Raw genomic sequence first — 115,343 nt, 5'->3', positions numbered from 1 at the left:
GCCACGCCTGTATTATTCATAACAGCGCTGAACGCTAGTGCATTACGATACAACTCATCTGCAATCATAGATGTACCGCCAGAAGCAATTGCTTTGTAAATAAAATAGTCAGGCTCAAAGTCAGTTTTCTTAAAGTGCACAACTGCACCATTAGATAATTGCCAACTAACGAAACCTAATTCTTCGTTTTCCGTTTCACTCACAATGTAACCAGCTTTAGGCTGTTTAATCATTAAGTCATTTTTAGTTAATGTCCCCCGATAAGGGGCTGTCGATAACTCTTTTGTCTGCCTTCTAATCTCTTTTAACTTCTGAGCTGTTGGCAACGCGCTTTTCAGTGCTTCAGGGGCTAGCACAAATTCAAAGCCACGCTGTATAGATATCAGCGCAGACGCAAATGTATTTAGCTCTTCTAACGTGATTGCTTGCACTGTACGTTTTTGTTCATTTACTTGTTGCTCGGGTGATAAAGCAAGCTTGTTAAATAGAAAGTGATTAGTTAGTTGTTCTGCAAACTTCCCCGAATAAAAGCCTTTACTATTAAGTAAGTATGCGTCAAGCCTAGCAACAATAGCTTGCTTATAATGAGCCAACTCAGTTGCAGTAAAGCCATGTTGCTTAACACGTTGTAACTCTTTTAACAGCGCCCAATAGCCACCTTCTATTTCGTTATGTTTCGCTTTGACTGTAAAGCCATGAACTTGTGTCTTATCTGCTAATAGATCACTATAGCTTCTTGCTTCAAAAAAAGGAGCTGAATCTGATAAAGACAGCTTCTTAAGTCGCTCATTCAAAAGATAATTGAACAATGCTTTCATTCTTAACGGTTTAATGTGCTTTATATTTGAATACTCGCGCTTTTCGGCCAACAACATGAGTCGCACAACCGATGAGGTTTGCTGCTTATCTGAATAAATCACACTGTGTATCTTATCTCTTGCAGGAATATTGTAGCTTTTTTGCTTAGCGTTACTTTTATTAGCTATCGCACCAAACTTTGTTGTAATTAAAGCTTCAACGTCTTTAATAGTCACGTCACCAACCACAATGAGCGCCATATTGCTTGGCGTGTACCACTTATGATAAAACTGCTTAAGCATATTTGACGTAATATGGCTTATGCCAGCTGGATTACCCACAGCTAAATGGTCTAGATATCTTGAGTTATTCCACAAAGCCTCTCTTTGAACTTTATTAATTCCCTTAGTAGCATGCTCATTTTGATTACGCCACTCTTCTAATATGATCCCCCGTTCTTTTTCAACTTCTAAATTGTCAAATGAAATACTTTCTGCCCAATCTTTCATTATTGTTAGGCTAGTATGGATATTGTCGGGGTTATCAGTGGGAACAGTTAGTCTATATACAGTTTTGTTGAAGTTAGTGACAGCGTTGGAGTGGCTACCAAAGCTCATCCCCATCTTTTCCATCGCTGTAATCACCTGATTTTTTGGAAAATGCTTTGTTCCATTAAACGCCATGTGCTCTACAAAATGTGCTACGCCATTTTGATTATCAAGATCTTGTAACGAACCAACTTTTACTGCCAAACGTAACTCTATTCTATTGGCTGGAACATTGTGTTTATGAATATAATAGGTAAAGCCATTACTTAATTGCCCATGCACTACATCCTGACGAAGGTTACTCGGGTGCTCAGGCTTTACTAAATCAGTATTGTTAATATCGCTATGCTTTGGATGTAAAGTAGGAGAAGAGAAACATGCCGACAGTGTAAAACTTAATAACAAGAGAAGTAAACGTAACATCATAAGATCCTTTATATACGAAAATACACTGAGTGTTATAGTCAAACATACTGAAAAAGAAGCCAAATAATACCAAACAAGCTTCTCTTTTACATACCACCCATTACGACATTGCTACCTTAAACAATTAAAAAACGTTTTATTTACGTTAAATACATATATTCTAGTCATATTAAACACTTAGCCAGTTGCACAATAATGACTCCGAATTACGACGACTTAACGTACTTTTTAGAAGTAGTAAGCACCAAGAATTTGTCACGCGCTGCTGAACGGCTTGGCATCACTCAGCCTAGTATCAGTGCAGCAATGAAACGACTGGAAATCAGCTTAGACACGGATATTTTATTGCGCACCCGAACAGGTGTGCAATTGACAAAAGCAGGTGAGGAGCTTCTATTATACAGCCAAAAGTTTCTTGCCGACTGGGATCATATTAAGCAACGCGTTAAGCGTACTGAGGCAACATTGGCGGGTGACTTTTCTTTTGGCTGTCACCCCTCTGTTGCGCTTTATGCACTCCCCTTGCTTTTGTCGCATCTTGAGAACACTCTGCCATTACTGCATTTTCATTTTACGCACGATCTTTCGAGAAAAATCACTGAAAGGATCATTAGCTACGACATTGATTTCGGATTAATTATTAACCCAATTCAGCATCCTGATTTGGTCATTCAGTCAATACTCTTTGATGAAGTGTGTCTGTGGACCCGTAAAAATCCAAGCTTAAAACAACAAGTGCACTCTCCTGAGTGTACGCTCATTTTTGATCCGCATTTAAAACAAAGCCAAACCGTGTATAAACAACTATCGTCATATCGCTTTAATGAAATACATACCAATAATTTAGAAGTAATTAGTGCCTTAATTGAGTCTGGGCAGGGGATTGGTATTTTACCTACTCGAGTAGCTCACAATGATGCAAGATCGCTAATGAAAGAACAGGCACTACCTTATGACAGTGTGAGAGATGAGTTATGCTTTGTGTACAGAGGCGATAAGCAAAGTCGGCATATTAGTCGTGCCCTAGGCCAAGAAATACAACATGCGTTAAAACCCTAAAGCTTGCGCAGTAAGCAGCTGTGGCAACAACATGAACAACCTATCAAGCAGTTATGACCACAGAGTTTTATCCGTACTAATCCATTTCGACTTAAGACGCGGTATTAAGTACCTCACAACTTACCGCTGTAGTCAGTGCATGTACCCCACTATAGCTTGAGAATGGCGTTAATATATCACCAAATGTTTGACCGTATTTAGCTTCAATGGTCACAAACGTACCATAGTATTGCGTGTCATAATCAAAACGGTATAACGCGCCTTGATTCGTGATTGCGCTTAACACCATTTCATCTGATGCAGCACCCGAGCGATAACTACTAGAGATGGCTAACTGACTAGTTAAAGTTTCATAGTTGTGAATGCGGCTACTGCCAAAGTTAAGGGCGATACCAATACCGCAGTTTTTGTCATGTAATTGCGGATAGGGCACATAAAGCTCAACGCTGGTCGCGTTGTGATTAAAAGTCACAAAGTTATTATCGTGTTTAAACCAAGTATCAAGTCCAGCCATAGCCGACATGGATACTGTACTTGCGGCTACCAATGCCGTTGCTGTTAGGTATTTATTGATTAAGTTAACAGTCATATTCGTCCTCCTATTAAACTGCCAACCTATCCTATCGATATGTATTTCATAGATAAAATTGTTAATGACTCTTATTGTCATAGGCAAGAACTATGGCATTAAAAACCGAACTGAATGACAATCGTATTGACGGTGAGGGGTGTTGCGTTAATAGTGAAGAAAGCGACGAATAATCGACGGCAGAGGCGCAATACAACGTAAAAAGCAAACTCAACTATGCTGCTTACTCATCAGTGTTGCGCTGAAAAACACCGTTCGTGCTGCAAATATTGGATGCACTATTAATAGGATGAACCGAGCATAGAATGTACCGAGTATTGAATGTACTGAGAATTAAATGTACTGCGCGGTTGTTTCTTCGCGCTTAGCGCGATTCATCATATTGCCTGCCGTTAAGCATGGTCAAAACGCTCAAGCAGCAAGGTAAGTACACGCCCTAATTCATTAATAAATAATGTATCCATGCCCGGATAAAAATGATCATGATCAATACTACCAAAAGCAACTAAGCCCGTTGTCATGTCATCACCTAAAGTGAGCACAGCAACAGAATTAACTTCTTTATCATTAAAAAATAAAGTGGCTTCTTCTTTGCTCAGTCGGCCAAAATAGGTACTGCTATGCGATAATCGTTTTGCAATAAAATTAGTTAGCTTTTTATTTTCTAAATCCGGCAAACTGGCATTTTGCTCATTTAACTTAATCAGCTGCACGGCATTTAGGTTTAACTTTTCACTGATTAATAATTCGATAGATTGGAGTAATTCGGCTTGGTCAGACGCATCAAAAACACGAATAAAAATCTCACTAAATACTAAAAACACATGCTCATTTTGTCGCGCAATCGACATTAAATGCGTGATTTCTTCTTCAAGATATTGGCTTTTTTCACGTAGTACTTCTAGCTGACGCTCAACCAACGAAATAGTGCCTTTTTGTTGATGAGGTAAGCGTAATTGAGCTAACAAGTCTGGATTTTGTACAAAAAAATCAGGATGCTGCAATAGATACTCTTTAACTAAGCTTGCATCTAAACTTAACTCATCCTGCATTACAGGCTCGATAGGAGGCGTTATTTCGCTCATAAAATTATTTGTCCATCATATACATGTTCTGCTGGGCCGGTCATTTTTACTGGCTGTCCTGGACCATTCCAACGCACCGTAAGGGTGCCACCGGGCAACGCTACTTTTACCGTTGAAGCCAGTTTATTTTGCATCTTGCCAATTACTGCAGCTGCGCACGCGCCGGTACCACACGCCAAGGTTTCACCTGCACCGCGCTCCCATACCCGTAATTTGATGTAGTTATCTGACACAATTTCCATAAAGCCAATGTTGGCTTTTTCTGGAAAGCGCTCGTGCTTTTCAAAAATGGGCCCAAGCACATCAACTTCAGCGCGTTCAATATCTTCTACCGTGATAACGCAATGTGGGTTACCCATCGACACCGCGCCGCATAACACCGTGTGCTCTTCAGCACGCAGTATGTACGTCATCTCTTGCTTTTGCGCTTTAAACGGTACTTGCTTAGGTTCAAATTTAGGATGCCCCATATTCACGGTTACATTACCGTCTTTTTCATTAAACAGTGTAATATTTCCGTTCTTGGTACTAACTTGAATACGATGCTTGTTCGTTAACCCTTTCATTCGCACGAAACGCGCAAAACAGCGTGCACCATTACCGCACTGCTCTACCTCATTACCATCAGCATTAAAAATACGATAATGAAAATCTAAATCGGGATCGTAGGGAGGTTCAACAATTAACAGCTGGTCGAAACCAATGCCAAAATGACGGTCAGCTAATTTGCGGATTTGTTCTTTAGACAAGAATACATTTTGGGTGACGTTATCAATCACCATAAAATCATTTCCGAGTCCGTGCATTTTTGAAAAGTAAACTAACATAACTGCTTTATTATTATCTTGATTTGGTTATCTTAACGCATTTTCTTATATTAATCGCTGTGAACTTGTTTCAAGTAAAGCGCATTTGTTTTAGCAAAGATTCTGGTACTTATTCAATCAGTATAGACTCGCCGCGCCACAAGTCTTGCAACGTTTCTCGTGCCCGAACTAAGTGCATATTCGTGTTATCAACCATGACCTCAGCGGCGCGCGTGCGACTGTTGTAATTACTGCTCATCGTAAAACCATACGCCCCCGCAGAACGTACCGCCAGTAAGTCACCTTCTTGAATATTCAAATAGCGATCTTTACCTAAAAAGTCCCCTGTTTCACACACCGGCCCCACAATATCGTAAAGTTGTGTGGCTTGCGACTCTTCATTTGCTTCGTCGCGATCATTCACAGGAATAATGTTTTGCCACGCGCTGTATAGCGCAGGTCGCAGTAAATCATTCATGGCTGCATCCACAATAGCAAAGTCTTTATTTTCACCTTTTTTAATAAACTCAACTTGAGTTAATAAAATGCCCGCATTAGCCATAATTGCCCGTCCGGGTTCAAAAATAAGGGTTAAGTCTTTACGATGTTGTAGCTTGTCTACGATGGCTGCGGCATATCCAATCGGATGAGGCGGCGCTTCTTGGGCATAAGTAACTCCTAACCCTCCGCCTACATCTAAATGCGAAATATGAATGTCTTGCGCCTGTAACGTATCAATTAACGTAAGCACTTTATCTAATGCCGCTAAAAAAGGCTCTACTTCTGTTAACTGAGAGCCAATATGAAAATCAACCCCTTGCACATTCAACCACACGGACTCATGCGCATATTGGTACAACGGCATAACCTGAGTAATATCGATACCAAACTTGTTTTCTTTTAAGCCCGTAGAAATATACGGATGCGTATTTGCATCAATGTCTGGATTAACACGAATAGAAATAGGGGCCGACTGTTGACGTTGTTGCGCTACTTTTTCAATACGCTGAAGTTCAGATTCAGACTCAACATTAAAACATTTAATACCAACCTCAAGGGCATAGGCGATTTCTTGCTCTGTTTTGCCCACTCCAGAAAAAACGACTTTCTCAGGCTGACCACCTGCTACTATTACACGAGCGAGTTCGCCACCTGATACAATATCAAAACCCGACCCTAACTTAGCTAATACATTTAATACTGCTAAATTTGAATTCGCTTTAACTGCGTAACATATTACATGCGGATGCTGGGCAGCAGCTTGGTCAAACGCATGCCAGTGCCGTTCTATCGTTGCACGCGAATACACATAGGTTGGTGTACCGTATTCTGCAGCAATTGCATTTACGTTTACATGTTCAGCATGTAACGTATTATTGTGATAGTTAAAGTAGTCCAAGATGCGTCCTTATACACAGCTAATTGCTGAATCTATTCCTCGGTATTAGTGGTACCTTTGTTTACGCTATTTTGCACGTCTTGCGCTGGCGCATGTTCAGGTGTGTCTTCTGGCAATGTTAACGGGCCTTTTTGGCCACAGCCTTGCACTAACATTAACTGACAAAACAATAACGCACCGAGTGCATTACGACCATTTTTTTTCGTTAACTTGGTAAATATGTTATTCATAGAGTTATTTAGCGGTTTTTTTGACACGCAGAAGCCAATATAATGATGTTTTATTTAATATGGGAAATGTATCAATGAACGAACAGGAATACCACCAACTTGCTGACGAAATGCTGTTGGCCGTTGAAGAATCCATTGATGAGATAGATTTTGATCTAGATTACGAAGCCGCAGGTGGCATCTTAACCATTATTTTTCCCAACCAGTCCAAAATAATTATTAATAAACAAGCGCCATTGTTGCAGCTATGGGTTGCCACAAAATTCAATGGCCATCATTTTGAGCTCATCGACGACCAGTGGATTGATAACCGCACTGGTGCTGAATTTTGGCAACTGATTTCAGATGCCGCCACTAAGCAAGCTAATACCCCTATTCAATTTAAACCAGTGAACTAATTTATGACCGACTTATTATCAGCTGTTGAAGTTAATCCCGATGACGCCTCACAAGGGGTAAAGTCTGTTGTTATTTGGTTACATGGTCTTGGCGACTCAGGGTATGGTTTTGCCCCCATTGTGCCTGAGTTAGCGTTAGCCGATGAGCTAGCAACTCGATTTATTTTTCCACACGCGCCTGAACGTGCTGTTACCATCAATAATGGTTATCGCATGCGTGCATGGTACGACATTAAATCGATGGATTTAGACAAGCGCGCTGATGAAGCAGGAGTATTAGAGTCTGTTGAACAAGTTGAAGCGTTAATTGAGCAACAGATTGCACAAGGCATTCCTGCCAGCAAAATAGTCATTGCAGGTTTTAGCCAAGGCGGTGTAGTTGCAATGCACTTAGCCACTCGCAGCAAACATAAATTTGCAGGTATCATGGCAATGTCGACTTACATGTGCCAGCCGCAAAAATTAGCTGAGGAGCACAGCAAGGTAAATTTACACACGCCATTTATGATGATGCATGGCCGACAGGATGATGTTGTGCCGATGGCAATTGGCGTTCAAGCAAAAGACACACTGGAACAATGCGGTTACACCATTCGCTGGCATGAATTTAATATGCAGCACAATGTTTGCGCGGAACAAGTGCAAATCATTGCGCAGTGGCTAACCGATAACTTAGCTGAGTCAGTGGCTTAAGCAATAAATATAATAACTCATTTACTTGTGGTGATATGGCAGACAATCAACTAAAAATTACAGTCGCGCTCAAGTCAGCTGACTTAACAGCAAATACATTGGCCGAACAGCCCGACTTTGTTTCGCCAAAACCACCGTTTAGTAAAGTTAAAGTGATTAGCGCGGTAGTATGTTGTTTGTTACTCGCTGCGGCTGCGCTGTATTTTTTACCCTTTGCAACGCCGCTGGATGCTAAAACCAATACCGTTGATGTAAGCGCGCACGAACAAACTGCAACGGCAATAGCCACAGTAAAAGATCAGAGCGCTGTCGAGCCGGCCGCAAGCCAGCCAATCAGCCAACCTAACGACAGTAGCGGTGAGACTGAGACTGAGACTGATAGTGTAATTGAAAAAGCGGCGCTGATCCCCGCAACACTAAGGGTTACTCCTAAACATCCGGCCACAAAAGAGATTGAACCTGACCAAACAGCCACAGCAACTGATGAAGCGATAACACTGACTCATCCAGCCGAATTAGTAAACCCAGATACCGCGATTGAGAAAAAGCAAACAGTGTTATCAAATACACAATCAACGCATGTAGCGCGTGCCGTGCTAACCAATAAGATTGTAAATAGAGAGCCACAAGAGCAGCTCAATCATCACATCACCAGTAACAATGCCCAGCGCAGTAAATTATTTTTCTTTACTGAGCTGCATAATTTAGCGGGTCACACCGTACGTCATCGTTGGATATACAAAGGCAATATTGTTGCTGACGTGCCACTGACGATAAAGTCGAACCGATGGCGAACCTACTCTAGTAAAAGCGTTAATCAGTCTCAACCCGAACAGTGGTTAGGCCAATGGGCCGTTCAGGTTGTTGATGAAGATAACCATATTCTGATCAGTAAAGATTTTATTTATAAAAAATAACTAACGTTGAAGCACCTTACAGTTTGTATTACCGCTTCTTTGGAAATGTAAAAAATGACAACAAATACTGTACGTATCGCAACTCGTAAAAGCGCCCTTGCCCTTTGGCAAGCCGAATTTGTAAAAGCCGAGCTTGAAAAACACCACCCAGACCTCAGCGTAGAGCTAGTGCCAATGTCGACTCAGGGCGATAAAATTCTTGATACACCGCTTGCTAAAATTGGTGGTAAAGGCTTGTTTGTTAAAGAGTTAGAGCAAGCCATGCTAGATGGCCGTGCTGATATTGCAGTACATTCAATGAAAGATGTGCCTGTCGACTTTCCGGAAGGACTACACTTGCATACCATTTGCGAACGTGAAGATCCTCGCGATGCATTCGTTTCAAATAAATATGCAACCCTTGCTGATGTACCAAAAGGTTCAGTCATTGGCACGTCTAGTTTGCGCCGCCAATGCCAACTTAAAGCGCATCGTCCAGATCTCATTATTAAAGACCTACGAGGCAACGTAAACACACGCTTAGCAAAACTAGATAACAACGAATACGACGCCATTATATTAGCCGCAGCGGGATTAATTCGTTTAAAAATGGAAAGTCGTATTGCAGATTATTTAGCCCCTGAATTTAGCTTGCCGGCTAATGGGCAAGGCGCAGTCGGTATTGAGTGTCGTAGTGACGACACCCGTATTCAGTTACTGCTATCACCGTTAGAGCATCACCTCACGCGTATACGAGTAATGGCAGAACGAGCAATGAATCGCCGTTTACAAGGAGGCTGCCAAGTACCCATTGGTGCTTATGCCGAGATCCATGATCAACAGCTACACTTACGGGGTTTAGTTGGCAGTTTAGACGGTAAAGAAATACTCACCGCAGCCTTAAATGAAGATATCACCTTGTCAGCCGAAAATAAGCAAAACCAATTACAAGCTGAAGCGCTTGGTACAAAGCTGGCAGAACAGCTATTATCACAGGGTGCCGACCGAATTTTAGCCGCTGTCTATAAACAGGATGAATGATTATTTGTGAATAACGCACAGGATGACACTAACAACGATGAAACAGTGACGCTTTCTGATCTGCATTGTTTAATTACTCGGCCTGAAGCACAAGGCGCAAGCTTGATAAGAGCATTGCGCCCATACACCACTTCCATCAGCCATATACCACTTATTCGCATCCAGCCCGCGGTATTAGGTCACTATGACTCTGAAGCACATTTATCCACCACTAAACTTATTTATACCAGCCCAAATGCCGTGCAGCATTGTCCTACTGAATACTTTCGCAGTCATGCCAATGCGAGCTTTTTTGCCGTAGGAAAAAAGACCGCAGACTCACTTCATCATAAGCTATCAGGCTTAAGTATTCCCGCAGCCGTTGAAGTACCGCTTAATGAATCTAGTGAAGGGTTATTACAATTACCTGCGCTAAGCCAAGTTGCTCAAGACACCATCACCATCGTGCGTGGTGTGGGCGGACGAGAATTATTGGCGACTCAACTACGTGAACGGGGCGCAAAAATTAACTACCTTGAAGTGTATCAACGCGAAATCATACATAATGACCCGCAAATGTGGTACGACCAGTGGAAAAAAATACAAATAAATTGTATTGTTGTGACTAGTTTAGAAATATTAGAACAAATATTTTCGCAAGCACCTCAAGAGATTATACTAAATTTACAACAATGTACTTGGTTAGTTGCCAGCGAACGTATTGCACAAAGCGCAGAGCAATATGACGTTCCTTATTCGCAAATTAATATTTGTGGCGGGGCGAGCGATCAACACATTGTAGCAACCATACAACAGCTAACTGGAAGATAAAATGTCAGACAACGATAAAAAAGCAGATAACACATCTTCACCTAATGACACCAATGATAAAGAGAAAAAAGACGCACTCGCAAAATTAGCTGCTGAATTACAACAAGAGGAAACATCCTCTAACAGTGCCCCTAATAAGCCGTCAGCTAGTGCTACTGCTTACCCGCCAGCATCATCGGCCAACAAGCAACAACCTGCTAAATCAGGCCGTGGGGTTGCATGGTTCGCATTATTTGTTGCCCTTATTAGCGTAGCTGGTGCCGCAGGTATTGCGTGGTACGGCTATCAACAACTGCAAATAGATCAACAGCAACGTGCATCACATAGCGAATTGCAAAAAACCTTACAAAACCAACTGAATAATTTACGAGATAGCCAAAAAGCGCAACTCGCCGAACAACAGCGACTTGCCCAACAAACCCAAGCGGCTTTACAACAAAATATGCAATCAATGAAGGCATCGATTACCGACGATGTCAGCGAACAACTTAAGCAACTTGAAGGGCGTAGACCAAATGACTGGTTAATTGCAGAAGCACACTACTTAGTGCAGTTAGCTTCTAGAAAGCTATATCTTGAACATGACTATGCCACCACCTTTACATTATTAACCGACGCCCAAGCACGATTAACTGAACTTGCTGATCCTAGTGTAATTTCAATTAAACAGGCTATCGCTAAAGATATTAACCAACTACAAGCCATCAATGAGGTTGATACAGATCAGCTTTATTTGAAATTAGATGCATGGTCACAACGAGTTACGCAACTGCCATTTGCTACACATAAAAGCATTAAGGAAAAAGCGAAACAAGTAAAAGAGACTGAAGTAGCCGAACAAACCTTTATGCAGAATTTACAACAAGCGTGGCGTGAAATTGCCGACATCTTTTATATTCGTACAACCCAACACAGAGGCGAAGTTAAACTTGCCCTTTCTGAACAACAAGTATGGTTACTACAACAAAAAATGGGGCTGAGCTTTCAACAAGCGCAACTGGCTTTATTACAGCAAAACCAACTAGTGTTTGAATCGGCCATTCGCTCACTCATTACCACCACTAATCAAGCATTAGCACCCAACGACAAATTAACTCAAACGCTACTCAGTGATCTTAACAGTCTGCTAGGACAAGATATTCAAGCCAGCTTACCGATTCAACTTGAAAGCTTATCAGCGCTGGCAGCACTCGTTAACCAAAGAGTTATCGGCAAAACACGTAACTTACAAAGTTCACCGTTATCACCCACTGATCGCCCATCAACAAACAATGAGGACGCATTATGATACGCTTACTCATTATTCTCGTTTTAGTATTCGGCACTGCAGTCTTAGCACCTCGATTTATTAGTGAAACGGATTTTGTACAATTTGTTGTAGGAAATCATACTGTCGAGCTAAGTATCATTAGCTTTATCAGCCTATCTATTATCTTAATATTCGCGTTTTTCGCTTTAGAATGGCTAATTCGTAAACTATATCGCATTTTTACTGGCACTAGCTCTTGGTTTGGTGGCCGTGCGAGTAAAAAAGCAGAGCAAGCCTTAGAACAAGGATTAATCGCCTATTTATTACAAGACTGGAAGCAGGCTAATAATGCATTCAATAAAACGGAAGCGCTTACGCACAGCCAGTTAGTTAGAAATTTATATGCCGCTAATGTTGCGCTAAAACTTGGCGAGCTAGCACAAGCACAAGATTACTTGGCGACATCTGAAGAACAAACTAATCACAGTAAACAGTCAGATCCGGTAAAGCTATATCAAGCACAAATGCAATTTGAGTTACATCAGTATCAACGGGCATTAGACACTATTACTGATTATTTAGAAAAAAATAAAAAAGACCCTGCGGCATTACGACTAAAACTTCATTGTTTAATGGCACTTAAAGAGTATGCATCTATTCAGCCTGCGCTGAAAAAAGCAGAAAAATATAACGCCTTTACCAGTGAAGAGCTAATAAACTTTAAGCAACAATATTACTTAGCCATGTTTAGCAAAAGTGCTAATGAACAAGGTTTAGCAGCTGCCAAACAACAATGGCAAGATATACCAAAAGCTGACAAAAAAGAAACCGCTTTGCTTGGTGCATGGCTTATGGTGCTCGCAAAACAGCACGAAGATCAAGAAGTCGAAGCCTTGATGCTAGAACAGCTAAAACACAATAACATTGAAGGATTAATTCAAATCGCGACAGACTTACCAAAAGTCTCAACACCAACTTTGTGTAAAGAGCTACAAAAGCGTTTGCAAAAATCGCCTGACAACCGTCACTTAATGATCCTGCTCGGTTTAGTCGCATGCTTAAATGAAGATTTTGAATTAGCACGTAAGGCACTTCAACCACACCAAGCGCAACTATCGCTTGCTGCACAACATCGCTTAGCTGAAGCGTTAGCACAAACCAATGACTTAAATGGCGCAGTTGCTATTTATCAGCAAACTCAGGCTGTCAAATCATTGCCAAGCCAAGTACCCGCTAACTAATCACTGACTTTTATATTGGGCACTCTGTATACCTAACCGAGTGCCTGCTTAACTTGTTCAGTAACATGCTCTCTTCTCGCTCCTTTATCTAGGCCGGGTTGCATAAAATACCTGCGTACTTATGCCAACATTTGCTCGACCTTTGAACGGATAAATCTGCTAACACTTTTTTGCATGTGATCGGACTTTACCTGTACCCGCTTTATCTGTAATCTTGCCTGCCTATTTTTAAATTTTAATCCCAAACTGGAGAGAAAAAGCTAGCCATGAATGTACTTGCGATTGATTTTGGTTCTAGTTATTCAACTTGTTGCGCTGTAGTAAATGGTAAAACCATTTCAATTAATGTTGATCCTCATTCTAAGTCACCCGAACGGTTACGCTCTTCAGTCTTTTTTCATTTTCGTGATCGCGAATTACCCTTACCTGCCGCTGAATTAGTGAATGCCAAAATTTCAGAAATGAAAACAGAAATTGGTACGCGCCTCGATACCGCTAAGGAAGAGTATTTCGCCACCAATAAACCCGACGAACAGCAGCGTATTGAACGTCGAATTAACCAGCTGCGTGGCGAGTTTCATGACAATGTAACCCTGCAACGCAAAGCCATCGCAATATTAATGCGCGACAAAACCATCGATAAGCTGACGCTAGATGAATTAGTCGAGCATGGCGACGCTATTCTAGGTGAGCTCGGCTTTAGTGACTATCTCAAACAGCCAGATAAAGGCCGTCTTATCTATAGTCCTAAAAACTTCTTAGCTGCTGATATTAGCGGTCATGAAGATGCATTTGCGACGTTAGTAGCTAAAACATTAAGCCATATTAAGCACGCCGCCGAACAGCAAACAGGCGAAACCTTTACTCATGCCATCTTAGGTCGTCCGGTGCAATATCACAGCACCCGTGGTGAGTCAGGCAACCAACAAGCCATCACGATTATGGCGCAAGCTGCACAACAAGCAGGCTTTAGTGGTACGGTTAAATTTTTAGAAGAACCTATCGCAGCTGCGTATGCTGTAGAACAATCACTAGTAGAGCCTAAAGATGTGTTGGTTGTCGATTTAGGGGGCGGTACCAGCGACTTCTGTATTATTCGTTTAGTGCCTAATCGTGGAAATGACCGACTAACCGTGTTCAGTGTTAATGGCATTCGCTTAGGTGGGTTAGAAGCTGATAAAGCCTTAATTATGCATCAAATTGCACCACAACTGGGGCTAAATACTCGCACTAAACAAGGCTCAGTGATCCCAAAAGCCTATTTTTATGATGCTATCGCGGTTGACTCAATCCCCACTATTACCAGTTTTTTCAGCGACAAATACGGCGGCGAAATAGCGCGTACCCTATCAGTTGCTGAAGAACCGGAAAAACTGGAGCGCTTGCTTACTATCCAAGAAGAGCGTTTAAGTGAACGGTTGATCAACTCTGCTCGATTAGCAAAAGAAATGTTGTCGAACCAAGATGAAGGTATCACCCTGCCACTAAAATATATTGAAGACGACTTCACCGTGCCAATGACCCAACAGGACTTGGACAAAGCAATGCAAGGCTGGCTACACAAAATGTTATTGCAGATTAAAACGTGCTTAAGTCAGTCATCTGTAACACCAACTCACATCATGCTAACGGGCGGTATGTCACTCAGCCCAGTGGTGCGAAAAGCAATAAAGGAAAACTATCCGCAGTTTGAGTTGATTGAGAACCAAGCGTTTACCAGTGTAGTAAATGGATTAGCGAATAGTGTGTTGGAAAGCTAATAGGCAGTCTTTTTATACTCATATGAGGAACAGCGCATGGGACTCCACTTGTGCTTTCTCAACTACTCCTCATGTTTAACTGAATAGGTGGTAGCGAAAAGCGCTACCACTCATAATACATTAAAGCTTTTCAGAGGATAGCTCAGATAAAGCGATTAAAATCTGTTCAATGTGAAAGTAAATATATTTAATCGCTATTATCAGGCATATAAAGATAACCACAGAAAATGGTGACTTAGATAGTAAGGTTTGGTGCCCGAATATATAATTTGAAACGACTAAGTCAACTCCCAGCACTAAACAGAAGAAAACCATCAACACAACGACTAGTCTTCTCATCTTCTGTTTTACAAGTTTAGTTATATTTTGATATTTCATAATATCTCCCTAGTGCCCTATCCAGCACAGTTAGATTGTAGTTGTACCAATTAATGAACACCAGTTTGTGCTAAAACTAACACTTTGCTCAGTGTGAAATTAAGCTTATGAAGTATCTAATCAAAAGAACTGAAAAAGGCTTAAGATGAACCTGTCGGGTGGCGCTTCGCTTAACCGACTTACGGGTTTGGTAACATGGCGACTAGAGGGAGGCTCTATAACGATAGCGATAGGCGCTATACATTACGCCAGAGTTCTTATGTTTTTGAGTATGCAGTGAGGTCTGCCCAATGATGAAAATACTTTGCTTTATTATTGTTGCATTTGCTTCATTCGGAGTGCGAAGTGTTGAGGTTATCAATAGTCCTGTTGATATACGATTGTTTTCTTTTTGTACAATTAAAAAAGAGTGCAGAATTTCGATATCTCTTACCAACGTAACTCCGTACGATGTGAGGCTGAGCTCATATTACATTAGTCGTGATAACATTTTACGTTCAAGTATCTTAGCTTTCGAGGCTGAAAAATATCACTCACTTGAGGCTAGCGGGAAAGACGTATATAAATCTTTAGTTGCTGTGAAAGCGAAGGTGAGTAAGAGCTTAAACTCTATCATCCTTAAACCCCAACAAACTAAATATTACGATTTAGTTGATATTGAAAATTACTTTAACTTTAACGTTGGTACAAACTATTTAGTTAAGCTTTACATCCCACACATGAGTATTTATGTAGACAAAAAATTTGTTGGTACAACTAGCGTGAAATCTAATACTGGAGAAATAATTTTCCCAGCTTCAGAGGCTGAGTTAAGGTGACTTACCTTGGTGATCAAGCACCTTCTTTACCCATCATCACGGTTTCAGTATTACCAAGGCCGTATGTCGGGTTAACCTGTCGGGTGGCGCTTCGCTTAACCGACTTACGGGTTAAACAGGGGGGCTTCTCAAGTCATACGGCGAATTGAAATGAAACACAAAATAAAAAGTATCATAATATTTCTAGGACTTACTATGGGTATCGCTAGCGCTTTCGCTTCTGAATTAAGCTTCTTAGCCCAAATGAAAGACGGAAACATGAATTTTACTATTTTAAACAACAGTTTGAATATTATCTCTTTGAATAAAAGAATGTCCCTAGGACGACTAGGTGAGTTAGAGTTAGTATTTAAGGATAGTGATGGAAAGGTATTTAGAAACCAATGCAAGATAAACTCTAACCTACCAACTAGCGTTGATTTTATTGAGTTACACCCAAATCAAATTACTGGCTATACAATTCCGTTACAAAGGTTAAAAAGATGCTTTAATTTAACGTCTGATATGTACGTGATGACGGCTAGTTACAAAGGGTTCAAAGGAGAGGAGGCTGAACTGAATGATTTATTATCAAGCTTTTCTGCTTCTGATATAGTATTTACAGATGAGCTTAAGACAACTGTCAACATTAAAGTTCAGTAATTAGAACCTTTGCATGTTAACTCTCATCATGTGCTAACATGCAGCTATCATCACTAGCAACCCTCATATCAGTAACTCCGTCCTTATAATTGCCCTTGCCGATAACGGCCGTGCGTCGAGTTAACCTATCGGGTGGCGCTACGCTTAACCGACTTACGGGTTAGGTAATCTGCGTTTACGAACTGACAATATCAATGAATTCATGGGTACAACAGAAAAACAAACCGAAGTGTTTAGTTATGACAGCTTAAACCGATTAAGCTCTGCTAGTTTAAATAATTATGAGACATTGAGTATTAATTATGACGCAGCTGGCAATATAAGCAGCAAATCAGACGTGCTTTCAGGGGCATTATATACTTATCAAACCAAGGCAAGTAAATGTGATGCTATAAGTAGCGCCGTAATACCTGGACCACATGCTGTAAGCGCAATTGATAGCCGCCAATATTGTTATGATGCTAGAGGCAACCAAACACATCAATATGACAATGGTCGACTAACTCGCAATGTAATCTATAGCCATTTTGATAAACCACTTTTAATAAAGTCTCAGCATGGTCGAACATCATTCAGCTATGACTTTAATCGAAGCCGCTACAAGCGTGTTGATGAAATTAAAAATGAGTCAGGTATAAGCGAAAAAACAACGACCTATTATATCGGTAATATTGAAGCCGTTACAAAACCAAGCGGTGTATTAGAATACAAACGCTATATAGGCGACAGCGCACTTGAAATTATACGTAGTAACAATACTAGTGAATTAACCTATTTATTTACTGATCACTTAGGATCTACAGATGTGATCACTGATAATAAAGGGCAAGTTAAAGAACGTTTAAGCTTTGATGCCTTTGGTAATAGACGCAATGTACAAGCATGGAAACCGTTTGATAATTTGTTTAAAGAATTAACTTTAACCAACATTCTAAGCTACACTACGCGGGGATTTACTGGTCATGAGCAGGTCGATCATGCCAATATAATTCACATGAATGGACGCATCTATGATCCAGAGCTAGGACGTTTTATGCAACCCGATCCCATTATTCAAGAAGTGGATAATAGCCAAAACTTTAATCGCTATAGTTATGTATTAAATAATCCGCTTAGCTATACTGATCCTACTGGATATATGTTTGAGAGCTTCTTCTATCAAGATGATATGCTTGACAGGATGAACAGCTTTACCCAGCGGGTTAATAATAGTGACGACGGAAAAAGTGAATCTAAGTTTAATGGTAAAGAGTCAAATGAAAAAATACTGCCGGGTAGTACTGGAGACAGTGCGACTGCTAAGGGTGACAAGGATGGTAAGGATGACAAGGATGGTAAGGATGATGCCAGTGGAGATACGCAGGCGTTAGATAATACATCTACCGACGGTCGCTCTGTCGGTGACTTCGGTTACTTTGATGATAGAGGGCAAGAATTACTCGAACATTGGTTAAATGGATCCGGCGAGTCAATTGTGGCTGATGGTGGTGAGTGGGGAGTCTACATGAGAGCCAACCCCAAACTAAGAAAGCAGATACAAACAGAGCTTATGCGTGATGCAGTCACTAGGCGTGAATCTGGCGATATTTTCATACAATTTCATGGTGAGATTGATAATGGTTATAAAACTGGTTATCAAATGCTGCACGGGACACATAAAGCTCTAGGGGATGCATTCCTTGTCGGTAAGGCAATAAAAAATAATAATGGTAGTATTTCTTATGATTTCCGTGCCAGTTGGAATGACAGGATAGACCCTAATCCCAAGTACAGATATGATCGATTGTCTTCTTCTATGTTGAATACACTGTATTCCCCCAAGGATTATAATGTGCACCTGTTTTGGCGAGATACATTGACTGTATATCCAAGGAAATAATTATGAATTTAATTAAAGTAGCTTTATTTGTCTTAATGATGATTTTTTTTGTTTCCTGCAAAAAAGATTATTCAGTAGATATTGAGATAACAGATTTTGGGGTTTATGAACTCGAAAGTGGTTTAATTTTACGTGTAATAGATGATGATGGAATTGTCGTTTATCACCTGCTAAACAAAGACAAGCAATATCTAATAATGGAGAACTCCAAAGCGAGTAAATTTCAAAATTGGGCGATTGTCTACGGAGCAGGAAAACTCTGGTTTGCAAGCGGGGATATAGGTAGCGTTGTATGGACTAAGGGTTCTGGCGGTGTATTTGAAAAAAAAGAGGTTCATAAACTTGCTCCTGATGAACAGGATATTCCACCCTTGATAGCTGAATTCATATTTTAAATAGTTCAAGAATAAAGCCGTATGTCGGTAGGGTCGCACGTCGGGTTTAACCTGTCGGGTGGCGCTTCACTTAACCGACTTACACAATTAGCTATATGCGTAAGTTGGAAAAGCCTAAGGCGCCTTCCAACACTCTTCTTCTCTACACATTAAACTCATCTATACTATCATCTACGCTATGATTTCGATTTCCACAGATTTCAATGTCTACACCTCACTTTAACTTAATATAACCAATTGAAAATAAAGGATGATATATGCAAGTGCTTGGTATTCGTTTTTGTGCTGTTACTGATGAAGCACAAGACTTAGCTCATTTTTTAAATGGACTTGGCTTAACTGAAAGAAAAATGGGTGACTGCGATGACAATCAGAGTGATAGCCACGCTTTTTCTGGTGCTATCTTCCCAGCAGGAGAACATAGTTGGGTTGAAGTCTGGCAAAGTAGCAGTCAAATGCCCGCTGGTATTATGCTACAAATTATTGTTGATGATGCTGAAGCATTTGCTGCACATGCCAAACAGAATAAAATTGAAGTACAAGGGCCAATGAAAAACTACGGTGAAACCATATATTTTGCAGAAGGCCCGTCTGGCTTGAAGTTGTCTTTTCAATCAAAAGACAATGATTAAAGCTTGGACTGAGTTAGTCAATCAAATGCTCTTCAAATCGTGCTTTTAAGTCGCCTTCAATCACTATTGGCTTGCCTGTTTTACGGTCAAGGCATACAAAAGTAATGTCGGCGTCGGCAATTAATTTGTCGGTGCCTTTAATATAAACCTCTTGGTGGATAACCGAGCTTTTACTGCCTATTTTGCTAAAACGCGTTTTGATGTCTAGCGTTTGTCCCATCATTGCAGGTAAACGGTAATTAATATTGATGTTAACTAGCACCCATGCGAGTCCCTTTGCTTCGAAGAACTCTATATCACCACTGTCTTCTAAGTAAGCCCAGCGTGCTTCTTCTAAAAACTCTAGGTAGCGGGCATTATTAACATGTTGATAAATATCTAAATGATAACCACGTACTTTGATTAGCGTTGAATGAGTCATAAGCTGTTGTACTTCCTACTGCGTGAAATTATATAAAGGCAAATGCATCTGCATGCATATTTTCTAGTAACGCGCCGTGATGTAAAAAGTCGTCACGGACAATACCTACCATTTTAAACGGTCCGGCAATATAAATGTCGTAAGGCTCTAAGCTAACAATATCTTCCATCACAGCTTGATGCACATAACCCGTTTTCCCCTGCCATGTTTCATCAGCCTCTTCAATAACTGGAATAAATTGATAGCCAGTATGGTGAGTTTGCCACTGCTTCATTTCTTCCATGGCGTAAAGGGCTTCTTCATTTTTAGCGCCCCAGTAGAAGAAAACAGGTCGTTTTTCATTTTGTTCTGCTAAAAAGTCAGCGATTGATTTCACATAAGAAAACCCCGTGCCACCCGCTAATAAAATAATCGGGTTCGGACTTTTTACGTTAAGCTGAGAGTGCCCCAGCCCCACTTCCACTTGCACGGTATCTTGCTGTTTTAGGCGCTCTACTACCTGCATGGCGTAACTGTCGCTTTCTGTTGCGCCAATGTGTAACTCTAAATACGGCTTGGAAGGTGAAGACGCAATTGAAAATGGGCGTTTATCATTCTCGCCCATCACAACTTGCAGATATTGGCCTGCGTCGAACTGCACCGGTGTTGATGGGGTTAATCGAAATAAATAAATCTGTTCAGTCAGCTTATCACGATGTGTGATCTGACAGTCAACGAGTTGCATGAAAACTACCTTATTTTATAAAAGGATGTGAAATGGTCACATCACCTTGTGGTTCAGCTAGACAACAATAAACGTACTCTGAGTGTTCGCTTTGATCAGAGTGACTCGAAATATCTGGCGCATATATTACCTGACCCTTCACTAATTTACACACGCAAGCTGCACATACGCCTTCCTGACAACGATGAGGAAAATCAATATGTTGACGAATTGCAGCGTCTAAAATGGTTTCATTTGGCTTTACCTTAAACGATATGTTTGCAGGTAAAACAACTATGGTCTTCAACATAAATTGTCTGACAACAGCCTAAAGTGCAGATTAGTCAATATAGTATAAGCCATAAATGCCCTTTATAATTTGATCCCTAACGAGTCCCATATTTCATCAACCCGTGCTTTTACGCTTTCATCCATCACAATAGGTTGCCCCCACTCTCGGTCTGTTTCGCCCGGCCATTTATTGGTTGCGTCCATGCCCATTTTTGAACCTAATCCAGATACTGGCGATGCAAAGTCTAAATAATCAATTGGGGTATTTTCTACTAGCGTTATATCACGAGCGGGATCCATACGGGTGGTGATTGCCCAAATAACGTCATTCCAATCACGTGCGTTTACATCATCATCGCATACAATAACAAACTTGGTGTACATGAACTGCCGTAAAAATGACCACACGCCCATCATTACTCGCTTGGCGTGTCCGGCATATTGCTTTTTCATGGTCACAACCGCCATTCGATACGAGCAGCCTTCAGGTGGTAAATAAAAATCCACAATTTCAGGGAATTGCTTTTGTAAGATTGGTACAAATACCTCGTTCAACGCAACGCCTAAAATAGCTGGCTCATCGGGTGGCCTACCCGTATAAGTACTGTGATAGATTGGCTTGTTGCGCTGCGTAATGTGGGTAACGGTAAACACTGGGAAGCTATCTACTTCATTGTAATAACCTGTATGGTCGCCATACGGTCCTTCATCAGCCATTTCATCAGGCTCAATATAGCCTTCTAACACAATTTCAGCGCTGGCAGGTACTTCAAGGTCGTTACTCACACATTTTACAACTTCGGTTTTATCACCACGTAATAAACCGGCAAATGCATACTCTGACATGCTATCAGGCACCGGCGTCACGGCGCCTAAAATAGTAGCGGGATCAGCACCTAATGCCACGGAAACAGGAAAACGCTCATTAGGGTGCGCTTGTTGCCACTCTTGAAAATCCAGCGCGCCGCCACGATGCGATAACCAGCGCATAATCACTTTATTTTTGCTCAGTAATTGCTGGCGATAAATACCCAGATTCTGACGTTCTTTATGAGGGCCTTTAGTCACCGTTAAACCCCATGTAATTAATGGTGCGGCGTCATCAGGCCAACAACGCATAATGGGTAGCTTTGTAAGATCAACCTCTTCACCGCTAAACACTTCAGCTTGGCAGGGTGCTTTCTTTAAACGTTTAACAGGCATATTAAGTACTTGCTTAAACGCGGGTAGTTTATTCCAAGCGTCTTTAAATCCTTTAGGCGGTTCTGGTTCTTTTAAAAAAGCCAATAACTTGCCGACTTCACGGAGCTCAGCAACATTCTCTTGTCCCATCGCAAACGCAACGCGCTCAGGCGTACCAAATAAATTGGCTAAGACTGGCGTAGAATAGCCTTTCGGGTTTTCAAACAATAACGCAGGACCTTTTGCTCTGAGTGTGCGGTCTGCAATTTCGGTCATCTCTAAATCTGGATCGACCTCTGCTGTGATTCGAACTAATTGACCTTGCTTTTCCAAAAGGTGTATAAATTCGCGTAAATCTTTATATTTCATTACAAACACTTAGAATTTTTTTATAATTATAACGTGATTGATGTTAGTTTGGATATTAATAAAAAGCCTAACAATCTGTAAAAAAACGTAGAATAAAAATTGTGCAGATAGAATTTTATGGCTTATAATTTGTGAACCTTGCAGCAAAAAGTGGTTGTTGTTAACTGCGCAGAAGGGTGGTATATAAAATGGAAAAAAATGTCATGGATAATCATAATACAGTCACTGCGGACTATTCGATTACGCAGAAAATAGCGAAACTAATTCAAGGTAATAGCGCCAAAAGTTCAAAGCTTGTTGTAGAAAATAGCTTTCCAGAACAACACTGGCCAATTTGCAATGTTTCAGAAAAGCAAAATGAATCAAAAACTTAGTTAAAACAAAGCAAAATGGCTTACTAGCGCGTAGTGGTGCCATAAGAGTTGTATTTAGTTAAGTATTGATGTGGCAGTAGGCATTAATCAGAAGGTGGTTTGTGTCTGATGTTGTAGCAGTATCTGTTCTTATTGGCAGAGTATTGTTAGTAACCTGAGCTTGTTAACTTAAGTTGTGTGTTGCTGTAATTTAGCTGAGTAGTGTGAGTAAGTCTGAATCTAAGTACTGGTGGTATTTGATCGAGGTGCAGCGAAGTGCTGCTGCTGAGTGGTAATTAGATGATGTAGAGTTTAGATGATGTAATGCTTAAGTAATAGCGCTTAGATAATAGAGTGCAGTAGGTTAAAAACGTTTTAGTCTCGTGTTACTACAATAGAATTTTGAATGTGCTAAGAACAACACCAAATATTAAATAAAAACACCTGCGAATGCAGGTGTTTTTTTATGTCATTTTAATACGACCGTTTGTACTTTATTTCGCGCTTTTTTGACGGCGCATCGCATCAAAAAATTCGTCGTTCGTTTTCGTCATTGATAGTTTATCAATTAAGAATTCCATCGCATCTATTTCCGTCATGTCATGTACAATCTTACGTAAGATCCACATTTTCTGTAGCTCTTCTTTTGATGTTAACAACTCTTCACGGCGCGTGCCTGAACGATTAAAGTCGATAGCAGGGAAAACACGCTTTTCAGCAATTTTACGATTAAGGTGCAACTCTAAGTTACCTGTACCTTTAAATTCTTCGTAAATAACTTCGTCCATTTTAGAGCCAGTATCAATTAACGCCGTTGCGATAATTGTTAAGCTTCCGCCTTCTTCAACATTACGCGCTGCACCAAAGAAACGCTTAGGCTTATGTAGTGCATTAGCATCAACACCACCAGTAAGTACTTTACCTGAAGAAGGAATAACCGTGTTGTATGCACGTGCTAAGCGTGTGATTGAGTCAAGTAGAATAACCACATCTTTTTTATGCTCAACTAAACGTTTTGCTTTCTCAATCACCATTTCAGCCACTTGTACGTGGCGACTTGCAGGCTCATCAAAGGTTGATGCAACCACTTCACCGCTGACTAAGCGCTTCATTTCTGTTACTTCTTCAGGGCGTTCGTCAATCAGTAATACCATTAACTGGCATTCAGGGTGATTAGCCGAAATTGACTGAGCAATATTCTGCATTAACATGGTTTTACCGGCTTTCGGTGGTGCCACTAATAACGCACGTTGACCTTTACCAATTGGCGATGCTAAATCTAGTACACGCGCAGTAATATCTTCAGTACTGCCGTTTCCACGCTCCATCGTCATACGCTCATTGGCGTGTAATGGTGTAAGGTTTTCGAAAAGGATTTTATTGCGTGAATTTTCAGGACGGTCGAAGTTAACTTCTGAAATTTTCAGTAATGCAAAATAGCGTTCGCCATCTTTTGGTGGACGAATAATACCAGAGATTGAATCACCCGTTCGCAAATTAAAGCGACGAATTTGACTTGGTGACACGTAAATATCATCAGGCCCAGCTAGGTATGATGAGTCTGAAGAACGTAAAAAACCGAAACCATCTTGTAAGATCTCTAATACGCCATCACCAAAAATGTCTTCCCCCCCTTTGGAGTGGGCTTTTAAGATAGCAAAGATAATATCTTGCTTACGTAAACGGGCGACATTTTCTAAGCCCATGGTTTCAGCTAGTTTTACAAGTTCACTAATAGGTTTGTTTTTTAATTCTCTAAGACGCATAACGGTGGGTTCTTAAATATTTACTTAATTAAAGGGGTTAAATTATTGCTTATTTGAATTGGAATAATAGGTATTCGACAAGCTATTTAGATTGGTTGCTGGCTAATAAGTTAGCAGTATTTTTTTTGGACGTCTAGTCACAGACAAAAAAAAAGGCACCTAAGGTGCCATTTTTTAGATATTTTCGTCTAAAAACTCTTTCAGCTGTGTTTTAGACAGTGCGCCAACCTTAGTTGCTGCTACATTACCTTCTTTAAAAAGTAATAATGTAGGGATGCCTCTAATACCAAATTTTGGTGGCGTACCTGGATTCTGATCGATGTTCAATTTAGCTACTTTCACTTTGCCATCATATTCTGTGGCTACTTCATCAAGAATAGGAGCAATCATTTTACAAGGGCCACACCATTCAGCCCAAAAATCAACTAATACAGGGGTAGATGCACTTAATACATCAGCATCAAAACTATCATCACTTAACTGAACAATCTTATCGCTCATTTTTTTCTCCGGTTATGGTCGGGATACTTCGCACTGTTATTTGCAGTGAGTATAAATAAAGGTTATCTACAATAATAGCGATAAAAACGACTATTTTTGCACAAACCACTAAATTAATTCTCTAATTATTGGGTTATTGTTTCTTATTTCAAGCTTAAGCGTTATGCTTTACGGTTATGAATAAGACCCATTTAACAGATAAAAAATTTTCAGACTTCGATCTGGATCCTCGTGTATGTGATGGTTTAGCAAAAAAAGGCTATGACCACTGTACTCCTATTCAAGCGCTTAGCCTTCCTGTCGCCTTATCCGGTAAAGATATTGCAGGCCAAGCTCAAACGGGAACGGGTAAAACCCTTGCGTTTTTAACCGCTACTTTTCACCGTTTGCTCGCCAATAATAACAACGCAGACAATCAACCTAGAGCGATTATACTAGCGCCAACGCGTGAGTTAGTGGTACAAATTCACAACGATGCGGTGGAGCTTGCTAAAGCAACTGGCTTACGTATAGGCGTCGTATACGGTGGTGAAGGATATGAAAGTCAGCGCCAAAAGCTCGAAGGCGGCATTGATATTCTAGTTGGCACCACTGGCCGTATTATTGATTACTTCAAGCAAGGTATTTTTAATTTAAATCACATTGAAGTGGTGGTGCTGGATGAAGCCGATCGTATGTTCGATTTAGGTTTCATTAAAGATATACGTTATTTATTTAACCGTATGCCACCCGCTAAAGACCGCATGAACATGTTGTTTTCTGCCACTTTATCGTTCCGGGTTCAAGAGCTCGCATTCGATCACATGAATGACCCTGTTCATGTTGAAGTAGAACCTGAACAAATGACGGCAAGAAAAATTTCTGAAGAGTTATTTTATCCGTCCAGTGAAGACAAAATAAAATTACTGCTGACTCTAATTGAAGAAGACTGGCCAGATAAAGCGATTGTATTTGCGAATACCAAGCATAGTTGCGAGAACGTACATGCATGGCTTCAAGCAGATGGACATCGCGTAGGCTTATTGACCGGAGATGTGCCGCAGAAGAAGCGTTTATCCATACTAGAGCAGTTTACTAAAGGCAGTTTAGATATTTTAGTGGCAACCGATGTTGCAGCGCGTGGATTACATATTCCAAGTGTTAGCCATGTATTTAACTATGACTTACCTGACGACAGCGAAGATTATGTACATCGCATAGGTCGCACAGGACGAGCTGGCGCAAGCGGAGCAGCAATTAGTTTTGCCTGTGAAAACTATGTCTATAATTTACCTGCTATTGAGGAATACATTAAACATGCTATTCCGGTTAGTCAGTATGACTCAAGTGCCTTGTTAGACGACCTAAATCGTCCTAAATTTACCCACAAACGCCGTCATAACGTGGTAAATAAACGCACTGGAAATAAACCTTCAGGACACAGAAAACGCCATTAAACATGAGTATGGAAAAAAAGAGCACGCAACCGCTTCAAAAAGATGTTTATGTTGTTATTGATTTAGGCTCTAACAGCTTTCACATGATGATGGTGAAGGTGGTGAGTGGCAGCGTGCAAGTAATTAGCCGTATTAAACGTAAGGTACGGCTGGCTGCTGGGCTAAATGAAGCTGACGATTTATCACAAGAAGCCATGGAACGAGGTTGGGAATGTTTATCGTTATTTGCTGAACGATTACAAGACATTCCTAGTAGTAACATTCGTATTGTAGGTACCGCAACCATGCGCCTAGCCAATAATGCGGATGTATTTAGCCGCCGCGCTCGCGACATTCTGGGCCATTCCATTAATATTATTTCTGGCGATGAAGAAGCAAAAACCATTTATTTAGGGGCTACGCATACAACCTCAAGTGCGGGAAAAAGTCTCGTCGTGGATATCGGTGGCGCTAGTACCGAAATTATCATTGGTGACGGACTGCAAGTCCATCATGCCACTAGCTTAAATATGGGCTGCGTGACGTTTTTTGAGCATTATTTTCGCGATAACCACCTCTCTGAAAAAAATTTTGCTGCCGCCATTACTGCAGCTGAACATCAGTTAGAGATTATTACTGACAAATACCTTGCGCTTGGCTGGCAGTCTACTTTAGGCGCAAGTGGCACAATTCAAGCTTTACAAGAAATCATGATTGTGCAAGGCATGGATGAGGTCATCACGCTTGCTAAGCTAAAACAAATCATGAACCAAGCAATTGAATGCGATCATATGGGTAACCTCAATATTGAGGGGTTAAGCCAAGAGCGCAGGCAAGTATTTCCTAGCGGTTTAGCCATATTAATTGCTATTTTCAATACATTGAAGATTACCGGCATGACTCTATCAGGTGGCGCACTGCGTGAAGGCTTGTTATACAGCATGCTACCAGAGCTTGAAAGTGTTGATATTCGCCAGCGAACGGTTGAGAGTTTAATTACGCGCTACCACATCGACCGCTCCCACGCACAACGCGTGGCAGAGCAAGCGGTTAGACTAGCGACACAAATAAAAGATCGTTGGCAACTCAGTGAGTTTGAAGGGTTAGACATGCTTCATTCAGCGGCCATGCTACATGAAACAGGGTTACTGATAGAATATAAAAATAACCATCACCATGGTGCATATGTGTTATCCCATTCTGATTTGCCAGGCTTTAGTGCCGCGCAAAAGAAACTGATCACCGCATTAGTTTACAACTGTCGCGAAGATATAGAAGCTAGCCGATTACAACATCAAACTACCTCTTCAGTAACGCTTGCCACTCGCCTATGCCGATTACTCAGGCTCGCCATTATTTTATCCATGCGCCGAAACGATGAGGCGTTGCCAAAAGCAATGATCTCTACTGAGGGAGAGAGACTGAGCTTACACTTGCCCCAAGGTTGGCTGGCCGCTCATCCATTAATGCGTTCAGAATTAGAAGCAGAAGTGGGATACCAACAAACTCAAGGTTGGCCGCTAACTATTATCTACTAATACAATTAGTTACTGATATAAAAACATAACGTAACATCATCGCTGTATTACACAGCGATGAGCTCTAACTCCTAACATAATAAGAACTAAGGAATTAAATATGCGCCCCCAATTTGCCTTGATAAAAAAGCCTGCATTACTGCTTGGTCTGTTCAGCGCTATTTCAGCTGCAAGTGTGTCTATTAATACGGCGTATGCCAACGAAGCACACGCGGTACCGGTAAAGTCGCTTGTAAAACAGGTTGAATCAAAAGTCATTGAGTGGCGTCGCGATATACATCAGCACCCCGAATTAAGTAACCGGGAATTTAGAACCGCTAAAAAAGTCGCTGAGCACCTTACGCAGTTAGGATTAGAAGTTGAAACTGAAATCGCTCATACTGGCGTTGTAGGTTTATTGAAGGGTAAGCACCCCGGGCCAACCGTTTTATTACGTGCTGATATGGATGCCCTTCCTGTCACAGAGCAAACCGATGTGCCATTCAAGTCAACCAAAACAACAACCTATCGCGGTGTTGAGTCTGGTGTAATGCATGCTTGCGGTCATGACACACACGTTGCCATGTTAATGGGTGCAGCATCAGTATTAGCCGATCTCAAAGATCAACTTGCCGGTAATGTTGTATTTGTTTTTCAACCTGCAGAAGAAGGCGCACCTGTTGGTGAAGAAGGGGGTGCCGAGTTAATGCTAAAAGAAGGCTTACTGAAGAAGTATCCTGCTGATGTCGCGTTCGGTTTACATATTACCTCTATGCTACCTACCGGCATCATTGGTTACCGAAGTGGCCCACTCATGGCCAGCGCCGATCGTTTTGAAATCAACGTAAAAGGAGTGCAATCTCACGGTTCTCGCCCATGGAGCGGTGTTGACCCAATTGTGGTTGCCTCTCAAATTGTGACTGCATCGCAAACGATTATTAGTCGACAAATTAACATTACTAAAGAACCTGCTGTTTTATCTTTTGGTAAAATTGCTGGCGGTGTCAGAAGCAATATTATTCCGGATAATGTAGAACTGGTTGGCACCATTCGTAATTTTGACATGGATAATCGCCAACAAATTTTTAAACGTTTAAAACACACTGCTGAACATATAGCGAAAGCATCTGGCGCGACGGCTCAAGTCGACATTTTTGAAAATTACCCAGTCACCATTAATAACCCAGCGCTGACCGCACAAATGTTACCTAGCCTTAAGCGAGTTGCGGGTAATGACAATGTAAAAGAAATTCCTAAAATTACCGGTGCAGAAGACTTCTCGTTTATTGCAAACACAATACCTGGTTTATATTTCTTTTTAGGCGCAACCCCGCATAACCAAGATTTAACGACAGTGCCCAGTAACCATTCGCCATTTTTCTATGTGGATGAGTCTGCACTTAAAGTAGGTACCGCTTCTTATATTCAACTCACACTTGATTATCTTTCCAGCGCAAAATAAAGAAAAGTAAGAGGTTAGCCATAAAACGTATTTTTTTATTGGAAAAATCGGGCATAATCTCTTTTACTTTAGTGATGGAACACATGTTAGTAGTTGTAAAATACCTATGAATGCAAATGTGATTGAGCCTAAGCAAAGGCGCAGCCAAGAAACGCAACGTAAATTATTAAAAGCCCTTAATGATTGTTTAAAAGATAAATTTTTTGAGCATATCAGCATTCAAGAACTGGCCGACTGTGCCGGCGTATCCGTTGGCACTTATTATCGACGATTCAAAAATAAAGAAGCATTACTGCCTTTACTTTATCAAGACTTTGGGCAAGATCTCATCGCATGGATTGACGAGCTAGTAGAGCAACAATTTAGCTCGTTAGAAGATGCCGTTTGTGCCATGGTGGAACAAACAAAAATGTTTTTGCAAAGCAGAAAAAGCGTATTTAGAACTTTGCACTTAAATTCACGCCTTTATCCTGAATTTATCACAGTATCCACTATGGGCACGCGTCGAGAAGAGTATCAGCGCATGGCGAATATTTTACTTCGCTTTGAATCTCAGATGACGGTAAATAATCCACACAGTGCTGCCAATATGGTGATACATACGTTAGTGAATGGCTTAATGGACAAAGTGCTGTATCCCGAATTAACCCCAGCGATTGCAAGCGAGCTGTCATTAGACGGTTACGCCAAAGAGTTACCTACAATGCTTATCAAATACTTACGTTGAATTTAGAACACTAATCGTGCAATAAATGATTCACAACAGCCACCAACGTATCGTATAGTTAACCAGCGTTCTGCTTCATCACGCTACCGCTCTGTCACTCCTAATAATATACCTAAACATTTGGAGGGATAGTTAGACAACAAGTCATTGAATCTCTGCGAGCTTAGGTAAGCTAAGTGATGGGATGAAAGCACGCAGTCAACAACGCTGCATCTTCAAGTGGTACGAATATAACAATAATAAGATGGTGGTTTATGCTACTTACCCGCATTTTTTCATTGCTTGGCCCCGGTATAGTGTGGGCGGCTACCAGTATTGGCGTATCTCACATTGTGCAATCCACACGCGCTGGTGCTGATTTCGGCTTTGCTTTACTTGGCTTTATTTTATTAGCTCACGTCATTAAGTATCCATTCTTTTTGTTCGGCCCTACTTACGCCAGCACCACTGGAAAAAGCTTACTCGACGGCTATAAAGATGTAGGTAACTGGGCATTCTACCTGTTTTTGCTGCTCACCTTTATTACCATGTTCTTTGTACAAGCGGGCGTTACAATTGTGACGTCTGCACTCGCCCTCAATTTGTTTGGCGACCTCTTGAGTTTATCGCAGTGGGCAAGCTTCATTTTATTTACCGTCATCGTTATCTTAATTATTGGCCGCTACGCCCTACTGAATCGCTTGTTGAAATGGATGATGCTAATACTTGCTGTTTTTAGCGTACTTGCATGGTTAGCGGCTATCTCACGACTGGGCTTTACTCCAGCTAGCGCTATTAATACCAGTGATATGTTTAACACGCTAACTGCCGCAACCAGTATTGCGTTTATTGTTGCATTAATGGGATGGATGCCTACTTCGTTGGAAGTGTCGGTTTGGCATTCGCTATGGACCTTATCACGCAAGCAATCAGGTAAATTAATTGGCGTTACAGATGCCACGCTAGACTTTAAAATTGGCTACTTAACAAGTTTTATACTGGCCATAATTTTTACCTGGCTTGGAGCATTACTGATGTTTGGCCAAGGGGTTTCGTTTGCTAATTCAGCCGCTGCATTTGCTAGCCAATTAGTTAGTATTTATAGTAGCGCCTTAGGTGAATGGAGCTGGAGTTTAATGGCGGTGATCACTTTCATTGCACTATTTTCTACCACGTTTGCCGTGTCTGATGGCTTTCCACAAGTATGGAAGCGTGCCTATGTTATTCATCAGTCGAATAAAGTAACACCGATTAATCATTCGCAAGAGGCCAACGCCGATAGGGTTAATGTAATTAGTAATCGCGTGTATGTATCTAGCTTACTCATGTTAGCAATAGGCGGTTGGTGGATCATTTACGATTTTACTGCGGACATCAAAGCGCTATTAGACTTTGTCACCACAGTGTCATTCGTTAGCGCACCGATTTATGCTTGGCTTAATTACAAAGTGATTACCTCTAGCAAAGTGCCTTTAGCGCACCAGCCAACAGGTGTGTTTAAATGGTATACCTTAAGCAGTCTATCGTTATTAACTATATTTAGTGGTTATTTTTTGTATTGGCGATTTGGCTAACTAATTAGCCAAGGGTGTTGAGCTAAACAAGAGTGTGGTGTAAGCATGTGTGAGATTAATGAGCCGCAGGGGGCTGCGACTCATTCAATGTGCAATATGTTTAATGCCTATGTGTGTAGATTATGCAATGCGGCGCACACCGATCATCATTAGCCCCAAGGCAATAACAAAAATAGTGGCTGGCTCAGGGATGGTTGCAACACCCAATATTTCAACATCGTCGCGTGAGTCATCAACCCAAACCATAAATGCAGAACCTGAAAAGCTGCCATTAAATTCAAATGGCCACTCTGATTCAAACTGCGGGCCAGTTAGGCCAATTGCTGAATTACCTATTGTGATGTCATTTAATGCCGATAAGCTAACTTCTGAAAAGTTAATGTCATCGCTTGAATCTAAGTCGCCAACAAAAATATCAAAAATACTGACTTTATTTGAAAAAACAAATAATAAGCCTTCATCAGGATCGCTAGCAAAATCACTTGAAGAACCCGCATCCAGATCATTGCCATCATTCAATGATGACAATACACCTAAGCCGCTATCATCACGAAACACACCAAGATCGTTACCCACAACTTGGCTCCAACCTTCAATTTGATTACCCGATGCATCAAAGTTACCAGTCCACGCTGTTACAGATAATGATAAATTACCCGCGGTGAACATCATTTCGTTTGCCACCGTTTCATTATTGTCATCCCAGAACGGAATGTAATGATCTGCCATAAGCGTAGCCGAGGCGTTAAAAGAGAATACACTTTGACATAAGCAAAGCACAAAAAGAATGGACTGTTTCATGAATGGATTACTTCTTATTAGTGGTACAACAAAATTTTTATGCTTAAAGCAATAATCAAACCAACTTAAAAAGCCATTATAAAACATCAACTTTACTGCTTCTAAGTAACGAGCAGCATTTCTTATGTAAAATTTACTGACAATATTTTATTAGCGATTTTAATCTTATTTCCATTTCATAATTTTTAACCACTGTTATAATATACAGCACTTTTTATCTATTTTTTATACCGCTCATCGGCAGTCGACACATCTCAATGCTGTTCAGGTGACCAGAACTAATCAGGCGAATTATGGACGTTTCTCATCTTATTGAACATTTAAATGACCGCCAGCGTGAAGCGGTATCGGCACCATTGCAAAGCATGTTAGTGCTGGCAGGTGCTGGCAGTGGCAAAACCCGAGTGTTAGTACACCGCATTGCTTGGCTGATGCAAGTCGAGCAAGCGTCACCGTTTAGTATCATGGCTGTTACCTTTACTAATAAGGCGGCTGCTGAAATGCGAGGCAGAGTGCAAACTTTAATGGGCAGTCATGTTGGCGGGATGTGGCTTGGCACATTTCATGGGCTAGCCCATCGATTTTTACGCACACATTTTCAAGAAGCAAGCTTGCCTGAGACGTTTCAAATTTTAGACTCTGACGATCAATATCGCTTTATTCGCCGCACCCTTAAAGCATTAAATTTAGACGAGAAGCATTACCCACCCAAGCAAGTGCAATGGTTTATTAATAATAAAAAAGATGAAGGGCTGCGCCCACAGCACATTGAAAGCTACGATCACACCGAAAAGCAAATGCTAAAAGTGTACGCAAGTTATCAAGAAGCCTGTGACCGTGCTGGTTTAATCGATTTTGCAGAAATTTTGTTACGCGCACACGAAACGCTATTAAAGCATCCACCACTATTGCGCCATTACCAACAACGCTTCGAGCATATTTTGGTAGACGAGTTTCAAGATACTAACACCGTACAATATGCTTGGTTGCGACTGTTAGCCGGAGAACATGGCAACATTACGATAGTTGGAGATGATGATCAGTCAATTTACGGCTGGCGCGGCGCCAAAATAGAAAACATTCACAAGTTCACCAATGACTTTCCTAACGCGCAAACAATACGGCTAGAACAAAACTATCGCTCAACTAATACCATTCTAAAAGCAGCCAACCAACTCATTGAAAATAATAGTGCGCGTATGGGTAAAGAATTATGGACTGATGGCGATGCAGGCGAGCCAATCTCACTATACGCTGCCTACAATGAATTAGACGAAGCAAGGTTTATAGTTAACGCCATTGAGCAATGGTCAAGCAAAGGTAATACATTAAACGATGTCGCCATTTTATATCGTAATAATGCTCAATCGCGGGCACTGGAAGATGCGATCCGTCAGGCCAATCTAAAATACCGCATTTACGGTGGGCAACGCTTCTATGACCGACAAGAAATTAAAGACTCGTTGGCATATTTGCGCCTTATTACAAACCGCAATGATGACGCTGCCTTTGAGCGCATTATCAATACCCCAGCAAGGGGGATTGGTGAACGCACATTGGCAACCGTTCGAGACACCGCTAAACAACATGGGGCAACGCTGTGGCAAGCTGCGTTAACCTGCATTAATGACAAGCTTTTATCTGGCCGAGCAGCGAATGCCATTCAGCACTTTATTGATACGATTACAGCGTTTGAGCATAATATTGCAGACAAGCTCTTACATGAACAGGCAGACAGCATTATTCGTGACAGTGGCTTGTATGCCATGTATCAAGCAGAAAAAGGCGAAAAAGCTAAAACCCGCATAGAAAACTTACAAGAATTAGTCACGGCTTGTCAGCAATTTACGCCCAGTGAAGATACGGAAAATATGACGCCATTACAGGCGTTTCTATCACAAGCTGCACTTGAAGCAGGGGATGATCAGGCCGATGAATTTGAAGATGCGATACAATTAATGACTCTGCATTCTGCCAAAGGGTTAGAGTTTCCATTGGTATTCATGGCAGGTGTTGAAGAAGGCATGTTTCCAAGCCAACAATCGGCGGAAGAACAGGGCCGATTAGAAGAAGAACGGCGCTTATGTTACGTAGGCATTACGCGTGCAATGCAAAAGCTGTATATCAGTTATGCAGAAACACGCCGTTTATATGGGCAGGATAAATACCATCGTCCTTCGCGCTTTATCCGCGAAATCCCTGATGAATGTATTGAAGAAATACGCATGCGTGCAGCCGTCACTAGGCCATCAAATGCAGGTCGATTTGCTCCTGCAGCTAGCCATGTTGCTTTCGAATCAACCGGATTTAATTTAGGGCAACGTGTACTACATCCTAAATTTGGTGAAGGCACGGTATTAAATTATGAAGGAAGTGGCGACAGTGCCCGCATACAAATTAATTTTGATGCGGTGGGCACTAAATGGCTAGTGACAGGATATGCGCGATTAGAAGCCGTATAGGCGCAAATTGCGTTATTAAACCACTTCATCGTTAGAGAGCAGCTTGCTAACCACCGTGCGCATTTGCTGCTCTAGCTGCTTTTTGCCACTCAAACCTAGGTGTGTGCAACATTCAGCTAAGGCTTTATTTTGTAATACTCGCATGATCAGTAAATGGCTGTCATTCACTTGGTTGTTCAATTGGTCATTCGAATAATAAGTGCTTAATACACCACTCACTAGCTGCTTTATTACGTAGTGCTTTAACACAACCTCAACACTGAAATAATCTTTATTAAAATGAGCATAGGCGTGTAACGTGGTAATTTCGTACTCATCTAACGAATTGTGTATTCGTGGCGTTATTCGACTAGGCGCTGTAGTAGCTTGCGAGGTGGTTACATTTAACCTGTCGGCCTTTTTAGCAAAAGCGGCACTGAACAACTCGCACACTAGCGCAGCGTCCAAGTCAGCAAATACGGTACTTAACTGGATGGGAAAACTCGCGCAAAATCGTTGATATGCAATTGCCGCAATGGTATTACCTTCATCGTCCAGCGGTAGCAATAACGCAATACTGTGTTCGCCACTGGCTGCATCGCGTTTATAACCACAACGAATCGGCAAATAGCCTGCTTTATACCAAAAGCGGAGTAGCGATGTCGATGCACCAAAACTGGTTGATAATAAATGGAACTGGGCGTTGATGTAATATTGCTTCAAATAATTAAGAAAGTCAGAGCCTATTCCACACTCTTGTACATTAGGCTCAACGGCAATACGCACAACCCGCGCTATCTTTAGGCTGGCAGATTGGGGAATGCCACAGTGATTAATTAATGTTTGCGCCATTAAATGCCCTTGTGGCCTGCGCACACCTTGGCTAATTTCTTCAGTTAACTGTGTAGGTAACTCTCCTTCCTTAGATACTAACGTAACCGCAACAACCTGCTGTGAAACTGTTGCAATATGTACGTCTAAATTTGGTGCATCAAGTAAATATTTTAAATCTTGCGGTGTCGTTTGATAATGCGCTAATACCAGTAGTTCAAATACTTGCTGCAATAACTCATCGTCATTGCTTAGGGTTGTTGCAGTTATTAAGTCAAACTTTATCGCATCTGGCTCTACATTCGTCTGACTCAGCGCATGTGTATGTTTGCGCGGTGCGAGTAACAAGAGTTGATTAGTCCAACGCTCTAACGGGCAGCCTTGCCGCCAGCGAATTGGTGCACTCATTGTGACTTGTCGCCAATCTGGTGTTAACTTATTCAACACTTGTTTGAATCTAACATCAAAGCCTCTACCCGTCCCTTCATAGCCATGAATCGTGGTGGAAAACACAAGACGAGAGTGTCCTGATAACATAGCCGTCAAAATAGGCGTTGGAATGGCAGCAGCTTCATCCACAAGTACTAATTGGTAATGATTAAGTTGCTGCTCTATTTGATCGGGTGGAATAAAGGTAAGAGTTCTCTGTTCACCACCTTCTGTAAGCAGCGTGATAGAGGCAGCACCGCTCCACGGCGCGTTTAGCAAATACTGGCTTGCTTGCTCAAATAACGGTTTTACCGCAGAAATAGAAGGTGCCACTACCGCAATATGTGACAATTTAGACAGTAATAATTCAGCCGCGGTAATACCTAGTACACTGCTTTTACCTCGACCTCGGTCAGCTTTAATCACTAACGGTCTATTACGGTGTCCCGTGACCACCTGCTTAATCGCAGTATATGCGTCTAATTGATCTGCCGTTTTAAATCGCTCATCGACAAGCTCAGTGGTGGTGTTGATGTGCGATGCTGCGAGTAAATAACTGTCACTAAATAAACGAGCCTTTGCGTGAGATTGACTTGATGTTTTAACTGCATCAGTTTCAGTACAATCACTAGAGACATCGATAAAACGCTGTTTAAAATGCTGCGTTATTTCATCAATTTTATATGGATACACACACAGTGCATTGTTTTGATGATCGATATGTTGCAACCACGTGTCATTGTCAGGACTCAGTATAATGAAAAGGCCACCAGCACGAACACAGCCAGATATGATGCCTAGCGCATTTGGACTTAAACCATCAAATCCATTGTAAATGACTACATCATACTCAGTGCCTAATAACTGCTTAGCTTTTTTAATCGGAAATTTCTGCACAGTGCACGAGCAGGTAAAGTTAACGTCGTCCTTATCGGCCAGCAGTGCAACATCAATGTTAGGCAAATGTTGATGAAACAACTCGGTCAATTTTACGTTGATTAACGCCACCTCTCCTTTAAGCCACATAATGCCCCTGTAGCCATATTGATTTAGCTTATCTAAGTAAGACGTTACAATTGTATTCACAGCACCCCATTAATTTAACGATGTGGTAGTCTCAAGCAAAAATAGTACATCACTGAAATTACTTATTTATCTAATAACACGTATAATAACAAACAACATAAAAAGTGAGGAAAGATTATGAAAGTTTGTGGTGTTGATATCAAAGGTAGCGAAGCAATTATCGCTGTTATTTCTTATGATCGAGGGCTAATTGATATTGACGAAGTAAGATTACGCAAACTCACTCTTCATTACGATAAAGACGCTGAAAAACTGCAAGCGTTTCAAAACACATTCAAAAAGTTTTTAGACGACTATAAAATTGAACGTGTTGTAATACGTGAACGTCCACAAAAGGGTAAATTCGCAGGGGGCGCAATCGGTTTTAAAATAGAAGCAGCATTGCAGTTAATTACAGATGTTCAAGTTGAGTTTATTAGCCCAACCCAATCAAAAGAGTTAATCAAGAAAAATCCAATCGTAGTAGACATTAGAGATACTGGCTTAAAACAGTTTCAAGAGTTGGCATTTAGCACTGCCTATTCGTATGTAATGAAAACTAAATATATCTCTGACGAAGATATTTAAAATACTTTTTCTATAAACTTTTATCTCTCTTAATAAGCATGCTCATTAAGAGAGATATAAGCTCAACTTCTAATTCAACTACTAGATAGTCACTTGAATAAACTAGAAATGGTAGTTAAAACCCAAACTGATACTTTTCCAATTTTCACTATTGCTAATGTGATCCGCATCAGGCAGAAATTGGAATTCACTGTATAAACTAATGTTCGCATTTAGCTTATATTCGAGGCCTGCTCCGAAACTATAGCCATTCTCTGTATCCGTTTGCACATAAGGTTCAACCAGCGTCACATTATTTTCGTCAACCAAAATGATTGCATAGCCTGCTGCACGAACCTCACTAGTCGTCCAGCCTACAAGCCCATATATGTCTACTGACGAGCTAAGTGGATATGATCCTTTTAGGGATAAACTAGCTTGATGCTTAATTTTATGGCTAAAATCACCGCTAAATTGCTCACCAGAAATTCCTTTCAATGCACGCATTTCAAGTGCTAGATGCTCATTGAATTGGTATCCTAATGAAGCGCCAAGTAGCTTATAGTCGTTGGTAGATATTTCCTGCGCACTGTAAGCGCCGCCAACATACCAATCACTACTTTCATTCGCTTGCACAGGAGAAAGTGAACTTCCTAAAATCAAGAAAAAGACACTAGGTAATATTTTACTCATTAAAAGTCCTTGTATTTAATATATAAAAATTAGCCTACAATCAACCATGTCGATAACGATAGTGTCACTTTCTTCGTCACACAAAAAGTAAATCAAATATAAAGATACAGATAGCAACTACGACAAAGCTACAACCTTAATTACGGCTAAGTATCGAACTATATTTGTTAACAGGCTTGTAAGCTTTTGTATGACAAAGAGAAAACCGATTGGTTCACAAATGTGAAATAAAAGTTTCTTTACGCCGTCAGATCTTCAGCCATACCTTGGCCTGTCTGCGCTCCCGCTGCCTCAAACCATTGACAAGTGTTACGTAAACTCACGACTTCACCCACTATCACCAATGCGGGTGAACCGATGTGATTATCTGCCGCCATACTTGGTAATTGCGCTAAAGTCCCTGTTACAACGCGTTGCTGTGAAGTAGAACCTTTTTCAATAATAGCCACCGGTGTATTCGCATCGCGACCATGTGTTAATAATGCATCGGCTATTTCAGGTGACTTCATTACGCCCATATAAATCACTAATGTATGGTTCTCCCGCGCCATTGCTTGCCAATTAACAGGCATGCCATTTGGCTGGCAGTGTCCAGTTACAAACTCAACACTTTGTGCATAATCTCTATGGGTGAGTGGAATGCCTGCATAAGCCGCACAACCTGCCGCTGCAGTAATACCTGGCACAACTTGAAACGGAATATTATGTTGAACTAACTCTTCAATTTCTTCTCCGCCACGACCAAAAATAAATGGATCGCCGCCTTTTAAACGACACACTTTATGGCCCTGCTGTGCCAATTCGACTAGCATCGTATTAATTTGTTCTTGAGGGACGGAATGAAAACCGGCTTTTTTACCAACTGAAATCAGCTCTGCATCACGACGCACTAAGTCTAATACTTTAGGTGAAATGAGTCGGTCGTAAACGACAACGTCTGCTTGTTGCATTAACTGTAAAGCACGAAGCGTTAATAGATCAGGGTTACCAGGTCCCCCGCCCACAATATACACTTCACCTTTATCATCAGATTCTGGCGCATCAAGCATGTTCTTTAGGTCGTGCTGTGCAGCTTCAATTTGGCCTTTGGCGACTTTAGACACCACTTGGCTATTAAACACCCGTTCCCAAAATTGGCGACGCGCTGCAAATCCATTAATTTTATTTTTTACCTGATCACGAAATCCACCCACAAGTGTTGCCAATGCGCCAATGTGCTGAGGAATAAAGGTTTCTAATTTCTCACGTAGACGTCGTGCTAATACTGGCGCCTTTCCTGCGCTAGAAATAGCAATCGTAATTGGATCTCGGTCTACAATAGACGGAAAAATAAACGTTGAACGCTTCGTATCATCCACCACATTCACAAACATGTCGCGTGCATTTGCCGCGTCGTATACTGCTTGATTAACTGCTTCATTATCTGTGGCAGCGATAACCAACACATAGCCAGAAAGGTGTTCTGGCGAGAATACATCGATCACTTTGGTAAGTTGATGCTGCGCTATGAAGTCTGTAGTTTCGTTACAAAACTCAGGAGCTAATAATGTAACTTTAGCGTTTGCATTCACCAACGTGCGTGCTTTTCTTAATGCGACATTACCACCGCCAACAACTAAAATTTTGCGGTTAGAAACCTGAGTAAAAATAGGTAAATATTGCATGGCACGCTCTAACGTTGAATATACGGTTTAGTAAAGAAATAAAGGATAAAAAGAGTGACGGTAATTAAATACCGTCACCGTCAATGTGTAGACCACATTCTCGAGACATCCCATTGAAGCGAGTTTCTTCTTCAGTCATGCCAAGCTCTAATGGACGTGTGGTATGTACGTCACCCACTGAAACATAGCCGGCTTCCCATAGCGGATGGTAAGGTAAATCATTATCTTGTAAGTAGTAATGCACATCTTTGTTAGTCCACTCCAACATTGGATAAACCTTCACCGTGCCCTTGCTAATTTCAACAATATCCTTGTCTTCACGAGTGGATGATTGAGTACGACGTAAGCCTGAAAACCATGTACCAACCTTCAGTTGCTCAATTGCTTTTAACATTGGCTCAACTTTATTAAGCTGATTATAACGCTTTAACCCTACTTCGCCCTGTTCCCACAATTTACCATGCACTGCTTCTTGCCATGCTGGTGTCATATTGCTGCGATAGACATGCAAGTTTAACGACAGTTGCTGCTGAAGTTGATCAATAAACTGATACGTTTCAGGAAATAAATAGCCAGTATCTGTTAACACCACTGGAATATCAGGCTGTTGTTCAGTGAGCAAATGCAGCATTACGGCAGCTTGAATACCAAAACTTGACGACAGCATCGGACTGTCAGGCAAATTCGCTAAACACCACGCCACACGCTGCTGTGGTGTTAATGGCTTAAGCAGCGCATTAATCTCGCGTAATGCTTGTTGTTGCTCACCCTCAGGCAGTGTCAGTATATGCTTATACGACACTGCGCCAGCCTCACTTAGGCTGGCTTGCTTAGGCTTGGCCAACGTTGATACCGTCATGGAAATTTTGCCCCCTAACCGGTCTGTTTTCAGTTGCTGATAGCACGCCAGCGCGCACCACAAAATCACCAAACCCTTCATCAGCGTTACGCTCTTTGGCATAACGCGCTAATAGTGAATCAAGCGATGTTAAAATCGTTTGTTCGTCTACGTTTTCCATATATAACTTGTTAAGGCGTGTTCCTACGCCATCCGCACCTAAGTAATAGTTGTATTTTCCTGGGCCTTTACCAACAAATCCCACTTCTGCAGCAAACGGACGTGCACACCCATTAGGACACCCTGTCATACGCATTACTATTTCTTGATCGCTTAAGCCATACTTCGCCATAATATCGTCTACTTTACTTACTAACGTTGGCATATAGCGTTCGGCTTCTGCCATCGCTAACGCACACGTTGGTAAAGCAACACAGGCCATGGTGTTTTCACGTACTTTCGAAATGCGTGGCATTAAACCATGAGCTTGCGCCAACCCTTCAATCTCTGACTTATGTTCAGTGGGTATATTGGCGATGATTAAGTTTTGATTTGCCGTCATACGCAAATCACCTTGGCCAATAGTTAACATTTTTTCAGCAATTAACCGCAATCCCGTTTTAAATTGATGTGTGTCGGTATCAATAATACGGCCATTTTCAATAAATAACGTTAGATGATGATTGCCATCTACACCTTCAACCCAACCATATCTGTCACCCTGTTGGGTAAACGTAACAGGTTTTGCCGGCTCAAACTTAATACCTGCATATTCTTCAACGGCTGCGCGGAATGCCTCTACGCCCATACGATCAATCGTATACTTTAAACGAGCATTTTTTCGGTCAACACGATTACCTTCGTTACGTTGAACCACTAAAATGCCTTCTGCAATTTTTAATGTGTCTTCAGATTTAATAAAGCCTAAGTCTGACGCTAAACGCGGGTATGTTTCATGATCGCCATGGGTAGATCCCATACCTCCACCAGCTGTAACATTAAAACCAACCAACTGATCATTTTCGATAATGGCAATAAAGCCCATGTCGTTTGTATACACATCTACATCATTGTGCGGTGGTACAGCAACGGCAGTTTTAAATTTACGTGGTAAATAGGTAGGACCGTATATTGGTTCATGGCCTTCTTTAGTATGTTTCTGTACACCACTTTTATATTCTTCACCGTCTAACCAAATATCACAAAATGCGCGTGTTTCTGGTAATAAGTGCTCACTGATTTTTACTGACCACTGATACACTTCTTGATGAATGTGTGAAGCAATCGGATTGGGGTTACACATTACATTACGGTTTACATCGCCGCAGGCCGCAATCGAATCTAGCTCTACGGTATTCAGTGCCTGCATTAACGGTTTCACATTGGGTTTTAAAATGCCGTGATACTGAAACGTTTGGCGCGTAGTTAAACGAATGCTGTTATATTCAGTTAGCTCGTCTGCCACTTTGTCCACTGCTAACCACTGTTCAGGTGTTGCAACGCCACCTGGCACACGTGCGCGCAACATAAAACTATATAATGGCTCTAGCTTTTGCGCTTTGCGTTCTGAGCGTAAATCACGATCGTCTTGTTGATAAAAGCCGTGAAACTTAGTGACTTGCTGATCGTCTTCCGCCATTGAGCCTGTTGTATTGTCAGCCAAACTTTCTTTAATGGTGCCACGTAAAAAGTTACTACGTGTTTTGATACCTTCGTTCGCTGCTAATTTTTGATTTTTGTTATTGTCGCTCATTAATAAACGTCCTTCTGGTAACGCTTTTGTGCACGTAATTCGGTTAAGTAAGCTTCCGCTTGTTCTTGATCTTTAGCGCCGTGCTGTTTAATTATTTCAATTAAAGCATGATGTACATCTTTTGCCATTCTGCTTGCGTCACCACACACATAAATATGGGCGCCTTGCTCTAACCATTCAAATACAGCTTGGCCTTGTGCTATTAATCGATCTTGTACATACACTTTTTCAGCTTGATCGCGACTAAATGCCACATCTAAGCGAGTCAGTAGCCCTTGCTTCTTATAGCCTTGTAATTCTGTTTGATATAAAAAATCTTGAGTAAAATGAGGATTCCCAAAGAATAACCAGTTTTTACCTGCTGCTTCATCTGCATCACGCTGCTGTAAAAATGCTCTAAACGGCGCAATCCCTGTACCCGGCCCAATCATGATGACAGGCGTGTCGCTATTCGCTGGTAATCGGAAATTGTTGTTTGGCTCAACATAAACCTTAACATCACCGCCTTCTTCAAGGCGCTTAGCTAAGAACCCTGAAGCACCACCTTGATGTACATGACCAAAGGCGTCATATTCCACTAGGCCTAATGTTAAGTGTACTTCTTCTTCGGTTTCAGCTTGGCTTGATGCTATTGAATATAAGCGAGGCGTTAATTTACGTAATATTCCAGCAAAATCTGCCGCGCTTACCGTGTCTGGATATTCACGCACAACATCAATTACTTGGCGCGTTGCAATGTAATCACGCAACCCTGCGCCATCGCTAGCAATGTGTGTCAGCGCTTCATGATTAATTAGCTCTGCATATTTTTTCACAAATCCCGGATGCAATAGCGTTAGCTCTAGCGCTTCTTTTAGTGCCACTTTAATAGTAAGCGAATGTTCACCCACATTAACTTCGTCATGTTCGTTAATGCTTAATAGCGCTAATAACTCGGTAACAATAGCGTCATCATTTTCAAAATACACACCCAGTGCATCACCTACTTGGTATTGAATGCCAGAATCGGCAAGATCTATTTCAATATGGCGTACATCTTTGGTTGAATTACGGCCAGTAATTTTCTGGTTTGCGACCAGTGTAGCCGTGAATGGATTTTGTTTCGTAAAGGTTTGCGCTGCCGCTGAAGCAGGTGTAGCCACACCCGGCATAGGAATAACCTGAGAAGTACTTTCATTGGAGCTTTCTTTTACTTCCTCTTCAAAGGTTTTAATCACCGCTTCAGACCATGTTTTAGCGTCGTCTTCATATTCAACATCACAATCTTGACGTGGAATAACGGCTTGAGCGCCTAGCGCCGCTAAACGCTCGTCAAAGTCTTTACCTGTTTGGCAAAACAGTTCATAAGAGCTGTCGCCCAATGCCAGTACTGAATATTTTAACTTATCTAATTTTGGCGCTTTCTTACTTGCTAAGAACTGGTGAAGAATTTCCGCATCATCAGGGGCGTCACCTTCGCCATGTGTGCTTACCAAAATAACTAAATGCGTTTCTTTCTTTAGCTGCTGCGGTTTAAAGTCAGCCATCGACGTTAACTTAACCGCCAAGCCTTGTGAACGGGCACTGTCTGCCAATGCTTGCGCGATCCCTTTAGCATTACCGGTTTGCGAACCATATAAAATGGTTAAAGTATCACCAGCCTGCGGCTGACTGGCTAGCATCGGCATTTGGCCACCAGCAAGCTGTGCATTCGCAGCAAGGTAACCACTCACCCACGCTTGTTGAATGGGATTCAATTCGGCCACTAAACCTTGTAGTTTAGTAATTTGTTCATTAGTAAGCGGGCTTGATTCCGCAGTTAACTGTGCAAGTAACATGAGCTAAAGACTTCTTTCCTATTTTCAGACTGCTGAAAGAATAGCGGTACAACCAGTAAAAAAGAAATATTAGAAAACTCTTTTTTATTACTTATTAGAATAACGAAGCTAATTTGTTGAAATGAGAGGTATCCCTGTAGGAAAAGGTGAATGGGTAACATTCATTCTGCCTAGCACAATTGAAAATGAAAGCTACACTTAATGATGTTTCATCATAATCGTTCATCTATTGATACAAGTAGATATTTTATTAACTTGGGTATTCATTCCAAAGTCACATTCATAAATCTGGAAAAAGCTATGTCACGTGCAATGTGGGTCATCGTTTTAAGCTGTTTGGTATTTAGCAACCAGTCATTTGCTGGAACAATTGACATTGGTGCCGATGCGGGTAAACGTGTCGCCATCGGAGCCACGTATAGTGACGGCTCGCACTTTTTATTAATTGCTAAAGAGCGCAATGGTGGAGTTCGCGTAACTATACCAGATCAAGAAAACGTTACAGACAGTATTGTAATGACAACGTTTCAGGGACGAGTGTTTAGTTTTAAATTAAGCTTATTAGGTATTGGGGCTGGAGGCTTGACGAGCATAGAGCCATTCTCAGTACCCGGCCTTGCCAGTACAGATGACAGTCAGTTTATTATTGCGCAGTTCAACATGAGCGAATACCTTTCAAACGGTATAAACTTTAACATTGGTGACACTTTTTCAGTTAATAATGGCCAAGTATCTGGTACTCCTTTCCTCGACATTTATGACGCATCAGCACTCTCGTTTGATCCTGATGTAACCGCTAGTTCATTACTAGACTCATCCTTTATATCCTCACTGCCTCGTTTTACGGGTGACATTGAAGTGCTAACCAACGCTAGCTTTTTTATACCATCACCTAGTCCGTTGCTTCTCATCCTAGGATTTATCCCGGGAATGATTTACATCACTAAACGCAAATACCGCGCTCCATAATTGTTACAGTCAATATTGTTTCATTCTTCCCTTTAAGAGCAAATCAGTCCTCTATGCTTAGCATAGGCTGATTTTCTTACCATTTCTTTGTACACTGTGTGCGGAAAAAACTAATAAGCACTAATAAAAAGGATGGACAATGAAAAAGCTCACCTCTGCGCTTGCTATTGCACTAGCAGTTGCCAGTTCAACCAGTGTCGTTGCACAGTCTAATAATGATGTACTGTCAGTTGACGATATCCCTAAAATAAAGTCGGTTATTCAACCTAAAGTCAGCCCAAATGGTGCATACGTTGCATTTACTCGCTCTAAGCCTCGTGAGTTATATAAAGACGAGAATGGCAAAAATTACAGCGAGCTCTATATTGTTGACGACAAAGGTAATGAGCGCTCATTTATCACTGGTGATGTAAGTGTTCGTAATTTGCAATGGTCAAATGACGGTAAGCATGTGTACTTTCTAGCGAAATTAAATGGCGAAAAGCACACTGCCCTTTATCACATTCCATTTAATGGCGGTCAAGCACAACAGGTGATGTCGTTAAAAGATACTGGCATTAATAACTACCGCATTAGTCCAAATGGCAAACAAGTGGCGCTATTAGCTAAGCCAGCAAAAGACAAAACCGAAAAAGAACTAAAAAAACTTGGGTTTATGGCCGAGGTTTATGAATATGATTTAAAAAGTCAGCAATTATTTATTGTGGACTTAGCCCAATCTGACAAACCTTTATCGCCAGAAGCTATCAACATTGAGCAATACGTGGGTGCGGTGGAATGGTCTCCAACAGGCGACACATTATTAGTAAAAACCCAGTTAAGCGCATTAATTGATGATCAATATATGCAATCAGCGTGGCATTTATATAATGTAGCCAGCAAAGAAACGGTATTAAGCTTTAAGACTGAAGGCAAGTTAGGTGCAGCCGAGTTTTCTCATGATGGCAAATACATCGCTATGCGTGGCTCTGAAGATAAGCACGATCCTGCTGATGGTCGCTTATTCCTTGCTAATGCACAAACCGGCGAAGTTAAAGAGTGGTTGCCTAACTTTATGGGGCATATTGGCGATTTCGAGTGGGCAAATAAGTCAAACACTCTATATTTTGTTGCTAACGTCAATACACACAGCTCTATTGAAAAAATAAAAGTTGGTAGCAATAAATCTAAGCCCGCAGTCAAAGCAGGCAAAGTGATTGCTTCCAATTTAAGCCTATCAGACTCTGATAAAACATTGTCCTATAAAGGACATAGCGCACAGCATCCAAGCGAGATTTTCTTCCAGCGCGGTAAAAAGTCAATTAAATTAACCGACTCTAACCCTTGGTTGAAAGACAAACGTTTTGCTAAACAAGAAACGCTCACCTTTAAAGCTCGCGACGGTGTAACGATTGATGGTGTTATGGTTTACCCATTAGATTATCAAAAAGGCACCAGCTACCCGCTCATTATGGTTGTTCATGGTGGTCCAGAAAGCCATGTGCCTGACGGCTGGGTGACTGGTTATTCGCGTCCAGGCCAAATGGCTGCAGCACGTGGCTATGCGGTATTCTATCCTAACTATCGTGGTTCTACAGGCAAAGGGGTTGCTTACTCTAAGCTTGGTCAAAATGATTATGCTGGTAAAGAGTTTGACGACTTAGTCGACTTTAAAAAACACCTTGTTGATATGGGCATTGCCGATACAAAACGCGTTGGTATTACTGGCGGATCTTACGGTGGTTACGCTTCTGCATGGGCAGCAACAAAACTCACTGAGCACTTTGCAGCCAGTGTAATGTTTGTTGGTATTTCTAATCAATTATCGAAATTTGGTACTACTGATATTCCTAACGAAATGCATTTAGTACATGCACGTTCATACCCGTGGGATAAATGGCAGTACTACTTAGAGCGCAGTCCTATTTACTGGGCAGGCCAATCTAAAACACCATTATTAATTATGCACGGTAAAGATGATCCGCGCGTACACCCTGCTCAATCTATGGAGCTTTATCGCTACATGAAAGTGCAAGGTAAAGATGTGCGTTTAGTATATTATCCGGGCGAAGGCCACGGTAACCGTAAAGTTGCCGCTCAATATGACTACAGCTTGCGTTTAATGCGTTGGTTCGACAATTACCTGATTGATGGTAATAAAGAAATGCCAACCCATAAGCTAGATCACGCCGAAAAACTAAAAGCCGTTAAGAATGCGGGTAAAGAGAAGGCAGAAGATAAAGCGTGCGAATGTAACGATGAAGACAGCGCAGCAGAAAAAGCGTAACACTTAATCAGCTTGATTATTTGTTAATAGACTGATTGAAAGCCAAGTAGCGAATATTCGTTAACTTGGCTTTTTATTTTAGGACGAGATAAACAACAATTATGGTGCAAGCTTCGCCAAAAGCGACTTACTTACCGAAGGCCATTCTGACTGGATAATAGAGAACACGACTGTATCACGCAATGCGCCGTCTGGTTCGATAGTCGCGTTACGGATCACCCCATCTTGCTTAGCACCTAAACGTGCAATAGCATTACGCGATGCATGATTATGCCAATGGGTGCGAAACTCCACTGCAATTGCATTTAATTGACTAAACGCATGATCAAGTAACAGCCACTTACACTCTGTATTCACCGCCGTTTTTTGGTAGGATTTTGCATACCACGTGTAACCTATCTCAACACGTCGATGCTGGGGAACTGCATTGCAGAAGCGTGTACACCCAATCACTTTCTGCGTTGCATTGTCGATCACCACAAAGGGTAATGACACCCCTTGGCCTGCGTCAGTAAACGCCTTTTCTAAATAAGTATCAATTGACTTCTCTGACGGTACAGCAGTAAACCAAAGTTCCCATAATTTACCGTCTGTTGCAGCTTCAACTAATGCATTTCTATGTTCAAGCTTAAGGGGCTTTAGGGTCACATGTTCACCTTTAAGCTCAATCGTTTTCATCCATTCGCTTGTTGTGTTGCTCATTTACATGTCCTTTTTTGTTAGAAAATATCACTTCGTGACAAACGAAAAATTTCGCAATTAACAGCCCTATTCTTTCTTAAGCGATAAATAAATGCAATCAGGTGAGATCCGCTGACTGTGTGGATAATATTGACCAGGTTTTAGGGTGCTTAATCAAATATTCTTTGCGAGACTTAGTCAAGCGTTTAACCGCAATCTCTGCTTTACAAGCTTGCGACTTACTTCCTACTTCAACACTGAAAACTAGCTGTAGTGGTCCTTTACCTTTTAGATACTTTGCGCCTTTTTTACTGCCACTTTGGTGCTCTGCGAAACGCCTTTTAACGTCAGTAGTAATGCCTGTATATAAGGTATTACTGCGACAACGGATCAGGTATAAATACCACGTATTCATAGCTAGTACCGTTAATTATTCGGAGCGGCTGTACTTCCAGCCAATATGCCACCATCAATATTTAACTCTATCCCTGTTACATACTTAGATTCATCTGACGCCAAATAAAGCGCTGCGTAAGCCACATCATTGGGCTCACCCATTACACCTAATGGAATATCTGAGGCAACCGCTTTTATATTATCATTACGCAAATCGCCGTCACCTAACATAGTATCCCACATGGGAGTGAGAATGGCTCCGGGATGAATTGAGTTACAACGAATTGGATAGCGCTTTTCAGCGCAATATAATGCAACCGATTTAGAGTGATTTCTCACAGCAGCCTTGCTTGATGCATAAGCAGCAGCCGCCGGAATACCAACCAAACCTGAACGAGAAGAAATATTAACAATACTCGCCCCTTGGCTGTGCTGCATAAACTTAATGCCGTACTTACAACCTAATGCCACACCGTCTAAGTTAACCTGATGTACTTTATGCCAACTGGCCAAGTCAATGTGCTCAGGATCATGCATTCCACTGGTTTCCATAAAGCCTGTAATGCCCGCGTTGTTCACCAATATATCAAGCTGACTAAAATGATCGCTGATATAACACATTGCGGTTTTCCAATCACTTTCCTGACCCACATCTAAGCGCATATACTCAGCATTGCTACCCAACGCATCAGCAACTTGCTGGCCTAATTCGTCGTTAATGTCAGATACGATCACTTTCGCACCATGTTGTACGAATAGCTCCGCAATAGCGCGTCCAATGCCCTGCGCTGCACCTGTTACTAGTGCCACTTTTCCTACAAGTCTCGACATATTCGCCTCCATTTCACGTAATTTCTTTCTTATGTGCTGATTTTACTGTAATTTAACGTATAAGTTAAAAATTCTATCTTTTACAGCTAGTTGCTTTACAGAATAACACCAACCCAGCTCTTAAATTGAAAACACAACTAAGTGCATTACAAAGTATAAAGATGAAAACAAAGTTTACTACCCTCATTGCGCTCACCAGCCTCCTATTATCTATTTTAAGCTGGTCTTTAATAACAACCGCAAAATCTGCCCCACAATTTAAGGTTGTAGAATTACGTGTTGGTGAGCAAGTCGTCACGGCAAAAGTTGCTAATAATCAAGCCACACGTGCGCACGGGCTGATGTATGCTAAATCAGCCAATCCCGGTATGTTACTTGTTTATGATCAGCCCAAAGAAATGCACCTGTGGATGCGTAACACCCTAATCCCTTTGGATGTTGCTTTTTTTGACGTGAATGGAAAAATTATAAAAATCACTCAAATGGAAGCACTTAGCGAGCAAATACATTCATCAGGCAAGCCTGTTATTGGTGCACTGGAGCTACCCTTACATTGGTACAAACAGCATAAGGTAAGCATCGGCGATATGATTGATTATAAAACTGCGATTAGCTCAATATCAAAATGAAAAATCCAAACGCAATGATATACCGTTTAACCATCATAATATTATTTACACACTAAGGACGATTATGCGCACCCCAACATTGTCAGTGCTATGCATTGGCTTGTGTAGTACGTTTCAAGCAGTTGCTCAAAGCTCAACACCACTTACTCACTATCAAACTTGCGTGTTAGAGGCTGTTGAGCAAGGAGATAACAGCACTTCTATTTCACACATCAAAAAGCAGTGTAAAAATGAAGCTGACACCCAGTTAAGTCACGCTGATAATCAGTCTGATGATAAAGCAGATGCCGTTATTTTCTCGACCAAAGTGGAAGGCGCAGGAAAGCGATTAGGCACCAAAGAACGATTAAACGGCCTTATTTCCAGCCGTATCAATAAAGAGCGCGCCAGACAATTCGATCCATTCGTCATTACTCCTCACCGACTCAATTATATTTTACCTGTATATTTCACCGACAGCTTAAACACCGAAGCCTATGACTTTAACGAAGATTGGCAAGAAAACATGACGTCTCTCGAGTCTAAATTTCAACTTAGCTTAAAAGTACCGTTGACGCGTTCAACTACCTTTATCGAAAATGACGGTTTTTATTTTGGTATGACGCTTGAAGCATGGTGGCAGGTATACTCTGAGAACATTTCAAAACCATTCCGAGAAACTAACTATCGCCCTGAATTCTTTTATTTAGCCCCACTACCTTGGCATCCATTTGACGGTAATACCGGTTTTGTAGTCGGTATTGAGCACCAATCAAACGGTCGTTCGCAAGAGCTATCTCGTAGCTGGAACCGTATTTATGTAAATTTACTTTACGAGCATGGCAACTTTGCGATGTCATTTAAGCCATGGTGGCGCATTAATGAAAATCCGAAAGAGTCACCCTTTGCAGCAAGAGGCGATGACAATCCTGATATCAATGAATTCTTGGGCTATTATGAAGCAGAACTTGCTTACAAATGGCACGACTTAGAATTTCACTCTTTATTTAGAAGTAATTTCGCTAGTCATAAAGGTGCCGTACAACTTGGCTTTACATTTCCACTGGTTGGTACCTTACGTGGATATGCGCAATACTTCAGTGGTTACGGAGAAAGTTTAATTGACTATAATCATGCTCAGCAGCGCTTAGGCATTGGTGTAGCTTTAAACTCTTTCTTCTAAATATTTCACTGCATTCTTCAAATAATAAAGGTGCCAATTTAGGCACCTTTTGTATTAGCTAGTCCGTTTATAGTATCTATTAAAACTGTATTGACCAATTATTAAGTTGACCAACGTCTTGGCTATAATTATCAGCAACGGTTAACTTCCAAACACCTTGTGGATTGCCAGAAAAACTTACTGGATAACTGGCGATAACGTTTTGTCCACCATCACCACCGTCTTTTGTTTTCAGGGTATAGTTCGCACCTGATGGACTAGTAAGTACTAAACTAATATCTCCACGATATGTGTGTGTAATATTCACGGCAACGGTCATTTGACTGACAGAATCTGTTCTGGAAACCGAAATATTACTCACAATTGAAGATGCATCAGGTATTGCCGTGACCGAGGTATTTTCAAAATAAGTAGGTTGAGCAACTGGACCACCACTCGCTACAAAATTTTGTCCGCTATTGATCTGCGCTGGCGAATCATTTGCTGCAGACTGCCATGCAAAGTCACTGTATTTACTGCCTGAGCCAGTAAGTTGTAATGAGTAACCCGCTTGTGTTGAAGAGTTTTCTGATACACCAATATCGACGGACTTCATCCCACTTGCAGCACCATCTGTTGCAGTAAAGGCACCTTCATAACTAATGAACTGAACAACTGCACCAGCATTATTAATCAAAGCCAGTCCTTCTGGTGAGCCATTTTGCAAACCTGAAGCGGCAAAGCTTAAAACACCAAAACCATTACTTTGATTAGCTAATGTACCTGACAATGGAATCGTTTTGTAAACTGTGCCACCACTTCCGTTATAAGCAAGAATGCTCCAGCCCGACAAATTAGTGTTGGCCGTGCCAGCAATTTCGATAAACTCATTAACGTCTGTGCCGCTATTATCGTAATGCAACTCGTTAATCCATATTTCAGTTGTTGGAGCTGAGCCGCCAGATGTAGAAGCTTCTGCACTATAGCCAGATTGATTACTATATTTATCGGTTGCTGTAATAACGTAGTGATAAGTAGTGCCAGCTTGAGCCGTGTTATCTGTAAATGAGCTTGAATTAACTAACCCTACGTTTAATTTTACATACCCTGAGCCCGACGTTTCTGTTCTGTACACACTATAACCTGCAAGATCAGACTCTGAGTTTGCTGTCCACGTAACTGTTACATCACTCGCGCCAGCTGCTGCTTGCACACTAGTAGGAGAAGCAGGTGCCACTAAGTTACCACCTGCGCCTGAAGAAACACCCGAGCAATTATTCTCAAAGACACAGGCAACATATTCAGGATGATCAACAAATGGATTTCGATTCCCTTGATACAGATAAACAGCATCATTATGTCGTGTTTCAAACGCGTCTACCGGGTCATCTTTATGCCATTGTAATAGCACTGAACGTAATCCCATGTAAGCAACAGAAATATTAGAACCTTGTTGCGAGTTTGAAATTAATGTGCGATCGTCCGTCAAAATCAAATCAGGTTCACTAACCCCTGTAATACCATGTGTGCCACCTTCATATCGAACATCTAGGTATAATAAAGCACGAGCCACATCTCCTTTGCGCCCTTCCCATGTTTGCCAATTTGCACCAGATGTCCAGTTTGATTCACTTGAAGAGCCACCGCGGCCATTATTCGACTGCGTTACATATTCTGTACAGCCTGAAGAGCATGAGGCAAAAGGTTTATTACTGCGGTGAGAGTTATAAGTGCTGTTTGAAATGAAAAGGTGGTGGGTGTCAGTATAAGCATAATTGGTTGGGCCATCTTTTGGGAAACCGTATGACTTAGGCCAAGTATGCTCACGGTTATAGTAGTTATTGCCCCCACCAAACTTTTGATAACTGGCATTTAAATAAACATCTATCACATTACCAGCTGAGTTAGGATCTTGATCTGCCACTTCAAGAATATTCCATGTATCGATAGTTGATGCACTGTATGGAAATTTATGATGATCATCGATGATGTTGTGAAGAGAGGAGCGAAGCGAAGTGGAGGATGAGGCATTTACAGTATCGTAGTAGCCCGAAGGTATTGCAGCATAAGCATTAAAAGCAATTAATGAGCAAGCCGACAATACCGTTCTACGTATCGTTCGCCCTAGCGCGTTATTATTAGTTTTCATTTTTAGACCTATTTACTTGATTACTTAAATCCAAATAAATGATCACAACAGCATGGATGATTAACTGCTTAGATCAGCCTAACCATCCGTGTTAGATGGATAAAAAATGTACCATTTGTAACATCATATGTCTGTTAAACTTTTGTGCTGATTTCATCAAACTTTCAGCACTTTGGTGTGTCATTACGTAATTTAACAACATTTAACAGCATAAGCCATGTAAAGCGTGTAATAAAACTACAATGCGCATTTGTGTTTATTTTGATCAAACTGAACAGAATTTAAGTATTCGTAAAGTATATCCTTAATCGCTTATTAAACTTGTTAATCAACTAGAAACAGACTAATGCGTAACGAACGTTGAATATTAAAAGCTAACTCTATGATTAATTCAGCGAATAATTAAAGAAGATATCAGCTATGTTCACACCAATTGAGGTTAAGTTTTTACAAATAGAACTGAAAAATTTTATTAGCCGCTCACAGAAGCGCCTTGAAGATACTCAGATCAAAGAGGATAAGCGAGAAATAATGGAAACTAAATTGATAGCCGCCGTATCAATTGCCAACAAGCTCGATCACTTAACACCTGTGCAAGAAAACATTCATAAAGAAGCCCGTGTACTTATCGTCGATGATGTAGAGTCAATGAGGAAAGTTCATCGGCATTACTTTATGGAGTGCGGATTTAACTGGCTGTAGATGGTTATCGTGCCTTTATCCTTTTGAAAAAGCATACGAACTTGAACGCGCTTATGAGTTAGTAATTTCTGATTTGGAGATGCCAAAAGTAACAGGCCTTGAATTACTAAAGAAAGTCCGAACTGACCCTGAACTCTGGCACACCCCATGTATTTAATTTCTTCACTATCTGAAAAAAAGCATATCGTGAAAGCAATCAATATGGGCGCCACTGGCTACCTAATTAAACCAGTTAACCAAAACATGGTTAAACAGATGTTTTCAGAATACATAAAGTAACAAAGCGAATTTATCGCTCGTGTTGTGACCGCTTTCTATAGTACAACAGTGCAGTATGATATGCTCTTACATCATAACTAACAGCCATTAGCAATATATCACCTCATATCCGTTACGATATAAAGCATCAAATCGGAATGGAATAGTAAAGGTTCAACTAATAAACATTAACGATGCAGTATACAAACCTCATGTACACCAAAAGTAAAGATCTTTACGAGGTTAGATAGGCTAGATTAAAGCTGAGATGTACGCATTACATGTTGCCAAATATACATGTTAACCTTAAAGAATTTCAGGAAAAGAATAAAGAGAAAAGAAAAAGAGTAAAAATGAACTACAAAGAAAATAGATGAGCACCATTCGATGCGAATAGAAATAGCCGAGGCGTGACAATCGCAACTATAGAACACTCACTTCCCCTAGCAGCAACAGAGCTCGCATCACATCAGCGTATTCAGCTGGCATATTCTTAAATATACCTAAATACATACAGCTCAGTACTAAGTCCTCAATACGCCTTTCTAAGTACTTATTTGCTAAGTACTGGCGCCTAAATAGCGAGTCTCACATGTCGGATGCTGGATGCTAAATAGTGCATGCCACTTACTGTGTTCTCAATACCAAGTCCCACATAGCAAAAAACCCGCTCACAGTGTGAACGGGTTTCTTTAATAGGGAGCCTGGCGATGTGCTACTCTCACATGGGATCTCCCACACTACCATCGCCGCTGTTGCGTTTCACTTCTGAGTTCGAAATGGAGTCAGGTGGTTCCACAACGCTATTGTCACCAGGCAAATTCTTTTATAACAATACTGGAAAAGCAAGGCCTCAATGAATAGAGGTCATACTGGAAATTGTTATAACAATTCCAGTGATAATTAAATCAATGTCACTCAATTGATGTCTATCAATCAATCTCGTTAGCGCTTCACACAACTTTGGTGTTGTATGGTTAAGCCTCACGGGCAATTAGTACAAGTTAGCTTAACGCCTCACAGCGCTTCCACACCTTGCCTATCAACGTTGTAGTCTTCAACAACCCTTTAGAGAACTTAAAGTTCTAGGGATGACTCATCTCGAGGCTCGCTTCCCGCTTAGATGCTTTCAGCGGTTATCGATTCCGAACATAGCTACCGGGCAATGCCACTGGCGTGACAACCCGAACACCAGAGGTTCGTCCACTCCGGTCCTCTCGTACTAGGAGCAGCCCCTCTCAATCATCCAACGCCCACGGCAGATAGGGACCGAACTGTCTCACGACGTTCTAAACCCAGCTCGCGTACCACTTTAAATGGCGAACAGCCATACCCTTGGGACCGACTTCAGCCCCAGGATGTGATGAGCCGACATCGAGGTGCCAAACACCGCCGTCGATATGAACTCTTGGGCGGTATCAGCCTGTTATCCCCGGAGTACCTTTTATCCGTTGAGCGATGGCCCTTCCATTCAGAACCACCGGATCACTATGACCTACTTTCGTACCTGCTCGACGTGTCTGTCTCGCAGTTAAGCTGGCTTCTACCATTACACTAACCGTACGATGTCCGACCGTACTTAGCCAACCTTCGTGCTCCTCCGTTACTCTTTGGGAGGAGACCGCCCCAGTCAAACTACCCACCAGACACTGTCCACACTCCAGATAATGGAGCAATGTTAGAACATCAAACATACAAGGGTGGTATTTCAAGATTGGCTCCACCATATCTGGCGACATGGTTTCAAAGCCTCCCACCTATCCTACACATGTAGGCTCAATGTTCAGTGTCAAGCTGTAGTAAAGGTTCACGGGGTCTTTCCGTCTAGCCGCGGGTACACTGCATCTTCACAGCGATTTCAATTTCACTGAGTCTCGGGTGGAGACAGCGTGGCCATCATTACACCATTCGTGCAGGTCGGAACTTACCCGACAAGGAATTTCGCTACCTTAGGACCGTTATAGTTACGGCCGCCGTTTACCGGGGCTTCGATCATGAGCTTCGCTTACGCTAACCCAATCAATTAACCTTCCGGCACCGGGCAGGTGTCACACCGTATACGTCATCTTTCGATTTAGCACAGTGCTGTGTTTTTAATAAACAGTTGCAGCCACCAATTTTCTGCGACCGCCGTCAGCTTATGGAGCAAGTCCAATCACCGACAGCGGCGTACCTTCTCCCGAAGTTACGGTACCATTTTGCCTAGTTCCTTCACCCGAGTTCTCTCAAGCGCCTGAGTATTCTCTACCTGACCACCTGTGTCGGTTTGGGGTACGATTCGTTATTATCTGAAGCTTAGAAGCTTTTCCTGGAAGCAGGGCATCAATGACTTCCACTCCGTAGAGTGTCGTCTCGTGTCTCAGCCTAGTGTCAGTCCGGATTTACCTAAACCGACAGCCTACTCACTTTCACGTGGACAACCAACGCCACGCTCACCTAGCCTTCTCCGTCCCTCCGTCGCAATAATAACAAGTACAGGAATATTAACCTGTTTCCCATCGACTACGCCTCTCGGCCTCGCCTTAGGGGTCGACTCACCCTACCCTGATTAACATGGGATAGGAACCCTTGGTCTTCCGGCGTGGGGGTTTTTCACCCCCATTATCGTTACTCATGTCAGCATTCGCACTTCTGATACGTCCAGCAAGCCTTACGACTCACCTTCAACCGCTTACAGAACGCTCCCCTACCACTCACCTAAAAGGTGAATCCGCAGCTTCGGTGGCATGTTTAGCCCCGTTACATCTTCCGCGCAGACCGACTCGACCAGTGAGCTATTACGCTTTCTTTAAAGGATGGCTGCTTCTAAGCCAACCTCCTGGCTGTCTGAGCCTTTCCACATCGTTTCCCACTTAACATACACTTTGGGACCTTAGCTGGCGGTCTGGGTTGTTTCCCTCTTCACGACGGACGTTAGCACCCGCCGTGTGTCTCCCGAGTATCACTTTACGGTATTCGGAGTTTGCATGGGGTTGGTAAGTCGGGATGACCCCCTAGCCCAAACAGTGCTCTACCCCCGTAAGTGTCCGCTCGAGGCACTACCTAAATAGTTTTCGGGGAGAACCAGCTATCTCCCGGTTTGATTAGCCTTTCACTCCTAGCCACAGGTCATCCCCTAACTTTTCAACGTTAGTGGGTTCGGTCCTCCAGTGCATGTTACTGCACCTTCAACCTGCCCATGGCTAGATCACCGGGTTTCGGGTCTATACCTTGCAACTCGACGCCCAGTTAAGACTCGGTTTCCCTACGGCTCCCCTAATCGGTTAACCTTGCTACAAAATATAAGTCGCTGACCCATTATACAAAAGGTACGCAGTCACCGAACAAGTCGGCTCCCACTGCTTGTACGTACACGGTTTCAGGTTCTATTTCACTCCCCTCACAGGGGTTCTTTTCGCCTTTCCCTCACGGTACTGGTTCACTATCGGTCAATTGGGAGTATTTAGCCTTGGAGGATGGTCCCCCCATATTCAGTCAAGATATCACGTGTCCCGACCTACTCGATTTCACAACAAATTCGTCTTCGTGTACGGGGCTATCACCCTGTATCGCTGTGCTTTCCAGCACATTCCACTGACTTGTAAGCTGCTTAAGGGCTAATTCGCGTTCGCTCGCCGCTACTAGCGAAATCTCGGTTGATTTCTTTTCCTCCGGGTACTTAGATGTTTCAGTTCTCCGGGTTTGCCTCTTATAGCTATGTATTCACTATAAGATACCTGCAAGCAGGTGGGTTTCCCCATTCGGAAATCGTGGTCTATAACGGTTTTTATCACCTTAACCACGCTTATCGCAGATTAACACGTCCTTCATCGCCTCCAATTGCCTAGGCATCCACCGTGTACGCTTAGTCACTTAACCATACAACCCAAAATTGTTTGACCAACTTTGTGTTAGTATGCGCTAGTTTTGTCCAAAGATGGACAATGTCGTTATGATTAATAACGACGCTCTATGAGTAATTGATTGATAATCGCAATTGCGACACCACCAAATAGAGTGACATTTACGTCATTAGCGTATGAATCAACAGTTGCCTGTTGCTCAGTTATTCATACGCTGGATTTAATTATCAGCTTTTCCACATTGTTAAAGAGCAGTTTTGAGCAGAAGCTCAAAAGTAAAGATTCTTGGTAAGAACATTTAGTTTTGAGTTATTGGTGGAGCTAAGCAGGATCGAACTGCTGACCTCCTGCGTGCAAGGCAGGCGCTCTCCCAGCTGAGCTATAGCCCCAATATACAAGCACCGTTAGGTGTGTTGTTCTTTGCTCTGACTTTGTAATCTAATCATCTGTGTGAACACTCGACAATAGCGTCGAATCTTTTGGTAAGGAGGTGATCCAGCCCCAGGTTCCCCTAGGGCTACCTTGTTACGACTTCACCCCAGTCATGAATCACTCCGTGGTGATCGCCCTCCCGAAGGTTAGGCTAACCACTTCTGGAGCAACCCACTCCCATGGTGTGACGGGCGGTGTGTACAAGGCCCGGGAACGTATTCACCGTAGCATTCTGATCTACGATTACTAGCGATTCCGACTTCATGGAGTCGAGTTGCAGACTCCAATCCGGACTACGATAGACTTTATGGGATTCGCTCCACCTCGCGGTCTTGCTGCCCTTTGTATCTACCATTGTAGCACGTGTGTAGCCCATCCCGTAAGGGCCATGATGACTTGACGTCGTCCCCACCTTCCTCCGGTTTATCACCGGCAGTCTCCTTAGAGTTCTCAGCATTACCTGCTAGCAACTAAGGATAGGGGTTGCGCTCGTTGCGGGACTTAACCCAACATCTCACAACACGAGCTGACGACAGCCATGCAGCACCTGTCTCAGAGTTCCCGAAGGCACCAAACTATCTCTAGTAAGTTCTCTGGATGTCAAGGGATGGTAAGGTTCTTCGCGTTGCATCGAATTAAACCACATGCTCCACCGCTTGTGCGGGCCCCCGTCAATTCATTTGAGTTTTAACCTTGCGGCCGTACTCCCCAGGCGGTCTACTTAATGCGTTAGCTGCGCAAAACAGTTCTTGACGAACCGAGCTGCTAGTAGACATCGTTTACGGCGTGGACTACCAGGGTATCTAATCCTGTTTGCTCCCCACGCTTTCGCACATGAGCGTCAGTATCGAGCCAGAAAGCTGCCTTCGCCATCGGTATTCCTTCAGATCTCTACGCATTTCACCGCTACACCTGAAATTCTACTTTCCTCTCTCGTACTCTAGTTAACCAGTTTCAAATGCAGTTCCCGGGTTGAGCCCGGGGCTTTCACATCTGACTTAATTAACCGCCTGCGTGCCCTTTACGCCCAGTAATTCCGATTAACGCTCGCACCCTCCGTATTACCGCGGCTGCTGGCACGGAGTTAGCCGGTGCTTCTTCTGCGAGTAACGTCACAGCTGACAGCTATTAACTGACAACCTTTCCTCCTCGCTGAAAGTGCTTTACAACCCGAAGGCCTTCTTCACACACGCGGCATGGCTGGATCAGGCTTGCGCCCATTGTCCAATATTCCCCACTGCTGCCTCCCGTAGGAGTCTGGACCGTGTCTCAGTTCCAGTGTGGCTGATCATCCTCTCAGACCAGCTAGGGATCGTTGCCTTGGTGAGCCATTACCTCACCAACAAGCTAATCCCACTTGGGCTAATCTTAAGGCGTGAGGCCCGAAGGTCCCCCACTTTGGTCCGTAGACATTATGCGGTATTAGCAGTCGTTTCCAACTGTTGTCCCCCACCTTAAGGCATATACCCAAGCATTACTCACCCGTCCGCCGCTCGTCATCTTCTAGCAAGCTAGAAATGTTACCGCTCGACTTGCATGTGTTAGGCCTGCCGCCAGCGTTCAATCTGAGCCATGATCAAACTCTTCAATTAAAAGTTTTGTTGAAACCGAAGTTTCAGCTCAATGAATTCTGTATATATTGACTGTTGAGTCACTCTACAAAACTATTGAGATTTAAATATCGTATTGAGCCGAAGCTCTTAGATCCTAATCTCTATTGTGAGTGCTCACACAGATGATTGATTACAAATTGTTAAAGAACAGTGCTTGGTGCTGATTGGTAACTTGTTACCGTTTAGCTCGAAGCGGGATGCGCATTCTACGCTTTCCGTTTTCAAAGTCAAGCAGTTAATCTAATTTATTTTTTGAAAAGTTTTTTTAAAACTTCACTCTTTCAAATTCGATTAACTGGTTAACCTTGACACCTGATTTAACGTTTGAATTTAGTTCTTGTTAAACCGTTTGGTTTGGCTGATGTTGCTTGCTTCCCCGTTGGTGTGGAGGCGCATTATAGGGAGATTTAAAAACAGCGCAAGTACTTTTTTATCTTTTTTGTTTGTTCGAATAATAATTAAGCAAATAAGCCCTATATAGCCTATATTCGTTTTAATTAGGGTGATTTTAGTTGCTTTTTTGCACACCGCAGTTAAGTTGTGCGTAAAAATCAATAAAGCTTAGAGTAATATGACAGATATACGCAGTTATAAAGGGATATATCCAACTATTGGTAATAAATGCTATTTAGATAATAGTGCAATTGTGGTGGGTAAAGTTAATTTAGCTGATGATGTGAGTGTTTGGCCATTTGTAGTAATACGTGGTGACGTAAATACAATTAGTATTGGTGAACGAACAAACATTCAGGATGCTAGCGTTTTGCATGTAAGCCGCACATCCGCTACAAAACCGAATGGTTCCCCATTAATTATTGGTTGTGATGTAACGATTGGGCATAAAGTAATGTTGCATGGTTGCCAGTTGGGTAGTCGCATTCTAGTAGGTATGGGTGCAACGATTATGGACGATGCCATTATTGAAGATGATGTGATGATAGCAGCTGGCGCGCTGGTGCCTCCCAATAAAATATTAAAAAGTGGTTACCTCTATGTGGGAACGCCAGTCAAACAAGCGCGCAAATTAACTGATGATGAGATTTCCTTTTTGAAGCGATCAGCAACTAATTATGTTGAGTTGAAAGACGACTATCTATTAGAGAGTATTTAAATCTGATTAAGCCACACTTCGCCTGCATCATTATATTTTTCATTTTCAATTAATTGTGTGGCTTGTTCTTCCCAATCAAAATGATGCTCATCAATGATTGATGACATATCCGCTTTCACGTGAGTGAGAGGTACATAGCAACCAATAATCTGACCATCGACGATGGCATCAAAACTCAGCGCCGCCTTATTAAGGTTAATACTGAAATTATCACGAAATTGTATTCTTTGATTCACTCTGTATTTTCTCACGTAATAAATTAATCACTCGTTTACTATCAGGCCGTTTACCTCGCCATAAGTAAAAGCTTGCAGCAGCCTGCTCAACCAACATACCTAAACCGTCGAATGTTTTTGCCGATGAAAATTGTTGGCACCATTCGTTAAAAAACGTTCCATCCGCACTATAAAACATATCGTAAATTAAGGTAGCGTCTTTAAGTAGTGTAGTATCTATATCAAGAATACGCTTATCAATGCTAGCAGAAGTCGAATTTATTACAATGTCATAGGGTTGATGTGGAATATTCGTAAGGCTCGTACCATCAACTAACGGCGATACTTCAGCTAGTTTAGCTGCTTTTTCTGCGGTTCTATTTGCTACCACTATTTTTAGCGGCTGTTTTGATAATAAAGCAGGTAATACACCTCGTGCTGCTCCACCCGCCCCTAACAACAACACAGATTTATTGGTTAAGTCAAAACCAAGATTCGCGATATCACGAACCAGTCCGACGCCGTCAGTATTGTCGCCCAAAATACTACCGTCCGATTGTTTAATGAGCGTGTTTACCGCACCAGCTTGCTGCGCATAGTCGCTCAATATATCTGCGTACTCATAAGCAAACTCTTTAAACGGGAGTGTTACGTTCGCGCCTTTACCTATAACAAAAAAATCATCGAAGATTTGCTTTACCGATTCCTTTTCAGCGAGAATAGCTTGGTACTGTATGACGTCATCAAATTGTTGTGCAAAGTATTGATGCACTAATGGAGAGCGCGAGTGTGCTATTGGGTTACCAAATACAGCGTACGTATCCATAAAACCTTACTTAATATATCTGTTTAAAAGTATTATATTCTATGATTAAAAAGTTAAGTCAATTACTGACACCAAAAAAGCCACGTGACACTAATGCTCGTCAACCTATCGATGAGCTATTAAAGGCACCTTATGATGCTATTGGTGGCGAAGCGGCAACACGAGCAATTGCCAATCGGTTTTACGATATTATGGCATCAGATCCCTTTGCGAAAGAGCTCTATGCTATGCACCCTCAACCATTGGATAGAATTCGTCAGGTGTTTTTTGAGTTTCTTTCAGGTTGGTTAGGCGGCCCAGCATTGTTTGAAGAAAAATATGGCCACCCTCGTTTACGACAACGTCATATGCCCTTCAAGATTACACCACAGCTACGTGATCAATGGCTGCACTGCATGAACAAAACATTAGATATTGAAATAGATACACCACTATTACGAGCCAAGCTTAAACAATCTTTAGCGCAGCTCGCAACACATATGATAAATAGTGATTAATGCGAATTAAAGCCATTCACGTGGGACGAGATAGCTAGCCAAGTTAGCTTCATCGCTGTTTGGTTCAGGTGAGTAATTATACTCCCACCTTGCTAATGGTGGCATAGACATTAATATTGACTCTGTTCTACCGCCTGTTTGCAGGCCAAATAGCGTACCTCGGTCATAAACCAAGTTAAACTCTACGTAACGCCCACGCCTGTAAAGTTGAAAGTCGCGCTCTCGCTCACTAAAAGGCGTGTTTTTTCTTCTATTAACAATTGGAATATACGCCTCGAGGTAAGCATTACCAATATCTTGCATAAACTGAAACGAACGCTCGAAGCCCCACTCGTTTAAATCATCAAAAAATAGGCCACCTAAACCACGTGTTTCGTCACGGTGCTTTAAGTAGAAGTATTCGTCGCACCAATGTTTGAACTTTTTATAAACTTCTTCACCGTACGGATCACAAGCCGCTTTTGCTACTTGATGCCAATGCTTAGCATCTTCTTCAAACACATAAAACGGCGTTAAATCAAAACCACCACCGAACCACCATACCGGCTCCGCATGTTCTTTTTCAGCTAGAAAAAAGCGCACATTGGCGTGTGAGGTCGGCACATAAGGATTATAAGGATGAATCACCAAAGAAACACCACAGGCTTGGAAGTTACGGCCCTGCAACTCGGGTCTGTGTGCTGTCGCTGAAGCTGGCATTTTTTCACCGAATACATGTGAATAATTTACACCCCCTTGCTCAATAACAGTGCCATTCTTCAATACACGTGAACGTCCACCGCCACCTTCTTCTCGTAGCCACTCATCTTCAATAAATCGTCCAGAGCCATCGCACTCTGATAAACCTTGGCATATCCTATCTTGTAAGTTTTTAAGGAACGATTGAACTCGCTGGATATTAACTTCAGACATTTTAATTCCTAATAATCTTTCCAGATGTAGCGCAAACAATTTGGCTTGGCTGAGAGTTACTGCCAACAGATTCATTTACCACCATATTTACCTCGTTACCAAATAAAGCAATCGCTTGGTCAGCACTCGTTACTGGCTCTTCGCCCGCTCTATTTGCACTGGTAGATACAATTGCATTACCAAACTCATTACAAATACGCTTAACGGTTGGATGGGTAGTCACTCGCACTGCAATCGAGTCAAACTGCCCAGTTAACCATTTAGGTGTTGAAGGTGCAGCTGGTAATAGCCAAGTCGTGCTGCCCGGCCAACGAGAAAAAATATCTGCACGCTTATCAATAGGAATACGTTTGTCGTCTACATATTTAATCAGTTGAGAATAATTATCAGCAATTAAAATTAATCCTTTTTCAACTGGACGTTGTTTAATCGCTAAAATACGCTGCACAGCAAACTCATTATCAGGATCACAACCAAAACCAAATACCGCCTCTGTGGGATATGCGATCACGCCTCCATCATGAAGCGCCTGCACTTCTGGAGAATATGCCGGATTATCCATCCATTATTCCTTAAACAAATTGAACTTAAATATGAGTATAGAAGGATAGAGCCTAAGCTCTATCCAAAAAGCGAAGTTAACTAGGTTAACTTATAGAGACTTGAGTTTTTCTTGAAGTGACTGGTCTTTAGCAATAACCGCAGCAGCATTTGCTTGGCGATCTTCTTTAACTCGTTGACGTAATTCAGCATCGCCAACTGCTAACATTTGCGCCGCTAAATAGCCCGCATTCTTTGCACCTGCTTTACCAATCGCAACAGTTGCAACAGGTACACCACCTGGCATCATTACTGTTGAAAGTAAGGCGTCATGACCTTGTAATGGACCAGCGTCAATTGGAACACCAATTACTGGACAAGTCGTGATACCAGCAACGGCACCCGCTAAGTGTGCAGCTAAGCCTGCAGCACAGATAAATACTGCACAGCCTCTTTCTTCTGCTTGGGTAACATATTCGTGTGTTGCTGCTGGAGTGCGGTGAGCGGAGGTGACTTTAACTTCGTAGTCAATGTTAAATGATTTTAACACTTCTAACGTTGATTTCATTACAGGAAGATCTGAATCAGATCCCATTAATACTGCTACAAATGCGTTTGCCATCGTATTCCTCAATAAGTGAATGAAAAACTGGCGCTATTATAACCGTATTTGCAATTAAAATCGTAGTAAAATTATGCATAGTTTTTGCTTTTTAGCATGAAATAAATCATGCGTAAGTACCTAACAGGTACAAGTAATAGCATAAATTAACATAGAAAGAAGCGCTCCAAATACACAACGAAAGTGGTTTCCATTTTGTCCAACCCCTATGCTACTATATTTTTCTGTAACAACTTTTTAATAAGTCTGCCTATGAATAAACATGGATGTATAGAATTAAAACCTAGCGTGTGGATTAAAGACAGTATCATTCTTTTTTACGGTGCCGCATTAGACGCTGAAAAACATCAACATCACGCAATTCAAATTGTGTGGTCAACCAAAGGTGCAAAATGTGAATGGCCTGAGGGTAAACTGTCTGGAAGCTTTATCATTGGTTCACAAGTCGAACATCAACTTCAGCTCAAAGAAGGCTGGCTATTATTGGTAGAGCCGCAAAGTATTTTAGGCTTATCGTTACAGCACTTACTTGATACGTCCCCAGTAATTTCAATTAATGATTTAGTAACCCACTGCCCTGTTCCAGTTAATCCTATTATCGATCCAATATCAGCCATCACCCCGCTATTTGAACAGCTCAATTTGCCTTTAAATTTTTCAGTCGATAGTAGTGAAATTACGGATAAACGCATTCAAAAATTAATGCAAAAGTTAAATTTATGTTTAGTTGGCGAGTGTCAAAAACCTGCCAATTGGCGTGCAGCTAATGTCGCATCGGAATTGTGTTTATCAGAAAGTCGCTTTTTACATTTATTCAGACAACAAGTCGGCATCGCTTGGCGACCTTATTTAAGATGGCGTAGGTTATTTTGCGCCAGTAACGCAATTGCCCATGGCGCCTCCGCCACAGAAGCTGCCCACAGCGCAGGTTTTTCGGATGGTGCACACTTAAGCCGCACCTTTAGATCAATGTTCGGTTTATCCATCACACAAATTAAAGCGCTTCTTTTTAAAAAGTAGCAAGTTTGTTCAAGTAAAAAAATGATCAACCATTAGAATCATTGTTTCTTAATGTTTGAAGCAATGGATTATTTTCAATGGAATTACACAACATATTAACACAAGCAGGGCTTGATCCTGTTAAAGTCGCGTTATCGTCAGCAAAGCAACTTTATGCAATGCCTGAATCTCAATTATTAGAGTTTAAATCTTCTCTTATCTTTGAGTCCTTTCAGTTTCATTATGCTAATAATGCGTTTTACCGTGCCGCATGTGATGACAAGAATGTTACCCCAGAAATGATTACGTCGCCTGATGACTTAATCAAGCTACCATTAATCCCAATTCATCTGTTTAAAGCGAATGATAATCACAAACTGTTATCTAAAAGTCTGAAAAATGTTGAATTAGAAATGCGTAGTACTGGTACCTCTGGTATCCCAAGCGTATCTCGTCGCTGTTCAGACACAGTAGACAACGTTATTTTAGGCATTTATGCCATGTATCGTGAGTTTTTTGAAATTTCTAAGGGCGCAGGCTTGTACCTTTGTCCATCTAATGAAGAAATTCCAGAAATGGGCATGATCAAGGCGCTTAACCTAATGGCAGGGTTATTAGATACCCATAAGTTTATGGTGAAAAATGACAGTTTTGCACCTGAAGATGCCCTTGAACAATTGTCAGTCTGGGAAAATAACTTTGATCGCCACATTATAGGTCCTCCATTTTTAATTAATCGTTTTATTCGTTTCTTAAAAGCGACTAATCAAAAAATCAAACTAGATAAAAATACATTAATTATCACGCTAGGTGGCTGGAAACGCTTCAGTGGCGAAATGTTATCTCGCACCGAGTTTAACAACGAATGTATGGAGTATTTAGGTGTAGAAAAGCATCAAATACGTGACATTTACGCCTTAGTTGAGTCAAACGTGGTAGCGATTGATGATGAGCAAGGCGTTAAGCATGTGTCACCTTATATCCATTTTTCAGTACGTGACCCTAAAAATTTAGATAAAGAAGTAGCAATCAATGAAGTGGGCCAATTAGCCATACTTGATCCGCTTTCACGCTCAACGCCTGGCTTTATCCTTACTGAAGACTTAGTACGTTTATTACCAAAATCAGAGAATGACCCGCGCAGTGGTCAAAGAGTTGAATATGTTATGCGTTTACCAGAGTCAACCGAGTTCGGTTGTTGTGCAGTAAACCTAGACAAACAGCTTGATGATAATGAAGAACAACACGCAGGCGCCTGCCCAGTCGTCGCGTAATTTCTCTCCCTGCCTAATCAGTGCTCAGCCGCTAAGGAATGTAGCTGGCACACTGATTAGATAACGCATAAAGGTAATAAAATGTATAACGATATTATTATTGATAATTTTTCAGATCCTCGAAATGTAGGTGACTTAGAATCCGCAGACCATGAATTAGAAATCGGTAACCCGGTATGTGGTGATCGCATCAAGGTTCAATTATCTGTAACAGATAACCTCATTAATAAAGCGGTATTCAGAGCGTGGGGATGTGCAACGTCAGTCGCAACTGCGAATATCTTTTGCCGTTCCATTGAAGGCCAAACCGCAACCGAAATTGCACAAAGACAGCCACAAGAAATTGAAGCAATGCTCGGTGAGCTTGAACCGTCACAACACCATTGCCTACATATATTATCTGAACTTCATGAGAAGCTGACTGCGCAATTAAACGTTGGAGCGGCTTAACATGGATCAACAACATCTCTCAGGTTATTTTGATTATAACGCAACCACGCCCATTTCAAATGAAGTAGCAGAATCAATGATCCCGGCGATCACACAGTTTGCTAATCCTTCAAGCAGTAATCGTTACTCTATGCTGAGTAAAAAAGCAATTACCGAAACTAGAAACAACGTTGCTCAACTACTGAATACAGATGCAAATAAAGTCTTTTTCACTTCTGGCGGTTCTGAAGCTAATAATTGGGCTATTAAGGGTGTTTTATTTAAGCATACCGCTAAGCCGGGTCATATAATTACAACCGAAATCGAACATGCTTCTGTACTGGATACGGTGAACTACTGCGTCAGTCACTTTGGTTTCGAAGTAACTTACTTAAAGCCGAATGAGCATGGTGTTATTAACATTGCCGATGTTAAACAAGCCCTGAGAGATGATACACAACTGATCACCATTATGTACGCCAACAATGAAACCGGCGTCCTGCAACCTATTCCAGCAATATCCGCACTCGCAAAAGAACATAATATTCCATTACATGTCGATGCCGTGCAATTCGTCGGTAAGCGCCGAGTCGATGTTGAAAGCTTAAATGTAGATTACCTATCGCTCTCTGCTCACAAATTTTATGGGCCTAAAGGTATTGGCTGCTTATACATTAAGGATGCGAAAAGCATTATTCCGCTTATTCATGGCGGCGGACAAGAGCTGTCAATGCGCTCGGGAACCGAGAATTTAGTCGCAGTCATTGGCATGTCTAAAGCCGCTCAAGAAGCGTCTTTACATGTTGAACAATGGGATCAAGATAATTGGGCTTGCAAGCAACATATGATGACGTTGCTTAAATCCGCACCAATACAGATTAAGTTTAATGGCACCACAGCTTACCAAGACGCCCTGTCAAACACCCTTAATATTTCAATTAAAGGCATTCGTGGTGAAGCACTTGCCGCGCGTATGGAAATAATACATAGCTACATTATTTCTATCGGCTCTGCGTGCAGTAATAACAAAACAAAAAATATATCTCATGTATTAAAAGCCATGAGTATGGATGAGGATGATATCCAAAGTTCGATTAGAGTGAGCTTTGGCCGGTTCACCTCACTGGAAGATGTAGAGAAATTTGTAACAACCTTAGTTGCTGAAGTGCAAAGGCTGTTAGCAATAAGTGAGGGATAATTTATGCTGCAAACCTACTCATTATTAATGGATGCCATTAGTGATCATGCCAAAACACAACCAGAACAGCACGCCTGCATTTTTCAGCCAAGAGGACTCGAAACGGCCGAACTGTTAAGCTATCAAGAATTACATGATGCCGTTCAGCGTAGAGCACAGTTACTAATTGCTTTAGGCTACCAAGGGAAATCGCTAGCGCTACTTTATCCTGCTGGATTTGATTTTATTGTTAACTTTCTTGCTTGTTTATTGGCAGGAGTGGTTGCCGTTCCACTGAATGTAACCCGTAATGCACAGCAATTTGAGCGCACCATTAACATCATTGAAGACGCCAATGTCAAAGCCATTCTCACCACCCAAAGCACGAAAATATTGCTGTCAGAGCAATTGGCACAATTAAAGTCAGTTGAGCAGCAACAACTCATTTGGATAACTGAGCTCAATGCAACGCAAGATATTTCACCTTTACCCAACATTCAACCTAGCGATATAGCCTTCATTCAATATACGTCTGGATCTACTAGTGCCCCGAAAGGAGTAATGGTAAGCCACGGTAATATTGTGGATAACATGGAAGCCATTCGTAGTGCGTGCAACCATCAAAAAGGTGTTGTTACTGGCGGTTGGCTACCACAATTCCATGATATGGGATTAGTTGGCCACATGATGCATCCTTTGTATATGGCGGGCACCTACGTGTTCATGCCGCCAATGAACTTTATCCAACGCCCTAGCCGTTGGCTGCGCTTAATTGCACACTACAAAATTGCGTGCTCTGCCTCACCTAATTTTGGTTACGAGCATTGTGTTAATTTTATTAGTGAAAAAGAAGATTTATCCGATCTTGATTTAAGCTGTTGGAAAGTGGCACTTAATGGTTCAGAGCCAGTTAGCGCACACACCATGTCGGCGTTTTCTGAAAAATTCAGCCGCTACGGTTTTAATCCTGCGTCTTTCTTTCCTAGCTATGGCATGGCCGAAACTACGTTATTAATTTCTGGCGGCCCCACTCAAAGTGGTGTTAGTACAGTGACTCTTGATAAAGAGCAATTGTCGCAAGGCAAGCTATGTGAAGCCGATTCAGGCGTTAAAATCGTTAATTGCGGCGCTATCGCGCCAGGTTTTAACGTTAAAATTGTACACCCTGAAACGCGTCTACAATGTCAGCAGGATGAAGTGGGTGAAATATGGGTATCAGGCAATTCAGTTGCACAGGGCTACCTTAATAATTCAGCCAAAACCGAGTCTGACTTCCACGCTCAATTCATTCCTTCTGATGGCAATCGTTATTTAAGAACAGGCGACTTGGGCTTTGTTCAAAACAATATGCTTTACGTTACTGGCAGAATTAAAGAGCTACTCATTATTCGAGGTCGCAATTTATACCCTTATGACATCGAGCGTACTTGTAACACCTACCAGCACGCCTCAGGGGGGAATGGTGCGTCGGTGTTTACATACGAACAAGACGCAAAAACAAAACTTGCCGCTATTGTTGAGATCAAAAAACGAGTGCTAAGCACCGCCAATGAACAAGAGCTCGCAAACGATATTAAAGCACTGGTTAACGAGCAACATGAAATATCACTCGACAAATTACTGATTGTAAAACCCGGCACTATCCCTAAAACCACCAGCGGTAAAGTAAAACGTTCAGCATGTGCGGAACTGATTTAAATTCATATTTTTAAGGAACAAGTTGTGAATAAAACATTTTCAAAAGAAGAGCTTATTACTGAGATAACAGATTACATCGCCTCAAAAATTGAAGGCTTTTCGTTAGAACAACATATTGATACTTCGTTTTCTCGTTTAGGGTTAGATTCAGCTGGGCATGTTCAGTTAACTACCGTTATTGAAGATTACATGCAAATTGAAGTTGCCCCAACATTGGCGTTTGATTATCCAACAGTTAATGCATTAGTGAATCATTTAACTGAAAGCTCAACCCCTAATTTAGAGAAGGTGCCTTCATAAAATGCAAGTTCTGGATACTGTCATTATTGGTGCTGGTCAATGCGGTTTATACACAGCCAAACAATTACAAGATAAACATATCGATTATCTGTTATTAGAGCGAAACACCATTGGTCAAGTATGGGAGCAACGATTGTCAGGTTTACGCCTGTTCACTTCACGCCAATTTTGCCAGTTACCAGGACTTTCGTTACCGGGTTCACAAAATGGCTTTCCTGAAGCAAGTGAAATGGGCAGGTACCTAAAATCATACGCTAACAGGTTTAAGTTACATGTCCGTGAAAATGCAAAAGTAAGCGCATTAACCAAGCAAGCAGAGCTGTTTTTGTTAACGCTTGAAAGCGGCGAACAAATATTGGCTAGAACGGTGATTAATGCTACGGGCTCAAATCAAACGCCAAACGTGCCGCAAATCAGCCAGCAGCTATCTGATAGCGTCATACAGCTTACAGCGCAAATGCCGTCCCTAGATCTCGTGCCCAATAACAGCAATGTCGTGGTGGTTGGGGATGGTGCGTCGGGCAGACAAATTGCTGGCGGCTTAGCCAAACGCTGTCGTGTCAGCTTAGCGACAGGCACAAACAGAGGACTGCCTCCCAACAAAGTGTTGGGTAAAGATTTGTTTTGGTGGTTAAAAAGCTTGGGAATTTTAGATGCGGGCAATTCAACGTTAGTTGCCAAACTTCTTAAAAAACGTAATCCCGTTCCATGTGCAGACTTCAACAACAAGCAGTTAAAAAAGTTAGGTGTGGCCATCAAGTCAAGACTACTTAACTGTGCAGGTAACACGCTTAGCTTTGCTGATGGCAATGTCGAAGACGTTGATATGGTTATTTGGGCCACTGGATACAAAGATAATACAGAGTGGTTAAAGCTTCCCCATTGCATGGATGAAAATGGCTTTATTCATAGCCAAGGTAAAACACCTGAGCCTGGCTTATTTATTATTGGGCGCAAGTGGTTTAGCTGTCGAGGTTCAGAGCTAGTGTTAGGCGTTGCCAAGGATGTAAACCATATTGTGTCGCTACTGGAGAGCCACATGGAAACACAAAAGGAAATGGTATGAAATATAAAAATAACGTAGCTTGGCTATTAAACTCAACGGTAAACCGTTGGTTACTTTTAGTCGCAATGGTGTTTACCTTGATATCGATTGTTGGCCTCAAAAATATGGGGCTTTCTAGCGACTACAAAATCTTTTTTGATGATGATGATACTGATTTACAAGTATTAGAAACGATGGAGAGTACATACAGTACTACCGACAACATCTTCATCATGATAAAACCAAAGCAATCTGATATTTATAACACCGACACCATAAGCTTAGTGTATCAATTTACACAAGCTTTATGGCAAGTCGCACATGTTTCTCGCGTCGACTCGCTCACCAACTTTCCATATAGCCAAGCTCAAGATGATGACATCATGATTGAAGAGTTCGTCTATGAGCCAGAGCAAATCACGCCAGCACATATTAAATACATTAAAAACGCGGCAAATAACGAAAGAGACTTAGTTGGTAATTTAATCACTAAAGATGGCCAATATACCGCCATCAATATAACCACCCTACTTCCTGGAATCAATCATAAACAAGAAACACTTGCTGTTAGTAGCGGCATAGCACAAATTTTAGACCAGCTAAAACTTGATTACCCTGAACATGAATTCTTTGTTACGGGTTTAGTGTCGATGAACAGTGCATTTTTCACGGCAGCCAAACGCGACTTTATGACACTTATTCCGTTAATGATCGTATTTGTTTTAGTCGCAGCCGGCGTTATTTTAGGCTCGGCAAAAGCAGCCAGTTGTATTCTAGCGGTATTGTTATTATCATTACTTGGCGCATTAGGTTTAGCTGGCTGGCTTGGTATTAAGTTATCCGCCCCTTCTATTTCAGCACCTATTATTATGTTCACCGTAATTGTTGCGTCCAGCATCCATATTATCAGTTATGTAAAAAGAGAATTGATGCAAGGCAAGCAGCAACATCAAGCTATTCTGTCGTCATATCAGCATAATGCTAAACCTATTATTGTCAGCCACCTTACCACTATCATTGGCTTTTTGGCGATGAACGCAAGTGACTCTCCTCCGTTTAGGGACTTAGGCAACATCGTCGCATTTGGGGTGATGTTCTCTTTGCTACTGTCATTTACTCTGTTACCCGCGTTACTGATGAAACTCACGTTATCGAACAGAACCAGCTATGCCGTAAAGGTATTTAATAACATGGGCTGGCTGTCAGCATTTGTTATCCGTAAACAAAAGCAAATCCTGTTTATTGTGGTGCCATGCACTTTAGTGTTCGCAAGTTTAAGCTTATTAAACCAAGGTAATGATGACTTAATAAAATACTTCAATAAATCTGTTCCTTTTAGAGCCGAATCAGAAGCCATTGATAAACAATTCTCTGGCCTATACAACATTGGCTACTCGATTTCGAGTGGCGAAAAAAGCGGTATATTTGCCGTTGAATACCTGAAATTTATTGAAGACTTCGATAATTGGTTAATGCAGCAACCCGAAGTTGTTATTACTACCAGTCCTTTACATCGCATAAAACAGCTCAACCGTTTGATGAACAGCGATAACCCTGAGTTTTATCGCATTCCAGACAGCCCAACAATGGCAGCCCAACATTTTCTGCTTTATGAAATGTCATTACCTTTTGGTAAAGGCGTAAACGATATGCTCAGCTTTGATAAATCCGCGTTAAAGCTGACTGCCAGACTACGTAATAGTAGCTCCATGGAAATGATAGCGTTTGAAAACAAAGTAAATAATTGGTTAGAAGCGAATAAACCAGCATCAATCAATTATAGCTACTCAAGTCCATCATTAATTTTTTCACACATTGGCCAAAGTAATATCGTCAGTTTACTGCAAGGTGCCTTCATCGCGTTTCTTGTTATCTCTGTTGCATTAACATTTGTATTTAGATCGCTGTATGTAGGCATGTTAACGCTCATTCCAAACTTACTACCAGTAGGCATGGCATTTGGTTTCTGGTACTGCGTACAAGGCCAGATATCAATGGGGTTGGCTGGTGTATCAGCCATGGCGATCGGCATTATTGTGGACGATACCGTGCACTTTTTATATCAATATATTAATGGATTAAAGCGCGGCCTAACCCCAGAACAAAGCGTCAAAAATACCTTTGAACACACCATGAGTGCCATTGTGATCAGCTCCATTCTTTTGGTAGTAGGTTTTATGTTGTTGTCGACGTCATCCTTCGAGAAGAATGCGCAAATGGGACTGCTAACCAGTGGCACTATCATATTGGCATTACTCTTCGACCTGATCGTGCTGCCAGTACTCGCAATGCGTTTTATCCGTAATGTGCCTGTTACGCTGCCTCAAAACCAACTTGTTAATAATCCAAATTAGAAGCGAAATATTATGAAATTCAATACATTCAGCCTATCGCTAGTCTTATTACCATTAACCGTATTTGCCAACCCCGCACAAGCAGAGCCAGATACGGCCAAAAAAGGCTATAACATAGCCGTTGCACTAGATACCCGAGACGCAGGTTTTCAAGATAGCAGTGCAAAACTGTCTATGATCTTAAAAAATGGTCAGGGCGCTGAAACGGTAAGAGAACTCGATATAAAAGTGCTAGAAAATACGGATGATGGCGATAAATCCCTGATCAAATTTGATTTCCCCGCTGACATCAAAGGCACCTCATTACTTACACACCCACTAAGAACTAAAACCGATGACCAATGGCTGTTTCTGCCAGCGGTTAATCGTACCAAACGAATATCATCTCGCAATAAATCTGGGGCATTTATGGGCAGCGAATTCTCGTTTGAAGACATGACCAATAAAAATGTTGAAGATTACACCTATAACTACATTACGACTGAAGCATGTAGCGATACCACAAACAGTACAATAGCATCTCAATGCGATGTCATTGAACGATTCCCTGTTGATAAACATTCAGGCTACAGCAAGCAAAAAATGTGGATTGAGCAAGCCGATAAGAAAATCTACAAGATAGAATACTACGATCGTAAAAGCACCTTACTAAAAGTGTTTACGGCTACTGACTTTAAGCTGTATGACAACAAGTATTGGCGTGCAAACAAAGTCGAAATGCACAATGTACAAACCAATAATGCAACGGCGCTAGAATATAGTTCCATTCAATTCGCGTTAGGTTTGACCGACAGAGAATTTCATCGTAGCTCATTAGGGGAGTAGCTTTGTTACTTTCTAATTCAAAAAAAGCATTAACGGCCACCACTCTTTATCTTGCTATAAGCAGTGCTGGCTTTAATGCACCTTGCTTTGCGGCCGACTTACTTGACAACATCAGCGTAGACTTAGCCACAACAGGGCGTTATTACTTTAATGCAGAAGATAAAAACCAAACGGTAAACAACCAATTTAGTAAAGGGATAAAGGCTGAAGCGAAGTTTAGCCATAAGTTTGAACATGCAAAATTCAACAGCCAAGTATTTGCCAATTGGAACGATGCTGACGAAGCGCGTCGCTATATCGATATTCGCAAAGCCAACCTATATTTCCGGAAAAACGATTTCACTTTTGGTGCGGGGGTAGACACCTTCTTTTGGGGCGTTTCAGAGTCCATTAACGTGGTCAATGTAATGAATCAGTCCGATTTAATGGAAAGCCTAGACGGTAAAGTGAAATTAGGTCAAACATTTGTTTCGGTCAGTAACCGCTTTTCAAACGGCGACATAAGCTTTTATTATTTACCCGAATTTCGTGCCATTACCTTCCCAGAACGCCCTTCTTATGGCTTACCGATTGCTGATCATGATCAATATGAAGACGATAAAAAAGACGGCGGTTTTGCAGCACGCGGCTTGTTTTATTATGACCAATTTGAGTTTGCCGTATCCTATTTTAAAGGCACAAGGCGGTCACCTATATTAATGCGCCAATCCCCTTCGTCCCCCCTACTTACGCCGTATTATCTGCAAACCGAAAACATGATGTTTGATGGCGTGTATTTAAGTGAAGACTTTACGCTAAAGCTTGAAGCAAAAGCAGGTAAGGAATTAAATAACGGTTTTACTACCGCCAATTTAGGTATCGAATACCCAAGCTATCTATTTGCTGATTATATTGAAGAGGTTACATTTATTGCTGAATATGTTTTTGATGACCGCAAATTGACCGCTGAAACACATGGCCAAAATGATCTGTTTATTGGTGCAAAATTTGATTTTGGCGATACCAATCAAGGCCGCGTACGCTTTCTATACAGTTATGATTTTGACTACAGCGGACAATATGCAGAATTAAGCTACCAATATCGCCTTAATGATTATGTTAGAGTGAAAGCAAAAGTCATGAAAGTGCTAACTGCAGAGCCAACTGATCAGCGCTTGTATGCATTAACAGGTGAAGAATTTGCTAAATTTAGCCTTCATTATGCTTTCTAAATCATAGATGTTTTCCATATAACAGGCAGACACGTTTAATGATGAATCCATCCGTTGCTTATTTTCACCAACAAGATTTCACCATTAGCAGAGCAGAGCTAGCTATTCAGAACCAGCAAAGCTTCTTGGATAGATTGTTGCATGAGCAGTTGTATTTACCTTCTAGCATGCAACACGCACTGCTAAAGCGACAATGCGAGTTTATGGCAGGCAGATGGTGTGCTGTGCAAGCGATGAAACAAGTTGGCTTAAACCACATCGTGCAACCTTGTATAGGCCAAAATAACGAACCGATTTGGCCGGCCAATGTGAACGGCAGCATTAGCCACACCGACGAGACTGCAGTGGCTGTGGCGATTCGACCAAATAAGCCATCTAGGGGAATTGGCATAGACAGAGAGAATATACTGGCTTCTGAGCACGCAGAAAGATTTGCTAAAAAAATTATGTCACAAAAAGAGCGAAGCCTGTCTGATCACATCAGTGATAATGCTTTATTTGTTACTATTGTATTTTCCAGTAAAGAAGCCTTATTTAAAGCCATGTTCCCTCAAATACGCCGCACTGTTGACTTCAGCGTTGCCCAATTAAGCCATATTGATACTACAACACAAACATTAGAATTAACGCTTTCACAAACGTTAAGTGAACAATTACAACAGGGTCGTCAGATTACCGTTTCGTATAGCCATATCGCAAATACCATTGAAGCATGTACCATTGTTTAATTTGGCTTTGCGGCTAACGAGGTTTGTGATGAAGTAAGTAAACCTAGAGGGCGGCCTGACTATATTGGTGATTTATAGTCACATTGTTTCTGCGGACAGATAAGCCGCTTACCTGATGCACCTTTTTTCTCAACTAAAATTTTCCAACCACACTCTGGACAGGTTTGTGCGACTGGCGGGGTATTCACGACATACTTACATTTAGGATAGGCGTCACAAGCAAAAAAGCTTTTACCGTATTTATTAGCTCGCTGCACTAACTGACCTGCTGAACACGCAGGGCAGGCAACTCCTTCGTCATCTGTATGCGCTAAGTCAGCCACATAAGTACATGCTGGAAACGCTGTGCAGCCAATAAATAAACCAAAGCGACCGCTTTTAACCGCCAGTTGTGATGTGCAACCAGGGCAGGATAAATCTAATAACTTAACAGTATGTGATTGGTTTTCATGTGTTGCTTTAACATAAGTACAGGACGGATATTGACTACATCCCCAAAAAGGGCCATTTTTACTGTGTTTTAGCACTAGCGCGCCATCACACTCAGGACAGTTGGACGGTGCTTGCGGTTGCTCACCAGTGTTAAATAAATCGCTATCAATTTTACTCACAATACGCTCCGCACATACACTCATCTTGGCGCATTATGACACAGCCGTACAGTTTCGTCCTACACCAGTGTAGGTTTATGGCTAAATAATAAGAAGGCCGCTAATGCAGCGGCCCTTCTTGTTCATCAAATATTAAATCTTCCATTTGCGCATAAGCAGACTCCTGCCCCGGTACATTAAACAGCACCATCAGCACCACCCACTTTAAATCATCTAAACTGATAAATGGTGAGTCAATCTCCATTACCCGATCAATGACCATTTCCCGCGTTGCAAAGTCAAGAACATTGATTTGTTCAAGAAACAACAAAAAACCTCGGCATTGGCAATCTAACCGCAACATTTCTTCATCGGTATACACACGTATAGACGCTGAACTTGCTTTAGTTAAATAAGGCTTTACATGGCTTTCTTGTAAATCGGCCAATTTTTCAAGCCAAGCTAATGCTTTATAGATTTCATCTTTATGAAAACCTGCCTTCGTTAGCTCGTCGGTTAAATCATCTTGGTTTACAAAAATGTCCGCTTCGCTATGAATATAGTTTTCAAACAAATACATGAGGATATCAAACATGGTAAAACCCTCCTCAACTTATTATTATGATAGCTAACTAACACTATCAGAAAATGCCGCCCAGTTTCTTGGCTAAGATTAAACGCAACGCTTAACACCTGTTCCAATGGCAAAGTGCGCTGCCAATCAAAACATCGACAAGAAAGGCGTCAGACTATGGTTTGGTTACCTATATTGATCAGCCAGCCTCCTCTTTCAATGTCGTTTTATTCTATTTCTATATATAGACCGTTTTTTAAAAAAAATCTTACTTCTAATTATATATCGGCGTAATTTTTTTTACTTTAGCACGACATCAGTGGGCCATCTCATTTAATTAACGCGTACATAGCCACCCGGGACTGCCTGAATTAATCCTGATAACTCTAACTCCATCAACTTAATCATAACAATATCAATACTTTGCTGATAGCGGTGGGCAATTAAATCTGTCGGTGTTACGTCATAATCGATCTGCGCTAATAATTTTGCATCATCAGCATTGACCTGGTTGCTTGATTTAGTGTCTTTCTGCTCATTCACATCAATGTCTAAGGCTAAACTTGCCTGCAAAGGCTGAGGCGCAGTTAAGGGAAGCTCTTCTAATATATCGTCTACACAGGCCACTAACTTGGCACCTTGCTTAATTAAATGATGACAACCTTGTGCTAAAGGATTCGTTATTGCGCCAGGTACGGCAAAGACTTCTCGGTTCTGTTCAAGTGCCAACCTTGCAGTAATCAGCGAACCACTCTTAACGGCAGCTTCAACAACCAGAGTACCCAAACTTAACCCTGCAATGATGCGATTGCGCCGCGGAAAGTTTTCTGGCTTTGCTGGTGTATTCGGCACAAACTCTGATATTAGTGCGCCCTGCTCCATAATTTGTTGCGCTAATCTCTGATGACGTTTCGGGTAAATATTATTTAGCCCAGTTCCCAATACTGCTACTGTTTGGCCAGCTCCCGCTAACGCCCCTTTATGTGCAGCGCCATCAATTCCCATTGCCAAACCGCTGGTCACTACCCAATGCCGATGCGTAAGTTCTTTTGCTAATTGATGCGCATTATTTAAGCCTGACGGTGTAGCACTTCTTGCGCCCACGATTGCAACTTGCGGCTGATGCAAAACGTTTGGATTACCAGCAACGTACAAAATAAGTGGCGGATCACTCATTTCCTTCAATAACGCAGGATAGGCGTCATCAAATAGGGTAATGGCATAATGCTGACTCTGCTCTAGCCAACTAAAAACAGTATTGAGATAGGCCTCATTTGGCCGATGTAAACGAGCAACTTGGCTTTCACTAAGTCCAAGCTGCAATAACGCGTCATTCGGCATAGCAAACAGTGTGTCTAACGAAAATCTAGACAACAGTTTGAGTAGCCCTTTCGTGCCAAGCTTAGGAAGTTGTTGAAGGATGAGAAGTTGACGTAATACGTCTAAATGTTGATTTGCCACAGACATTCCTTGTTGTCGCAGGTGTGATATAAAACAGCGCAGTAATTACTGCGCTGTTCGTGTTTATTTTAATTTACGCCGATTTTAGTATAAATTATGGGGTAATTACTTTATCGCCCACACGCACAGGTCTGTACGTATCCATTACCATGGCATAAGCAATTTTCTCGTACACTTTAAAAACCATCAATTCACCTACTTTTTCTCTAGGCATAATAACGATGTCTTCTTTAGTGTCTTCTAATACCATTTTTAACGGTTTTTTCGTTTCAGCGAGTAATTTGTCAAACTTAGATGAATCTTCAGCGTATTTAGGCCCATTCAAGGTTTTGATCACTTGCGGTGATTGACGCACAATATCCAGCATATGCCCAGCCTTCATATCTTGCGCTTCACCTAGGTTAAGAACTACCACATCCATTTTGCTAAATTCACGTAACTTTGAAGTGGATGCAATAATACGCCCTTCTACATTACTTTCTGGGCTGCGCATTGAGAAAAATGCAGGTAAGGTTTGCCCATCAGATGCAGGTAATAATTTATCGCCCGGTTTAATTTCTTTACGCACACTGGTTACGGTTGCCGAGGCAGGAATATTCTTATCGATATTGCCCGAACGAAACGCACGCAGTGTGCCAACAAAAATCGCTTCGCGGCCTAGTTCAACATCAGACTGATAATCGAAGTACGGCTCACCTTCACGATATATTGCATATTGACGGCCTACTTCTAAATCACCATTCACATACACAGTACGGTCCATCACAATATTCTTATGACTTTCATCGGCACCTAAAATGTAAGGCAACTCTGATACGACCACTTCATCAATAGACTGTTCAAAGCTTAAAAATGGACGGATCATATTTAGCGGCAAAGTAGGTACGGCTAAATCTTTTTTATGAACCTTGCGTTGTACAGGCGATAGCTTTTTCATGTTTCGATTGATCACAAGCATCGGCACGCCGTCTGCGTCATAAATCAATGAAATGGTATCACCGGGATAAATTAAATGTGGATTTTCAATTTGTGGGTTTAGGCGCCATAACTCGGGCCACTTCCACGCATCTTCTAGGTAGATTTCAGAGATGTCCCACAACGTGTCGCCTTTTTTAACAACATAGTTCGCTGGCGCGTCTTCTCTAATAGTTAGTACATCTGCCACAGCTTGGCTAGAAATTAGTAATGCGGCTAAAAATGCACTAAATCGTTTAACCATGCTAGCTTTCTTGAGCCTCTTGTTCATTATTTTTTCGTTCTTTTTCTGTTTAATTGGCTTTTAATCTATTATTAGCGACTGTAAATGGCTAAAATTGAAACATAACATATCTGTTAAATTAAAGCATGTAAATTAAAGGTCAAAATGGCAATACTAGAAGTTTTAAGATTCCCAGATGAAAGATTGCGCACCGTGGCGCAGCCTGTAACTGAAGTGAATGATGAAATCCGTCAAATAGTGAAAGATATGTTCGACACTATGATGGATGAAAATGGCATCGGCTTAGCAGCTACGCAAGTTGATATTCATCAGCGCATTGTAGTGATTGATGTGTCTGAAGACAGAGACGATCGACTAGTACTCATTAATCCAGAAATAACTCATAAAGAAGGCACAACCTGTAGTGAAGAAGGCTGTTTATCAGTGCCTCATTCTTACGCTAAAGTTGATCGCGCCGAACGGGTATCTGTTACAGCGCTGAATGAGCAAGGTGAAACCTTCTCGTTTGACGCAGACGGTCTTCTGGCTATCTGTATTCAACATGAATTAGATCATTTAGTTGGCAAACTTTTTATCGATTACTTATCTCCGCTTAAGCGCGAGCGTATTAAAAAGAAATTAGAAAAAGAAGCGCGCCTTCAAGCCAAAGCGAATCGTAGTTAATCAGTCATAAAGGTTTATTTTGTCTAATCCATTAAAGATTATTTTTGCTGGCACCCCTGATTTTGCAGCAAAGCACCTTCAAGCACTTATTGATTCAGAACATCAAATCTGTGCAGTTTATACTATGCCCGACCGCCCCGCTGGACGGGGTAAAAAACTTCAAGCCAGCCCGGTTAAGCAACTTGCACAAGAGCATGACTTGCCCGTGGTTCAACCAAGCAGTTTAAAGTCTGAAGAAGCGCAACACGCACTGGCTGCGTTTAACGCTGATCTGATGGTTGTTGTTGCGTATGGGTTAATTTTGCCACAAGTGGTATTAGACACACCCAAATATGGCTGCATTAATGTACACGGTTCTATACTTCCTCGCTGGCGTGGTGCAGCTCCAATCCAGCGCGCCATTTGGGCGGGTGATGCTGAAACAGGTGTCACCATTATGCAAATGGATGCAGGGTTAGATACCGGTGATATTTTACATATTGCCCGCACACCTATTGAAGCCACCGACACCAGTGCAAGCATGTATAACAAGTTAGCAGAAATTGGCCCGAGGGCTTTGCTCACCTCACTGACCTTAATTGCTGAACAACAAATTACCGCGACACCTCAAGATGACAAGCTCGCTAATTACGCTGAAAAATTGTCAAAAGAAGAAGCGTTATTAGATTGGAATAAATCCGCAGCTGAATTAGAACGTGAAATCAGAGCGTTCAATCCGTGGCCGATGTCTTACACTAAGCTTGATGAACATAACATTAAAGTGTGGCAAGCACAGGTTATTGATGAGGCACATAATGCAGCACCAGGCACTATTCTTTCTGCCACAAAACAAGGCATTAATATCGCCACTCAACAGGATGTACTGTCAATTACTTCATTACAACCCCCTGGTAAAAAAGCCATGTCTGCACAAGACTTTATCAATGCGCGCGCCGAATGGGTAACACCGGGCAAGGTGTTAAAATGAATGTAAGAGCACTTGCTGCTAATTGTTTATTTCAGGTTGTCGATAAAGGCCAATCGTTAAATGATGCGCTCCCTCAGGCACAACAACAATTAGCTTCTAGTAAAGATAAAGCGTTGCTTCAACATATTTGCTATGGCGTATTACGCTGGTTACCAAAATTGGATTATGTAACCAATGAATTAGTCAGCAAGCCATTAAAAGGCAAACAACGCCTATTTCAATTCTTATTGTATGTGGGTATTTATCAACTGGCGGAAATGCGTATTCCTGCACATGCCGCCGTGGCTGAAACCGTTAAAGCAACAAAACAACTTAAAGCGCCGGGGTTAAAAGGCATGATCAACGGCGTATTACGTAATTTTCAGCGCCGTGAACAAGCCTTATGGCAAGCAGAACAAGCGAGCCCTGTGCTCCAATACGCACACCCAAACTGGTTTATTAAACGCGTTCAAGCCGCTTATCCTGAACAATGGCAACAAATCTTAAGCAATAATCAGCAACAAGCACCGTTGTGGCTAAGAGTAAACGAACAAGTACAACCGCGTAATAGTTATAGTGATCAGTTAAATGAGCTGAATATTAAACACACTGTATCTGAAACAGCATCACAAGCCATCTTACTAGATACCCCTATTGATGTGGCTAAACTGCCTGACTTTGAGCTAGGCAGTTGCTCGGTACAAGACGCAGCGGCACAACATGCGGCATTATTATTAGATGCTCAACCGCATCACAATGTACTTGATGCCTGTGCGGCCCCTGGTGGTAAAACCTGTCATATTTTAGAGCTCACCCATGATATAAAAATGACAGCAATTGATAGTGACGAATCACGCCTCAGTCGGGTGCTTGAAAATCTACAGCGATTAAAACTCACGGCAAACACCATCTGTGGTGACGCGAGCCAACCGCAACAATGGTTTAATGGTGAATTGTATGACCGCATTTTGTTAGATGCACCTTGCTCTGCAACGGGTGTGATTAGACGTCATCCAGATATCAAATGGCTTCGTAGAAACAATGACATTGCGGAATTAGCGGCACTACAACAAAAAATATTGCTCGCACTATGGCCAACATTAAAACCAGGAGGCATTTTACTGTATGCCACCTGTAGTGTATTACCAGAAGAAAACCAGCAACAAATCGAGCAATTTTTAGCAAGCCAAACCGATGCCGAGTTATTACCTATTGCTTATCAACACGATCAACGAATTGGCTGGCAAATTTTACCTGGCGACAATAATATGGATGGCTTTTATTACGCCAAACTACACAAAAAAATTAACGAAACTAAATGAAGATAATCATTCTCGGTGCTGGGCAAGTAGGTGGCACACTAGCGGAAAATTTGGTCGGTGAGCAAAACGATATCACGATTGTTGATATTAACGCTGCACGACTAAACGAACTGCAAGACAAACTCGACCTTAAAACCATTAACGGTCACAGCGCGCATCCCAATGTTTTGCGCCAAGCAGGTGCCGAAGATGCCGATATGATTATCGCCGTAACCAGCAGTGATGAAGTTAATATGGTAGCTTGCCAAGTGGCCTATAGCTTATTTAACACACCCTCGAAAATTGCACGTATTCGTTCAGAGGCATACCTAGAGTACCGTCATCAACTGTTTCATAATCACGAAATGCCGGTGGATCACTACATCGCGCCTGAGCAGCTAGTAACGCATTACATTAGACGCTTAATCGATTACCCCGGCGCATTGCAGGTACTCGAATTTGGTAACGGCAAGGTGTCATTAGTGGCTGTAAAAGCCTATTACGGTGGCTTATTAGTGGGCTATGCCTTATCAGCATTGAAAGATCATATCCCTAACGTTGATACGCGTGTTGCCGCAATTTATCGCCAAGGCCGCCCCATTAAGCCTCTTGGCACCACTGTAATAGAAGCGGACGATGAAGTGTTCTTCGTGGCTGCCACCAAGCACATTCGCGCGGTAATGAGCGAACTGCAAAAGTTAGAACAAAGCTACAAGAACATTATGATCGTCGGCGGCGGCAACATAGGCTGCGGATTAGCAAAGTCATTAGAGCAACAGCATAAAGTCAAATTAATAGAGCGCGACCAAAATCGAGCAGAATCACTCTCTGAAACGTTAAACAATACCTTAGTTTTTTGTGGAGATGCGTCGGATCAGGAACTATTATCAGAAGAGCATATTGAACACGTTGATGTTTTTATTGCAGTAACCAATGATGATGAGGCAAACATCATGTCTGCGATGTTAGCTAAACGCTTAGGCGCACAAAAAACGATGGTGCTGATTCAGCGCACTGCTTACGTTGACCTTATCCAAGGCGGCGAGATTGATATTGCTATTTCGCCGCAGCAAACCACTATTTCCGCACTGTTAACCCACATTCGACGCTCGGGCATTGTTAACGTGTATTCATTACGTAAAGGTGCTGCAGAAGCCGTAGAAGCAGTTGCACATGGTGATGAAAACACCTCAAAAGTCGTCGGGCGCACGATTGGAGAAATCAAATTACCTCCTGGTGCAACAATTGGCGCAATTGTACGTGACAATGAAGTGTTAATCGCGCACGATAAGACCGTCATTGAAGAAGATGATCACGTCATTTTATTTTTGATTGATAAAAAATACATTTACGAAATTGAAAAACTCTTTGCTGTTAGTGCAATATTTATCTAGTAGTCGACATTTAACGTATTATTTGCAACGGAATTATGAATAAACATAACAGTAATATTAAACAAGCCATACACACCTTACAGCAAAACACTGAACGATTTACTGACCGTTATGTTGTTACTTGGGTAGGCGTAATTTTACTGTTATTTATTATTGGTGCTGGCTTTGCCTATTTCAGCGGCAACCAACAACAACAAAATAAAGTGGCAACACTTGAACAAGCACTGAAACAAACTGAAGACTTAAAACAGCTTGCCACCTTACTTCCAGAACTAAATAAAACCCAACAACAAATCGCGCTTAGCAACGAACAACGCCAAGAATTGACCATGTTACGTGAACAAGTCTCTACCCTTCGTAACCGCGTAGCCGCCTTGACCACAGAGCGCCAACAAGAAGTGGCTAGTAAGAATAATGAAATAAATAATTATTTAGGTGAGGTTGAGGCGCTAAGAACTGAAAACGAAAAATTGCGTCGACAACTATCTGATTTAGAAACGCTTGCTGCCCATCAAGAAAACCATATTAACCAGTTTGAACTCGGCGAAAACGATTCCATTACCATGATAGAAGGCATTAATAGCCGTTTTGGGATCCGAGAAATCGGCACCAATTTAGTAAAAACATACAGCGGGAATGCGCTTTATTTTATGCGTACTGCACAAACCATCACGCTTACGGTTAAGCCGTATTATCGTTGCCAAGTAACACTAAATAAAATTGATGCCGTAAAAGGCACCGCACAATTTGACTATAGCTGCCGCATTAGCCGTTAGCACAGTCGTCCCATTTGCAGACTAAGAACGCCAAAATGCAGGTGTAAATAACACCAATAGGGTAAACACTTCCAGTCGGCCAAATACCATCGCCAGTACTAAAATCCATTTACTGGAATCTGCAATATCACCATAGTGTGCAGCCACTCCTGCCAAGCCCGGCCCCAAGTTATTTAAACACGCAGCCGTTGCAGAAAACGCCGTCATGTTATCCATGCCAGTGGCTAATAGAGCCAACATGATCAACACAAAGACCAGCGTATACGCAGAAAAGAATCCCCATACCGCTTCAACCACTTTATCCGGCAAGGCTTTTGCGCCTAATTTGATGGAAAAGACTGCGCGTGGATGCACCAATCGGTTCAGCTCTCTTACCCCTTGAAGGTATAGCAGTAAGATACGCACCACTTTCATGCCCCCACCCGTTGAACCAGCACAACCACCAATAAAGCTAGCAAAAATAAGTAAGATGGGAAGGAATACTGGCCATTCTGCAAAGTTTGCTGTTGCAAAGCCTGCTGTGGTGCTAATTGATACCGCCTGAAACACGGCATCATCTAATGCCTGCTCGCTAGTGTCATAAATGCCGCTATTTAGTAGCACAACAAAGCATAATAAAATTAAGGATATTTGAATGCCCATAAAGGCTTTAAACTCAGGATCACCTAAGTAAGTTTTAATACTACGATGATTTAATGCCGCGTAGTGCAAGGCGAAATTAACCCCTGAAATTAATAAAAACACCACACAAATAGCGTTAATCACAGGGCTATTAAAGTGCCCAATACTGGCGTCATAATTTGAAAAACCACCAATCGCAATGGTTGAAAATGCATGACAAATTGCGTCAAATAAATTCATCCCTGCCGTCCAGTATGCACCGGTACACGCAACCGTTAACGACACATAAATATACCAAAGGTGTTTCGCCGTATCCGCGATACGCGGCGTCATTTTTGAGTCTTTAATGGGGCCTGGTGTTTCTGCGCGGTACAACTGCATGCCACCTACACCAAGCATAGGTAAAATAGCTACCGCAAGTACAATGATCCCCATCCCGCCGAGCCATTGTAGTTGTTGACGATAAAACTGGAATGATTTAGGTAAATACTCAATCCCCGTTATGACCGTCGCCCCAGTGGTGGTTAAGCCAGAAAATGACTCAAATATGGCGTCAGCTAATGACATGGCAGGCTGATCTAAAAATAAAAAAGGTAACGAACCAAAACTACCCAGCACCACCCAAAATAGCACAACAATCAGAAAGCCTTCTCGCGCCTTTAAGTCTCCTTTTTGGTTTCGATTGGGATACCAAAACGCAAGACCCGTTAGCACGCTAAGAATAAAAGCAATAACAAATGGTAATCCGCCGCCATCTTTATATATAAGCGAAACAATTGCGGGTGGAACCATCGACATACTAAATAGTGCAACCAATACACCCAAAATTCTAATTATGGTACGAAACTGCATAGCGTTTGACTTATTTTCCAGATGTTGGAGACATGACGGGTAAAATTCCCTTTGCTGTGGCAAAAAGTATATAAGGGATTGAATATAAATAAAACTGAATTAGTAAATCAGATGGGTTTCTGGCTGCGCGTTGAACTTATTTGTCTAGCTCAGTAAAAGAAACACGCCCAGCCGTTGCATTATAAACCTCATCAATAAACGCTGTTACTTTGCGGCTTTGAATGGCAACCTCAATCGTAATTTGCTCAGCATAATCAACCTTTACCAACTCGCCTTCGTATTGAGCGATAATATGTTGCACAACTGAGTTATCATCATAATTTACATGACATGATAGCGTAGTAAGTACCCACCTCTCTTTTCGATTAAGCAGTTTTAGTGCCGCACCAGCACAACCTCCATAGGCTCTTGCCATGCCACCGACACCCAGTTTAGTGCCGCCAAAATAACGAGTGATAACAATGGTAATTTCGCCAATATCAGCCCCTTGTAATGCATTGAAAATAGGCCTACCCGCTGCGCCCGCAGGCTCACCATCATCACTAAAGCCATATCGCTGTGAATCATTGGGTCGGCCTGCAATATGCGCCCAACAGTTATGAGATGCATCAGGGTGCTTTGCTTTTATTTCATTAATAAATGCTTTGGCGTCCTGTGGGGTTGGCGTGTGCGCTATATGAGCAATAAATACACTGCGTTTTACTTCTTCTTCGTGGATTAGCGGTTCTGCAGGCACAAAATATGGTGTTAAATTAGACATGTTAACTTAATGAGTATGATGATTGAATGACGCTTATTGAAAGCGCTACAAGCAAGATGCGCGGTAATCACCTGATCACCGCATTAACGTTATTCGGTAAGGTTTACCCTAGCTTTAAATCTCGTGTCATATTTTCATTGCGCTCACGGTGCACAATAATATTATCCTCAATACGGATCCCACCATACTTACGGAACTGATCGACTTTTGCCCAGTTAATGTATTTGCTTTGTTCAGAGTCTTTCAGTACGGCGAGCAAACTATCAATAAAGTACAAGCCAGGTTCAATCGTAAACACTTGATTAGGTTCTATAATACGTGTGGTACGTAAGAACGGATGTCCTTCTGGCGGCGCCATGTGCGTGCCTCGTTCGTCAGCCATAAATCCGCCCATATCATGTACTTGCAAACCTAAATGATGGCCTAGTCCATGAGGGAAGAAGGTTGATGTGATTTTTTGTTCAACAATGGCATCGGCATCAAGCTTCACAAAATCAAAATCTTGTAGCACTTTTGCAATGCGATTATGCGCTTCAATGTGCAAATCACCATATTTTAAACCCGGCTTTAAGCCATCACACAATGCCAGTTCAACGTCTCTCATGGCGTTAATCAACTCGGCGAACTCATCATCTTTAGCAGAATACGTACGGGTAATGTCTGCCGCATAGCCATGGTATTGCGCACCTGCATCAATTAAAAATGAACGACTTTCTGAAGGCGCTTGTTTGTCGCGCACCATGTAATGCAAAATTGAACAATTTTCATTTAGTGCAACAATGTTGCCATACGGGGTTTCTTCATCACCATGCAAAATAGCCTGGTTATATGCCACATTAATATCGTATTCCGAGGCACCTGCTAAAAACGCACGCTTTGCCGCAGTGTGCCCCAACACAGCAATACGGTTCGCTTCACGTAAACACGCAAGTTCATACTCTGTTTTATAAGCGCGATGAAAGTGCAAATAGTTAAGTACTTCTTCTGGATTAATTTGTTCAAACCCTAATGCTTGCGCTACTTCAATATATTCACCAAGGTAGGCTAAGCCCGACTTATCATAAGGTAATAACTGCTCTACCTGATCCGCTTTCTCTAGTAATTGAATATCAAAAAAGTCGGCCCAAAAGTCATTAGGCTCGTCAGGCACTTTGTGCCAGAAATCTTTTGGACGATAAAAAATAAGTTTAGGCTTTGCTTCACCGTCTACCACAATCCAGCAGTTTGGATTGTCAATAACAGGCAGCCATGCCTTAAATTGTGGGTTCACTTTAAACGGGTAGTCCATATCATCTAAAAACTGTCGTTTAGCTTGGCCAGAATGAATAACTAAACCAGTTAACCCCTCGCGGCGCAGTACATTTTTAACCCTAACTTGAAGTTCGTTGATGTGATCATGATATAGCGCAATAATCGTTTGCATATCCTGCCTCGTTAATAGTGAACAATGATGACGATGGTATCATACCCAATCTGACAAACCAGCTATCCACCTTAAATTATCTTGTTAACCTGAACTTTGGATAACGAGTACTGCAACTATATGATATTAATCTAAATTCATATTTTTAGCTCAAAATAGTTAGTTTTAGTGCTTATCAAGGCAGTTTTACACGTCAGTAGCTTGCCTATTGCAAGTAAAACTAACGCAAAGAAGTGCAAAAATAACGGTTTTGAGCGGTACTGCTTATCCAGAGTTCAGGTTTTTTATTGACTAAGCTACCCACATCAATAAAGTAATGGTTACAATACACAAATGAATCAGATATTTAGGTTAGTATATGAAGAAGCATGTTGGACGACGTCCGTTTTCAATTATGGAAGTGCGTGCCTTGTTTTCTGGTTATATTTACAGTGACTTTCTGATCTCTCATGAACAGCCTCGCGACTGGCAGTTTTGGCTTCCCTTACTCGCTTGGTTTACCGGTGCAAATAGCGAAGAGCTCGCATTAATCGCAAAAAACGACATCGCGCACCATGATCAGCGCTACTTTGTTACGGTTGGCAATCACAGTCGGCTTGCGTCTCGGACACTGCCTCTTCATCACTGTTTGATTGATGCAGGCTTTATAGAATGGATGAACCAACAACCAGGCAGCCCAGAACAGCGGTTGTTTAGCGACTTACCTACTAAAAATAACCGCTATAGTGAAAAAATACGACTATGGTTTAGTGGTGACGGTGATCGTCAGGGATATATGCAGAAATGTGATATTCCAAGTACTGACAGCCAAGGCAAAAAAACCGCCTTCAGCTCGTTTCGCGCAAATTTTGAAGCCCATATCAAGCAGCAGTGTCAACGTTTACAAATTAACCCTACTAATTACCTTGCTTATACATTGGGCACAAAGGTACGAGGCAGCACGGTATCCATCAGCCAGCTAGACAAACCAACACTTCATCATTTAATTGATAGCATTGGCGTGCCCGCACAACATATTTCATGGCAGCGCTTTGCCACACGTGTGCACTAACGCTGAATCGCCATATTGGTTAAATCGTTAAAGATATTCTCGTCTTGCCCTAATAAATGCGTATAAATTTGGCGATACGCCATTACCGCTTTCACATAGTCGCGTGTTTCTTTATAAGGAATCGTTTCTATCCAAATATCTGCTGGCATCGGCTCTTCATCGGGTAACCATTTTCTTACGCGATAAATACCGGCATTATAAGCTGCGGTTGCGACAACCACATTGCCTTCCGTTCGGTTAAGTAGTTGCTTCAGGTACTTAGTACCATAATTGATATTAGTTTTTGGATTGAATAAGTTTCTACGTGATACTCGCTTTTTAGCGATATGTTTTGCTGTATTTGGCATAATTTGCATTAACCCTAGTGCGCCTGCACCTGAATTCGCATCAGCCATAAATGACGATTCACGACGAGTGATAGCAAACGCCCACGACGGGTTAATTTGATGCGTATTGGCATACGATGACACCGTATCCTGAAACGCTAACGGAAAGCGCAGTGCTACATCATCATAATACTCAACCTCAGCCAAGGTAAATATCGCCCGGTCATACCACCCCCACTGATGAGAAATTTTGGCTGCGGCTAACTTTGCATTTTTACTTATGCGTGACTTTAAAAAGTTCCACTCACGTCGTGCTTGCGTAAAACGCTTTAAGCCAAACAATTCTTTCGCCCGCTGCATCGCAGGTAACTGTTCAACATATTGAATATCTTCTGCGGTTGGCTTTACAGGTACATTACTAAAGTTAGGCTTTTTACCCACTTGCGCTGCAGCTAAAAAGCCATAATAGTGACGTTTTTCAGCTAACGAGGTAAACGCCTGCTGCGCCGCAGCCTCTGCCCCTAGCCCTTGCAAACTTCGGGCAATCCAATACTGCCAGCTTTCTTTTTGCTGTAATGATTCTGGCAACGCTTGCAAAATATTCAACGCGGTCTGCCACTCTTCATTTCGCAAACTGTCGGCTATGCGCCATTGCACTAAACTGCTATCTAATACGTCAGCCGGCACTTGCTCTAGCCAATAGCGCGCTTTGGCATGATTAGAGGACGCGAGGCTTATCGCCAACGTACGAATCACGTCGTTACGCTGTTCAGCCGTAAACGAGTATTTTTTTTGTAGTTTCGGCCATACTTTCAATGCTAAATCACGATCACGCCACGCCAATCGTTTGATACCGTATTTAACAATACTGGTTTCTTTTATGTTTTTATTAGGAAACTTCCCCTGTTTACTTACATAGCTCGGCGCACGACGCACTTTGTAGTATAAATCAGCTAAATAACGTTCCGATTGCGGTAATAACTTTTTGAGGTAAGGAATAAGCGTGTGATTCCCTCCTTCAGCTGCCAATGTTAAACGCTGCCACACTTTATCTGTGGTTTGGTAACCTTGCTTGCGCCATTGAGTAAAGAGTGGATCACAGGCTTTGGGTTGCGACTTGCCCACAATCCATAATTTATCTACTTGCGGCAGTATTTCTTTGGCAGGCTTACCCTGATCAAGCTGGAAACGTAAATGGTAACAAGATAAATCCGCTTCACTGAGATCACGGTAATCACGTAAGAAGGTTTTTTGATAGTTTTTCTTTGCCAAATAACGCAGCCACTTCTCGCGTAGCGGTGCATCTAAGGGAGTGCCTTGATAACGGGTAATAAAACTGTGAATTTGTTTTTCGCTGGAATAAAACACCCGATGTTTTAAATATTCTAGTTCCGCATAAGGTGCAAGCGGATAGTCCCCCAACTGCTTTTTTAACCAATAGTAGCTGCGCTTCATTGGTTTTTTAGCGGCATACTCGGTTTTCAAAAAAAGATCGCGCTGTTTTTGCATTTCATTGTCATTACTTGCGTAAACATTAAACGCCAGCAACACACTTCCAATTATGCAACTCCAGTTTCGTATCATTTAACGACCCTTTTCTTTCCAAGACATGGATTGCCATTAGAACATTCTAGAGCCAATTAACCAAGATCAGCAATGCGCATTACTAACAAAAAATCGATTATAAAAACCGTTTTGGCATAAATAGACTACTTTTAATCCAGATGAAAATTATTTCGTATGACCGCAGATTCAAACAGGCGTTTAAAATTTAATTGCATTTTTTTGTTAGACACGCCAAACTGCTGACGAATAGAGTAATTACGCAAATGTTTATACAGACATAAAGACAACCAGCTCTACTCAGGTTTAGCTGAGTATAAGAGATAACGGAGATCATAGAACATGATTTATCAAGGTACATCAATCAGCGTTTCATATATCGAGCAAGGCATCGCCGAGCTGAAATTTGACGCTGACGGTTCAGTAAATAAATTTGATCAGGCCACCTTAAAAGAATGTCGCGAAGCACTCGACAAATTACAACAAGAAAGTGACTTAAAAGGCCTTATTTGTACTTCTGGCAAATCTGCCTTCATTGTAGGCGCAGATATCACTGAATTCTTAAGCTCTTTCACCATGCCAGAAGAAGAATTAATTGGCTGGATCGAAGAAGGCTCTGCCGTATTTAATGCGATGGAAGATCTTAACGTTCCAACTGTTGCAGCTATTAGCGGCTTTGCATTGGGCGGCGGTTTTGAATGGGCACTTGCTAACGATTTTCGTGTTACCGACACCACAGCAAGAGTTGGCCTACCAGAAGTTAAATTAGGATTAATGCCAGGTTTTGGTGGTTCAGTGCGTCTTCCACGTGTTATTGGTGCCGACAATGCAATGGAATGGATGAGCACAGGTAAAGAATACAAAGCGATCGATGCCTTAAAACAAAAAGCGATTGATGCGGTTGTTGAATCTGACAAGCTTGAACAAGCAGCACTTAGCATGGTTAAAGATGCAATAGATGGCAAGCTAGACTGGAAAGCACGTCGCGCATTAAAACAGTCACCACTGAAAATGAACAAAACAGAGCAAACCATGAGCTTTAATATGGCGAAAGGCATGGTTGCAGCTAAAGCAGGCAAACATTACCCTGCGCCAATGGTGATGGTAAATAGTGTTGAAGCAGGTGCAAACGCAGAACGTGCTGAAGCGCTAGCTATTGAGAACAAAGGCTTTGCAAAACTTGCAAAAACGGATGCTGCGCAAGCACAAATTGGCTTATTCCTGAATGATCAGCTAATTAAAGGCAAAGCGAAAAAAGCAGCTAAAACGGCGACTAAAGCCGTTAATAAAGCAGCCGTGTTAGGTGCAGGTATCATGGGTGGTGGCATCGCTTACCAGTCTGCACTTAAAGGCACGCCTATTGTGATGAAAGACATTAACGATGATGCACTAGCATTAGGATTAAATGAAGCATCACAGCTGTTAAACAAGCAGCTTAAGCGTGGCCGTATTGACGGTAAGAAAATGGCAAATACATTAAATAACATCACGCCTAGCTTGTCTTACGACAGCATTAAAGACGTTGATATTGTGGTTGAAGCCGTTGTTGAAAACCCGAAAGTTAAGGGCATGGTTTTAAAAGAAGTAGAAGGCATAGTAGAAAAAGATGCGATTCTAACTTCAAACACATCAACCATTTCAATCACATCATTGGCTGAAAATTTAGAACGTCCAGAACAGTTCTGCGGCATGCACTTCTTCAATCCAGTACCGAAAATGCCATTGGTTGAAGTTATTCGTGGCGAAAAAACTTCTGATGAAACCGTTGCCGCCGTTGTTGCATATGCTGCGAAAATGGGCAAATCACCCATTGTTGTAAACGACTGCCCGGGCTTCTTTGTTAACCGTGTACTATTCCCATACTTTGCCGGTTTCAGCAAGCTAGTACTTGACGGTGCCGACATTGCACAAATTGATAAAGTGATGGAAAAGCAGTTCGGTTGGCCAATGGGTCCTGCATACTTACTTGACGTTGTCGGATTAGACACAGCATTCCATTGTACAGACGTCATGGCTGATGGCTTCCCTACGCGCATGCAAAAAATTGATAACGACCCTGTTGCAGTCATGTACAAGAACGATCGCTATGGTCAGAAGAACGGTAAAGGCTTCTATGACTTTGGCAAAGACAAGCGTGGCCGCCCGACTAAAAACTTAACAGAAACAACTTACGAGCTATTAGGTTATGAACCTAAGCAATTAGAGTCTGACGAAATTATTGAACGCTGTATGATCCCAATGATTAACGAAACCATTCGTTGTTTAGAGGAAGGGATTATTGCTAGCCCAGCTGAAGCAGATATGGGACTGATTTACGGTCTAGGCTTCCCTCCATTCCGCGGCGGTGTATTCCGTTATGTAGACACTATCGGCTTAGCTAAATTTGTAGCGTTAGCAGACAAATATGCTGATTTAGGTGAGATGTACCAAGTAACAGAAAAAACCCGCGCAATGGCTGACGCTGGTGAAACTTTTTATAAAGCGTAACGGAGAATAAATCATGAGAAACGCCGTAATTGTAGATTGTATTCGTACACCAATGGGCCGCTCGAAGAACGGTATTTTCCGTCATGTGCGCGCCGAAGAACTTTCAGCTCATGTAATGAGCAGCATTTTGGAGCGTAACCCAGGGTTAGATCCAAAAGAAATTGACGATGTGATTTGGGGTTGTGTTATGCAAACCCTAGAACAAGGCTTTAACATTGCACGTAATGCCGCATTAATTGCAGGTATTCCACACAGTGTACCAGCGGTGACCGTTAACCGTTTATGTGGTTCATCAATGTCAGCAATTCATGACGCCACCGCACGCATTGCCGCTAACATGGGTGATGTATACCTAATCGGTGGTGTTGAACACATGGGGCACGTACCGATGACTCACGGCATTGACTTTGCACCAAGCATAAACATGTCAGTTGCTAAAGCTGCGGGTGCAATGGGATTAACGGCTGAGTTGCTTGGCAAAATGAATGGCATTAGCCGTGAAATGCAAGACGAAATGGGTGCACGTTCTCACCAACTTGCCCATGAAGCAACCGTTGAAGGTCGCTTCAAAAAAGAAATCGTGGCTATTGAAGGACATGATGCTGACGGCATTTTACGCTCAATTGATACTGACGAAGTCATTCGCCCTGAAACGACTGTAGAAACACTGTCAGGATTACGTCCAGTATTTGACCCAGCGAACGGTACTGTTACCGCAGGTACTTCTTCAGCGTTATCAGATGGCGCTTCTGCTATGCTAATCATGTCTGAAGAAAAAGCAAAAGCACTAGGATTAACCATTCGTGCTCGTGTTAAGTCTGTGGGCGTTGCGGGCTGCGATCCATCTATCATGGGTTATGGTCCTGTGCCTGCTACTCAAAAAGCACTTAAAGCTGCTGGCTTATCAATTTCAGATATTCAGTCGGTAGAATTGAACGAAGCGTTTGCCGCACAAGGTCTTTCAGTATTAAAAGGCTTAGATTTACTTGATCACATGAATGATAAAGTAAACTTAAACGGTGGTGCCATTGCACTTGGCCATCCGCTAGGCTGTTCTGGGGCACGTATTTCAACAACGCTTCTTAATATAATGGAAGACAAAGATACGGAGCTAGGTTTAGCGACCATGTGTATTGGTTTAGGTCAGGGTATTGCCACTATTTTTGAACGTGTATAAATACTGACTTTTGCATCAGGCCATGTAGCCTGTTTGCATTAGCCTGAACAAAAAAGCCGAGCTAGTAAATTATCTAACTCGGCTTTTTTATTTTTGCAGTATTCGTTTGTGCTTATATAATAACCCACTTGGCAACGCCATAAGTTAACCCTTCCTTTAATTAATTAGCGATACAGTTTATGACCGATTTCAATCAAGCCGATCACACCCTTGATGCCATAGGCCTACGTTGCCCTGAGCCCGTAATGATGATCCGTGGCAAGATAAGAAAAATCGCTGATGGTGAAACCTTACTTGTTATAGCCGACGACCCGTCCACCACGCGAGATATTCCAAGCTTTTGCCAGTTTATGGATCATACCTTAGTAACAAGCCAAACAGATGAGCTGCCCTTTCAGTACATCATTAAAAAAGGTAAACGTTAACTAGCCAGATACAAAAAAGGATCTATAACACTAGATCCTTTTTAAACACATTGACTTAGTCTAATGCAGTATAACTAACGCATTAGCCCACTTTTTTGATAAACACCATTGGCGATTTATCGTCTGAAAAGTCAATATAAAAGTCGTACGTACCATCTTCTTTTGGAACAAACTTAAAATGCTCAAAGACTGCTGAACAATTAGCGTTGTACACATAACCTAATTCAATCACTTCATCGGCTTCTTTATTTAAATAGCCGCAGTTTGTGCCAGCGGTCCACGCTGCATCAGCAAATTTAAATTCGTAAGGTTGGCCGTCTGCTTTTAAATCTGCAGATGCTTTATATAGTTTGTTACCCACTTTTTTAAGTCGATATTCTTCTTCTGCATCCCACCATGTAAATGCACCACGTACATACATGTTTTCAGCAAATTCTGTTTCATTTGCATCATTTGATGCGCATGCAGCTAGTAATAATGTGGTCGCCGCTAAACCTGTTTTTAGTAAACGTTTAACCATCGTCCGTTCCTTCAATTAAATCTTAAAAAATGAGTAAGGGTCTATGCCCTTTTATGCTCATCACTACATCAGTTAATAGATCAAGCTTGAATGAGAAATAACACGATGCTATTGAGATAACATTCCGTATATTTGCGCTATTTTATTAATATACTTTGCATCGAAAGTTAACTGATTTATTTGAGCTTTTCGCCTGACTGTTTTGACTTATGAATAACTAACTTTAGTTTATGCCTTGCATCATCAGACAGTACTAAATCTATATTAAATTGCGCTCAGTTTGAACCAATAAACAAAGAAAGTGGTGAGATTTTTTGAAAAAATGTGGGGATATGTTGAGAAGCCGCAAATTAGACTTAAATTTAACCTAATTTGCGACGGTTCATTTTATAGCTGAGTTAACTGTTCACTACGTGCTTACGACTGCAATAAAGAAATATCTGCAACGCGCATAAACATTGCTCGTAGCTGAGCTAATATTGCTAGACGATTTAGCTTCACCGCTTCATCATCTGCCATTACCATCACATTATCGAAGAAGTCATCAACTACTTGTCTTAATTCGGCAAGCTCTGCTAATGCCTTTTGGTAATCTTTATCAGCAAATACAGGCTCAAGCGCGGCTGATTTAGCGATCACGTTTTCTGCTAATGTTTTTTCTGCTGGCTCAACTAATAGTGTGTTATCAATTGAACTAGGTACTTCGCCATCAAACTTAGCCAAGATATTACCAACACGCTTATTTGCCGCCGCTAAGCTGTCTGATGCAGCTAAACTACGGAAAAACTCAACAGCTTTAACACGCTTATCAAAATCTAATGGCTTAGTTGGACGACGTGCTAATACCGCTTGAATAACATCAACACTGATACCTTCGTCTTGATACCAAGTACGGAAACGACCCAACATAAAGTCAGCAACTTCTTGTACCGTATTGTCGTTAGTAAGCTTATCACCAAATAGCGACACTGCTTTTTCTGTCAGTTCAATAATATCTAAGTCTATTTCCTTTTCGACTAAAATACGTAGCGCACCAATGGCAGCGCGGCGTAATGCAAACGGATCTTTGTCTGACTTAGGTTGTTGGCCAATACCAAAAATACCTGCTAGTGAGTCGAATTTATCCGCAAGTGCTACCGCACAACTTTCTAATGATTGAGGCAGATGATCACCCGCAAAACGTGGCATGTATTGCTCATTCATTGCGTTTGCAACACACTCTGGCTCACCGTCGTGTTTAGCATAATGCATTCCCATTACACCCTGCACTTCAGTAAATTCCATCACCATTTCTGTCATCAGGTCGGTTTTACTTAATAGACCTGCGCGCTCACTGTGCGCTACATTTGCTCCAATCTTTTCAGCAATAAACCCAGCGAGACTAGCAATACGTTCTGACTTGTCTTTTAGCGTGCCTAACTGCTTTTGGAATAGCACAGTATCTAAACTGTTTAAGCGTGACGCTAACGTTTTCTTTTTATCTGTTTCAAAGAAGAATTCTGCATCAGCAAGACGTGGGCGGATCACTTTCTCGTTACCACTGATAACTTGACTAGGATCTTTACTTTCAATATTCGATACAAAAATAAACTTCGGCATCAAGTTGCCATCGTTATCAAATACTGGGAAGTACTTTTGGTCGTCCTTCATGGTGTAGATTAATGCTTCAGCCGGTACATTTAGAAACTTAGCTTCAAAATCACCTGACAGTGTTACTGGCCACTCTACTAACGATGTAACTTCATCAAGTAAATCTTGCTCAACCTGTGCAACACCACCTAATTTAGCGGCAACGGCTTCAACTTGCTGCGTAATGACTGCTTGACGTTCTGCAAAATCAGCCATGACATATGCATCTTTCAACGCAGTTAAATAGTTATCGGCATGAGTCAATGTCACGTCTTGCGACGAATGGAAACGATGTCCGCGTAATGTTTGTGCCGACTGCTTACCCAATATTTCACCGCTAATGACGCGGTCACCAAATAGCATAGTAATGGTATGAACTGGACGAATAAATTGCGTGGTAAATGCGCCCCATTTCATTGCTTTAGGGATTGGTAGCTTGGCTAATGCCGAGATAATAATATCTGGGATCAACGCATCTACGTCTTTACCTTTAACTTCGGCTTTATGCAGTAGCCACGCACCTTTATCCGTTTCTAAGCGCTGCGCTTGTTCAACAGTAATGCCGTTTGAACGTGCCCAACCAGCTGCGGCTTTTGTAGGATTACCGTCTTGGTCAAATGCCGCTGTGATCGCAGGACCACGCTTTTCAACTACTTTATCAGCTTGCGCTTCGCTCAGCGCGGTAACATTAAGCGCTAAACGTCGAGGTGCGGCATACCATTGAATGCTTTCAAAAGTTAGCTCAGCCTTGTTTAAGCCTTCTTCAACGTTATTACGAAATGCTTCAGCCAGTTTCTTAAGTGACTTTGGTGGTAGCTCTTCAGTGCCAATTTCTACTAAAAAGTTTTCTGTTTTGATGGTCATCTAATTATCCTTACTGGCCTTGCTCTGCGTTGCTTTTACACAATGGGAAGCCTAATGCTTCACGCGCTTCATAATACGCTTGCGCACACGCTTTAGAGAGTGCTCTTACACGTAAAATATAGCGTTGGCGCTCAGTTACCGAGATCGCATGCCTTGCGTCAAGTAAGTTAAATGCGTGTGATGCTTTCATTACTTGCTCGTAAGCTGGTAAAGGTAAGCCGCTCTCAATTAACTTTTGACTTTCTTTTTCACACTGATCAAATTGAGCAAATAGCGCAGGCACATCAGCATGTTCAAAATTGTAAGTAGACTGCTCTACTTCATTTTGGTGGAATACATCACCGTAGGTCACACGGCCTAATGGCCCATCAGTCCATACCAAATCATAAATGCTGTCAACGCCTTGAATATACATGGCTAAACGCTCTAGCCCGTATGTGATCTCACCCGTTACTGGTGAGCACTCTAAGCCACCGACTTGTTGGAAGTAAGTAAATTGCGTAACTTCCATGCCGTTTAACCAAATCTCCCAACCTAGACCCCAAGCACCTAGCGTTGGTGATTCCCAGTTATCTTCAACAAAACGGATATCATGTACTAATGGATCTAAACCTAACTCTTTTAATGAGCCTAAATACAATTCTTGAATGTTTTCCGGTGACGGCTTCATTACCACTTGGAATTGATAATAGTGCTGTAAACGGTTTGGATTTTCACCATAGCGGCCATCGGTTGGGCGGCGACACGGTTGAACATAAGCACTGCTCATTGGCTCTGGGCCAATCGACTTTAGGAATGTCATCGGATGGAATGTGCCAGCACCTACTTCCATATCTAATGGCTGAATAATGACACAGCCTTGTCTAGCCCAGTAATCTTGTAGCGCAAGGATTAGACCTTGAAAGGTTTTAATATCGTATTTTTCCATGATAAGGGGACTTTTTACGTTGATTTAGAATTCTAAAAATTGGCAGCAAGTATACCTTGCGCCAAGGCTAAATTGTAGCGCCTCGCTTACTTATTGTGCATCAAATATCAGATTGGCCAATACAAGTAGGCTCTAAATGACAGCAATCAAGAAAAATGCCTATGCATGATGGACTTAAAATTGCAGACAGGTGTATGATGAATTTCATTGTAGCCGTATTCGCTGTTATAACATGACTAAAGATTGCTTTGAATAAACCACGCATCCTGATCGTTGATGATCGTCACGACATATTCTTAAGCGCAAGTTTTGTGCTGGAGGACAATGATTATTGCCCACTTCAGGCGAGCAGCCCCGATGAAGCTCGCGCGCTGCTCAAACAAGAAAGCGTCGATTTAATTTTACTGGATATGAATTTCTCCCTTGATACCACCTCTGGTGAAGAAGGACTCGCATTTTTATCTTGGCTAGCGACATCAGAGTTTCAGATCCCAGTAGTAGCAATGACCGCGTGGGCAAATGTAGAACTTGCCGTAAAAGCCATGCAATTAGGTGCGGGAGATTTCATTGAGAAGCCTTGGAAAAATCAGCGTTTACAACAAATCATTAAACAGCAATTAGCGCTCGCCAATTTACAAGTTCAAAACCAAAAGCTGCAACAACGCCTAGAACCGACTAACAAACTTGAATACAAGTGGCGCTCTCCCAGTATGTTACAACTGTTTGCTGAAATTGAAAGCGTTGCTAATACCAACGTAAATATTCTGCTTACTGGCGACAACGGCACAGGTAAAAGTTTTATTGCTGAAAGAGTACATGAGCTGTCAAAACAAAGTACAGAGCCGTTTATATCAGTGAATATGGGAGCCATTTCTGAGAACTTGTTTGAAAGTGAGATGTTCGGACATAAGAAAGGCGCATTTACGGATGCCAAGAGTAATAGAATTGGTCGATTCGAATTAGCCAAGCATGGCACACTGTTCCTTGACGAAATTGCGAATATCCCACTTTCGCAACAAGCAAAGTTATTGCGGGTGTTAGAGTCAGGTCAATACGAAGCCTTAGGCTCCAGTCAAACTCAACAAATGCACGCTCGTATTATTAGCGCCACCAACGGCGATCTTAAAAAACTCATCGTTAACGAAGCGTTTCGTGAAGATTTGTATTATCGTCTGAACACCCTTGAATTTCGTGTACCGTCTTTACAAGAAAGACAAGCAGATATTGTTCCACTCGCTGAATATTTTATTGATATTTATACGCAAAAATACCAAAAACCCGCGCTTTCACTAAACACGCAAGCTAAACAAAATTTAACTGGTTACCATTGGCCGGGTAATATTCGAGAGTTAAGCCACTTGATGGAGCGAGCAGTTTTACTGGCTAAAGGCAGTGAAATAACAGAGCAATACTTGCCACTTTCAAGTTCACCTGCCAGCAACAGCCAAGATTCTATTAGCATGATGACATTAGAACAGGCAGAAAAAGCACTTATTAAAAAAGCACTGAACAATACTGATAATAATATGACTCACGCTGCAAAATTACTTGGGCTTACTAAATCCTCCTTATATCGCCGTTTAGAAAAGTATGACGACATTCAAAGGTAAAAACCTTGAACGCTTTATTACCTTATGGCTTAGCCTATTCGCCATGCTATTTTTATTGCTGAATTATGTTCTACTGTCGCAATTAGCGTTGTTAACGTGGCAAATCGTGCTGATTACCTCAAGTTTAACCATTGCTTGCATCTATGCGATTAAGGTGTTTCGTGCCAACGTCATGTGCAGTTTCCGTCGCGCATTGCTACACCTTGAGGCCGTACGTCAAGAAGACTACAAGCAGTATGCAAAAGCGGAATTTCCCACTGGCATTGTTGGCAAGTTTCATCATCAACTTCGGAACTTGAGTGAAGACCTTGCGGAGAAAAAGAAGCGCTACGATCAGCACGCGTTCTTGGTATATCAGCTTATTGACCAACTAGATACCCCAGTATTGGTTTTCAACCAGAAAGATCAGCTCACCTACGCTAACGGTGCGTTTAGCCACCTTTACGAAGGCCAACATTGGCAAATGTTTCGTCACGTCTCCTCAAATATGCTTGGGCTAGTTAAAGATGAAGGAGGCTGGCAATTACAATCGCAAGAGCAACAAAAGAAACAGCAGTGGCAAATTAGCCAAAGCAGCTTTATTGATGCGGGAATAGCGCATCAATTATTAGTGTTTACTAATATTGAGTCGGCCGTTAGAACTAGTCAGGTAAAAGCTTGGCAACAAATGATCAGCGTGATGGGTCATGAAATCCGCAACTCCCTTACTCCCGTTTCTAGTATTGCAGAAAGTTTAGCGGAACGTGCGACTAATCACAGAGACAAAGATGCACTAGGCCTTATCTCTGAGCGCTGTTTGCACCTGCAGGACTTTATTAATCGCTACGCATCATTAACGAAAGGCATCCATTTACACTACCAGCACATAATCACAGAGCAACTGGCTGGCCGGTTAAAAGGACTGTTTAACCAACAAAACCTAACCATCTTATTAAAGGCCAAACTCATTTGGGCAGATCAATCCCTTTTAGAGCAGGTACTTATCAACCTGATCAAAAATGCTTACGAAGCAGGTGCCAAAACGGTGAGCCTAGAATTTAGTGAAGATAAACACAAAAGCTGTATGAAAGTGGTTGATGATGGCCATGGTTTTGCCAATCCAGAAAATGCCTTTGTTCCCTTATTTTCTACCAAGCAAGATGGCCAAGGAATTGGACTGAGCTTTTGTCGCAATATTATTGAACAACATCAAGGTCATATCCGCTTAGAAAATAATCATGGCAATGGGGTGACTGTCCAGATCACACTACCATTGAAAATCATCAAGATTCAATAGCAAGGATGTTAGAACGTGGTGACTGAATAACGTGTCCGATATCGGACGGTAACAGTCCGATATCGGTAAATCGAATCGAAAGCGCGCTATTATTTTTAAGTAAACACAACTAATACACCCTGCATAGCAATGAACCAATGCAACATCTCTAACTATCCAATCACCCTGAATCCCTTTATTTATAAGCCATGTTGTACGTTAATCGCACAAACAAAGAAACATTAGCGGTTAAGCATTCAACGCTGGCACGTTATTAGCAATTCACTCCTGAGATACACCCACAGCAATTGAAGTTACTGCTAGGTGAAAGGCAATTGAGCCTCACGAACTTAGATAAACTGAACGATTAGAGTGAAAGCGCGCCAATACTGTAAATGAAGCGGGTTTACATTACGCACTGCAAACAGAAACAGGAATAATAAGATGAACCATATCATGTATCAACTCAAGCAGGCTTGGGCTGGGTTAAGTGAAAAAAAGGGATTCATGGTGGCAGTCGTTACCACTTTAGGTATCACTTTAGGCGCTTTATTGTGTATTCTAACCTTGGCTTACATACTGATTGCTAAACCTTTACCTTACCCCGATCAGCAAGATTTATATCAGGTTAACTTTACCTTGTTTAATGATAAGGACGAGGAAGTTGCCAGCTCTCATACCTACCCTGGCGTAGTGCATCTGTTTGACAAGCAAACCCTATTTAGCCAATCAGCACTGGTAAAATATGAAGAAAACGTGCTGATTTCTCATCCTTTACAGCCCATGGTAAACACCACCTTTATCACGCCCGATTGGTTTGTGCTCGTAGACGGTAAAATGGCAATGGGACGCACATTTGAGCAATCCGAAAGCAAAGACAGCTTCAACCCAGTGGCAATATTGAGTTATGAAGCCTGGCAAACACAATATCATGGTGATCCCAACATATTAACGCAGTCGGTCACCTTTAACGATACCAGTTACCGCATTGTTGGTGTAATGGATAAATCGTTCATCGAGCCGCAAATTTATCAGCAAGGTATTAATTCTGATGTATTTTTACCTTGGGACTATAACTCCACTGCTGAAAGATTACGTTCAGCTTGGGGCATGATTGATGGCGCATTATTCTTTGTTGGCAAATTAAACAGCGAGATGAGCCAAACTCAAGTAGAACAGTCACTGACCACTTTGATAAATAGCACATGGCAGGAAAATGTTCAGTCTATGGCATTTTTCAATGGGTGGTCTTCAAAGATGGGCTTATTATCATTTCAAGAAGCGATATTAGGCGATAGCCAAGGCACCGTGCTATTGCTGTTAGTTGGTGTAATAGGCTTGGTCTTAGTGGCTTGCGCCAATATCACTAACCTATTTATGTCTCGTACTGCAGAGCAGCAACACCAATTAGCCATCCATGCAGCAATAGGAGCTAGTAAAAAGCACCTATTCCAAACTTTGTTTGCCCAGTCTGGTTTACTGGTTTTTATCTCATCTGTCGTGGCGCTGATAATCGCTAATGCAGGCTTCTGGGTATTACAACAATATCTAGCTGAGCGCTTACCTCGGGTTGATGAGTTAGCAATCAACGCTTTCACGTTAAGCGCAGCTTTACTTATTGCTCTTTGTTTAGGTTTATTCTTTGCTCGCCTAAGTGCCAGCATGATTAACTACCGCGCCTTGAATACGATTTTACAGTCTAGCGGAAAAGGGACTGGTGTGCAGGTTTCAAGAAAAGTACGTCGTTTCCTTATCACATCTCAGGTTGCCATTGTAACCGTGCTAATTTTCGTCAATATGGGGTTGTTGAAAGACTCATTGAAAGCCATTAACCAACCACTGGGGTTTAATACTGAAAACATCACATCGCTTGAACTGTCGCTTAATGCCGCTGATGAGGTTACCAATGAAGAGAAAAAGACCATGGTATTGGCACTCAAAGAAAAGTTATTGGAACTGCCTCAAGTTGAAGCTGTCTCTCTAGGTGCTACACCCTTTGATGATGCCGCAGTGGCTGGCCAGAATATTGACTCTACTGATGAGCGTTTCGTGGTTAAAACTAAATCGGTTGACGGTAAGTACTTTGATTTAATCAATCAACCGCTTATTGAAGGTGATTTATTTAGCGAAGCCGATCTTAAAGACGGCAATAACCTGCTGATCATCAATGACGTTTATGCCAAAGAAATAGCACCACAAGGGAGCGCAATCGGCAGCAAAATCAGATTTACCAGAAACCTTACCTTAACCGTTAGCGGTATAGTAAAAGGCGTATACATGCCCACCGAAAGTGACGTTCCTATGCGCGCATTTAGGCTAACCACTGAAGCCGATACGCGCTACATGATCAAACTTAAACCAAACCAAAGCTTATCGCGCGAACAAGTAATTAGCCTAACGCAACAAGTAAACAATCAGCTAGTGATTAAACAAATGAATACCCTGAATGAACTGCGCGATCAACGATTATTTACCCAATACACCACCGCCATTACTAGCGCTGTATTAGCCATGTTAAGTTTCTTTCTGGCTACTATTGGCTTATATGGCGTTATTAGTTATGCCACTCAAATGCGCAAGCTCGAATTAGGTACACGCCTTGCCATTGGTGCCAAGCGTGCAGACATCACCCATCTGATTATAAAAAATAATGCTGGTGCCGTAGCGATAGGTATCGTTGTGAGTATGTTTGTAATATTGGCTTTGTATCTTGGTTTTTCTGAGGATTTAGCCAGTTACGTGAACATTCAACTGGTTTCACTCTTTGGGGTAACACTGGTGTTGATTAGTGTGATGGCGTTAGTTGCCTGTTACTGGCCGCTACGTTCAATTATCAATGCCCGCCCTATCGACTCTTTAAAAGGTAGTCAGTAGTCATCGTGAAATCGTCAGGAGTACTTAATGGATATAGTTAAGAAAAAGCCACAACATAAGCTGTTCGCTAACTATAAGCTTCAACTTATCATTGTGGTTTCGACAGCACTAGTGCTGATGCTGATTTGGGCTATCAAAATGGCTGGCGCAGTTTCAGTATCGCGCGATGATATTTTAATAGAGCGTGTTGTAATGGGGGATCTTGAAGTCAAAACGGAAGGCTTTGGCGTACTCAGTTCAAATAAACAGTTACTGCTTACTACATTGACTCAAGCTACCGTGAAAGAGATTGTGCTCAAGCCTGGCGCAAACGTCACCGTTGATAGTGTTATTGTTCGCCTCGAAAACCCTGAGCTGATCCAAGAAATGGAAAATGCACAGCAAGAGTTAGCTCAAGCACAAGCGAATTTACGCCAATTAATGCTCAACAATAAGCGTGAAACACTTAATGAAACGGCCAGTCTAGAAGAAATCATAGCGCTGTTTGAAACGGCATCACTGAATCGTCAAGCTGAAGAAAAGTTAGTTGAAAAAGGCATTGTGTCGCAGCTCGCGTACCAAGAGTCTGTACTAGAAGAGCGCCAGCTAACAAAACGTATCAGCATCCTTCAGCAACGCATTGCGCAATTAAAACTTGTTCATGCAGAGTCGGTAAATATTCAACAAGAAGTTGTTAAGCAAAGGCAAGGTCAGCTGAATATTGCTCAGTCACGCTTACAAGCACTTGAAGTAAAAGCGGGGTTTAATGGCGTATTACAGAGGTTATCTGTAGAGCTTGGACAAAGTCTTGCCTCAGGTCAGGAAGTAGCTTTAATCGGCAGTGTTACTGATCTCATCGCGCTCGTTAGAGTACCGCAAAGCCAAATACATCACATTGAAGTAGGACAAAGCGCTATTATCAACACCCGGCAGGACAAAATTACTGGCACAGTCGCCCGTATCAACCCTATGGTAGAAGATAACACGGTAGAGGTAGAGATCACCCTGCCCGCCAATCTTCCAACCAGTGCCAGACCACAATTAACCGTAGACGCAACCATTATTGCTGACACATTAAAAGCAGTGTATTACATCAAGCGCCCAGCTAATGCTCAGCCTTTTAGTGAAATCGCTCTCTATCGCCTAAACAGTGAAATATCTAAAGCCGAACTACGTACCCTAAAACTAGGTCGCGAAGCGGGTCGTTATATCGAAATTTTGACAGGTGCAGACGCGGATGATGTGTTTATCATTTCTGATTTACCAAACCAAAAAAACACCGCATTAGAGCTAACCGTAAAATCTTAAATTCAAAAATTTAACTAGCAGGAACCAGCATCATGAGCGAGATTAAAATTCAAATGAGAAACATTTCCAAAGTTTTTGAAACTGAGGATATGGAAACACACGCATTAAAAAACGTTAACCTAACCATTTCAGCGGGCGACTACGTGTCTATATCTGGCCCTTCAGGTTGTGGTAAGTCTACACTTTTATCACTGCTAGGCCTGCTTGATATGCCCTCAGGCGGAGACTACATAATTGAAGGTACTAATGTTGCTAATCTGTCACTTGATGATGCTGCTGAAATCAGAAATAGCAAAATTGGCTTTATATTTCAGTCATTTAATCTAATTGATGAAATCACCGTTTTTGACAATATTGCCCTGCCTTTGCGTTATAGCAACAAAAAGCTCAGTAACGCTGATATCGAGCAGCGTGTTAATAGATGTCTAGAAATGGTGAGTATGACTCACCGAAGCCAGCACAAACCGAACCAATTATCTGGTGGTCAGCAACAGCGTATTGCCATCGCACGAGCATTAGTCGCAGAGCCTGCTATCTTATTGGTCGATGAAGCAACGGGTAATCTAGACTCGAATACGGGTGACCAAATAATGGATGTACTCGACGAGCTAAATCAAAAAGGCACCACCATCTGCATGGTAACGCACGAGTCCCGCTACGCAGACAGAGCCACAACTCAGCTTAAACTATTAGATGGCGAAATACTGACTTCGCCATCACCAGCAGAGTCGAAAATCGCAGTTCATGCCTGTTAGTTTTTCTTACACTGAAATAAAAGGAATAAAAAAAGCACTGTTTAAAGTGCTTTTTTTATCGATACAAGAAACTATTTAAAGCTATAAAACTTCAAATATTCAGTAACTAAACGTCTAGATTAGCCACTTTTAATGCGTTATCTTCAATGAATGCACGTCTTGGTTCTACTTGATCGCCCATTAACGTTGAGAATAACTGATCTGCACCCACTGCATCTTCAATCGTTACTTTAAGCATACGACGGCTTTCAGGATCCATGGTTGTTTCCCATAGCTGTTCTGGGTTCATCTCGCCCAGTCCTTTATAACGTTGTATATACAAGCCACGCTTAGATTCTGCCATCAGCCACTCTAGTGCTTCTTTAAAGCTGCTAACGGCTTTAGTACGTTCGCCACGTTTAATGTAACCGCCTTCTTCAATTAGGTTATGGATTTCTTTACCTAATGTGCCAATATTTTCATAATCAGCTGAAGATAGGAAGTCATGATTAAATACATAAACATGATCAATACCATGTTGGCGCATCGTCACTTTTGGCATAAATAAATTACGCTCTGTATCTTCGTGAATACCGGCAGTATAAAGAGCACCATCAACCTCAATATCAACTAATGACTGAACAAATTCATTCGACCACTGTTCAATGGCTGCTTTATCTTTACAGTCTTCTAGTGTCATTGTAGAGGTATAAATGAGTCGCTCTAGCATGTGGTATGGGATTTTACGCGACAAGCGCTCTATCGTGGCAAATGTACTATGATAAAGCTTAACCATTTTCTCTAGCTGTTCGCCTGCAATTCCTGGCGCTTGATCATTTACATGTAGCGATGCGTTATCTAATGCTAATGTAGTTAGATACTCTGTTAGCGCTGGATCGTCTTTAATATAGCGCTCTTGTTTGCCTTTCTTCACTTTATAAAGTGGCGGCTGAGCAATATAAACATAACCACGCTCAATGATTTCAGGCATTTGACGATAGAAAAACGTCAATAGTAACGTACGAATGTGTGAACCATCCACGTCGGCATCGGTCATGATTACAATTGAATGATAGCGAGTTTTATCAGGATCATATTCATCACGCCCAATACCACACCCTAATGCGGTAATTAATGTTGCAACTTCTTGAGAAGATAGCATTTTATCAAAACGTGCTTTTTCAACATTCAGAATTTTACCCTTTAGTGGCAAAATTGCTTGGTTTTTACGGTTTCGTCCCTGCTTAGCAGAGCCGCCCGCTGAGTCACCCTCCACTATGTAAATTTCAGAAAGTGCAGGATCTTTTTCCTGACAATCCGCTAATTTACCTGGCAAACCTGCTAGGTCTAGTGCACCTTTACGTCGTGTCATCTCACGTGCTTTACGCGCTGCTTCACGCGCTCTTGCGGCATCAATAATTTTACCAATAACGTTCTTTGTATCTTGCGGATTTTCTAGTAAGAATTCGTTCAAGTACTCAGACATTGCACTTTCAACCGCAGATTTCACTTCTGATGATACTAGCTTGTCTTTGGTTTGAGATGAGAACTTTGGATCAGGTACTTTTACTGAAACAACCGCAGTTAACCCTTCACGCGCATCATCACCTGTTGCACTGGTTTTCTGTTTTTTATTGTAACCTTCTTTTTCCATGAAGGTATTTAGTGTACGTGTTAATGCCGCTCTAAAACCTGCTAAGTGAGTACCACCATCACGCTGTGGAATGTTATTAGTGAAGCAGAATATGTTCTCTTGGAATGAGTCATTCCATTGCATTGACACTTCAACAGAAATACCATCTTCTTCACGCTCAGACGTGAACGAGAATACTTTAGGGTGAATTGGCGTTTTATTCTGGTTTAAGTACTCAACAAATGCTTGAATACCACCTTCGTATTTGAAGTGGTCATTACGATCATCACGCTCATCTTGAAGCCTAATGCTAACACCAGAGTTTAAGAATGATAATTCGCGTAAGCGTTTTGCCAAGATATCGTAATGGAATTTAATGTCTGTAAACGTTTCAGGGCTTGGCCAAAAACGTAATTCAGTACCTGTGCTTTCTGTGTCACCAATCGCTTTTAATGGCTCATCTGGCACACCATGACGGTAAATTTGTTCATGGATTTTGCCTTCGCGACGGATCGTTAACTGTAACTTAGTCGATAAAGCATTTACTACTGAAACACCAACACCGTGCAAGCCACCGGATACTTTATACGAATTGTCGTCAAATTTACCACCTGCATGCAGAACCGTCATAATAACTTCTGCTGCTGACACACCTTCTTCTTCATGAATAGAGGTAGGAATACCACGCCCATCATCACGTACTGATACTGACTCATCGTTGTGAATGGTGATCACGATATCAGAACAATGCCCTGCTAACGCTTCATCAATCGAGTTATCTACGACCTCAAATACCATGTGGTGAAGACCAGTGCCATCATCAGTATCACCGATATACATTCCAGGTCTTTTTCTTACTGCATCTAAGCCCTTCAAAACTTTAATGCTGGAAGAATCGTAATTATTTTCAGACATATTATTTTTCCATTAACCACGTATTTGCCCATGTTCCACGTGAAACATTGCATTATTTACGCTAAATTTTGTTTGAATATCCGCAACCTGAGTTTGATCAATACAAGTGACAAATACTTGTGAAGCACTGTACTTCATTAAGTCTGCCAGCAAATTTTTATTATCATCATCAACTTCAGACGGTAAGTCATCAAACAGTAAAATTGTATCTCGTGCGGTGCACGAATAAATATACTTACTTTGTACAACCTTTAAGATGTACAACAATAACTTTAACTGCCCTCGCGATAAAGTATCTTGGATAGCTAAACCGCGTGATTGAATTTTCAAGTCGGCCTTATGAGGACCAGACTGAGTAAAACCATACTTCAAATCACGCTCAAAATTAGCATTCAAAACATCTTTAAGCGACAGTTCTTTATTCCAACCTTGATAGAAACTAAAGTCTATTTCTTCTAAAAAGTTGGCTTTAGAAATAATTTGTTCAAAACATTGTGAAAGCTGTTCAAATAAAGAATCCATATACTGCTTACGAAGCTGAGTTAATTGTTCGCCAGTGTCGGCTAATGCATTATCCCAGTATTCGTATTGTTCTTTATTAATTACACGTTGCTTTAACAAAGCATTTCGGCTTTTTAATAGTTTTGTATAGGTAAGCCAAAGTTGATGAAAAGAGTGTTCCACGTGAAACAATCCAAAATCAATAAATTGCCGTCTTACTTTTGGTCCACCAAAAAATAAGTTAAAGCTGTCTGGTGTAACAATTTGTACTGCTACACAACTTGCTAATGACGATAAGCTTTTAACCGATTCGCCATCAACTTTAACCTCTAACCCACCTGCTACATCGCGCTTAATACCAATGCGATTTACTTCTTTATCTTCCTGATTTAATTTACCAAATAATACAAAGTGATCATGCTCATGCGAGATAATCTTATTAACTTGGGTAGCACGAAATGAGCGACCTCTTGCTAAATAATAAATCCCTTCAAGAATACTTGATTTACCACTTCCATTCTTACCAACAATAAAGTTAACGCCACGTACTGGCGTTATTACTTGCTGCTGTAAGTTTCTAAATTGATGAAAGTTTAGTTCGCTAAGCCACATTAACTATAAAATTCAACACTATAGACGCATTGGCATAACCACATACATGGCATCTTTATTTTGCTCTGCTTCTATCAGTGCGCTGCTATTACCATCAATTAATGTGATCACAACTTGTTCTTCTTTAATATTGCCCAGCACGTCTAAAATATAAGAAACATTAAAACCAATTTCTATGTCTGGCCCGGCATATTGAATACCAACCGATTCTTCCGCTTGTTCTTGCTCAGGGTTATTAGCCGTAATTTGTAATTCGCCATTTGTTACATTCAGTCTAACGCCACGGAATTTTTCATTAGACAAAATTGAAGCGCGATTAAATGCAGCGCGTAAATCGTCTTTATCTGCGGTAATGAACTTATCACCATTGCGTGGAATAACCCGACGATAATCAGGAAAACGCCCATCCACTAATTTACTGGTAAAGACATAGTGATTATCAACAAGGCGGATATGATTAGTGCCCATTTGAACCGTGACTAATGTGTCATCACTTTCAAGCAAACGCATAATTTCAAGCACGCCTTTTCGCGGAATAATCACTTGGCGTTGCTCTGCAACAGCGTTATTAAGCTGATAGGTGGCAAGGGCTAAGCGGTGACCATCAGTAGCCACTGTTCTTAATGTCTGCCCTTCAACCTCAAACGACATGCCATTCAAATAGTAACGTACATCCTGATTCGCCATTGAGAACTGAGTCGCATCGAGCAATTTACGCAGTTGTTGACGCTCAATTTGAAACTCTATATCGCCTTCCCAGCTTTCTAAATTCGGATACTCAGTGGCAGGTAAAGTAGACAAAGAAAAACGACTTTTACCACTTTGCAGAATCAGTGAGTCATTTTCTACACGAATATTTAGTTGGCAACCGTCTGGTAAACTGCGACAAATATCTAGTAACTTTTTTGCCGGAACGGTAATAGCGCCCTCTTGATTAATATCATCAATTTGAGAGGCTGCAACCATTTCAACTTCTAAATCTGTGCCCGTTAGCGATAGTGAACCCTCACTAACATTAATGAGTACATTAGATAAAATAGGTAGCGTATGTTTGCGCTCAATCGCTCCTGAGACTAGCATTAAAGGTTTTAATATTGCGTCTCTGTCTAATGTAATTTGCATATATAAATATCCACTGATTGAAATTGATATAAACGATTATGAAGAAAGTGTACGTATTAAGTTTTGGAAATCTTCCTTAATTTCATGATTTTCCTCTTTGAGCTCATTAATCTTACGGCAGGCATGCAGCACTGTTGTATGATCTCGCCCACCAAAAGCATCACCAATTTCTGGCAAGCTATGGTTAGTTAATTCTTTTGCTAATGCCATGGCTAATTGCCTTGGCCTTGCTACTGATCGGCTACGGCGTTTAGACAATAAGTCTGCAACTCGAATTTTATAATATTCCGCTACCGTTTTTTGAATATTTTCTATAGTAACAAGTTTGTCTTGTAATGCGATTAAATCTCGAAGCGCTTCTTTCACAAAATCAATGGTGATAGGTCGGCCAGTAAAATTTGCATTCGCTTTAACACGATTCATCGCACCTTCAAGTTCACGTACATTCGAGCGTAAACGTTTGGCAATAAAGAATGCAACTTCCTCAGGCACCTTCATTTCTTTTTCTTGCGCTTTTTTCATTAAGATCGCAACACGCGTTTCTAACTCTGGCGGCTCAATAACAATCGTTAATCCCCAACCAAACCGTGACTTTAAGCGCTCTTCCACCCCATCAATCTCTTTCGGATAACGGTCACTGGTAAGAATAATTTGTTGATTGCCTTCAAGTAAGGCATTGAATGTATGAAAGAATTCTTCTTGCGAACGTTCTTTTTTAGCAAAGAACTGAATATCATCAATAAGCAGCGCATCAACTGAGCGGTAATATTTTTTAAATTGTTCAATTGCATTGTTTTGCAATGCTTTTACCATATCTTGAACAAAGCGCTCTGAATGCATGTACACCACTTTTGCATCAGGCTTTCGTGCAATAATGCCATTTCCCACAGCATGTAATAAATGCGTTTTACCTAACCCCACACCGCCGTAGATAAACAGTGGGTTATACGCACCACCAGGATTATCAGCAACTTGCGTCGCAGCAGCACGTGCTAGTTGGTTTGATTTACCTTCAACAAAATTATCAAACGTATAGTTAGCTCGCACACTTGAACCGCCATCACGACTGATCATACTTTCAGGGGGAGCAATTTTATTACTTCGAGGCGCTGGCTGTTTGACTGACTGCGGTGTACTGCGTGTTTCTTGCGGCTGTGGCTTAGCTAAAGTTTGTTTACTGCCCACATCAAAGCGTAGCTTGGGTGCATGTTCACCACAATACTGTTGCAGCAGCTCAATAATTCGGCCTTGGTATTTTTCACGAACCCAATCTAATACAAAGTTGTTTGGTGCGTAGCAAGTTAATGTATCTTGTGCAGACTCGATTTGCAGTGGCCTGATCCACATACTGTATTGTTGAGTGGGAAGCTCTTCTTGTAGCACTTCTAGACAACTTTGCCATGCCGATTGATACACCTATACTGCTCCTAACATTGTCTGCGCACTCATAGTTTCAGCAAAAGTGCTTATTATTTGATGGGAAAGGGCGACATTATGCGCTTTATTTATCCACAAGTTCAATATTGATTTTTTTTATTTTTATGCTCACCACTAAAATATAGCATAAACCACTGTTTATTATGAATTTATATTTTTATTCTATTTAAGGTTAGTAACGCAATTTTAAAGCATAAATCAGTCTAAAAA

General features: G+C 41.7%; 97 protein-coding genes, 1 tRNA gene and 3 rRNA genes (1 of these 101 running past the window's edge). 54 read left to right on the top strand and 47 right to left on the bottom strand.

Annotated features, from left to right (window positions below; translation table 11 throughout):
* Window positions 1-1,772 carry the 5' portion of a M16 family metallopeptidase gene (locus tag HUU81_RS00505; RefSeq protein WP_199610270.1) on the bottom strand. It extends 1,081 nt beyond the left edge of the window, so 1,772 of the gene's 2,853 nt are visible here — the first part of the coding sequence; the start codon lies at window positions 1,770-1,772; its stop codon lies off the left edge, out of view.
* Window positions 1,773-1,967: 195 nt separating this feature from the next.
* Here HUU81_RS00505 and HUU81_RS00500 point away from each other — a divergent pair, with 195 nt between their 5' ends.
* Entirely contained in the window at window positions 1,968-2,831 is an 864-nt protein-coding gene (locus HUU81_RS00500) for a LysR family transcriptional regulator (protein WP_199610268.1), read from the top strand.
* Between the two features lie 91 nt (window positions 2,832-2,922).
* Here the strand turns inward: HUU81_RS00500 and HUU81_RS00495 are convergent, their stop codons facing one another.
* The 5 genes from HUU81_RS00495 to HUU81_RS00475 all read right to left on the bottom strand — a co-directional run bounded on the left by HUU81_RS00495 (window position 2,923) and on the right by HUU81_RS00475 (window position 6,940).
* Window positions 2,923-3,420, bottom strand: a complete 498-nt coding sequence (locus HUU81_RS00495; RefSeq protein WP_199610266.1) for a hypothetical protein — start codon at window positions 3,418-3,420, stop codon at window positions 2,923-2,925.
* Between the two features lie 392 nt (window positions 3,421-3,812).
* Window positions 3,813-4,505 (bottom strand): DUF484 family protein, encoded by a 693-nt coding sequence (locus tag HUU81_RS00490; RefSeq protein ID WP_199610264.1) that lies wholly within the window; start codon window positions 4,503-4,505, stop codon window positions 3,813-3,815.
* Window positions 4,502-5,332 (bottom strand): diaminopimelate epimerase, encoded by an 831-nt coding sequence (gene dapF / locus HUU81_RS00485; RefSeq protein WP_199610263.1) that lies wholly within the window; start codon window positions 5,330-5,332, stop codon window positions 4,502-4,504. Before dapF ends, HUU81_RS00490 begins: the two co-directional genes overlap by 4 nt.
* 109 nt (window positions 5,333-5,441) lie before the next feature.
* Complete coding sequence (gene lysA, locus HUU81_RS00480) at window positions 5,442-6,710, bottom strand: diaminopimelate decarboxylase (protein ID WP_199610262.1); 1,269 nt, start codon at window positions 6,708-6,710, stop codon at window positions 5,442-5,444.
* 32 nt (window positions 6,711-6,742) lie between these two features.
* The gene (locus HUU81_RS00475) at window positions 6,743-6,940 is read right to left on the bottom strand and encodes a lipoprotein (protein WP_199610261.1); all 198 of its coding nucleotides are present in this window, start codon (window positions 6,938-6,940) and stop codon (window positions 6,743-6,745) included.
* Window positions 6,941-7,014: 74 nt separating this feature from the next.
* Between HUU81_RS00475 and cyaY the strand changes: the two genes are divergently transcribed.
* The 13 genes from cyaY to HUU81_RS00410 all read left to right on the top strand — a co-directional run bounded on the left by cyaY (window position 7,015) and on the right by HUU81_RS00410 (window position 19,772).
* On the top strand, window positions 7,015-7,338 hold the full coding sequence (gene cyaY / locus HUU81_RS00470; RefSeq protein WP_199610260.1) for an iron donor protein CyaY: 324 nt from the start codon (window positions 7,015-7,017) through the stop codon (window positions 7,336-7,338).
* Between the two features lie 3 nt (window positions 7,339-7,341).
* Window positions 7,342-8,031, top strand: coding sequence for an alpha/beta hydrolase (locus HUU81_RS00465; protein ID WP_199610259.1), 690 nt, complete (start codon window positions 7,342-7,344; stop codon window positions 8,029-8,031).
* A gap of 35 nt (window positions 8,032-8,066) precedes the next feature.
* Window positions 8,067-8,948, top strand: a complete 882-nt coding sequence (locus tag HUU81_RS00460; RefSeq protein ID WP_199610257.1) for a DUF2914 domain-containing protein — start codon at window positions 8,067-8,069, stop codon at window positions 8,946-8,948.
* 54 nt (window positions 8,949-9,002) lie between these two features.
* Window positions 9,003-9,968, top strand: a complete 966-nt coding sequence (gene hemC / locus HUU81_RS00455; protein ID WP_199610256.1) for a hydroxymethylbilane synthase — start codon at window positions 9,003-9,005, stop codon at window positions 9,966-9,968.
* 6 nt (window positions 9,969-9,974) lie between these two features.
* Window positions 9,975-10,778 carry a uroporphyrinogen-III synthase gene (locus HUU81_RS00450; RefSeq protein ID WP_199610255.1) on the top strand — a complete coding sequence of 268 codons (804 nt, stop codon included), beginning with the start codon at window positions 9,975-9,977 and terminating at the stop codon, window positions 10,776-10,778.
* A 1-nt stretch (window position 10,779) separates the two neighbouring features.
* Window positions 10,780-12,066 carry a uroporphyrinogen-III C-methyltransferase gene (locus tag HUU81_RS00445; RefSeq protein ID WP_199610254.1) on the top strand — a complete coding sequence of 429 codons (1,287 nt, stop codon included), beginning with the start codon at window positions 10,780-10,782 and terminating at the stop codon, window positions 12,064-12,066.
* A complete protein-coding gene (locus HUU81_RS00440; RefSeq protein ID WP_199610253.1) occupies window positions 12,063-13,268 on the top strand; it encodes a heme biosynthesis HemY N-terminal domain-containing protein in 1,206 nt (401 codons plus the stop codon). The genes HUU81_RS00445 and HUU81_RS00440 overlap by 4 nt, the downstream gene beginning before the upstream one ends.
* A 266-nt stretch (window positions 13,269-13,534) precedes the next feature.
* On the top strand, window positions 13,535-15,028 hold the full coding sequence (locus HUU81_RS00435; protein WP_199610252.1) for an Hsp70 family protein: 1,494 nt from the start codon (window positions 13,535-13,537) through the stop codon (window positions 15,026-15,028).
* 668 nt (window positions 15,029-15,696) lie between these two features.
* A complete protein-coding gene (locus HUU81_RS00430) occupies window positions 15,697-16,224 on the top strand; it encodes a hypothetical protein (RefSeq protein WP_199610250.1) in 528 nt (175 codons plus the stop codon).
* A 150-nt stretch (window positions 16,225-16,374) separates the two neighbouring features.
* Window positions 16,375-16,866, top strand: coding sequence for a hypothetical protein (locus HUU81_RS00425; protein WP_199610248.1), 492 nt, complete (start codon window positions 16,375-16,377; stop codon window positions 16,864-16,866).
* Between the two features lie 202 nt (window positions 16,867-17,068).
* A complete protein-coding gene (locus HUU81_RS00420) occupies window positions 17,069-18,745 on the top strand; it encodes an RHS repeat domain-containing protein (protein ID WP_199610247.1) in 1,677 nt (558 codons plus the stop codon).
* Between the two features lie 2 nt (window positions 18,746-18,747).
* Window positions 18,748-19,140, top strand: a complete 393-nt coding sequence (locus tag HUU81_RS00415) for a hypothetical protein (protein WP_199610246.1) — start codon at window positions 18,748-18,750, stop codon at window positions 19,138-19,140.
* Between the two features lie 257 nt (window positions 19,141-19,397).
* Window positions 19,398-19,772, top strand: a complete 375-nt coding sequence (locus tag HUU81_RS00410) for a VOC family protein (protein WP_199610245.1) — start codon at window positions 19,398-19,400, stop codon at window positions 19,770-19,772.
* Window positions 19,773-19,785: 13 nt separating this feature from the next.
* Here HUU81_RS00410 and HUU81_RS00405 read toward each other — a convergent pair whose 3' ends face one another.
* The 4 genes from HUU81_RS00405 to ubiD form a co-directional block, all read right to left on the bottom strand.
* The gene (locus tag HUU81_RS00405; RefSeq protein ID WP_199610244.1) at window positions 19,786-20,193 is read right to left on the bottom strand and encodes an acyl-CoA thioesterase; all 408 of its coding nucleotides are present in this window, start codon (window positions 20,191-20,193) and stop codon (window positions 19,786-19,788) included.
* A 28-nt stretch (window positions 20,194-20,221) separates the two neighbouring features.
* Complete coding sequence (gene fre, locus HUU81_RS00400; RefSeq protein WP_199610243.1) at window positions 20,222-20,917, bottom strand: NAD(P)H-flavin reductase; 696 nt, start codon at window positions 20,915-20,917, stop codon at window positions 20,222-20,224.
* Between the two features lie 10 nt (window positions 20,918-20,927).
* A complete protein-coding gene (locus HUU81_RS00395; RefSeq protein WP_199610242.1) occupies window positions 20,928-21,206 on the bottom strand; it encodes a 2Fe-2S iron-sulfur cluster-binding protein in 279 nt (92 codons plus the stop codon).
* A gap of 62 nt (window positions 21,207-21,268) precedes the next feature.
* Entirely contained in the window at window positions 21,269-22,738 is a 1,470-nt protein-coding gene (ubiD, locus tag HUU81_RS00390; RefSeq protein WP_199610241.1) for a 4-hydroxy-3-polyprenylbenzoate decarboxylase, read from the bottom strand.
* A 188-nt stretch (window positions 22,739-22,926) separates the two neighbouring features.
* On the opposite strand from ubiD, the gene HUU81_RS00385 reads away from it, so the two are divergent.
* A complete protein-coding gene (locus tag HUU81_RS00385; protein WP_199610240.1) occupies window positions 22,927-23,112 on the top strand; it encodes a hypothetical protein in 186 nt (61 codons plus the stop codon).
* 473 nt (window positions 23,113-23,585) lie between these two features.
* Here HUU81_RS00385 and rho read toward each other — a convergent pair whose 3' ends face one another.
* Together rho and trxA are read right to left on the bottom strand one after the other, a co-directional pair.
* Window positions 23,586-24,857 (bottom strand): transcription termination factor Rho, encoded by a 1,272-nt coding sequence (gene rho / locus HUU81_RS00380; RefSeq protein WP_199610238.1) that lies wholly within the window; start codon window positions 24,855-24,857, stop codon window positions 23,586-23,588.
* Window positions 24,858-25,031: 174 nt separating this feature from the next.
* Window positions 25,032-25,358, bottom strand: a complete 327-nt coding sequence (gene trxA, locus HUU81_RS00375; RefSeq protein ID WP_199610237.1) for a thioredoxin TrxA — start codon at window positions 25,356-25,358, stop codon at window positions 25,032-25,034.
* Window positions 25,359-25,534: 176 nt separating this feature from the next.
* On the opposite strand from trxA, the gene rhlB reads away from it, so the two are divergent.
* The 5 genes from rhlB (at window position 25,535) to HUU81_RS00350 (ending at window position 32,032) form a co-directional block, all read left to right on the top strand.
* Complete coding sequence (gene rhlB / locus HUU81_RS00370; protein ID WP_199610236.1) at window positions 25,535-26,794, top strand: ATP-dependent RNA helicase RhlB; 1,260 nt, start codon at window positions 25,535-25,537, stop codon at window positions 26,792-26,794.
* An 8-nt stretch (window positions 26,795-26,802) separates the two neighbouring features.
* Entirely contained in the window at window positions 26,803-28,311 is a 1,509-nt protein-coding gene (gene gppA / locus HUU81_RS00365) for a guanosine-5'-triphosphate,3'-diphosphate diphosphatase (protein WP_199610235.1), read from the top strand.
* 100 nt (window positions 28,312-28,411) lie between these two features.
* Window positions 28,412-29,752, top strand: a complete 1,341-nt coding sequence (locus tag HUU81_RS00360; RefSeq protein WP_199610234.1) for a M20 family metallopeptidase — start codon at window positions 28,412-28,414, stop codon at window positions 29,750-29,752.
* 106 nt (window positions 29,753-29,858) lie between these two features.
* Window positions 29,859-30,479 carry a TetR/AcrR family transcriptional regulator gene (locus HUU81_RS00355; RefSeq protein WP_199610233.1) on the top strand — a complete coding sequence of 207 codons (621 nt, stop codon included), beginning with the start codon at window positions 29,859-29,861 and terminating at the stop codon, window positions 30,477-30,479.
* A 254-nt stretch (window positions 30,480-30,733) separates the two neighbouring features.
* Window positions 30,734-32,032: an NRAMP family divalent metal transporter gene (locus tag HUU81_RS00350; protein WP_199610232.1), complete on the top strand. Its 1,299-nt coding sequence runs from the start codon at window positions 30,734-30,736 to the stop codon at window positions 32,030-32,032.
* Between the two features lie 120 nt (window positions 32,033-32,152).
* Here the strand turns inward: HUU81_RS00350 and HUU81_RS00345 are convergent, their stop codons facing one another.
* Window positions 32,153-32,761: a PEP-CTERM sorting domain-containing protein gene (locus HUU81_RS00345; protein ID WP_199610230.1), complete on the bottom strand. Its 609-nt coding sequence runs from the start codon at window positions 32,759-32,761 to the stop codon at window positions 32,153-32,155.
* A gap of 365 nt (window positions 32,762-33,126) precedes the next feature.
* On the opposite strand from HUU81_RS00345, the gene uvrD reads away from it, so the two are divergent.
* A complete protein-coding gene (gene uvrD / locus HUU81_RS00340) occupies window positions 33,127-35,295 on the top strand; it encodes a DNA helicase II (RefSeq protein WP_199610228.1) in 2,169 nt (722 codons plus the stop codon).
* A gap of 15 nt (window positions 35,296-35,310) precedes the next feature.
* On the opposite strand, the gene HUU81_RS00335 is transcribed toward uvrD, so the two are convergent.
* The gene (locus HUU81_RS00335) at window positions 35,311-37,620 is read right to left on the bottom strand and encodes a tRNA(Met) cytidine acetyltransferase TmcA (RefSeq protein ID WP_199610227.1); all 2,310 of its coding nucleotides are present in this window, start codon (window positions 37,618-37,620) and stop codon (window positions 35,311-35,313) included.
* A gap of 117 nt (window positions 37,621-37,737) precedes the next feature.
* Here HUU81_RS00335 and HUU81_RS00330 point away from each other — a divergent pair, with 117 nt between their 5' ends.
* Entirely contained in the window at window positions 37,738-38,187 is a 450-nt protein-coding gene (locus HUU81_RS00330; protein WP_199610225.1) for a DUF3010 family protein, read from the top strand.
* A gap of 102 nt (window positions 38,188-38,289) precedes the next feature.
* Here the strand turns inward: HUU81_RS00330 and HUU81_RS00325 are convergent, their stop codons facing one another.
* The 5 genes from HUU81_RS00325 to HUU81_RS00305 all read right to left on the bottom strand — a co-directional run bounded on the left by HUU81_RS00325 (window position 38,290) and on the right by HUU81_RS00305 (window position 44,931).
* On the bottom strand, window positions 38,290-38,859 hold the full coding sequence (locus HUU81_RS00325) for a porin family protein (RefSeq protein ID WP_199610224.1): 570 nt from the start codon (window positions 38,857-38,859) through the stop codon (window positions 38,290-38,292).
* A gap of 239 nt (window positions 38,860-39,098) precedes the next feature.
* Complete coding sequence (gene cysG / locus HUU81_RS00320; RefSeq protein WP_199610222.1) at window positions 39,099-40,523, bottom strand: siroheme synthase CysG; 1,425 nt, start codon at window positions 40,521-40,523, stop codon at window positions 39,099-39,101.
* Window positions 40,524-40,587: 64 nt separating this feature from the next.
* Window positions 40,588-41,382, bottom strand: coding sequence for a phosphoadenylyl-sulfate reductase (locus HUU81_RS00315; RefSeq protein ID WP_199610221.1), 795 nt, complete (start codon window positions 41,380-41,382; stop codon window positions 40,588-40,590).
* Complete coding sequence (gene cysI / locus HUU81_RS00310; protein ID WP_199610220.1) at window positions 41,354-43,114, bottom strand: assimilatory sulfite reductase (NADPH) hemoprotein subunit; 1,761 nt, start codon at window positions 43,112-43,114, stop codon at window positions 41,354-41,356. Before cysI ends, HUU81_RS00315 begins: the two co-directional genes overlap by 29 nt.
* On the bottom strand, window positions 43,114-44,931 hold the full coding sequence (locus HUU81_RS00305; protein ID WP_199610219.1) for an assimilatory sulfite reductase (NADPH) flavoprotein subunit: 1,818 nt from the start codon (window positions 44,929-44,931) through the stop codon (window positions 43,114-43,116). The genes cysI and HUU81_RS00305 overlap by 1 nt, the downstream gene beginning before the upstream one ends.
* A 300-nt stretch (window positions 44,932-45,231) precedes the next feature.
* Here HUU81_RS00305 and HUU81_RS00300 point away from each other — a divergent pair, with 300 nt between their 5' ends.
* Both HUU81_RS00300 and HUU81_RS00295 read left to right on the top strand, forming a co-directional pair.
* Window positions 45,232-45,900 carry a hypothetical protein gene (locus tag HUU81_RS00300; RefSeq protein ID WP_199610218.1) on the top strand — a complete coding sequence of 223 codons (669 nt, stop codon included), beginning with the start codon at window positions 45,232-45,234 and terminating at the stop codon, window positions 45,898-45,900.
* 139 nt (window positions 45,901-46,039) lie between these two features.
* Entirely contained in the window at window positions 46,040-48,166 is a 2,127-nt protein-coding gene (locus tag HUU81_RS00295) for a S9 family peptidase (protein ID WP_199610217.1), read from the top strand.
* A gap of 99 nt (window positions 48,167-48,265) precedes the next feature.
* Here the strand turns inward: HUU81_RS00295 and HUU81_RS00290 are convergent, their stop codons facing one another.
* The 3 genes from HUU81_RS00290 to HUU81_RS00280 form a co-directional block, all read right to left on the bottom strand.
* The gene (locus HUU81_RS00290; protein WP_199610216.1) at window positions 48,266-48,868 is read right to left on the bottom strand and encodes a GNAT family N-acetyltransferase; all 603 of its coding nucleotides are present in this window, start codon (window positions 48,866-48,868) and stop codon (window positions 48,266-48,268) included.
* Window positions 48,869-48,965: 97 nt separating this feature from the next.
* Window positions 48,966-49,262, bottom strand: coding sequence for a GIY-YIG nuclease family protein (locus HUU81_RS00285; RefSeq protein ID WP_199610214.1), 297 nt, complete (start codon window positions 49,260-49,262; stop codon window positions 48,966-48,968).
* An 11-nt stretch (window positions 49,263-49,273) separates the two neighbouring features.
* Entirely contained in the window at window positions 49,274-50,074 is an 801-nt protein-coding gene (locus HUU81_RS00280) for a glucose 1-dehydrogenase (RefSeq protein WP_199610213.1), read from the bottom strand.
* Between the two features lie 161 nt (window positions 50,075-50,235).
* Here HUU81_RS00280 and HUU81_RS00275 point away from each other — a divergent pair, with 161 nt between their 5' ends.
* Together HUU81_RS00275 and HUU81_RS00270 are read left to right on the top strand one after the other, a co-directional pair.
* Complete coding sequence (locus HUU81_RS00275) at window positions 50,236-50,703, top strand: DUF192 domain-containing protein (protein ID WP_199610212.1); 468 nt, start codon at window positions 50,236-50,238, stop codon at window positions 50,701-50,703.
* Between the two features lie 64 nt (window positions 50,704-50,767).
* Window positions 50,768-51,865, top strand: coding sequence for a phospholipase A (locus HUU81_RS00270; RefSeq protein ID WP_199610211.1), 1,098 nt, complete (start codon window positions 50,768-50,770; stop codon window positions 51,863-51,865).
* Window positions 51,866-51,944: 79 nt separating this feature from the next.
* Here the strand turns inward: HUU81_RS00270 and HUU81_RS00265 are convergent, their stop codons facing one another.
* Window positions 51,945-53,993: an endonuclease gene (locus HUU81_RS00265; protein WP_199610209.1), complete on the bottom strand. Its 2,049-nt coding sequence runs from the start codon at window positions 53,991-53,993 to the stop codon at window positions 51,945-51,947.
* A gap of 420 nt (window positions 53,994-54,413) precedes the next feature.
* On the opposite strand from HUU81_RS00265, the gene HUU81_RS00260 reads away from it, so the two are divergent.
* On the top strand, window positions 54,414-54,695 hold the full coding sequence (locus HUU81_RS00260) for a response regulator (protein ID WP_199610207.1): 282 nt from the start codon (window positions 54,414-54,416) through the stop codon (window positions 54,693-54,695).
* A gap of 960 nt (window positions 54,696-55,655) precedes the next feature.
* Here HUU81_RS00260 and rrf read toward each other — a convergent pair.
* The 4 genes from rrf to HUU81_RS00240 form a co-directional block, all read right to left on the bottom strand.
* Window positions 55,656-55,770 (bottom strand): 5S ribosomal RNA (gene rrf, locus HUU81_RS00255).
* A 156-nt stretch (window positions 55,771-55,926) separates the two neighbouring features.
* Window positions 55,927-58,811 (bottom strand): 23S ribosomal RNA (locus HUU81_RS00250).
* A 297-nt stretch (window positions 58,812-59,108) separates the two neighbouring features.
* A tRNA-Ala gene (locus tag HUU81_RS00245) sits at window positions 59,109-59,184 on the bottom strand.
* Between the two features lie 94 nt (window positions 59,185-59,278).
* A 16S ribosomal RNA gene (locus HUU81_RS00240) occupies window positions 59,279-60,819 on the bottom strand.
* The 16S, 23S and 5S rRNA genes sit together here with 1 tRNA gene alongside, the layout of an rRNA operon.
* A 592-nt stretch (window positions 60,820-61,411) precedes the next feature.
* On the opposite strand from HUU81_RS00240, the gene HUU81_RS00235 reads away from it, so the two are divergent.
* On the top strand, window positions 61,412-61,951 hold the full coding sequence (locus tag HUU81_RS00235; protein ID WP_199610205.1) for a gamma carbonic anhydrase family protein: 540 nt from the start codon (window positions 61,412-61,414) through the stop codon (window positions 61,949-61,951).
* On the opposite strand, the gene HUU81_RS00230 is transcribed toward HUU81_RS00235, so the two are convergent.
* Entirely contained in the window at window positions 61,948-62,187 is a 240-nt protein-coding gene (locus HUU81_RS00230) for a DUF1488 family protein (RefSeq protein WP_199610203.1), read from the bottom strand. The two genes, HUU81_RS00235 and HUU81_RS00230, sit on opposite strands and share 4 nt — an antisense overlap.
* A complete protein-coding gene (gene aroE / locus HUU81_RS00225) occupies window positions 62,162-62,992 on the bottom strand; it encodes a shikimate dehydrogenase (protein WP_199610201.1) in 831 nt (276 codons plus the stop codon). Before aroE ends, HUU81_RS00230 begins: the two co-directional genes overlap by 26 nt.
* Window positions 62,993-63,033: 41 nt before the next feature.
* On the opposite strand from aroE, the gene HUU81_RS00220 reads away from it, so the two are divergent.
* The gene (locus tag HUU81_RS00220; protein WP_199610199.1) at window positions 63,034-63,489 is read left to right on the top strand and encodes a group II truncated hemoglobin; all 456 of its coding nucleotides are present in this window, start codon (window positions 63,034-63,036) and stop codon (window positions 63,487-63,489) included.
* A 6-nt stretch (window positions 63,490-63,495) separates the two neighbouring features.
* Here the strand turns inward: HUU81_RS00220 and hemF are convergent, their stop codons facing one another.
* The 3 genes from hemF to purE all read right to left on the bottom strand — a co-directional run bounded on the left by hemF (window position 63,496) and on the right by purE (window position 65,563).
* The gene (hemF, locus tag HUU81_RS00215) at window positions 63,496-64,401 is read right to left on the bottom strand and encodes an oxygen-dependent coproporphyrinogen oxidase (protein WP_199610197.1); all 906 of its coding nucleotides are present in this window, start codon (window positions 64,399-64,401) and stop codon (window positions 63,496-63,498) included.
* Window position 64,402: 1 nt separating this feature from the next.
* A complete protein-coding gene (locus tag HUU81_RS00210; protein ID WP_199610195.1) occupies window positions 64,403-64,963 on the bottom strand; it encodes a Sua5/YciO/YrdC/YwlC family protein in 561 nt (186 codons plus the stop codon).
* Between the two features lie 90 nt (window positions 64,964-65,053).
* On the bottom strand, window positions 65,054-65,563 hold the full coding sequence (gene purE, locus HUU81_RS00205; protein ID WP_199610193.1) for a 5-(carboxyamino)imidazole ribonucleotide mutase: 510 nt from the start codon (window positions 65,561-65,563) through the stop codon (window positions 65,054-65,056).
* 252 nt (window positions 65,564-65,815) lie between these two features.
* Between purE and HUU81_RS00200 the strand changes: the two genes are divergently transcribed.
* The 11 genes from HUU81_RS00200 (at window position 65,816) to HUU81_RS00150 (ending at window position 77,603) form a co-directional block, all read left to right on the top strand.
* The gene (locus HUU81_RS00200; protein ID WP_199610192.1) at window positions 65,816-66,583 is read left to right on the top strand and encodes a helix-turn-helix domain-containing protein; all 768 of its coding nucleotides are present in this window, start codon (window positions 65,816-65,818) and stop codon (window positions 66,581-66,583) included.
* 77 nt (window positions 66,584-66,660) lie between these two features.
* Window positions 66,661-67,836 carry a LuxE/PaaK family acyltransferase gene (locus HUU81_RS00195; RefSeq protein WP_199610190.1) on the top strand — a complete coding sequence of 392 codons (1,176 nt, stop codon included), beginning with the start codon at window positions 66,661-66,663 and terminating at the stop codon, window positions 67,834-67,836.
* 81 nt (window positions 67,837-67,917) lie between these two features.
* Entirely contained in the window at window positions 67,918-68,286 is a 369-nt protein-coding gene (locus tag HUU81_RS00190) for an iron-sulfur cluster assembly scaffold protein (RefSeq protein WP_199610188.1), read from the top strand.
* A 1-nt stretch (window position 68,287) separates the two neighbouring features.
* The gene (locus tag HUU81_RS00185) at window positions 68,288-69,463 is read left to right on the top strand and encodes a cysteine desulfurase family protein (RefSeq protein WP_199610186.1); all 1,176 of its coding nucleotides are present in this window, start codon (window positions 68,288-68,290) and stop codon (window positions 69,461-69,463) included.
* A 3-nt stretch (window positions 69,464-69,466) separates the two neighbouring features.
* Entirely contained in the window at window positions 69,467-71,140 is a 1,674-nt protein-coding gene (locus HUU81_RS00180; RefSeq protein WP_199610184.1) for a fatty acyl-AMP ligase, read from the top strand.
* Window positions 71,141-71,164: 24 nt separating this feature from the next.
* Window positions 71,165-71,440, top strand: coding sequence for an acyl carrier protein (locus HUU81_RS00175; RefSeq protein WP_199610183.1), 276 nt, complete (start codon window positions 71,165-71,167; stop codon window positions 71,438-71,440).
* Window position 71,441: 1 nt separating this feature from the next.
* Window positions 71,442-72,506 (top strand): flavin-containing monooxygenase, encoded by a 1,065-nt coding sequence (locus HUU81_RS00170; protein ID WP_199610182.1) that lies wholly within the window; start codon window positions 71,442-71,444, stop codon window positions 72,504-72,506.
* On the top strand, window positions 72,503-74,839 hold the full coding sequence (locus tag HUU81_RS00165; RefSeq protein WP_199610181.1) for an efflux RND transporter permease subunit: 2,337 nt from the start codon (window positions 72,503-72,505) through the stop codon (window positions 74,837-74,839). Before HUU81_RS00170 ends, HUU81_RS00165 begins: the two co-directional genes overlap by 4 nt.
* Window positions 74,840-74,851: 12 nt before the next feature.
* Window positions 74,852-75,664 (top strand): outer membrane lipoprotein-sorting protein, encoded by an 813-nt coding sequence (locus HUU81_RS00160; RefSeq protein WP_199610180.1) that lies wholly within the window; start codon window positions 74,852-74,854, stop codon window positions 75,662-75,664.
* Between the two features lie 2 nt (window positions 75,665-75,666).
* The gene (locus HUU81_RS00155) at window positions 75,667-76,875 is read left to right on the top strand and encodes a hypothetical protein (protein WP_199610179.1); all 1,209 of its coding nucleotides are present in this window, start codon (window positions 75,667-75,669) and stop codon (window positions 76,873-76,875) included.
* Between the two features lie 38 nt (window positions 76,876-76,913).
* Entirely contained in the window at window positions 76,914-77,603 is a 690-nt protein-coding gene (locus HUU81_RS00150; protein ID WP_199610177.1) for a 4'-phosphopantetheinyl transferase family protein, read from the top strand.
* A gap of 59 nt (window positions 77,604-77,662) precedes the next feature.
* Here the strand turns inward: HUU81_RS00150 and HUU81_RS00145 are convergent, their stop codons facing one another.
* The 4 genes from HUU81_RS00145 to HUU81_RS00130 form a co-directional block, all read right to left on the bottom strand.
* Complete coding sequence (locus HUU81_RS00145) at window positions 77,663-78,214, bottom strand: DNA topoisomerase family protein (RefSeq protein ID WP_199610175.1); 552 nt, start codon at window positions 78,212-78,214, stop codon at window positions 77,663-77,665.
* A 100-nt stretch (window positions 78,215-78,314) separates the two neighbouring features.
* Window positions 78,315-78,788, bottom strand: coding sequence for a DUF494 family protein (locus tag HUU81_RS00140; RefSeq protein ID WP_199610174.1), 474 nt, complete (start codon window positions 78,786-78,788; stop codon window positions 78,315-78,317).
* Between the two features lie 312 nt (window positions 78,789-79,100).
* A complete protein-coding gene (gene dprA / locus HUU81_RS00135; protein ID WP_233520547.1) occupies window positions 79,101-80,228 on the bottom strand; it encodes a DNA-processing protein DprA in 1,128 nt (375 codons plus the stop codon).
* Between the two features lie 94 nt (window positions 80,229-80,322).
* Entirely contained in the window at window positions 80,323-81,447 is a 1,125-nt protein-coding gene (locus HUU81_RS00130) for a LysM peptidoglycan-binding domain-containing protein (protein ID WP_199610172.1), read from the bottom strand.
* Between the two features lie 144 nt (window positions 81,448-81,591).
* On the opposite strand from HUU81_RS00130, the gene def reads away from it, so the two are divergent.
* From def to HUU81_RS00105, 5 genes are read left to right on the top strand one after another with little or no spacing between them, the layout of a single operon-like run.
* Window positions 81,592-82,110: a peptide deformylase gene (def, locus tag HUU81_RS00125; RefSeq protein WP_199610171.1), complete on the top strand. Its 519-nt coding sequence runs from the start codon at window positions 81,592-81,594 to the stop codon at window positions 82,108-82,110.
* 19 nt (window positions 82,111-82,129) lie between these two features.
* Window positions 82,130-83,077, top strand: coding sequence for a methionyl-tRNA formyltransferase (gene fmt / locus HUU81_RS00120; RefSeq protein WP_199610170.1), 948 nt, complete (start codon window positions 82,130-82,132; stop codon window positions 83,075-83,077).
* Complete coding sequence (gene rsmB, locus HUU81_RS00115; RefSeq protein WP_199610169.1) at window positions 83,074-84,378, top strand: 16S rRNA (cytosine(967)-C(5))-methyltransferase RsmB; 1,305 nt, start codon at window positions 83,074-83,076, stop codon at window positions 84,376-84,378. Before fmt ends, rsmB begins: the two co-directional genes overlap by 4 nt.
* On the top strand, window positions 84,375-85,751 hold the full coding sequence (gene trkA, locus HUU81_RS00110; RefSeq protein ID WP_199610168.1) for a Trk system potassium transporter TrkA: 1,377 nt from the start codon (window positions 84,375-84,377) through the stop codon (window positions 85,749-85,751). The genes rsmB and trkA overlap by 4 nt, the downstream gene beginning before the upstream one ends.
* Before the next feature lie 35 nt (window positions 85,752-85,786).
* Window positions 85,787-86,527: a hypothetical protein gene (locus tag HUU81_RS00105; protein WP_199610167.1), complete on the top strand. Its 741-nt coding sequence runs from the start codon at window positions 85,787-85,789 to the stop codon at window positions 86,525-86,527.
* Window positions 86,528-86,548: 21 nt separating this feature from the next.
* On the opposite strand, the gene HUU81_RS00100 is transcribed toward HUU81_RS00105, so the two are convergent.
* The 3 genes from HUU81_RS00100 to pepQ all read right to left on the bottom strand — a co-directional run bounded on the left by HUU81_RS00100 (window position 86,549) and on the right by pepQ (window position 90,183).
* The gene (locus HUU81_RS00100; protein WP_199610166.1) at window positions 86,549-88,000 is read right to left on the bottom strand and encodes a TrkH family potassium uptake protein; all 1,452 of its coding nucleotides are present in this window, start codon (window positions 87,998-88,000) and stop codon (window positions 86,549-86,551) included.
* A 136-nt stretch (window positions 88,001-88,136) separates the two neighbouring features.
* Window positions 88,137-88,760, bottom strand: coding sequence for a YigZ family protein (locus HUU81_RS00095; protein ID WP_199610165.1), 624 nt, complete (start codon window positions 88,758-88,760; stop codon window positions 88,137-88,139).
* Between the two features lie 103 nt (window positions 88,761-88,863).
* On the bottom strand, window positions 88,864-90,183 hold the full coding sequence (pepQ, locus tag HUU81_RS00090) for a Xaa-Pro dipeptidase (protein ID WP_199610164.1): 1,320 nt from the start codon (window positions 90,181-90,183) through the stop codon (window positions 88,864-88,866).
* 358 nt (window positions 90,184-90,541) lie between these two features.
* Between pepQ and HUU81_RS00085 the strand changes: the two genes are divergently transcribed.
* Window positions 90,542-91,234: a site-specific integrase gene (locus tag HUU81_RS00085; protein ID WP_199610163.1), complete on the top strand. Its 693-nt coding sequence runs from the start codon at window positions 90,542-90,544 to the stop codon at window positions 91,232-91,234.
* On the opposite strand, the gene HUU81_RS00080 is transcribed toward HUU81_RS00085, so the two are convergent.
* Entirely contained in the window at window positions 91,231-93,144 is a 1,914-nt protein-coding gene (locus HUU81_RS00080) for a transglycosylase SLT domain-containing protein (RefSeq protein ID WP_199610162.1), read from the bottom strand. The two genes, HUU81_RS00085 and HUU81_RS00080, sit on opposite strands and share 4 nt — an antisense overlap.
* Before the next feature lie 321 nt (window positions 93,145-93,465).
* Here HUU81_RS00080 and fadB point away from each other — a divergent pair, with 321 nt between their 5' ends.
* The 3 genes from fadB to tusA all read left to right on the top strand — a co-directional run bounded on the left by fadB (window position 93,466) and on the right by tusA (window position 97,212).
* On the top strand, window positions 93,466-95,610 hold the full coding sequence (gene fadB, locus HUU81_RS00075) for a fatty acid oxidation complex subunit alpha FadB (RefSeq protein ID WP_199610161.1): 2,145 nt from the start codon (window positions 93,466-93,468) through the stop codon (window positions 95,608-95,610).
* A gap of 13 nt (window positions 95,611-95,623) precedes the next feature.
* A complete protein-coding gene (gene fadA / locus HUU81_RS00070; protein WP_199610160.1) occupies window positions 95,624-96,787 on the top strand; it encodes an acetyl-CoA C-acyltransferase FadA in 1,164 nt (387 codons plus the stop codon).
* 179 nt (window positions 96,788-96,966) lie between these two features.
* Window positions 96,967-97,212, top strand: a complete 246-nt coding sequence (gene tusA, locus HUU81_RS00065) for a sulfurtransferase TusA (protein ID WP_199610159.1) — start codon at window positions 96,967-96,969, stop codon at window positions 97,210-97,212.
* 82 nt (window positions 97,213-97,294) lie between these two features.
* Here the strand turns inward: tusA and HUU81_RS00060 are convergent, their stop codons facing one another.
* The 3 genes from HUU81_RS00060 to glyQ all read right to left on the bottom strand — a co-directional run bounded on the left by HUU81_RS00060 (window position 97,295) and on the right by glyQ (window position 101,153).
* Window positions 97,295-97,732 (bottom strand): hypothetical protein, encoded by a 438-nt coding sequence (locus HUU81_RS00060; RefSeq protein ID WP_199610158.1) that lies wholly within the window; start codon window positions 97,730-97,732, stop codon window positions 97,295-97,297.
* 417 nt (window positions 97,733-98,149) lie between these two features.
* The gene (glyS, locus tag HUU81_RS00055; protein WP_199611918.1) at window positions 98,150-100,219 is read right to left on the bottom strand and encodes a glycine--tRNA ligase subunit beta; all 2,070 of its coding nucleotides are present in this window, start codon (window positions 100,217-100,219) and stop codon (window positions 98,150-98,152) included.
* Window positions 100,220-100,235: 16 nt separating this feature from the next.
* Window positions 100,236-101,153: a glycine--tRNA ligase subunit alpha gene (gene glyQ, locus HUU81_RS00050; RefSeq protein WP_199610157.1), complete on the bottom strand. Its 918-nt coding sequence runs from the start codon at window positions 101,151-101,153 to the stop codon at window positions 100,236-100,238.
* Between the two features lie 248 nt (window positions 101,154-101,401).
* Between glyQ and HUU81_RS00045 the strand changes: the two genes are divergently transcribed.
* From HUU81_RS00045 to HUU81_RS00025, 5 genes are all read left to right on the top strand, one after another.
* Window positions 101,402-102,763, top strand: coding sequence for a sigma-54-dependent transcriptional regulator (locus HUU81_RS00045; RefSeq protein ID WP_199610156.1), 1,362 nt, complete (start codon window positions 101,402-101,404; stop codon window positions 102,761-102,763).
* Entirely contained in the window at window positions 102,744-104,039 is a 1,296-nt protein-coding gene (locus tag HUU81_RS00040; protein ID WP_199610155.1) for a sensor histidine kinase, read from the top strand. The genes HUU81_RS00045 and HUU81_RS00040 overlap by 20 nt, the downstream gene beginning before the upstream one ends.
* 423 nt (window positions 104,040-104,462) lie before the next feature.
* The gene (locus HUU81_RS00035) at window positions 104,463-106,892 is read left to right on the top strand and encodes an ABC transporter permease (RefSeq protein ID WP_199610154.1); all 2,430 of its coding nucleotides are present in this window, start codon (window positions 104,463-104,465) and stop codon (window positions 106,890-106,892) included.
* A gap of 27 nt (window positions 106,893-106,919) precedes the next feature.
* A complete protein-coding gene (locus HUU81_RS00030; RefSeq protein WP_199610153.1) occupies window positions 106,920-108,179 on the top strand; it encodes an HlyD family secretion protein in 1,260 nt (419 codons plus the stop codon).
* Between the two features lie 32 nt (window positions 108,180-108,211).
* Entirely contained in the window at window positions 108,212-108,934 is a 723-nt protein-coding gene (locus tag HUU81_RS00025; protein ID WP_199610152.1) for an ABC transporter ATP-binding protein, read from the top strand.
* A 106-nt stretch (window positions 108,935-109,040) separates the two neighbouring features.
* On the opposite strand, the gene gyrB is transcribed toward HUU81_RS00025, so the two are convergent.
* Genes gyrB through dnaA form a run of 4 tightly spaced genes read right to left on the bottom strand, consistent with a single transcriptional unit; the run spans window position 109,041 to window position 115,112 of the window.
* Window positions 109,041-111,461, bottom strand: a complete 2,421-nt coding sequence (gyrB, locus tag HUU81_RS00020; RefSeq protein WP_199610151.1) for a DNA topoisomerase (ATP-hydrolyzing) subunit B — start codon at window positions 111,459-111,461, stop codon at window positions 109,041-109,043.
* A 12-nt stretch (window positions 111,462-111,473) separates the two neighbouring features.
* Entirely contained in the window at window positions 111,474-112,574 is a 1,101-nt protein-coding gene (gene recF, locus HUU81_RS00015; protein ID WP_199610150.1) for a DNA replication/repair protein RecF, read from the bottom strand.
* An 18-nt stretch (window positions 112,575-112,592) separates the two neighbouring features.
* Window positions 112,593-113,696, bottom strand: coding sequence for a DNA polymerase III subunit beta (gene dnaN / locus HUU81_RS00010; protein WP_199610149.1), 1,104 nt, complete (start codon window positions 113,694-113,696; stop codon window positions 112,593-112,595).
* Between the two features lie 36 nt (window positions 113,697-113,732).
* Window positions 113,733-115,112, bottom strand: a complete 1,380-nt coding sequence (dnaA, locus tag HUU81_RS00005; protein WP_199610148.1) for a chromosomal replication initiator protein DnaA — start codon at window positions 115,110-115,112, stop codon at window positions 113,733-113,735.
* Between the last annotated feature and the right edge of the window lie 231 nt (window positions 115,113-115,343).

The sequence above is a fragment of the Flocculibacter collagenilyticus genome, from assembly GCF_016469335.1.
Classification (GTDB): domain Bacteria; phylum Pseudomonadota; class Gammaproteobacteria; order Enterobacterales; family Alteromonadaceae; genus Flocculibacter; species Flocculibacter collagenilyticus.
The sequence above is the reverse complement of the archived record's forward strand: the minus strand, read 5'-3'. Positions and strand labels throughout refer to the sequence as shown.

Excerpts from the sequence above, each read along its gene's own strand:
- HUU81_RS00500 (WP_199610268.1), top strand. The coding sequence starts at position 1,968 with ATGACTCCGAATTACGACGACTTAACGTACTTTTTAGAAGTAGTAAGC.
- HUU81_RS00495 (WP_199610266.1), bottom strand. The coding sequence starts at position 3,420 with ATGACTGTTAACTTAATCAATAAATACCTAACAGCAACGGCATTGGTA.
- HUU81_RS00490 (WP_199610264.1), bottom strand. The coding sequence starts at position 4,505 with ATGAGCGAAATAACGCCTCCTATCGAGCCTGTAATGCAGGATGAGTTA.
- dapF (WP_199610263.1), bottom strand. The coding sequence starts at position 5,332 with ATGTTAGTTTACTTTTCAAAAATGCACGGACTCGGAAATGATTTTATG.
- HUU81_RS00475 (WP_199610261.1), bottom strand. The coding sequence starts at position 6,940 with ATGAATAACATATTTACCAAGTTAACGAAAAAAAATGGTCGTAATGCA.
- cyaY (WP_199610260.1), top strand. The coding sequence starts at position 7,015 with ATGAACGAACAGGAATACCACCAACTTGCTGACGAAATGCTGTTGGCC.
- HUU81_RS00465 (WP_199610259.1), top strand. The coding sequence starts at position 7,342 with ATGACCGACTTATTATCAGCTGTTGAAGTTAATCCCGATGACGCCTCA.
- HUU81_RS00460 (WP_199610257.1), top strand. The coding sequence starts at position 8,067 with ATGGCAGACAATCAACTAAAAATTACAGTCGCGCTCAAGTCAGCTGAC.
- hemC (WP_199610256.1), top strand. The coding sequence starts at position 9,003 with ATGACAACAAATACTGTACGTATCGCAACTCGTAAAAGCGCCCTTGCC.
- HUU81_RS00445 (WP_199610254.1), top strand. The coding sequence starts at position 10,780 with ATGTCAGACAACGATAAAAAAGCAGATAACACATCTTCACCTAATGAC.
- HUU81_RS00440 (WP_199610253.1), top strand. The coding sequence starts at position 12,063 with ATGATACGCTTACTCATTATTCTCGTTTTAGTATTCGGCACTGCAGTC.
- HUU81_RS00435 (WP_199610252.1), top strand. The coding sequence starts at position 13,535 with ATGAATGTACTTGCGATTGATTTTGGTTCTAGTTATTCAACTTGTTGC.
- HUU81_RS00430 (WP_199610250.1), top strand. The coding sequence starts at position 15,697 with ATGATGAAAATACTTTGCTTTATTATTGTTGCATTTGCTTCATTCGGA.
- HUU81_RS00425 (WP_199610248.1), top strand. The coding sequence starts at position 16,375 with ATGAAACACAAAATAAAAAGTATCATAATATTTCTAGGACTTACTATG.
- HUU81_RS00420 (WP_199610247.1), top strand. The coding sequence starts at position 17,069 with ATGGGTACAACAGAAAAACAAACCGAAGTGTTTAGTTATGACAGCTTA.
- HUU81_RS00415 (WP_199610246.1), top strand. The coding sequence starts at position 18,748 with ATGAATTTAATTAAAGTAGCTTTATTTGTCTTAATGATGATTTTTTTT.
- HUU81_RS00410 (WP_199610245.1), top strand. The coding sequence starts at position 19,398 with ATGCAAGTGCTTGGTATTCGTTTTTGTGCTGTTACTGATGAAGCACAA.
- HUU81_RS00405 (WP_199610244.1), bottom strand. The coding sequence starts at position 20,193 with ATGACTCATTCAACGCTAATCAAAGTACGTGGTTATCATTTAGATATT.
- fre (WP_199610243.1), bottom strand. The coding sequence starts at position 20,917 with ATGCAACTCGTTGACTGTCAGATCACACATCGTGATAAGCTGACTGAA.
- HUU81_RS00395 (WP_199610242.1), bottom strand. The coding sequence starts at position 21,206 with ATGTTGAAGACCATAGTTGTTTTACCTGCAAACATATCGTTTAAGGTA.
- ubiD (WP_199610241.1), bottom strand. The coding sequence starts at position 22,738 with ATGAAATATAAAGATTTACGCGAATTTATACACCTTTTGGAAAAGCAA.
- HUU81_RS00385 (WP_199610240.1), top strand. The coding sequence starts at position 22,927 with ATGGAAAAAAATGTCATGGATAATCATAATACAGTCACTGCGGACTAT.
- rho (WP_199610238.1), bottom strand. The coding sequence starts at position 24,857 with ATGCGTCTTAGAGAATTAAAAAACAAACCTATTAGTGAACTTGTAAAA.
- trxA (WP_199610237.1), bottom strand. The coding sequence starts at position 25,358 with ATGAGCGATAAGATTGTTCAGTTAAGTGATGATAGTTTTGATGCTGAT.
- rhlB (WP_199610236.1), top strand. The coding sequence starts at position 25,535 with ATGAATAAGACCCATTTAACAGATAAAAAATTTTCAGACTTCGATCTG.
- gppA (WP_199610235.1), top strand. The coding sequence starts at position 26,803 with ATGGAAAAAAAGAGCACGCAACCGCTTCAAAAAGATGTTTATGTTGTT.
- HUU81_RS00360 (WP_199610234.1), top strand. The coding sequence starts at position 28,412 with ATGCGCCCCCAATTTGCCTTGATAAAAAAGCCTGCATTACTGCTTGGT.
- HUU81_RS00355 (WP_199610233.1), top strand. The coding sequence starts at position 29,859 with ATGAATGCAAATGTGATTGAGCCTAAGCAAAGGCGCAGCCAAGAAACG.
- HUU81_RS00350 (WP_199610232.1), top strand. The coding sequence starts at position 30,734 with ATGCTACTTACCCGCATTTTTTCATTGCTTGGCCCCGGTATAGTGTGG.
- HUU81_RS00345 (WP_199610230.1), bottom strand. The coding sequence starts at position 32,761 with ATGGCAGATCATTACATTCCGTTCTGGGATGACAATAATGAAACGGTG.
- uvrD (WP_199610228.1), top strand. The coding sequence starts at position 33,127 with ATGGACGTTTCTCATCTTATTGAACATTTAAATGACCGCCAGCGTGAA.
- HUU81_RS00330 (WP_199610225.1), top strand. The coding sequence starts at position 37,738 with ATGAAAGTTTGTGGTGTTGATATCAAAGGTAGCGAAGCAATTATCGCT.
- HUU81_RS00325 (WP_199610224.1), bottom strand. The coding sequence starts at position 38,859 with ATGAGTAAAATATTACCTAGTGTCTTTTTCTTGATTTTAGGAAGTTCA.
- cysG (WP_199610222.1), bottom strand. The coding sequence starts at position 40,523 with ATGCAATATTTACCTATTTTTACTCAGGTTTCTAACCGCAAAATTTTA.
- HUU81_RS00315 (WP_199610221.1), bottom strand. The coding sequence starts at position 41,382 with ATGACGGTATCAACGTTGGCCAAGCCTAAGCAAGCCAGCCTAAGTGAG.
- cysI (WP_199610220.1), bottom strand. The coding sequence starts at position 43,114 with ATGAGCGACAATAACAAAAATCAAAAATTAGCAGCGAACGAAGGTATC.
- HUU81_RS00305 (WP_199610219.1), bottom strand. The coding sequence starts at position 44,931 with ATGTTACTTGCACAGTTAACTGCGGAATCAAGCCCGCTTACTAATGAA.
- HUU81_RS00300 (WP_199610218.1), top strand. The coding sequence starts at position 45,232 with ATGTCACGTGCAATGTGGGTCATCGTTTTAAGCTGTTTGGTATTTAGC.
- HUU81_RS00295 (WP_199610217.1), top strand. The coding sequence starts at position 46,040 with ATGAAAAAGCTCACCTCTGCGCTTGCTATTGCACTAGCAGTTGCCAGT.
- HUU81_RS00290 (WP_199610216.1), bottom strand. The coding sequence starts at position 48,868 with ATGAGCAACACAACAAGCGAATGGATGAAAACGATTGAGCTTAAAGGT.
- HUU81_RS00285 (WP_199610214.1), bottom strand. The coding sequence starts at position 49,262 with ATGAATACGTGGTATTTATACCTGATCCGTTGTCGCAGTAATACCTTA.
- HUU81_RS00280 (WP_199610213.1), bottom strand. The coding sequence starts at position 50,074 with ATGTCGAGACTTGTAGGAAAAGTGGCACTAGTAACAGGTGCAGCGCAG.
- HUU81_RS00275 (WP_199610212.1), top strand. The coding sequence starts at position 50,236 with ATGAAAACAAAGTTTACTACCCTCATTGCGCTCACCAGCCTCCTATTA.
- HUU81_RS00270 (WP_199610211.1), top strand. The coding sequence starts at position 50,768 with ATGCGCACCCCAACATTGTCAGTGCTATGCATTGGCTTGTGTAGTACG.
- HUU81_RS00265 (WP_199610209.1), bottom strand. The coding sequence starts at position 53,993 with ATGAAAACTAATAATAACGCGCTAGGGCGAACGATACGTAGAACGGTA.
- HUU81_RS00260 (WP_199610207.1), top strand. The coding sequence starts at position 54,414 with ATGTTCACACCAATTGAGGTTAAGTTTTTACAAATAGAACTGAAAAAT.
- HUU81_RS00235 (WP_199610205.1), top strand. The coding sequence starts at position 61,412 with ATGACAGATATACGCAGTTATAAAGGGATATATCCAACTATTGGTAAT.
- aroE (WP_199610201.1), bottom strand. The coding sequence starts at position 62,992 with ATGGATACGTACGCTGTATTTGGTAACCCAATAGCACACTCGCGCTCT.
- HUU81_RS00220 (WP_199610199.1), top strand. The coding sequence starts at position 63,034 with ATGATTAAAAAGTTAAGTCAATTACTGACACCAAAAAAGCCACGTGAC.
- hemF (WP_199610197.1), bottom strand. The coding sequence starts at position 64,401 with ATGTCTGAAGTTAATATCCAGCGAGTTCAATCGTTCCTTAAAAACTTA.
- HUU81_RS00210 (WP_199610195.1), bottom strand. The coding sequence starts at position 64,963 with ATGGATAATCCGGCATATTCTCCAGAAGTGCAGGCGCTTCATGATGGA.
- purE (WP_199610193.1), bottom strand. The coding sequence starts at position 65,563 with ATGGCAAACGCATTTGTAGCAGTATTAATGGGATCTGATTCAGATCTT.
- HUU81_RS00200 (WP_199610192.1), top strand. The coding sequence starts at position 65,816 with ATGAATAAACATGGATGTATAGAATTAAAACCTAGCGTGTGGATTAAA.
- HUU81_RS00195 (WP_199610190.1), top strand. The coding sequence starts at position 66,661 with ATGGAATTACACAACATATTAACACAAGCAGGGCTTGATCCTGTTAAA.
- HUU81_RS00190 (WP_199610188.1), top strand. The coding sequence starts at position 67,918 with ATGTATAACGATATTATTATTGATAATTTTTCAGATCCTCGAAATGTA.
- HUU81_RS00185 (WP_199610186.1), top strand. The coding sequence starts at position 68,288 with ATGGATCAACAACATCTCTCAGGTTATTTTGATTATAACGCAACCACG.
- HUU81_RS00180 (WP_199610184.1), top strand. The coding sequence starts at position 69,467 with ATGCTGCAAACCTACTCATTATTAATGGATGCCATTAGTGATCATGCC.
- HUU81_RS00170 (WP_199610182.1), top strand. The coding sequence starts at position 71,442 with ATGCAAGTTCTGGATACTGTCATTATTGGTGCTGGTCAATGCGGTTTA.
- HUU81_RS00165 (WP_199610181.1), top strand. The coding sequence starts at position 72,503 with ATGAAATATAAAAATAACGTAGCTTGGCTATTAAACTCAACGGTAAAC.
- HUU81_RS00160 (WP_199610180.1), top strand. The coding sequence starts at position 74,852 with ATGAAATTCAATACATTCAGCCTATCGCTAGTCTTATTACCATTAACC.
- HUU81_RS00150 (WP_199610177.1), top strand. The coding sequence starts at position 76,914 with ATGATGAATCCATCCGTTGCTTATTTTCACCAACAAGATTTCACCATT.
- HUU81_RS00140 (WP_199610174.1), bottom strand. The coding sequence starts at position 78,788 with ATGTTTGATATCCTCATGTATTTGTTTGAAAACTATATTCATAGCGAA.
- HUU81_RS00130 (WP_199610172.1), bottom strand. The coding sequence starts at position 81,447 with ATGGTTAAACGATTTAGTGCATTTTTAGCCGCATTACTAATTTCTAGC.
- def (WP_199610171.1), top strand. The coding sequence starts at position 81,592 with ATGGCAATACTAGAAGTTTTAAGATTCCCAGATGAAAGATTGCGCACC.
- rsmB (WP_199610169.1), top strand. The coding sequence starts at position 83,074 with ATGAATGTAAGAGCACTTGCTGCTAATTGTTTATTTCAGGTTGTCGAT.
- trkA (WP_199610168.1), top strand. The coding sequence starts at position 84,375 with ATGAAGATAATCATTCTCGGTGCTGGGCAAGTAGGTGGCACACTAGCG.
- HUU81_RS00105 (WP_199610167.1), top strand. The coding sequence starts at position 85,787 with ATGAATAAACATAACAGTAATATTAAACAAGCCATACACACCTTACAG.
- HUU81_RS00100 (WP_199610166.1), bottom strand. The coding sequence starts at position 88,000 with ATGCAGTTTCGTACCATAATTAGAATTTTGGGTGTATTGGTTGCACTA.
- HUU81_RS00095 (WP_199610165.1), bottom strand. The coding sequence starts at position 88,760 with ATGTCTAATTTAACACCATATTTTGTGCCTGCAGAACCGCTAATCCAC.
- pepQ (WP_199610164.1), bottom strand. The coding sequence starts at position 90,183 with ATGCAAACGATTATTGCGCTATATCATGATCACATCAACGAACTTCAA.
- HUU81_RS00085 (WP_199610163.1), top strand. The coding sequence starts at position 90,542 with ATGAAGAAGCATGTTGGACGACGTCCGTTTTCAATTATGGAAGTGCGT.
- HUU81_RS00080 (WP_199610162.1), bottom strand. The coding sequence starts at position 93,144 with ATGATACGAAACTGGAGTTGCATAATTGGAAGTGTGTTGCTGGCGTTT.
- fadB (WP_199610161.1), top strand. The coding sequence starts at position 93,466 with ATGATTTATCAAGGTACATCAATCAGCGTTTCATATATCGAGCAAGGC.
- fadA (WP_199610160.1), top strand. The coding sequence starts at position 95,624 with ATGAGAAACGCCGTAATTGTAGATTGTATTCGTACACCAATGGGCCGC.
- tusA (WP_199610159.1), top strand. The coding sequence starts at position 96,967 with ATGACCGATTTCAATCAAGCCGATCACACCCTTGATGCCATAGGCCTA.
- HUU81_RS00060 (WP_199610158.1), bottom strand. The coding sequence starts at position 97,732 with ATGGTTAAACGTTTACTAAAAACAGGTTTAGCGGCGACCACATTATTA.
- glyQ (WP_199610157.1), bottom strand. The coding sequence starts at position 101,153 with ATGGAAAAATACGATATTAAAACCTTTCAAGGTCTAATCCTTGCGCTA.
- HUU81_RS00040 (WP_199610155.1), top strand. The coding sequence starts at position 102,744 with ATGACGACATTCAAAGGTAAAAACCTTGAACGCTTTATTACCTTATGG.
- HUU81_RS00035 (WP_199610154.1), top strand. The coding sequence starts at position 104,463 with ATGAACCATATCATGTATCAACTCAAGCAGGCTTGGGCTGGGTTAAGT.
- HUU81_RS00030 (WP_199610153.1), top strand. The coding sequence starts at position 106,920 with ATGGATATAGTTAAGAAAAAGCCACAACATAAGCTGTTCGCTAACTAT.
- HUU81_RS00025 (WP_199610152.1), top strand. The coding sequence starts at position 108,212 with ATGAGCGAGATTAAAATTCAAATGAGAAACATTTCCAAAGTTTTTGAA.
- gyrB (WP_199610151.1), bottom strand. The coding sequence starts at position 111,461 with ATGTCTGAAAATAATTACGATTCTTCCAGCATTAAAGTTTTGAAGGGC.
- recF (WP_199610150.1), bottom strand. The coding sequence starts at position 112,574 with ATGTGGCTTAGCGAACTAAACTTTCATCAATTTAGAAACTTACAGCAG.
- dnaN (WP_199610149.1), bottom strand. The coding sequence starts at position 113,696 with ATGCAAATTACATTAGACAGAGACGCAATATTAAAACCTTTAATGCTA.